This window comes from Chlamydia suis (assembly GCF_900169085.1).
GTDB classification, from domain to species: Bacteria; Chlamydiota; Chlamydiia; order Chlamydiales; family Chlamydiaceae; genus Chlamydia; species Chlamydia suis.
In genome coordinates, this window is record NZ_LT821323.1 from 115,343 (window position 1) to 230,685 (window position 115,343).

The following is a 115,343-nucleotide window of genomic DNA, read 5'->3' on the forward strand; positions in this document are numbered from 1 at the left end:
AAGAAGGTCTTTAAATTGTTTTACGTCTTCTGGCAAGCAAGCTATCGTATCGAGATTCTTTTTTGCTCCCCAAGTATAATCCGCTTGATTTGGCATTTAATGATGTTCTCCTAAAAACTACAAAGTCAAAAAGAACAGTGTAAATATTCACCTTAAAAAAGGCAAGATCTCCCTTGCTCTAGAAGTAATAAATTGTTCTAAAAAACTTGTGAGTTTTTTTCGCGTTTTTTGTTTTAGATTTTTTTGAGAAGAAAACCACAAATAAATATTTTGTTAGCAAGTTCTTTTCTAAAAAATGACGTTCGGCTGTCTTAGGATATAGGGGATGAATGTCATTTGCGTAAAAAGTTGGGTCGGCTATAGTTCCTTTTTTTTGTAAATCAAGAAGAATGACTTTTTCCTGTATATTCGTCGCTTTTTTCAGCCTTATCTTAAGTTTATAATCAGGAGTTTCCATGACACATGTAAAATTAGCTATTATAGGCTCTGGTCCTGCTGGTTACACAGCTGCTATTTATGCTTCCAGAGCTCTTTTGACCCCAGTACTATTTGAGGGATTCTTCTCGGGTGTTGCCGGAGGCCAGCTAATGACTACGACCGAGGTGGAAAATTTTCCAGGTTTCCCTGAAGGGGTATTGGGTCAGCAGTTAATGGATCGTATGAAAGCGCAAGCACTGCGTTTTGGTACGCAGGTGCTCGCCAAAGACATTACCTCCGTCGATTTTAGCGTCAAACCTTTTGTCTTGAAATCAGGAGAAGACATTTTTACATGTGATGCGTGTATTATAGCTACGGGGGCATCAGCCAAGCGCTTATCTATTCCTGGCGCAGGAGACAATGAATTTTGGCAAAAAGGAGTTACTGCGTGTGCTGTTTGCGATGGAGCTTCTCCCATTTTCCGAGATAAAGATTTATTTGTTGTGGGGGGAGGGGACTCTGCTTTAGAAGAGGCGTTGTTTTTGACGCGTTATGGCAAACGTGTGTTTGTTGTACATAGAAGAGATGCTTTACGAGCTTCAAAGGCCATGGTAAATAAAGCGCAGGCTAATGAAAAAATCTTTTTCCTTTGGAATAGCGAGGTGGTAAAAATATCGGGAGATTCTGTGGTGCGGTCCATCGATATTTTCAATAACGTCGCAAAGACTACGACGACAATGGAAGCTGCTGGAGTTTTCTTCGCTATCGGGCATCAGCCTAATACTGCATTTTTAGGGGGACAGGTGGCCTTAGATGAAAATGGGTATATTATTACAGAAAAAGGAAGCTCTCGGACATCGGTCCCAGGGGTTTTTGCTGCAGGAGATGTTCAAGATAAGTATTACAGACAAGCGATCACTTCTGCGGGCAGCGGGTGTATGGCGGCGTTAGATGCAGAAAGATTTTTAGATAATGAATAGCTATGTTTGGAATTGGGACTGACATTGTAGAGATTGATAGAATTCGTAGAATCCATCAGACTCATGGAGAGCGGTTTTTACAGAAGATTTTCACAACAGTAGAGAGAGAGTACTGTTTTTCTAAGTCAAATCCCTATGCTTCTTTGGCAGCACGTTTTGCTGCTAAAGAAGCGGTAGCCAAAGCTTTGGGCACGGGGATAGGCCAATCTTTAAAGTGGAAAGAAATCGAAATACATAGAGAGGCTCGCCATCCCCAAGTCGTCGTTCCTAATTCCTTATTAAGCTCCTTGGGGGTGAAACGTATCTTTCTTTCCATAAGCCATTGTCGAAAATACGCTACAGCGGTAGCTGTTGCTGAGTAATCAGTAGTAAATAGAATATTTGGCTTTGAGTTTCTTAAGAAGTTTCCAATGAACAAGACTTGCTTTGAAAAGAGCGTAGCTAACAGAGGAGCACATAAGAAATGATAATATGGGAAGGGTTGTCGAGCGATGTAATGTAGAAGAGATCACTGACATACCCAAGACCACAAACATACGCTTCGATAAAAAGGATTTTTTAATAAATGTTTGAGGAGAGATTTCTTTGATAAGAAGTCGGGCATCTAGCTCATGTTGTTTATTTACGCTTTTCTTTAAAAGTAAATGATATTTAACAGAGGCTATTACCCAGGCTACAGCAAATAGCTGCGCAGCTAAGATGAGAGGAAACCGATAGTGTAAGGCAAGATACAGAGCTTTTGCGAGTAATTTGGCCCCAGAATACAGCCAAATGGCTAGAGGGAGGCAGGCAACGCCAAACCTTGCGATCATCTAAGCTCCTCCAAAAACTTTTTAGAAAAGTGAGTATGCCAAAGCCTATGGATTAGAACAAGCGCTCTTGATTAATAAACTATAGCTTCGTAGGATGAGGAACACATCTTGATTGGGATCCTTAGAGGAAGAAGGTTTTATGTTGCGCTTGTTTCCACACAACCAATTTTTTTTAGAAGAAGATTCTTCTTCAGCAAGTATCCCGCAAGAGCTCTTTTTTGTTAACGAGGCTTTTTCCGATTCTATGCGCTGGGAAGTAGGAAAGATGCTTGGCTCTTTGATTCTATTGTTAGGGATATTTGGAGTTGGGTGTTGGTTATTTCGGCGTTTTTTGCGTTCGCGAGGGCATGTTCCGAGCATCCATTCATCGATTAAGGTTTTAGATCGTCGTGTTCTAGCGTCAAAAACTTCTATCTATGTGATCAAGGTTGCAAATAAAACCTTAGTGATTGCGGAGAGGGGAGATCATGTGACTTTATTGTCCGAATTTCCTCCCAATACAGACCTGAATACCCTATTGCAGCAAGACCAGAAAAAGACTCCATCTCCTAGGGGAGAGATATTGTCTGGTTTCTTAAAGCAATTTAAAGATAAAAAATAAAGAGAGGGCAAAAAGAGAGCTTCTTTATGAGTTTAGATAAGTTGTTAGTTACGGATATTGATGGAACTATTACGCATCATCCGCACCAACTCGATGACCGAGTTATAGAGGCTTTGCATCAATATCATGACGCTGGGTGGTCATTATTTTTTCTAACAGGAAGATATTTTTCTTACGCATATCCTCTTTTCAACAAAATTTCTGTTCCTTTTTTACTAGGCAGCCAGAACGGAGCTTCCGTATGGTCGTCTACGAAAAAAGAGTTTTTTTATTTTCGCAATATGCCTCGAGATTTTCTTGAGGTTTTAGAAAAACATTTTGATGGGCTAGATCTTGTTGTGTGTATAGAATCTGGGGCTTCCAATCGTGATACGTATTTTAGATTGGAATTAGGACAAGAAACTCGGGAGCTCACAAAAATTCTTGATGCAGTTTATTTCCCTTCATCAGAGGCTGCGGAAATACTGATTAATGTCCAGGAACGTCTATCAGAAGAATTTACTTACGAAAATTTTGCTGTTGCTAAATTTTTTGGAAGACGCTCAGAAGTGAGAAAAATGATGGAAAGGTTTGCCGAAGCTCCAGAGGTTTCGTCGCGGGTAACGATGAACTATATGCGTTGGCCTTTCGATTTTAATTATGCCGTTCTGCTGCTTACTGCAAAGGATGTTTCTAAAGGATTTGCTGTAGATCAGGTGGTTCGTTCTCTTTATAAGGGAAATAAGCCGTTCATCATGACCTCAGGAGATGATGCTAACGATATAGACCTATTGTCTCGAGGTGATTTTAAAATTGTCATGCAGACTGCTCCAGATGAGATGCATGGTTTGGCAGATTTTTTAGCTCCCCCGGCAAAAGATCTCGGTATTCTTTCTGCCTGGGAAGCTGGTGAGCTGCGTTATCAGCAGCTTTTTAATTCTTAGGCAGCATTTCTGGCCCTATGCCCATAATATTCGCTCCGTGGTCTACGTATAGGGTCTCTCCCGTAATGGCTTTGGCCAAAGGAGAGACCAAGAAGGCTGCTGCCGCACCTACTTGTTCTGCTTCCATCGGGGATGGCAACGGCGCCCAATCTAGATAGTAATCGACCATTCGTTCTATAAAGCCAATGGCTTTCCCTGCCCGGCTAGCTAATGGCCCTGCTGAAATCGTGTTCACACGGACCCCCCAGCGTCTACCGGCTTCCCACGCCAAAACTTTCGTATCACTTTCCAAAGCTGCCTTGGCCGCACTCATTCCTCCTCCATATCCAGGAACGGCACGCATAGAGGCTAGGTAGGTCAAAGAGATGGTGCTAGCGCCTTCATTCATAAAGGGACCAAAGTGGGAAAGAAGGCTAATAAAAGAGTAGCTGGAAGTGCTTAAAGCGGAAAGATAGCCTTTTCGCGACGTATCAAGTAAAGGTTTAGCAATTTCGGGGCTGTTAGCCAGAGAATGAACAAGGATATCAATATGGCCGAAATCTTTCTTTACTTGTTCCGCTACTTCGGAAACGGTATAACCCGATAGGTCCTTGTAGCGCTTATTCTCTAAAATATCTTGAGGGACATCTTCTGGGGTGTCGAAACTCGCGTCCATTGGATAAATTTTGGCTAAGGTAAGCAGCTCTCCGTTCGACAATTTACGAGACTCATTGAATTTCCCGAGATCCCAAGACTGGGAGAAAATTTTGTAGATAGGAACCCAGGTTCCCACGAGGATGGTTGCGCCAGCTTCTGCTAACATTTTGGCAATGCCCCAGCCATACCCGTTGTCATCTCCTACACCGGCTATGAAAGCAATTTTTCCTGTTAAGTCGATCTTCAACATGAGCTAACCCCATTTAGTCTTATTGAAAGAGGAGAGTAGCAGATTCCCTATTATTGAGAAATGGAGACAAAAACGTCTGTTGGCTCGATCAAACGAGCAGATAAAATTTTATAGAAAAATAAAACTTAATTTTTATTCAAAAAACCTCTTTTTGAATAAAAATAATAAAAACTTAATTTTCAAAGTGTAAAAAAACAGATGCTAGATGTAGAATTCTGGTTAAAAATTTTAAAATCCGGGAGTTAAAGGTATGTCATCTGTTATTAATGGGTTGGGAGGTTTGTGTTCCTCTTTGTGGTCTCGCTTGTGCAATGAGACCCACAATAATGGTAATGACTCTGTTGATGGGAACAACGCCGAGGGTGCTTCGCCTTCTCCCATATGCACCCAACCGACTTCTGTCAGCTCGGGGAGAGATGGCATGCCGTTTCAGCCTGTGATGGGGGCTTGTTCGTTTGGTGTACAGGGGCTTTTGCGTAACAGTTCGGGAGGAAGAGGATTATTTACCCGAGGCCAAGGACGCTTTTCTTCTCAAGGGATTGGTATAACTTCCTTCTCTTCAACGCAGGATGGAGACTGTGTTGACAGCGCGTCTCCTGCTTCCGGAGTGTTCCCTGTGTCTGTAATTAGACAGCAGCCGCAACAAGTCCAATCATCTTCCCAAGCTTCTTTACAGTTGGCGACCATGCTTTCTGGGATGAGCTCTCTATCAGGATCGAATCTCTTTACTTTGTTTGGAGAAGATCGCGTTAGACACTTAACAACTACATCGGACCAAGTTGATGGTACAGCATCCTTAGATTCTGAATTAAGAGAGCTGCTGAAAAATGCTTCTGTGTCTGATGCTACTGCGATACTACTAGGTCTAGGGACCGATGGAAAAACATCCAATACCTCTCCTCTGGCATCTCTATTACTTAGCCAGTATATGCTCTCGAATAAAGATAATCCGGATGTGAAACAATTAGTTGATTTGTTGCAGAAAATAAACAAAGAGAGCGGAGCTTCAGAGCAACCACAAACTCCAGGATTAGCAGAGTGTTGTTCTAATTTTTTTGGAACACTTTCAAGTTCTTCTAATTCTATTGTTGGGGCAGTTGGGCTTGCTGGGAAGGGATTGGCAGACCTTCTCGCTTTAGCCGCAAAAAGTCAGCGGGTTAAGAAGAGCATGTTAATGTGTCATGATTCTTGTAAGCCTTGTTGTACAAGATCTTGTGGATGCGATTCATGTGGCTGCGCAGGCGGTGAGGGAGGCTGCGGAGAATTTGGGAACTTTTTGTGCGGTTGCGCGGAAACGTGGTGCTGCAGTGATTCTGTACACGCAGAGGCGGATTTAACAGATTATGTTAATAAGATTAAGGAGTTGGAGGGTGCTGTCGGCTCGACTACATTTATGTTGGGTCTGCAGAATATGGGAATCACCGTGGCAGATTTACTCTCCGGGTCTATTGATGGAATCCCTTCTCCGGAACAGTTAGAAGCATCTTGTAGAGAAGCGCTATCTACGGTTGGTCGATTGATGATGCGTATGTCGCATGAGAAGTGGCTCAAGCGTTTCTGCTCTTGCGTAGAACTTTTAGACAGTTCTCCTTTCTGGACACAGTCCGTTCAATCGGGGCTATTGGGATGCACGCCAACAAAGCCTCTTCCCGAGTTAGGAAATCGCATTAAAATTACCACCCCCGTTGGCGGTAGACAAGAAGCTGTGAACTTTGATCTGGAGTTATTGCTGCCAGCTTTATCCTGTTTACAGATAACAACGCAAACCGGTGCTGAAGGAGATGGGTTGGATATCGATCAGACAACTAAGGTCCTTAGCAGGGTCTGTGCGGTTCTTTCGGCTGCCGTAGGGGATCAGGGGACGCCAGTTTGGATGACTCCTAAACAGTTGATGGATCTCGTTTGTATTTGCATAGCTTCTTGTGATATTTCCTTAGTAGGAGGACCTAGTTGCGAGGAGTGTAAAGAGTTTACATGCGCTATTTTGGAAGAAAAATCTCCAAAGGATCGTATTGATTGTAGTGACACTCGAAACGCTCAAGCAGCGATTCGTAAATTAGTCGTAAAACAAGAGGCGAAAAGTGCTTTTGTAGAACTGCTAACCTCTTTGAGAGATCCTAACAGTAGAGAAAGTAAAGCTCTGTTGAGAGAATGTCTCTCTTCTTGGGCAAGAAGAGCAGGAGTTGTCTCCACCGGCAACTAACCGTTTCTTTATCGAAAGATAAGAAGCCTCCTCTATTTAGAGGAGGCTTTTTGTTTTTAAGAAAAGAATCTTGTTTTAAAAACTTTTGAAAACTTTGTTTTAAAACATGAAAAAATGCTTCTTGCAGGATAAAATCTCGCCTTTTCTGAAAAAAATAAAAGTAAAAGGGGGATCATGTCTGCACTGGGTAGCATTTGTAGTTGGTTTTCAGGGTCAATAACATCTTCAGCTTCTTCAGATAGAGGGGAAGAAAATCAAGCCGTAGAAGGGAGTCGGAGTGATTCTCCGCAGCCTATAAGCCCCCAAAGTCTATCCTCTACCATCTTAAACTGTTCTCCTGAGGTTGTTCCTACAGGATCTTCTGGGGTATATACCCGATGCGGAGACCGCTGGGTTTCTGTCGTTACTAAGCAGCCTGCCAAAGCAAAGCCTGTCTCTCCTACAACAATTTCTCAGACCACAACCTTTTCTTCTGTATCATCACGGCAATCTGGAATGCTCGGAGCTTTGTTATTAGGATTAAGCGGAGGGCAGGATTTTGCAGAATTTTGTGCTGCAGTTTTGGGATCGGCATCCCATGCTTCAGGCGGCGTTGGAGGATCTTGTGAACATAAAGCTCTTCGGGATCACCTAAAATCCTGTTCTCCTAAAGAGGCTAAAAGATTTCTTGAAGCCGTGCTCGGAATGAAGAATGCTTCTTCGCATTCTTCTAAATTGAGTTCAACATTCTGTACACAATACGGCTTACCTCTATCAGATGGGAGAGGTTCTCAGTCTGGGGCTGTTAGTCAGATGGCGGGCATTCTTGAATTTTTAAATAAAAAATCTTTGGACACTTCTTGTGGAGATTGTTGTCCTGATAAGAGATCTCAAAATCCTTTAACAGGACCTTTTGGAAAAGCGGGTGTGGGAGTCTCGCAAATGCTTTGGCGTTGTGCTAGCAATCATTCAGGCGCTGCATCAGATTGTTGCTCTGCTGTAGCTGAGCATTGTCAAGCTCCTTTTGGGCACCCTTGGCTGGGGTGTTCTAATGGAGAAGGCGGTTGCGGACGTTTAGGTAAGGCTCTCTGTAGTTGCGCAGACTCGTGCGATCCATCTTCAGAGCCTTTTACGATAAATTCTTATACAGCACATCTATACGAGAAGTTGGAACAAACTTTTGGAAGTGAAGTTATGCTGTTAGCCTTGAGCAAATTGGGAGTAAATGTTCATGATTTGCTTTCGGGTATAAGTGTTGAGATCCCTTCTCTTCATTCTTTAGAAGAGAGTTGTATAGAGATCGTCTGTGAGCTTGAGTCTTTGCAATGTCGGATGACGCAGATTAAGTTATGCCAAGAATTTGCTTCGGCTTCGGAGCTGCTTCAAGAAAACAGCTTCTGGAAAGCGCGCATTATCCAAGCTCTTGGGAGAAAGACTCCTTTGTGTTCTCTTGAAGAGTTAGGTGAAAAAATCTTAATCACCGATCATTCAGGCAAAAGATCTTCGTTTGATCTGGAGAAATTGCTTAAAACACTTTTTAGAACGCAGATCGTTTCAGCAAGCGGAGAGCGATCTTTGATGAGCGCTCAACAAGTTTTTGTTGTAATCAGCCAAGTCTTCTCGATTCTATCATACTCTCTTCGAAATTGTGAGGGGGAAGAGTCTCTTACACTCACGACGAGCGAGCTGCTACAGTTATGTTGTATCTGCATGGCTGTTTCAAAATATTCTTTGGCGGGAGCTCCTTCTTGTGAGGCACAGTTTTTTGGTTGGCTGAGACAAGAGGTCTGCGACGAGCAAATCTGTTTTGAGAGATTGAGAGTCTCTACAAGTCAATCCAGCGTAGAAACCTCCAGTGGTATCAGAGAGCAGCTACTTGCTAGAATAGCTTTGTTTGGAGCAGGCAACACATTACAAAATCAAACGGCTACTTTTAGAGATCCTATGAGCGAAGAGAACCGAAGATTGTTACGAGAATGTCTCGTAGGATGGGCTGGAGTTGTTGGCGTTTGTCTGAAGAAATAGCTTGTTTATGGGTTATTGAGGCTTAAAATCTGTATAAAAAGGATAGAGGTCATCGGAAGTTAAAGACGAAACCTCTATCTTTTTTTTAGAAAAAGGAGAAATGAACCGAAGACTTTTTGCATGGAGTAAAGGACGAGTAACCTGTTTCGGTTGTTCTTTAGCTCCGTAATCCACATCGCCGACGATTGGATGTCCGATGGTTCTCATGTGTAAGCGTATTTGATGAGTTCGTCCTGTAATAGGGCGACAAAGAAGAAGAGCATACTTGGGATAAAGTGTAAGAACTTCCCATTCGGTGATGGTTATTTTTCCAGAGTTTCTATCTGTATTTCCAAACAGAACAGCGCCAAGGCGTCTATGGCGAGGAGCCGTGTAGGTTGTAATGATCCCGGAGTGTTGGCGTGGATGACCAAATACTAACGCTATATAGTGTTTGTCTATTTGTCGCATTTTAAATAGCTGGGTGGTAAGAGCCACATCTTTTTCATTTTTTGCAAAAAGAATGCATCCAGAAGTGTCTCTATCTAAGCGGTGAACAAGATGGGTATGAAGTTGCTTGGCTAGGTCCTCAGAAGTTTGTTTTGCGGGTTTATTATAAACACAAAGATGCTCGTCTTCCCAGAGTAGTTGTGGGGAAGAACGCGTGATGATTTGTAAACAAACGCGGTCTCCGGGTTGAAGTTTGTAAGATTCAAACCGTTCGATACGACCGTTTACTCGACATCCATGATAGCAAATCGACTCTAAAATAGTTTTTTTAGGTAAATGAGGTAGAGCTGTTCGGAGAAAAGAAGCGAGTCTTACGTGACGATCCGCTATACCAATAAACTCTTGCATAATCCATGACCGATAAGTATGTTGATGGGATTTTACGTGAATTTTTATGATAAGAACAGCTTTTTCCCAGGATGATAATAGTTTTCCTTTGGGAGCCTTGCGTTCATGGTTTCTTGAACATAAAAGATCCTTTCCCTGGAGAGAATCACCAACTCCTTATCGTGTATGGGTCTCCGAAGTGATGCTTCAACAAACGCGAGCCGAGGTTGTGATTCCATATTTTTTAAAATGGATGGAACGGTTCCCTTCCGTACAAGATCTTTCGTGTGCAGAAGAGGGAGAGGTAGTGCGCCTTTGGGAAGGCTTGGGTTATTATTCTCGCGCCCGGAATCTTTTAGCCGGAGCTCGCATGATTACGGAGTTTTTCCAAGGAGAAATTCCTCAAGATCCAGCTCTTCTTCGTTCTATTAAAGGGATTGGTCCGTACACAGCAAATGCTATCCTTGCCTTTGCGTTTAAGCAAAAAAAAGCGCCTATTGATGGGAATGTTTTGCGAGTCATGAGCCGGTTGTTTGCTATAGAGCAACCCATTGATCGTTGTAAGACAAGGCAAGAGATCACGGGGCTTTGTGAAACGTTGTTACCTGATCAAGAGCCTGAAGTGATAGCGGAAGCCTTTATTGAATTAGGAGCTAAGCTTTGTAAGCAAAGGCCTTTATGCGAACAGTGTCCACTACGTTCATTCTGTAAGGCACATCAAAAAGGAGAGGTGTTGCGATTTCCAGTTAAAAATGCGCGCGCACCGATTACGGAGCTGTTTCGTGCAGTTGTAATCTTGATATCCCAGGATCGAGTTTTCATGATGAAAAGGGAGGGGGGAGAGATTATGGCTGGCTTATATGAGTTTCCTTACTATCAGTTTTCTAAGAAGGAGTGTTGTGATGTCGAGAGAATCACAGCTCTTGTTCGGCAAGATTTTGGTGAATCTCTCCTCTTTATGGGAAGTCTCCCTGCGCAAAAGCAGGTTTTTACTCGTTATCGAGTTACTCTTTTTCCTCATATTTTCCACACAACACAGCCTATATTTGAGCAGAAATGGTATCCGTTGGTAGAGCTAAAAAATCTTCCGAGCTCCTCAGGACATCGTAGAATTAAAAAAGATTTTTTATCAGAGTATTGTAAGCATCTAGAAAATATAGCCTGGTAGGTTTCTAATATGAAAGTTTCCGATCTTCTGAATATTTTGAATGAGCTACTACACCCAGAACAGTTTAATGATTATGGACCTAATGGTTTGCAGGTTGGAGATACGCAGACGCTGGTGCGCAAAATAGCAGTTGCTGTGACGGCGGATTTAGCCACTATTGAGAAAGCGATAGCTTGTGAAGCGAATGTTTTACTTGTGCATCATGGACTATTTTGGAAAGGAATGTCTTATCCCGTCACAGGAATACTTTACCAAAGAATGCAAAAGCTTTTTGAGAATCGCATGCAGTTGATAGCCTATCATTTGCCTCTAGATGCGCACGCAGAAGTAGGGAACAACTGGAGAGTAGCTAGAGATTTGGGTTGGGAGCAACTAGAGCCGTTTGGCAGTTCACAACCGTTTTTAGGTGTAAAGGGCGTTTTCTCTGAAATAGACATTCAGGATTTTATCTCTCAAATATCCTCTTATTACTGCGCTCCCGTGTTAGCCAAGGCTCTTGGCGGGAAGGAAACAATTTCTTCTGCAGCGCTTATTTCTGGCGGAGCTTATCGAGAAATTTCTGAAGCTCATCGTCAGGGGGTGGATTGCTTTATTACCGGAAATTTTGATGAGCCAGCCTGGTCCTTGGCATATGAGTATGGCATCAATTTTTTAGCTTTTGGACACACGGCTACTGAAAAAGTTGGACCCAAAGCTCTTGCCCAGCATTTGAAAAGCTTGGGTATAAGTCCTGTCGTATTTCTTGATACAGACAATCCTTTTTGACAAAGAAGCTTATCGAAAGAGCAACTCTTTCATAAAATTTTCGAGTTCGTTTGTTTGGTTAGGAGAAAAGGTTCCTCGTTTTCGTACATACGAGTCCTCTGATAAAGAGGAGTTAAAGTAGGCTCGCGCCTGCTTGGCAAGAGGACGGGCGATATCTCCCGAGACATTAGCATGGTAACAGCTTTCCTCCACGATGAGATAAAGCAAGTATCTTGCTGTCTCTCCTAAAGTGGGTAGGGGCGAGTGAGAGAGGGATCCTCGGAATTCAAGAGAAGGAACTGGGGTATTAGGAATTTCTTTATAATTGTTTTTAATGCCGCAGACTCGAGTATTTGTGCATAGGCAGCGTTTAATGAAAACAGGAGTCGTTTCTATAGAGGATTCACCCCGTAGAAAGCGTGCTGGATCATTAGAGCTATTGATAAAATTCTCCCAAAAGAAAGACCAATTTGTTTTCGCAGACCCTTCGCAGGGGAATACGGTTAAAGAGGTCCCGTGGAAAAGAACATCAGAGATATCGATTTTTTTGGAAAGAAGCATGGTAATGAGAGAGTATTTAAGAGTGACATACTCTACTTCTACCGCATAGGGATACTTGTCCGAAGGAATGGGATTATGGATGCACAAGTGGCGAATTTTTGTTTTAGAAAGCCTAGGAGAGATATTCCCAATGGTAACTTGTGTACGTAATTGTTGGGATAGCCACTGTTCTACAATACTTTCTTTTTTCATCCAAAAGTATCCTAAAACACAACAGACAAGAAAAAAGGCGCTCTTGATCAATTTAAACATAAGCAAGATGGTCATAAGCACTAGATGTTTACGATAGAGGAATAGGAGAATATTGGAAATGAAAAAAGCCTCGCTTTCTTTAGAAAACGAGGCTCAAAGGATTCTGAATTCCTTTTTTTAAGAATTAGTAATCCATTCCTGCGCCAGGCATTGCTGGAGCTGCTGCAGGTTTCTCTTCTGGGATCTCTGCAATGAGAGCTTCTGTTGTCAATAACAGACCTGCTACAGATGCTGCACTTTCCAAAGCAGAACGGGTAACTTTAGCGGGATCTAAAATACCAGCTTCAAGCATGTCTGTGTAAGCATCACGTAAAGCGTCGTACCCTTCGTTTGCCGAACGAGACATTACTTGTTGGAAAATAATTGCCCCTTCTTTTCCTGCGTTTGCTGCAATTTGTTTCAATGGAGCTGAAAGAGCTTTCAAAACAATACGGGCTCCGATTTGCTCATCTTCATTAGTCAACATTGGCAAAAAGGCTTCAAGAGTAGGGATGCAGCGAACCAAAGCTGTTCCTCCACCAGGAAGAATTCCTTCTTCGACAGCGGCAATTGTAGCATGCTGAGCATCATCAACACGATCTTTTTTCTCTTTCATTTCGATTTCCGTTGCTGCACCAACACGGATAACCGCTACACCGCCAGAAAGTTTGGCAAGGCGTTCTTGAAGTTTTTCTTTATCGTAATCAGAAGTGCTGTCTTCAATTTGTTTTTTGATGCTTTCGCAACGAGCATTCAACGCTTCTTTGTCACCCATTCCTTCAACGATGGTGGTGTCTTCCTTGGAAACGATGACTTTTTTAGCTTTACCAAGCATGGACAAGTTAGCGTTTTCAAGTTTCATTCCCAACTCTTCGCTGATGAGCTGGCCGCCAGTCAAGATCGCGATGTCTTCCAACATAGCTTTTCTTCTATCTCCGAATCCAGGAGCTTTAACGGCGCAAACTCTAAATCCTCCACGGATTCTGTTAACAACTAGCGTTGCTAAAGCTTCTCCCTCAATATCTTCTGCGATAATAAGAAGAGGGCGTCCAGATTCTGCAACTTGCTGTAAAACGGGAAGGAAATCTTTGATTCCAGAGATCTTTTTATCGTAAATTAAAACAAGGGCGTCTTCCAGAACACATTCTTGAGTTTCTGGGTTCGTTGTGAAGTAGCTAGAGAGAAAGCCTCTGTTGAAATTCATTCCTTCAACAACATCCAAGACGGTTTCAAATCCTTTAGCTTCTTCAACAGTAATAGAGCCATTTTTGCCCACTTTTTCCATGGCTTCAGCAATGAGATTTCCGATCTCTGAATCATTGTTCGCAGAAATCGTTGCTACTTGAGCGATCTCTTTATGATGTTGAACAGGCTTACTAATTTTTTTAATTTGATCTACAACGACTTTAACAGCTTTATCAATACCTCTCTTGAGGTCCATTGGATTAGCTCCAGCTGTTACATTGCGTAATCCTTCTGTGTAGATAGCTTCAGCAAGTACTGTGGCTGTCGTGGTTCCGTCTCCAGCTTTGTCTGCAGTTTTGCTGGCGACTTCTTTAACCATCTGAGCTCCCATATTTTCATGCTTATCGGCGAGCTCTACTTCTTTGGCAACGGTAACACCATCCTTAGTTACTTGAGGGGAGCCAAAGCTCTTGTCAATAACGACATGTCTTCCTTTAGGACCAAGGGTAACCTTTACAGCTTCTGCTAAGGTTTTTACCCCTTTTTGAATTTTCTTTCTGGCTTCTTCGTTATACTTAATATTTTTAGCGACCATTGATGCGCTCCTTAAATCTTACTTCACTCTCTTAGTTTTTATTGTAGGACTGCGATAACTTCGCTCATTTGGACGATGACATACTCTTCACCTTCGACAGTGAGTTCTTGGCCAGAATATTTATCAATTAAAACGATGTCGCCAACCTGAACTTCAAAAGGAAGTTGCTGCCCTTTATCATCTTTTTTACCAGTTCCCAAGGCCAGAACTTCAGCTCTGTCTTGTTTTTTCTTGGCTGTATCGGGAAGAATGATTCCGCCTCTTGCTGTAGAAGCTTCTTCTTCTCTTTTAACTAAAATCCTGTCTCCCAAAGGTTTAATCTTGAGGGTCGTTGCTTGATCTGACATGTTTAAGCTCCTCGTACTTTCATATTCTATGAGGCCTCGTTGTTCAGCTTTTCTCCGCTATCAACGTAGGGATTTGAACGACAGAACGTTCAGAGGGGAGACGATAGCAAAGCGTTAGCTTTTTTGCAACAGGTTTAGCAGTTGAACAGCTCAACTGCTATTTTAACAATTTATAGCAAGTTAGCAAGCTCGTCTAACTTTCGTTCAATATAAGAAAAAGCCTTAAGCATAGGAGAGGAAGAGGTCATATCTAAGCCAGATTTTTTCAAAATTTCGATAGGAAAATCAGATCCCCCGCTTTGCAAAAATGTAAGGTAAGCTGTTTGAGCCCCATCTTCTTTAGCAAGAATTCTCTCGGCAAAGCATAGGGAAGCGATGATCCCCGTAGCATACTGATAAACATAAAAATTGTAGTAAAAATGAGGAATGCGAGCCCATTCAATGGAGCTAAGTTCATCAAATGCTACGCAGTCTCCGTAAAAGATGTTCTGTAGTCTTCCATAGCTTTTGGAAAAGAATTCTTCCGTTAAAGGCTCTCCCCGTTCGGCTGCAGAATGTGCTTCTAATTCGAAGGCAGCAAACAAGGTTTGTCGGAACAGGGTAGCAAAAATGGTATCTAAAGAGCGGGAAAGAATGGCGATTTTTTCTTCTTTAGAAGGAGCATTTTTTAGCAAAAATTCCATCAAAAGAGTTTCGTTTAAAGTGGAAGCGATTTCAGCTAGGAAAATGGGGTATTGTGCTTCGTGATACTGCTGGTGTTTATGACTCAAAAAGGAATGCATGCTGTGACCACCTTCGTGAGCAACTACAGATATGTCATACAAAGTCCCTGTGTAGTTTAAAAGGATATAGGGTTTGCTATCATAGCATCCAGAAGAATAGGCTCCAGAGCGTTTGTTTATGTTTTCATATTTATCTACCCACCCATCAGAGGTAAGGCCTTGGCGTAAAGTTTCTACGTAATCTGTCCCTAGAGGAGCTAGACTGTCACAAATTAGGGAGACTGCTTCTTCATAAGAGTAGTGACGAGCTGCTTCACTAGCTACTAATGGAGCGTAGACATCGTAAAAATGAAAGTCTGGTAAGCCAAGGGCTTTTTGTTTTAACTGGAAATATTTTGTGATCAGGTGAGTGTGTTGTTTTACGGTGTCGATAAGCGTTGTAACGACTGAAGTGCTAATGTTATTTTGAAATAAAGCGGCTTCTAAACAGGAGTCGTAATTGCGAGCTTTTGCCTGAAACAGGTGGGCTTGAATCTTGCCGTTCAATAAATTTGCGAGGGATAAACGATATCCGTGATAGCGTTGACATTGTTTGTGATACGTACTTTTTCGCAACTCTCGGTCCGCAGACTGCATGTAAAGAGAGGCAAGGGCGTGAGAAAGGGGATGTGATTTTCCTTCAGAATCTGTAGCCTCTCCAAAGGGAATTTCAGAGTCTGTTAAGCTGGAAAATGTTTTGTAGGCTACTTCTAGCGCAGGAGAAGAAGAGGCCAATAGTTTTTCCTCTCTAGAAGTTCCTGTGTGAGGGGCTAAACGAAATAGTTTTTGCAGATAAAAACGGTAAGGTTGAAGTTCTGGAGAAGCAAGTAAGGCATCAGAAATGTTTTGAGGCAGAGCAATGAGAGCGGGTTGAATCCAAGAAGTTTCTTCTGCGAATGCTGTAAGTAGGTAAGTGATAGACTTAAGATCTGCGGCAGCTTCTTGGTTAGCGATATCTTCATCATGAGTAAGATGAGCATACACATAAAGCTTTTCTAAGGTTCTTTCAATAGAAAAGACTGTAGTAAGTAATTTACAAAGAGAAGAGGGCTGCTCTATATGAAAATGCTTTTCATTAAGATGCGGCCAAAAAGGAGCTTCTGCAGCACCTGCTTTTTCTAAATCTTTTTTCCAAGCTTCTCGATCTGCATACAAACTTTGCACATCCCAACAATCGGAAGAGGGAACATCTTTTCTAGAGCGTGGAGCTGTTTGAGAAGGCGTAGCTGATGTCATGAAGGTCTCCTTAAAGAATTTTTAGGCTAGAGAGTTGAGCCTGCCCCACCCCTCTTTTTATGAGAGAAGAAGAGAGAGTGTAGCCGTCTTTCAATAAACAGGGGCAGTTTTAATCAATAAAGATTTCTAATCAAGCCTTTTGCCAGCAGATTTTTATAACGAAAAGGTTGTTTCTCTTTTATTGACTGTAAGGGAATGAAGCGGTATGGATATGGGTCTACTTTATTGATCCATATGATGGATAGGCCTCTTCTTTTGAAAATGGGTGTCTTTCTGCAAGAATTATGATAAGAAGGTGTTTATGGAAAAGTTTTCAGATGCAGTGAGTGAGGCCTTGGAAAAGGCGTTTGAGTTGGCTAAGGATGCTAAGCATTCCTATGTTACGGAAAATCACTTGCTAAAGAGCCTTTTGCAAAATCCTGGTTCTTTGTTCTGTCTGGTCATTAAAGATGTGAATGGGAATCTCGGGTTGTTGGCATCTGCTGTAGATGATGCTTTGCATAGAGAACCAACTGTTGTGGAGGGGACTACGATTCCCAAACCTTCCCCTGGTTTGCAGCAGTTATTGCTTAACGCGCACGAAGAGGCGCGAAGTATGGGGGATGAGTATCTCTCTGGGGATCACATACTATTAGCTTTTTGGCGATCTGCTAAGGAGCCTTTTGCTTCGTGGAGAAAGACGATAAAAACTTCTTCAGAGGCATTGAAAGAATTAATCATGAAACTAAGACAAGGAAGTCGTATGGACTCGCCTAGCGCCGAAACAAATATGAAAGGGTTAGAGAAGTACTGTAAAAATTTGACCGTTCTTGCAAGAGAAGGCAAGCTCGACCCAGTGATTGGGCGAGATGAGGAGATTAGACGTACGATACAAGTGCTCTCCAGACGAACAAAGAATAACCCGATGTTAATAGGAGAACCGGGGGTTGGGAAGACAGCTATTGCCGAAGGACTAGCTCTTCGGATTGTGCAAGGAGATGTTCCAGAAAGCTTAAAAGATAAGCAGCTTTATGTTCTGGATATGGGGGCCCTGATTGCCGGCGCTAAGTATCGTGGAGAGTTTGAGGAACGGTTAAAAAGTGTGTTAAAGGGTGTGGAGGCTTCAGAAGGAGAGAGCATCTTATTTATTGATGAAGTGCACACTTTGGTTGGGGCTGGGGCTACAGATGGGGCTATGGACGCCGCAAATTTATTGAAGCCGGCTTTAGCACGAGGGACTTTGCATTGTGTTGGAGCGACGACTTTGAATGAGTATCAGAAATACATTGAAAAAGATGCTGCTTTAGAAAGACGTTTCCAGCCAATTTTTGTTACGGAACCTTCTTTAGAAGACGCGGTTTTTATTCTTCGAGGATTACGAGAGAAGTATGAAATTTTTCATGGGGTGCGCATTACAGAGGGAGCCCTGAATGCCGCTGTAGTTCTTTCCTACCGCTACATTACAGATCGCTTTCTTCCAGATAAGGCGATTGACCTAATTGATGAGGCGGCGAGTTTGATCCGAATGCAGATCGGAAGTTTGCCTTTGCCCATAGATGAAAAAGAGCGAGAGTTATCGGCTTTGATTGTGAAGCAAGAAGCGATTAAACGAGAACAGGCTCCTGCATATCAAGAAGAAGCTGAAGATATGCAAAAAGCTATCGATCGTGTCAAAGAAGAGCTGGCTGCTTTGCGGTTGCGTTGGGATGAAGAAAAAGGGCTTATTGCTGGGTTAAAAGAAAAGAAAAATTCTTTAGAAAATTTAAAATTTGCGGAAGAGGAGGCAGAGCGGACAGCAGACTATAACAAGGTCGCAGAGCTTCGGTATAGCCTTATTCCTTCTCTTGAAGAGGAAATTCGTTTGGCCGAAGAGGCTTTGAATCAAAGGGATGGACGCCTTTTGCAAGAAGAGGTTGATGAACGGTTAATCGCACAAGTCGTTGCGAATTGGACAGGGATTCCCGTGCAAAAAATGTTAGAGGGCGAGTCTGAAAAATTGTTGGTCTTGGAAGAGTCTTTGGAAGAGCGGGTTGTGGGGCAACCTTTTGCGATTACGGCTGTTAGCGACTCTATTCGGGCGGCGCGGGTCGGTCTGAGTGATCCGCAACGCCCATTAGGGGTGTTTCTTTTTCTAGGGCCTACAGGTGTCGGGAAGACAGAGTTGGCCAAGGCATTAGCGGAACTCCTGTTCAATAAGGAGGAGGCCATGATTCGATTTGACATGACCGAATATATGGAAAAACATTCCGTTTCAAAATTAATCGGCTCTCCTCCAGGGTATGTAGGATATGAAGAGGGCGGTAGTCTTTCAGAGGCTTTGAGAAGAAGGCCGTATTCTGTGGTGCTCTTTGATGAGATCGAGAAGGCGGATAAAGAAGTCTTTAATATTTTATTGCAAATTTTTGACGACGGGATTCTTACCGATAGTAAGAAGCGCAAAGTAAACTGTAAGAATGCTCTTTTTATTATGACATCTAATATTGGATCGCAAGAACTTGCAGATTATTGCGCGAAGAAGGGAACTATAATAGACAAGGAGGCTGTGCTATCCGTAGTTGCTCCTGCTTTAAGAAATTATTTTAGCCCTGAATTTATCAATCGGATAGATGAAATTCTTCCATTTGTGCCTTTGACCACAGAAGATATTGTAAAAATCGTTGGTATTCAGATGAAACGGGTGGCCCAGCGCTTATTGGAAAAAAGAATTTCATTAACTTGGGATGATTCTGTGGTTCTATTTCTTAGTGAGCAAGGCTATGACAGTGCTTTTGGAGCGCGGCCATTGAAACGTCTGATCCAGCAGAAAGTAGTGACTATGTTGTCCAAAGCTCTTTTGAAGGGAGATATTAAATCGGGAATGGCAGTAGAGCTCACTATGGCTAAAGATGTAGTTGTTTTTAAAATTAAGGCAAGTTCTGGGACATAGGACGTTTTGTGTGGATGCGTCGCTGGATTCGCGTTATTGGAACGGGCGGACTTCTCTTGCCAATGCTGTTACAGGCGGCAGGCAAGGCTGAGAAGGCGCCTGTTTTTTCAAAAGAAAGGCAGCATATTTTTTGGAATGTCGATCCATATTGTTTGGATTCTATTTGTGCTTGCTTTGTCTCTAATCAAGATTCATTGAGTGCTGAACGCCTATTTTTTTTATTTCCGCAGCTCTCTCAAGAGGAGCTATTGATTTTTGCTAAGTGTATTTTGTTGTCCAAAAACGCAAACTATCTTTTTTCAGACGAAGAAGAGGCCATTTTCTCAAAGCTAATTCTTCCTCGGGTTTCTTTAGGTTGTAATCGAGAGGATGATTTAGCCAAGGTGTTGGTGCTAGCTGATTCTGATGTGGAAGAGGGTAAGGTGCGTCGGTATTCTTTGTATTTAGATGTTCTTGCTTTGCGAGCATATGTTGAGCGTGAGCGGTTAGTGAGGGCGGCTTATGCAGAATCTGACCAAATCGAATTAGCCAGCATAGAAGCGATTAACACGATTCTTTTTGAAAAGGAAGGGGTCCGCTATCCTTCGAAAAAAGAAATGTTTGAAAGTCGGTTTTCTGAATTAGGAGCTGTTACAGACAGCAAGTTTGGAGTGTGCTTAGGAACAGCGGTTCTTTACCAAGCTTTGGCGCAACGCCTCACCCTTTCTTTAGAAGCCGTGACTCCTCCGGGGCATATTTATTTGCGTTATAAGGATGTTATAAACATTGAAACGACTTCCGGAGGAAGACATATTCCTACAGACAGGTATTGTGAGTGTATCAAAGAGTCGCAATTGCGAGTGCGTTCACAAACAGAATTGATCGGACTAACCTTCATGAATAGGGGAGCTTATTTTTTGCAAAAAGGAGAGTTTCTTCAAGCTTCCCGAGCTTATGAGAAAGCTAAACAATATTTAGCAGATGAGCAGCTTTCTGACTTGTTGGGCATCACATACATCCTTTTAGGAAAAAGGAAGGAAGGAGAGTTTATTTTAAAAAACTCTTCGGAAAGGACTCGCAAAGGCTCTGCTGTATATGACTATTTACAGGGATATATTTCTTCTGAAGTTTTAGGGGTGCTATTTGCGGATTCGGGAGTCTCTTGGCAGGAAACTGCGAATTATCGAAAAAAACTTCTTGATCTAGTCGAGAAGTTTCCGAAAAGCGGGGCTTTGCGTTTGCGGCTCGCAGCGATAACCTTAGAGTTGGGGCTGGTAAAAGAGGGGGTGCGGCTTCTAGAAAAAAGTATAGAAGAGGCTCCGGAAGATCTTTCTTTGCGGCTGCAGTTTTGTAAACTTCTTTGTAATCGGCTTGATTATTCTCGAGCAAAGAAGCACTTTGATCAAGCAAAGGCTATTTTAGCTAAGGAAGGCTTGCTCTTTGAAACATCTTCGTACACTCTTTTAAGAGCTCTAGAGAAAAACATCGCTTTGGCGGCTCCAAACTGAGCCGCTTTCTTTTGTCGTTTTTGTAAAAAAATCTTGATCCAAACCCCTTCGAAGCTAACGGGGGCTCTTAAATGGGTTTAATTTAAATATTTTTTTTAGTTATAATAGATGCCTAAAACAATTTGAATCTAATAGTTTTTGGTTATCGAAGGTTTGTTATTAAGCCAACGTTTAACTAGAAGCTGATGGGGGAAAGATTTTTTATGGTAAACATTTGTTTTAGTGCTGGGTCTAATCATAATGAACGAGTTAGTCTCTTAAACAGGTGTTTGGATCACGAGCGGTCGACACCGGTCTCAAAAAGATTAATCACGGCAGCCTTGGCTGCAATATTAGCTATAACTCTTCTAGTTGTTGCTGGTCTGTTGTTTGCGGGAGTGATAGCTTGTCCTGCATCACTGATTGTCCCGGCTTTATTCTTGGGAGGAGGAATGTTCTTCTTAGGAAGTGCTTTTATGGGTGCGATGCTGACCGTGGAAACTTCGGCTAGAGAGCGGTTACATCGTTCACAGATTTTAGCTTGGAACGATCTATGTTGTAAAACAGCCAAAGTGGGGGCGAAAAAACAACCTGAAGCTCTTTAGAAAAATGGTGATGGGCACAGAAACTGTGTTTGTGAAAAGGGGCTGTGTGATAACGTAGGTCCCCCATTGGAAAACTATATATTAAAAAAAGTGTTCTAGGGGTTGTTTGAGGAGGTTCTATGGATTGCATTAAACAAGTTTGCAGAAACCATCTTTGTTTGGACAAAGTAACTAACCCAGTTTGCTCGTTAGTTAAGAGAGGAACTACGCATGAGAAAGTACAAGCAGCTGCTGGTTGTATCGGGGTGGTCTGTTCAATTATTTGCTTGGCTTTAGGAATCGCTGCTGCTGCAGGGGCGGGAGCTGCGGCGGTTAGTGGATTGGCTATTGGTCTTACTATGATGGCTGTGCTCATAGGAATCGTGTTGTTTTGTATGTCCACTTGGGATGTTTTACAGCGTCACGGAGGATTAGGCTGCCCGGTGAGAGGTCTTTTTGGGAATGGGTCAGCGACTCCTGAACCTTCTGTAATATTTACTAAGGGCAAGAACGGGGGAGAGTGCGAGGTTGTTATAGTTGAATAAATACTAGGAGACGTGATGATACGGAGTGAGAAAATAGACAATGGATTAGTTGAGGGTCATCACGGAAGATGTGATTCCATAAGTGTTGTGGCAAAAACAGTTATTGGGGTCGCTAAACTGGTAGCCGCTTTCGCGGCTCTAGTTTTGAATGGTACTCTATGTGTTCTTTCGGTAATTGCTGTGTGTGTCGGAGCTACCCCTGTAGGCCCGCTAGTCTTATTGGCTGCGACAGCTTTAGCAAGCTCCGTATGCGCTGTGACTCTTTTGTGCGCAAATGATACAAATCCTGGATGGAAGTTGTTCTCGGTTTCTTGTAAAGAGGCTTTGCTTAGATACCGATTCTGCTAATAATGAGAAAAGATGTTGATAAAGGGATAGAATAAATGAACTGTGGAATAATTTCTCTGAAAGAACAAATTTCTGCTGGCGTGGAAAAAGGCTTAGCGACACTTTGTCCCCCCTCAGTTAAAAAAACGGCTTTAGTTGTAGTTTCTCTATTTGCCGCGCTCACTTCTGGAGCTTTGGCTTTATTGTCAGCTAGTGTGTTGTTTAGCGGACCCACATCTGTTTTGCCCTACATCTTGATGCTAACAACAGCTTTGTTTGGTTTGGTTTGCGCGATCATAGTGCTGGTGAAAAACGCCTCTGAGGTGATTCAGAAATGTAAAAAAGAATCTGTAAAAGAGCCCGAACCTAAACAGCCGAGTGATGGGCCGTATTTGGAAATCAGTGCTTCAAAACAATCTAGTCCAGCTAGCAGTATTGAGGTGTTGAGTTCTATAGGAGGGGTGTTGAGTTCTATAGGAGATGATGTTTGTAGCGCAGTTCGAAAGGAGGGGCGTCCCCGGTCACACAGCTGTTAAAAACATATGAAAAAATCTTCTGCGAAAAGAGGAGGGGAGTCCCTCCTCTTTTTTTTTATCCATCGAGGGCGTTGTGATCGGCTGTGAGATGTTCTTGTTCCGAAGAAGAGAGTCTAGAAGACATTTGTAGCATAAGTTCTGCTGCAGTGGTTACAGCAGCGCACCCTTCTCTCAATACTAGAGCTAAATCTTTTGTAGCGCCTATTGTGGAAGAGAGTTCTTCTGTAAAATCTGCGCGAAAAGCAAGCATTTTTTGATAACAATCGTTTAAGGAAGACTGAGTTTCTTTGAGAAGCTCTGTTAGTGGTTTTTGTTCTAAGGCTGATTGTGAGGATGTCAAAAAGAGGTGTTGTAAAGAAGCTTGTTGTTCTGCTAGCGCTGCCGCATTTTGTACGAATTGATGTCCTAAATAAACAAATTCACGTTCGAGAGTGTTTTGTCCAAATAAAGCGACCATGAGTGTAATGAAGGAGATGCCGGTATTGATGAAGCATATAGGCCAAAGAAGGGAAAGAATTTTTTGTTGCTTATTTTGTGAGTTAGAGTGTTCGGACATAATCCTATCTATATTGTAAATTCTTGATAATTCGCATCTTCTATAACAAAAGTGTGGTTAAAAAGAAAAATAGGGGAAGAGAAAAAGTTTGAGGGCTCTTTGGAAGAGAGCCCGAGGTTTATCAGATTAGAGTTTAGTGTATTTGTTTCTGGTGAACAAATCGCGTAAAGTCCAATTAGAGAACAGAGAGGGGTGCTGGCGCGAAGGTTGTTCCTGATGTGGAAGACTTTCCGAGGGAGAAGGGGAAGCCGTGCTTGATGCTGGAGGGGGGCATGTTGTTCGCGGAGGGCATGGAGGCGTGGTTCGAGGGAACCCGTTTTTGGGAAGAGGTGGGCGAGAGGGTTTGCTTGGCGCTTCTTTGCTTAGCGCTTCTTTTATATCAGCCAACAGTTGCTCGCTCTCCGCTTTTTGTGTGGCAATCTGCTCCCTAAAAGAGCAAGAAATGTTTGACAGCTCGTCAATGTCGTTTCGCAGGTTTGTTCGAATTTTCTCCAGATCCTGAACGATTCGCGTTAAAGATTCTTTATTCTCTGTTAAGCGGCGGACCTCTTCGGCTAAAGGGATGAGTTCTTTTATTTCGTCTTTTAATGACGAAATGAGTGTTTTCAAAGTTTGAATTGTGTCTTGAGAAAAGAGTTTGCGAAGCTCCTCAGCAGAGTCTTGATAGGAAGAAAGGAGGGAGTCGAAACCTGTGTGGATAGATTGCATGCTTTGTACAAACTGTTGGAAATCAGCGGATACCTCAGAAAGGTCTTTTGAGGTTGTTGCGAACTCTTTTGATAAGTCTACAAACTCTTTGTGAACCATTTTTAACATGAAATTGACTTCTCTCAGAGACTCAACTTCTTTTTGAAGCTCTTGATACAAATGTAACGGGGTTGTTTTGTATAGGTAACTAGTGATTCCTGCTAAGGAAAGAATAAACAAGGCGGAGAGAACAACAGCTAATTGAGGAGCGATCAAGATTGCGACCGCATGCCCAAGAAGAGCTAGAAAGCCAACGAACCCGACGAAGGCTAGGGCAACAAAGGCCATTATTCGTTGAATGGTGTCTAGCAAAGAAAGCTTAGGCAAAGAAGAGCTGTTTTTAATATCACTAGCAGAGCTGAAGTGTGTGGTAGGGGGAGGTGAAGAGGGCGCGATTAGAGTTGGCGTTGTCATAAGCTCTTTAATTTTAAGGTCGGTCGTGAGCGGATTATAAAAATTTTTATGTAAAATCTCTATTTTAAACTGAAAAAATTTTTATAAAGTTTGGGCTGTTGAAACAACGATCCAGAGATATTCCACAGCTTGTGTGAAAGCGCATTTGTGATTGAAAATTTTTTAACAAGCACGAACGCAAGGAAAGTTTTAGAGGTTTTGAACTGCTCTCAGCGAAATGCGGGGAAAAGGAGCTAGCAGCATAGGATAGGAGAGAAACTCTTGTGTTCCCCTAAAATAATTACCAATGTACACTCTCCTCTTATCGTAGAGAATGTAAAATTCTTAGACTGCGGGAGTATGGTCTGTGGAAGTTTTCTCTACAGAAGGAATCGGAGAAAAAGTCATGAAAAAACGAGGAGTGTTGATTGCTCCGTCCATTATGGGAGCCGACCTGGCTTGCCTGGGGAAAGAAGCGCGAAACATAGAAGAAGCTGGAGCAGATCTTATCCACATAGACATTATGGATGGGCATTTTGTTCCGAATATTACCTTTGGCCCAGGAATCGTTGCTGCTATTAATCGATCGACAGATCTATTTCTTGAAGTTCATGCTATGGTATATTCGCCGTTCGAGTTTATCGAGGCTTTCGTGAAGTCTGGAGCAGACCGTATCATTGTGCACTTTGAGGCGGCAGAAAATCTTAAAGAGATTCTTAGCTATATTCGAAAATGTGGCGTGCAAACAGGTATCGCCTTTTCTCCGGAGACTTCTATTGAGTTTGTTGAGGCTTTTATACCTTTGTGTGATGTCATTCTACTCATGTCTGTGCACCCAGGATTTTGTGGCCAAAAATTTATTCCTGATACGGTAGACAAGATTCGATTTGTTAAACACGCAATCCGAACTCTGGGACGAGAGGGAAGCTGCCTAATTGAAGTGGACGGCGGTATTGACGAAGAATCTGCCCGACTGTGTAGGGAAGCGGGTGCAGATATCTTGGTTGCGGCCTCCTACCTTTTTAAAAAAGACGCTATAAACATAAAAGAAAAAGTTTTGCTACTCCAAGGGGAAGAACATGGTGTTAAGTAGCCAACTCTCGGTAGGGATGTTTATTTCTACAAAAGATGGCCTATATAAAGTTGTTTCTGTTTCAAAAGTTTCAGGAAACAAAGGAGACACTTTTATTAAAGTAGCTCTACAGGCTGCGGGATCTGACGTAGTTGTCGAGAGAAATTTTAAAGCCGGCCAGGAGGTTAAGGAAGCTCAATTTGAGCCAAGAAATTTGGAATATTTGTATTTGGAAGGGGATGAGTACCTATTTTTGGACCTAGGCAATTACGATAAAATTTATATTCCCAAAGAAATTATGAAGGAAAATGCCAAGTTTTTAAAGGCGGGCGTAACGGTTTCTGCTCTGGTGCACGAAGGCATTGTCTTTTCCATGGAATTGCCACATTTCTTGGAATTAATGGTTTCTAAGACAGATTTCCCCGGAGATTCTTTGTCTTTATCTGGAGGAGCTAAGAAAGCTTTGTTGGAAACTGGAGTAGAGGTTTTAGTGCCTCCTTTCGTAGAAATAGGAGATGTTATTAAGGTCGATACGCGTACATGTGAATATATTCAACGCGTCTAAGTTGGGGATAACATGGATTTAAAGCAAATAGAAAAGCTCATGATTGCTATGGGGCGCAATAAAATGAAGCGACTTGCAATCAAGCGTGAAGGTTTAGAGTTAGAGTTGGAAAGGGACACGGGGCCCAACATCCAAGAACCCGTTCTTTATGACAACAGACTGTTTGCAGGATTTGCGCAAGAAAGACCCATTCCTTCGGATCAAAATCTAAGTAATCCTATTGCGAAAGAGACGGGAGACCAAAAGAATGACAAACCTCAGGCAGAGGGAGATTTTATCGTCTCTCCGTTGGTAGGCACATTTTATGGAGCCCCCTCTCCTGAAGCTCCTGCTTTTGTTAAGCCCGGGGATACCGTTTCCGAAGATACCATTGTTTGTATTGTGGAAGCTATGAAGGTAATGAACGAGGTAAAGGCTGGGATGTCTGGTCGTGTAGAGGAAGTATTGATTACCAATGGCGATCCGGTTCAGTTTGGTTCTAAGTTATTCCGTATAGTTAAGGCTTAGTGAATGAAGAAAGTTTTGATTGCAAATAGAGGCGAAATCGCTGTTCGGATTATTCGGGCGTGTCATGATTTGGGATTGGCTACCGTTGCCGTATATTCTACAGCAGATCAAGAAGCCTTGCATGTGCTTCTCGCTGATGAAGCTGTTTGTATTGGAGAGGCCCAGGCGGCAAAATCTTATCTAAAGATCGCGAATATTTTGGCAGCTTGCGAAATTACCGGGGCAGATGCCGTGCATCCTGGTTATGGGTTTTTAAGTGAAAATGCCAACTTCGCATCTATTTGTGAAAGTTGTGGGTTAACTTTTATCGGTCCCAGTGCGGAGTCTATAGCAACTATGGGAGATAAAGTTGCTGCTAAGCAGTTAGCTAAAAAAATTAAATGTCCCGTTATCCCAGGTTCGGACGGGGTTGTTAAGGATGAAGTCGAAGGAATAAGAATCGCAGAAAAAATAGGCTTCCCAATTGTTATTAAAGCTGTTGCAGGAGGTGGCGGGCGAGGAATAAGAATCGTTAGAGAAAAAGACGAATTCTATAGAGCGTTTACTGCTGCTAGGGCAGAGGCTGAAGCTGGGTTTAACAACCCTGATGTGTACATTGAAAAATTTATTGAAAATCCAAGACATTTAGAAGTTCAAGTCATAGGGGATAAGCACGGGAATTACGTATATCTTGGTGAACGAGACTGTACGGTACAAAGACGCCGACAAAAATTAATAGAAGAGACTCCCAGCCCTATTCTTACTCCAGAAATGAGAGCTAAGGTTGGAAAGGTCGCAGTGGATTTAGCGCGAAGCGCTGGATATTTTTCTGTTGGAACCGTGGAATTTTTGTTAGACAAAGAGAAACGGTTTTATTTCATGGAAATGAATACCCGTATTCAGGTGGAGCACACGATTACTGAAGAAGTAACCGGAGTCGACTTGTTGAAAGCACAGATTAGTGTTGCAAAAGGAGAAAAACTTCCGTGGAAACAGAAGAATATAGAGTTTAAAGGGCACGTAATTCAGTGTCGAATCAATGCTGAAGATCCTAGTAATAATTTTACTCCTTCTCCTGGGCGTTTGGATTATTACCTTCCTCCAGCGGGTCCTTCGGTTCGCGTGGACGGCGCTTGTTATAGTGGTTACGCGATACCTCCTTATTATGACTCCATGATTGCTAAAGTGATCACGAAAGGAAAAAACCGAGAAGAGGCAATCGCCATTATGAAGAGAGCCTTAAAAGAATTTCATATCGGAGGAGTGCACTCTACCATTCCCTTTCATCAATTTATGCTAGATAATCCGAAATTTATCCTCTCAGATTATGATATCAATTATGTAGACCAGCTTCTAGCAGAAGGGGGTGCTTTTTTGAACTTGGCCGAAAGGGATTGATCTATTTTTTTTGAGAGGTCGGACGGGGCTATTGCATAGCACACAAACTTTTTTTTAACGGCTGGACTTTGATGAGCGAGAAGAGATGAATTTTTTTTGAAATTTTTCTTTTCTAACTTCTTTAGAAGGCAAATAGAACAGCTTTTTGTTTGGAAAAAATAATCATCAAAATTATAATCATTCCCTCTGATAAGGTGATTTAAGTTATGGAAAAAAGAAAAGATACGAAAACGACCCTAGCAAAGGCTTCAGATGAGCGAAGCAAGGCCTGGTATGTAATTAATGCCGAAGGGAAGACCTTAGGGAGACTATCTTCAGAAATTGCGAAGATCCTGAGAGGTAAGCACAAAGTGACTTTTACTCCTCATGTAGCGATGGGAGATGGTGTCATTGTGATTAATGCTGAGAAAGTGCGTTTGACTGGCGCAAAAAGAGCTCAGAAAGTGTACCACTATTACACGGGTTTTATTTCTGGAATGCGAGAAGTTCCTTTTGAGAACATGATTGCGAGAAAACCTACGTATGTTATCGAACATGCTGTTAAAGGAATGTTGCCTAAAACTAAACTGGGAAGACGTCAAATGAAGTCTTTGAGAGTTTTGAAAGGAAGTTCTTACGCACAGTATGAAGCCATCAAACCAATTGTTTTAGACGCGTAATTTGGGGTAGTTTGTGACAAAAAATACGATACAAGAGTCCGTAGCAACAGGAAGAAGAAAGCAAGCTGTTTCTAGCGTTCGCCTTCGTTCTGGAAATGGGAAGATCGACGTTAATGGCAAGACTTTAGAGCAGTACTTCCCCCTTGAAATACAAAGAGCAACAATCTTGGCTCCGCTCAAAATGCTTGGAGATGTCAGTAATTTTGACTTGATTATCCGAGTAAGCGGTGGTGGAGTTCAAGGGCAAGTGATTGCTACTCGATTGGGATTGGCTAGAGCTGTTTTGCAGGAGAAAGAGGAGATGAAGCAAGAGCTGAAATCTCAAGGATTTTTGACTCGAGATCCTCGTAAGAAAGAACGTAAAAAATATGGACGTAAGAAAGCTCGTAAGAGTTTCCAATTCTCCAAACGATAAGATCCATTCTTGTCAGATATTTATTGGAAAAGCCTTCTTTCAAAAGAAGGCTTTTCTGTTTTTAGGCATACCAAACACCGCTTCTCGAATCTTCTTTCTAAAATACAATTGGTTCCCGCAGAAAAAACTGTCGTCTCCTAAGGATACTTTTTCTACCATCCCACATTTTTCTGAAGCATGAATGAATTGATTTTCTGCAGTCTTCATCATAACGTGATCAATCCGACCTGTAGAGGCTTTTTTTAGAAAAATCAACCCCCCTATAGGTAAGCAGGAAAAATTTTTTATGGGGAAACAATCTTTGAACTGGTCCCTGGCATTGCGGGGAATATTTCTTCCCATTGCTTGGTAAAGAAGTTGAACGAATCCAGAACAATCTACTCCATTGCTGGGGAGGTGCGCATGAATGCATCTTCCACCCCAAACGTATGGAGTGGTTATAAGCTGTTCTGCCAAATTTACTAGGTCTTCTGAAGAGAAAGGAGCGTCTAAGAAACGAAAGTTTTTAGTATGACAAAACCCTTCCACAAAATGGCTTTTTGAGAAAACATTTAATGCCGCGATGCTCTCAGGAGAGAGCACTACTTGGTTGATAGTGTTTATATGAAGAGGGCTTGCAAAAGGAAGAGGAATATGCCAAGGCTCTAGAAAAGCTTCTTGAGAACAAATAATGGCATTGGGAGAGGGGGTTTGAGAAGAAAAAAGGGGGCTTTCTTTAAGAGTGGCTCCAGGATAAGGTTGCCAGAAGGAGGAAAAAAACAACTGAGAATAGGCGTAATGTCGATTATTGTGTAGAAATACTCGTTCGCCGAACAAAACCTGTGTTTCGATATCTTGGGAGTCTGATAAAAGATCGCAAACAGGAGAGAGCAAGACTCGGGGCATAATCACCTCGGTAGAAAACCCACAAGGGATTGCAGGTAATGACCTGCGATCCTTGCCCGGAGATTATATCAAAGAAAAAATTTTCTGCGTGTTAGTCTTCTTCGTCACAACAATTCCAGCAATCGCAATCATCGCAATCACAATACTCGCAATGGGTATTTTTTTTCGCGGGCTGAGAAGACAAAGAAAGGCTGGTTAAAATTCTTTCAAATACTTGTTGAGCAGGAGCATTAGCATCAATGACGACGAGCCTTTGCAGATCAGTGTAATAATCTAAAACCGGTTGTGTTTCTTGTTTATAAGTTTGAATTCGATTTAGGATCACTTCCGGAGTATCATCTGATCTGCGAACGAGCTCTACTAAACATCTTGGGCAGAGGGAAAAACCTTGTTGCTTATTATAAATGCCTTGACAAGATGGGCAAATGTATCGAGCAGTTAAGCGATTCAGGACCTCTTCATCAGAAATGTCTAAGAGAACGACCTTGTAATCAGGGAAATAGGAACAAAGAAACTCGTCCAACAGTTTCGCTTGCGCAACTGTTCGGGGAAAACCATCTAAAATAGCGCTATCTTCTAAACGAGATAGAAAGGAAAGTTTTCTTAATAAAGTATCTTGCTGTAACTCATCGAGCCGTTCACGGACTAACTCCCAAACCAGTTCATCTGGTAGTAATTTGCCTTGGTCTAGGTAAGATTTAATTTCTTCCCCAAGAGCTGTTTGTTTAGAAACCGCATTTCTAAGTAAATCTCCGGAGCTAATATGCAGGAGAGAGAGCTGAGATGCGAGTAATTTTGACTGGGTGCCTTTCCCGGATCCTGGGGCTCCCATAATGATAAGGAAAAGAGGGGATCGATCCATTATTGTCCTAATAAAATGCTTTACAAACTGTCAAAAAAAAGCTAGCGGCCACATAGAATGTACACAAGTTTTTATTTTTTCGAAACAAAAGTTCGATAAAAGATTTTTAATTAAGAAAGGCTTTTTTTATAAAAACCTTTAGGTCAAAATGATCGGCATGAATTTCTTGCAACAAGGATGATAGGATAGTGGAACACTATTTACTAACAGCAAAGTTACTTCTTCACGGATGTGGCTACACGCTATTTATCACAACAATTTCATTGGTGTGTGGGTTGGTGCTTGGCTGGGGAATAGGAACGGTGAATTCGCGATATTTTCCTTGTCGCATCGCAAAATTTTTGGGAAATTTCTATGTAATGGCTGTTCGAGGGACTCCGCTATTCATTCAAATTTTAATTGTATATTTTGGCGTTCCCTCTTTGATAAAAGTGAATTTGTCTCCTCTCGTTGCAGGATTGGTTGCTTTAACTCTTAATTCTGCCGCATATTTAGCAGAAAATGTCCGAGGAGGGATCAATGCGCTACCTACTCAACAATGGGAGGCGGCAAAGGTATTGGGGTATAGAGGATCGCAAATATTTTGGCATATTCTGTATCCGCAAGCGTTTAAGAATATCCTTCCCTCTCTAACCAATGAATTTGTTTCTTTGATTAAGGAAAGTAGTATTCTTATGGTGGTTGGAGTTCCAGAATTGACCAAAGTAACCAAGGATATAGTAGCTAGGGAGCTCAACCCAATGGAAATGTATTTAATTTGTGCGGGGTTGTATTTGGTAATGACTTCCGCCTTTTCCTATTTTGCTAGATTGACGGAGAAGAAGTCGGCATGACTGTGGAAGTTAAAGATTTGACTGTAGCTGTTAGTGGCAAGGAAATTCTTTCAAATGTATCTTTCTCCCTAATTCCAGGACGCATTACCCTGTTTATAGGAAGAAGTGGATCAGGGAAGACCACGATTTTGCGTTCGCTAGTGGGCCTTGCCAAGGTTTCTAGTGGAAGCATTTCTGTAGCAGGAGATCCTCCTGGATTTGTTTTTCAACAACCAGAACTTTTCCCCCATATGACAGTGCTAGACAATTGTGCACATCCTCAGATAGTGGTGAAAAAACGAGAACAAAGCGAAGCTAGAAAGAGGGCTGTCGATCTTCTAAGTATGTTAGAAGTAAGCGAATGTGCTTCGAGTTATCCCCATCAGTTATCCGGAGGCCAGAGACAGCGAGTCGCGATTGCTCGTGCTCTCGCTCTTGATACGCGAACGATTCTTTTTGATGAGCCCACCTCTGCTTTAGATCCTTTCTCTGCATCCAAGTTTCTTCAATTGGTGCTTTCTTTGAAAAAACAAGGCATGACTATCGCGATTTCTACTCATGATATGTTGTTTATCAATCAATGCATGGATAGAGTGTATCTTGTAGATAAGGGGCGGATTATCGGCTCCTACGATAGTCAGAATGAAGATCTTCAAGCTAGCAGTGCTGTTAAGCAGTATCTTGCTTTACAGGAAAGTTCTTCAGAGGATCGACAATAGCATTACTCGGATTCGGGAACCTCCCACGGAAGAGGGGAGACCGTCTGTGGAGGAGTTGGTTCTCCCAATGATGAGAACAGTTTATCTGCTAATGAGTTTAATGGGCCCGCAATCGTATAGCTTTTCAATAAAGCAATTCGAGCATAGGCAGAGGACCAATCTATCTCAGGAGATGAAATAGGCCCGCGAATCTTGATTAAAAAAAAGTTTTTCGTTTTGAGCACTGTATTGCGGAAAAGCTTTTTAATGAATTCGGGATCAATGCCCAAAGTCATTGCTAATCGCTCGCGGATAATGTCCGTTTTTCCCCATAACGCTAGGCGTATGCGTCCATCAATGAGAGCGTCAAAGCGCTTACAAATAATTTGCCCGTTTTGTACAGAAAAGAAAATCGGAGTGAACCAAGATTCAACACGTTGTTGCTCTGCTTCAACATCTAAAAATTGAAAGAGATCTTGCATGATTCCTGTATTCGCGATTTCTATCTTTCCGAAATCTAGAGAAGCGGATTGGAGACGGAAGTTTTCAAAAGAGTAAGGTTTAATTGGAAGGTAAAAATTTTGCTGATTGACGCGTAAACTTACGGGATGCTTAGAGTAGGCTCCTCCTTCTGCAATTAATGGATTGAATTCTCTGAGAAAGGCCTTATTAATTTCCTCATTAATGTGTAAAGATGCTGTAAGATCTTCTTTCAAAAGAATAGCATGTTCTGTAAGCACTAAAGGTAAATAGGCTGCCAGATTTTCAGAGTCTACCTTAATCGTTAAAGGCCCTTCTCCCCCAGAAAAGTCGTTATAAATAGAAACGTGGATTTTTGGGCCAGCTAAAGAGGTCAGCTTAGCGCGAACCCCAGGAGAAATTGGAAAAATACCTGAGATGAAAGAAGTGGGAATATTAGTCCAAGTTGCGGTTTGAGAGAAGGTTCTTGTTTCATTCATTAAAATATTTCTGGCCTCGCCTTCAATGATAAAAGATACAGGCTCTTTATTATCTTGGTTGGGAGCTAAACAATTTCCATTGAGTTGATATTGGATCTGATCGTTCAAATTTTGTGCGTGAATAGAACCAGATATATTATTCACGATAAAGTTTTCTTTAGATAGGTAGTCATAAAAAACTAAAGGAGTAGAGGATAGCTTTCCCTCTATCCCGCCTTCCGACAATAGGGAAAGACAGGAATACCCAGTTTTTTTATCTGCGCAAGAAATTTTAGAAAGATCCAGTCGGAAGGTGGCTGGTCGGTTTAGAATACAAGATGGAGCACACGATGCTTTTTCAAAAAACGAGCTATATCGTTCGGGAGAAATTTCCCATTGTAGTGATCCGCGCGTTTGTTCAGTTAGAGACAATGACCGGTCCATCACGAAACGTAAATCCCCAGTTAAAGCATCGGTTTTGAAGCTGGAAGAGACCGTGAATGTTTCCTCTTGATCAGGGGAGTAAAGAAGCTGAAAGGAGGCCTCTCCTGTTTCTCCGATGTAACGAGATAAAGAGGCGTCTTTATGCTGTAGTCGAATTAGCCTGTCTATAGGTAATTGTAAAAGCTCTCCAGAGGCTTGAATAGAGATGTTTTCAGCAGTCCAAGGAGAAGATGGATCTAAAGAGGAAATAACAATATCGGGAATAAGAAGTTTGGTCTCTATGAGATTAGGAGCTTCTGGATCCACTAAGGATAGTTTTATGTTTCCTTTGAGCAAGGCTTTTCCTCCATCAGAATGTAAAGAAAAGCTCGAACGAGTCATGTGTAGGGGAGCAAATTTGGGTAAAAACAGATCTAGAGGAAGAGAGGAAAGCGTTCCATATACTAAAAGAGAGGAGTTGGATGGTTTAATTGCTTCGCTAGTTTTACCGAATTTCCCGTGGATAAATATTTCATTTTCTCCTGCAATGAGACGCGCGGATAGTTTTGGGAAAAAGATGTGTTTTTTGGCGAAATGCATTTTCCCAGAAAACAAGGTTTGTATTTGCAAAAAATGGGGAGCCAAATGCTCTTTCCAGCGTTCGGATAATGTGTAGGAGCCCTCTCCATTAAACTGTAAGGCTTGTAAGGGTCCAGAAAAGGTGCATGATAAGCGTAATAGCGGATTATCTAGCAAAGCTTCGCAGGAGAGTTGTTTATTACGATACTTCCCTTGGATATCCAAAGTATAGTAGGGAACTTCGAGAGGGGTATTTATCTCAAGAGGTTTAGGAAGCAAGGCTCGTAAATATGTATGCGGCAATAGAGACTGTTGAATATGAAACTCTGCGGAATGCTTACGGTTGTCTATAGAGAGCGTGCTATGAATATAGGATGGAGAGGCTCCTCCTAAGCTTGCCGAAGAGGAAGAGCGAATGACAGTAAAGCGCTCTGATTTGTTTACAGAGATTTTTGTATTCTCTGTTCGAATGGAAAGATTAGGATCGGAGGCGGTTACAGAAATTTGAGGTAAGTTTGCTTGTAAGGAAAATTCAGCGGTTCCCCATTTCGAAATAGATAGGGGAAGTTTGGCATCAGATATAAAAAGGTATGCTTCTTGTGAGCGGATAGGGGTGTCCGTTGGAGATAGTTCTGAGAGAATGCTGGAGGTTATAGTCGGCTGTAAGATTACAGACGAGGCTCCTCCTTGAGTGATTAAAAACGTGTGATCTCGTATATACCCTCGCAACTTTGCTGAGATTTGGTTTCCTTCCGTGGTGAGAGTGATAAGAGTCGAATCTTTTTCTTGATGAGCCTTTGCTGTGAGGTGAATAAGGTCTTCTGTGGATAAGATCCTGTCTATCGGGGGAGATGCAATGAAAAGTTTAAAAAGGGATGCGGGAACGGAAGAAAGCCGAATGTCGAGAAAGATTTTTGGGGAAAGAGCCCCTTCGACAGATACAGAACCTTGTATGTCATTTTCTTTGGTAAGAGCTCGGATGAGTAATTGTTGAGCTGTTTTTTTTACATAAAATCCCGAAACCGAAAGCGTGGATCCCTTGATGGTTTTCATTGTTATAGATCCTAGCTCGGATATGATGTCGCTACGTTCTATTTTAGAAAGAATGGATCCCGGATCTAAATGATAAAGAGAGGGAGAATTTATGGACAAAGACTCATCTATTTGCAGAGACCATCCCGTAAGGGTTAGCGCTTTGGGGAATCTGTAAAGAAGTAGGCGGGGGAGAGAGCCGCGTATTACAATTTTTTCTGCAGAAAAAACTTCTGCTTCTGAATCGATTCCACGAACGCGTACCTTTTTAGCCGTTTGAGAGCCGAACCAGGAAAGATGGAGCTCTTCAATTTCACAGTGCAACCCCGTTTCCCTATTCAATACGGCAAGAAATAGATACTTCCCAGATTTGCTGGAAAGAATTTGGGGAAGCAGAGCTAAAAAAATTAAAGGGAGCCCCACAAATAAATAATAGCTAAATGTTTTGTACCACGGAGAACGACTCATGAAGACACTTTTTTCGCAAATTCTGAAAGAGAGAGGTTATGAGAGCTTTTTTTTATCTCTGTAAGTATACGAGCAAGGTTTTCTTGTATTGGTAACAGAGTAGGGGCACAAATTTTTGAGAACGAAGGAGCTTTGGTGAGCTCGTTAAAGATCCCATCTATATGCAAATTGGAAATGTTGTGAGAAGGCTTGTATCCATCTTTATGTTTTAAAATCATGCCTTCTTTTTCTAAGATATCTAAACACTGGGCTGTTTCTCCAATAGAAGCTTTTGCTCGTTGAGCAAGGTAACTGGCGCTTGGAGGTGGGAGGGATTGATCGAAATACTCTGAAATAAGAGTAAGAAAATACAAACATAGAATGAATTTAAAATAGCTATTAGGGAAAACCTCTCCCTTAGGAATTAACGTGCTGAATCCTTTATTTTGAAACAGGAAGGCTAATGCTCCTCCAAATAAATAGATGATAGCATAAAGATAGAGAAGAAGAAGAAAAGAGGGGAGGGCAACAAGGGCGCCGTAGGTAAAACTGTAATTGAAAAGATGAAGTTGCAGGCAAAAGAAAACTTTTTGAGAAACTACCCAGGCGCTGCCGGCTATGGCTGCAGCCAAAAAGGCCGCGGATTTTTGTGTGGGGACCCTAGAAAGAAATGCATAACAGCAAAAGAGTATTCCATAAAGTAGGGCATAGGGAAGCACACGCGAAATCACATAAACGCAGGCCATGGCATGGCTAAAACTAAACAGCTTGGGATAACTAATAGGAAGGATTTGGGTGATATAGATCCAGGATCCACAGACGATAATGAAGATCATGGGACTCACTAGGGTAATAATAAAGTAGCTAATGAGTCTTTTTAAAGAGGCCTGCGTGATTCCCGAGCAAAATATTTTATTTAATCCATCCTCCAAGGATTGCAACATGAGGATCCCTGCCCAGCAAAAAACAAAAAAACTGCTGACCAGAACGACTCCGATATTGCTAGTTGTTGCATAAGCCGCGTCAAAAATGGCGAGGATAGGAGCTTCATAATCAGGATAGTGGAGCAACAACCATTCCTTCCAGTCCAAGCTAATAAATAGGTATTGAGAGAGTCTTAAAAAAAAGACGAGTATAGGAATACAGCTGAACAACCCATAATAACTTAGAACGCAAGCTTCTTTAGAAGCTTCGCTATGATAAAGAACCTTTGGGGCTTTTAGAAAAGATTTAATGATGAAGTTGTTGCGAAAAGAAGACGGAAGCTTTTGAATAAAAGACAAAGACCGCAACATGGTGAATTTATAATAAAAAAGAGATCTTAAAAAGATTTTAAACTAAAAAGAAGATTTTTAATTATCTTTTTTTAATGCAGAGATGAACAAGAAAAGCGGAAACTCCTTGCGACAAAGGTTCTCTGCTCGAGCTCTCTTTCCAGAGGATGTTTTTGGAGAGATCCACTCCTCCATACCATCAATGAGAAGGTTATGTTTAGACAGAGCTTGCACCCAATAGCTTAAGGGGAAGTGAAAGGAATACGTTTTCTCAGACTGCTTCTCTCCAGGATGAGCAACGATAGGAATTGTTAAGGGAGACAGGTAGCGGTCAATCTTTCTAGATAAAAGTTTTTTGGGCTCATCATACAGCCAAGAAGAGAGGCGGGGAATACGAAAGCAGGGGTGATTTAATACGATAAACATTCTCCCCTGAGGAGCCAGTAGTTGCGCAGTATGCGCAATGGCCCGTTCTGGCGATTCCATATTTTGAAGAGAAAGAATAGCTACGGCATGGGAAAATGAATTACAGTGAGTTGTCGGTAGGGGGAGCATCATATCGTGATGCAGGAATTGGCGGGATCGTGAAGAGGCGCTCTTTTTAGCGAAACGCAACAGGCTAGGAGAAAGATCTATCCCTAGGTAGGGGAGCTTTTTAGGTAAATGTTTTTCTAAAATCCCCTGTCCGCACCCTATGTCAACTAAAGAAGACTCGGGAGACAAATGTAATTGAGAAAGCAGGTTAGGAAGAATGACTTCCTTGTGATAAAAGTGCCCTTCACGATCGACTGCCTGGTTGTAATCCTGGGCAATAGATTCCCAGGAAGTGTCTGAAGAAGGTCTTGTACGCCGCGATGAATAAGAAGCCGATTTTTTAGACATAACAAGAGATCCCCCATTTTTCTACCCCAAGCACAATAAGGGGTTTAGGGGCGTTTCGTCAAGCGAGAACTGTGTAAAGTTCTTAACGCAAACTTTTAAAAAGGAATCCTAGTTTCTCTAGGTATGGCTCTAAAAATATTGGTTAATTAATAAAGACCCTCGTCTTCATCTTGGATGATTTTCTTTGGGTCGGGTACAATGCCTCCCGAATCACGGCTTTGGCAGGATTTTGACGGTCTAAGTTTCAAAGATCTATGCGTATCGATGGTCGAAATGCAAGTTCTAGCTACGCAGGCCAGAATCCCAGAGGTACAAGGAAAGAAATTCTGTCGTGGGAGGGGGTGCAGTTATGGCTTGTTGTACTTGCGTGTATGGTTACAATGAGATTTGCCATAAAGAGACCGCAGAGAAGGTCGCCGCAGTTACTGTGGATTGCGTGCTTTTTCATCTGGCAGCAGCTGTGGCTACAGCGGTCTCTGTAGTGTTGCTTCTTGTTAGATTGCTTGCGTGTGCACTCTATAGCTATTGTTCTATAGAGCAACCAATGCCTTTCCTTCCTGTAACGGAAAGTCGTATTGAATGGCTCACCTTGCTTCCAATCCTAGGCCCTACGGTAGTTGCTTCCGTTATTTATTGCAGAGCTAAAAAAGAAGGATATGGTTGTTTAGACTCTCTTGTGTGTGCCATGCAGTCGCCATGGATGTTGATAGACTCTATTTGCAAAAATCGAACAGAACCGGTGGTGGTAAGAATCTAAAAATGCCTGAGGAGACTCTTTTGAAAAAAATTAAAGAGGATAACTTAAAATGGTAAGTTTCGATTGGAATGCGCAGACGCAAGATATCGGCGCACAATATGACGAAATTCAAAAGATGCTGAGCGGCGTGACTCGTTCTACTGGCGGTATGGGGTTATTAACTCCTTGTGCGCGCTCGCCAATGAGTCGTTTTTGTTCTTCCACAGAGCCATCTAGAGCCAGTGATTTAACGGATCATATTCAAAAGTTGGTCCGAAGTTCGGGGCCTATTAGCGGATTTTATTCCACGAGCAATGAGAAACTTTTGTTTGAGGAAGCCTTTGTTCCGCCTGTTCTCGAAGCAGTAGAGGCTACTTTTTGGGTCTCTGCTCTTGCCCGGCTGAGAGGGGATCAACCCACTGCTTGTGATACCGTACTCGTGAGTTTTTTTATTGGTGTCATTTCCTTAGTATGCGGGGTTATGTTCGTTGCTATTGTTTCCTGTGCGGTGAAAATTTATCGCTTAGTGAAAACGATGAAGCGTGCGCGCGCCCTCAAAGAAAATGCGCGGCACATGTTAGCTCTAAACGCAACGAGTATGCGCGCTGCTTTTATGAAGCTTAAGGGAATGGTGGCTATACGAGCTCTCGACCAAGTAGAGAAAGGCTATCGAACATTAAGAAATAAAATGATCACCTCCTTTGTAGCAAATGCGTTAATTACGATGGCTTTTGGCGCTTTGTTAGCATCGGCTATCATTGCCGCTTTCTTTTTTGGGGCCGCAAGCGTTGGTTTAATGGCTGCTTTCTTTGGATGCTTAGGGGGAGGACTTGGGGCCTTAGCTATTGGAGTGTTGGTTGGAATTGTTTCCGCCGTTTGTCAGCGTAGTTATAAGCGAGACGCTGCACGACACATCCAAAGCGGGGTTCTTTACGCTCTTATTCTTGAGCAAATGCAAAGATTCCCAAAAGAGTTTTTGAGGGATGCTGTGTCAAAGAGTGTGGTTGCTCTTCAAGCAGGAGAAGCTTTAGATGCAGGAGAATTTGATTGGACAGAAATGCCTAGCATCACCGCTTGCTTAGGAAGAGAAGGGGCTGATGCGCAAGCCTATTCCTTTATTTCTGCTTCTCCTATGGATGCTTGTGTAGAAGAAACTCCTTACTGATACAAAACTTTGTCAAAAGACTTTCGATAAAAGAAATTTCTGCCCATCGGGATTAGTTTGTGGTATAGTGCAGCCAGTCTTGGATGCACTTTAAAGGGAATCTATGGGAATTTCTTTTTTTCGTCGTAAGCTTGCTGGCATAGAATATATAGAAAGTCCCGGAGACCCAGAGGCTCCGCTGATTGTTTTTTGCCATGGGTATGGAGCTAGCGCGGATAACCTTACCTTTTTTCCTTCTATGTGTAAATGCGGCTCTTTGTGCCCCACATGGGTGTTCCCTCACGGAATAGAAAAGCTCGCTTATGAACTTGGCGGGGGAAGAGCGTGGTTCCCTTTGGACGTCAAGCTTTTTGAATACCTGATTTCTTCTCAAGAAGTTTCCCCAGATACGGACCGACTATACCAACAGTTATTGGATGTGGATTTCGAAAAGCCCCGGCAAGCCTTGGAGGGGCTAATTCACGAATTAGGGAGAGATCGGTCTGAAGTGATCATAGGAGGGTTTAGCCAAGGTGCTATGATGACGACTCATCTCATGCTCTCTTCTCGCCTTCCTTATCGAGGCGCCTTGATTTGCTCTGGTGCTGCAGTTCCTAATCAGGGTTGGGAAGAGAAAACACTTTTATGTGGGAAAACACCGTATATCCAAAGCCATGGGTATGATGATCCCATTTTGCCCTATTTTCTTGGGGAGCGCTTACATAAGATCTTGGCTTCTTCCCTAACGGGAGAATGTGTTTCTTTCCATGGGGGACACGAAATTCCAGTGGCTATGATGCAAAAAATTCAGGAAAGCATCATCCTATGGAACCAGCAGACGTAAGGAGAACTCGAAATGTTTTCGCAACAGATTGAGAGAATCAAATCTGGGCAGGTATTTGCTTTCCCAACGGATACTGTGTATGGGTTAGGAGTTTCTTTTCATGTTCCAGAAGCAGATCGACAGTTGTTTGCTCTTAAACGCAGAGATCCCCAGAAAGCTCTATCTGTTTACGTCTCTTCTTTAGAGGAGCTAGAAGAGATTGCGCATCTTCGCTTAGGAGAGGCGTCGAATAGGCTTGTTAAAACATTTCTTCCGGGTCCGCTTACCTTGATTACGAAACATCATAACCCTAGATTCCCTCAAAAAACGCTAGGATTTAGGATCGTTGACCACCCTATTGTTAAGCAAATGATTCATGAGGTGGGACCTTTGCTTGCCACTTCAGCAAATATATCAGGATTTCCTTCCGCAGTTTCTTCTGATGAAGTGAAACAGGATTTTTCCCAAAAGAATATTTTAGTGATTCCTGGGACTTGTTCTATAGGATTGGAATCTACTGTAGTTGATGCGGAAAAGCGTATTATTTATCGCGAAGGGGTGGTATCTGTCGCGGAAATAGAAAAAGTGTTAGAAACAAAATGCGTGTGCCTGCCCCAAGAGCAAGCTTTTAGAAAGCAGGTGCGGATGCATGTTGTGAAAAACCAAGAAGATTTGCGTTCCTATCTCTCTACTCGACCAGACTTTATGGGAGTCATTTGCCTTCAGCCCTGCCCGCAAACATTTTATTCCGTTCTGAGACAGGCTTTACGATCCACCATGCAGGAGGTGGTTTTTGTTTACGATGAGAGAAATACCAAATACCCTGTTCTTTCTCGTTTTTTAGGAGTGAGAGTATGATAGTGGATATGCATTGTGATATGCTTTCGCATGAAAATTTTTCTCCCACAAATCCTTCTGTACGAAGCTCTCCCGATCAATTGATAGAAGGAGGTGTCGGGCTGCAAGTCTGTGCGCTATTTACTGAATCGCAAGAATTCACAACGCTGGACCAACAAAATCAGTTGTTTTTTTCTTTAATGGAACAAGACGAAAGACTGGTTCCGTTAGCTTATGAGCCACAAGAGGCATGTTTGCTGCAAATGATTCGTAGTATAGAAAATGCTTCGGGATTGGGCTCAGATGAAGTTCCCTTGCAAGAGCTTTTCCGTAAACTACTGGCTTTACATAAACAAGGACCTTTAGCTTACGTAGGACTGGTTTGGAATTTTGCAAATCGTTTGGGTGGTGGTGTTTTAGATCCAAAGCGTTTGTCGCGGGATGGGGAAATTTTTTTAGAATTTTTGCATGCTTTGGCCATCCCTGTGGACCTTAGTCATTGTTCAGATCCTTTGGCAGAAGATGTTTTAGATTTTACTGCAAACAAGTTGCCCGATATGTTTGTGTTGGCTAGCCATTCTAACTTTCGTGCAGTTCAGGATGTTGCGAGGAACTTATTAGATGTGCATGCCAAGGAGATTGCCGCAAGAAATGGGGTGATTGGTTTGAATGGAGTCTCCGCCTTCGTAGGAGACTCTCTAGAAGATATGAAAAAGCATATTTTCCATGCACAAGAGTTAGGTATTGCAGATAGCCTGGTATTAGGGACAGACTTTTTTTACACGGATGAGGAGAAGTTTTTCCCCAATTTTTCCACAGCTAAAGATCACCCAAATTTACATGCTTTAATTAAAGAATCTCTTTCCGCAAACCAAGCACGAGCTTTGTTAGAGGATACTGCGCAACAGTTTTTAAACAAGGTGATTGCTGCTCAAAAGAATGTAGTGAATACTGTTACTTATTAGTGAACTGTGCATACGTTAAATCTACACTCCCAGAGGGGAGATGAAGTACATGATCCAAAGGTCTGCCTAAAATGTAGTCATATTCCATATGGTATAGAGGTAGACAGGTAAAGTTATCGATAGCAGCTTGATCAAATTTAGCGCGAGTTAAAGGATGGAAGGCTATAGAAGTTGCTGTGGAAATAGAAAAATCTTGAATAGCGCGTTTTTGAACAAAAACATGGTATTCTAGTCCATTTAATGCCAAGTGGATACCTGCATCGCGGCATTGTTCTTTTAGTACTTCTGCCAAACGTTGACAGCGCGTAATGTTGTTGGGATAGATCAGAGTGATCTTACCTAAGGACTGCGCTGAAAAGTCTTCAGAACAGGCTGGTGCTTGGGGGCTTTCCGCTACTCTATACTGGTCTCCCAACGCATGTCTCACCAGCCTTTCTTTTTGAATGGCAGCAACTAATCGTTGTCGATTTGCTAACGACGATAACACGGGATCTTTAGGATTTAGAACTAACCAAAAGGTTCCGGCTACAGGATAATGGGTATAGAGCGGGGAAATGGAACGCAATTCGATAGGAATTCCTTGATGCCAGGGCTGCCCAACCCAATCTATATCTCCTCTACGGAGTAAGTGTAAAGCTGTATAAATGTTTGGAATGATGCGAAAGTTTATAGAGCGAAGCTGTATAAGCGCTTTGTCGTAATAATGAGGATTTTTATGTAAAACCAGCGTCTGTCCTTGTACATACGTATGGGGCATAAAAGGGCCGGATGATAGCAAAGGATTCTTCGGACGATATACGGAGAAGAAAGGGGATGCTAAAACAGCTAACAATTGAGAACAAGGCTCTTTCAATTGGACTACAATTTCTAAAGGAGAGGGGGCATAAAAAGTTAAATTCTCAAACAATTCGGGATAGCGACCCGTTTTTTGTGTATGCTCCCATGCAGCAATAACATCTTCTGCTAGTAAAAGCGAGCCGTCGCTCCATTTGGCATCTTTTCGAATGAAGAAGCGATAGCAGAGAGCATTTTCAGTCACCTGATAGGAAGATGCTAAAGCGGGAATCGGTCCAGACGGGCTTTCGCGAAAGAGAGTGGTAAATAAAATTTTGGACAAAGAAAAATTAAACGCATTTTCTCCTCTTTCTGGGGAAAGAGAGTAGGGATCATCGTGAATAGCAATGGTTAAAGTGTGTTCTGGGGGAGAATAAGAGCAACTTGTTATCAAAAACGCTGTAATAACAAAAAAGACAGAACGGAATCTCATAAAAAATTTGATTGTTTCTGAGCAGAACCAGGGGCTTTTACTTGTTGCTGCTTCTATTTCAGAGACGTATAATGCTTGCCTGGAGAGCAGCTACTATAATAGCTGCTAGAGAAAAACTCCTAATATTTTCGCAAAGAAAAGTTCAAATGAATGGAATATATGCTGAATGAGATAATTTTTTTACTGCAGATCCTTGTCGTGATTGGTTTCGGCTCTTTTTGTGCTGTAAGAGACGGGATTCTATTGGGCGCATGGGTCTCGTTGCTTTCAATCATTATGAATATCTTTGTGCTGAAGCAAGTTGTCTTGTTTGGGTTTGAAGTAACCGCTGCTGATGTGTACGTAATAGGACTTTTTTCTTGTTTGAACTGTGCTCGGGAATTTTTGGGTAAAGAGAAAACGAAAAAGATTATTTTCGTTTCTTGGTGCAACACGCTAGCTTTTCTTCTGCTTACTCAGCTCCATCTCCATTTAATCCCATCTTCTGGAGATGTGAGTCAGAAGCATTATGAGGCCTTGTTTGCCCCCTCCCTTCGTCTTGTTTCCGCGTCAGTTATCACTACTATGATTGTGCAGTTTGTGGATTTTAAAGTCTTTGGGTGGCTTAAAAAACGTTCGCAGGGGCGTGTTTTTGGATTGCGTTCGACTTTTTCTGTTGCCCTTTCTCAAAGCATAGATACTGTGATTTTTTCTTTTCTAGGTTTATATGGACTTGTTGCCAATCTCCTAGATGTGATGCTGTTTTCTTTAATATCCAAAGGAGTAGCTCTTTTATTAGCTTCCCCTTGTGTAGCATTAGCCAAAGTGTTTTATAACAAGATGAAAAAAGAAGAATCTCTTTTTTAAGGGATTAACTTTTTTGTTGAGCGAGCTTTATTTAATTTTACGAATTAACGCGAACCTGCTAGCATCCCGGACTCTCATTTTTCTATTACCAAAAAACTCTGTTTGTGGACGCGGGTGTTGCAAAGAAGATCTTTTGTGGGTAATTTTATAGATGGGAAGAGACGGGAAAGAGTTCATGTTGAAAAAACCAAATAGAAACGATCCTTGTCCTTGCGGGTCGGGGAAAAAATATAAGCAGTGTTGTTTAAAATCGCAGACGCAAACAGTTCGTCATACCCCTGATGGGAAATTTAAGTTTTCTGTTACGACTTTGCCTACAACCAGTTATTCAACAGAAAGTTTTACCAAGCTATTTCAGCAATCGGTAGATTCTGTCATCCCTGAGCAAAAAGAGGTGAAGAACAAGTTCCTTATTACTAAAAATAAGGAGCTTGTAGGAAAACGCGCGATTCGAAAAGCAAAAGCAAAAGAAGAACGTATCATCTCAGAAAAACTGAGTCAGCACGAATTTCAAGTGATGGATACAACTACTTCGGACGATACGACGCCTTCTTCGCAAAATCAAGAATCGGTGTTCTTGCCTACACAAGAAGATTATCGTGTGCACAAACAAGAAGAAAATCAGGAATCAGAACTTTCTTAAGTTTTTCATTGCGAATAAAGTTTTCTTTTTGTCATAATACACCCTCTTAAGCTGGAGTAGCTCAATTGGCAGAGCATTCGATTTGTAATCGAACGGTTGAGGGTTCAATTCCTTTCTCCAGCATTCTTTTGGGGGTGTCGCATAGCGGTCAATTGCATCGGACTGTAAATCCGACTCCTTACGGATACGTTGGTTCAAATCCAGCCACCCCCAGGATTTCATAGGTTTTATTACCGTCTTCAGAAAAGCTCAACTTCTCATTTTTTCTTTTTGTTTCTCTTTTTCTTTTTCTTTTTCTTTTTCTTTTTATTGCGCGAACCACTTTTTGTTTGTTTTGTTTGTTTTTGTTTCGAAGATAAAACAAATTAATTTTTGACTTCTATTTGTTAGTTTGTTTTTTATTCAAAATAAAAACTTGGAACAATAAATGAGTGCTTCTGACAAAATTATCAATGATTGTCGGTTCGACTTTGATACAACTGTTCATGGAGATCTTTTAGCATCAAACTTGACTACAGAAGGAGACATCACGGTACAGACTATTTCTGCAACCGAGACCTTTGCTGTAGGAAGAGATGTTGATGTGAAAACACAGGACATTGTTGTTAATGGTCTTACTGGAGCCGCAGGATATGATTTAACAACTCAAAACAAAGTTTCGATCAACCTTAACGGTAATCGGCTTAGCAATGTCAAACGCCCTGTAAAAGATACGGAGCCTGTCCCTGCAAATTACATTCGCACTCCAGAATATTTTTTCTGCTCGTTGAATGAGGGAGCAAGAATCGAGTGGCGCCAGGGAAAACCTCTCCCTTTAATAGGACCCTCTCGCCTGGTTTATCAATCATCTCGCATAGAAGAGTTTATTCGTTTTGCAGACTTTGAACGAGGAAGCAGACCAGAGGATGAGGTGAAAATCAAGCTCGGCGGGACTACTGGAGTGCAGCTTCTAGCTAAGGGGATATACATCATCAATGTTGGCGTAGGAAAACGCTGGGGGTGGAATAATGGATACGGAGGAGATTTCTGCTTAGGGATTCCTTCCGGTAAGGAATATTGTGAAAGTTCCACATTTAGCAGAGGGGGGTACTATGCATCTACTGCATTAGGGACTGCGATTCATGTGAGACACGAGATAACGAATCCGGATGGACCCTTCAAAAAATCTGATGAAAACAGCATGAAAACGCTTCTCGAGGTGCGCTATAAAAGTGGAAATGATCATTCTTCTTTATCCACTTTTTATTTTGGAGTGCTTGTATACCCGGAAATAGGAGGATAGAGATGAAAAAAAAGGAACTTAAAGGAGCAGCGCCTATTCCTGGATTGAGCACAGATGAAGGAACGGGAGTTAAAGATCAAAACTTATGGTTGAATAATGCTACGTTAAAAGTAGAGGGGGATGCGACTGTTGAGGACACGCTAACAGGACGAGATCTGAAGGTAACAGGACCGAAAATTCAAACAAATGTCGATTTATCGGTAGGAAGAGATGTCAAAGGAAAGCGAACATCTCTTGGTGAAACAGTACTAAAAGGAGATTTTAGTATCCAATGTGGGCAAGGACAAGTCCCTCAATTTACAAATTTGAGCGATCCTCTTGCTGCTAGAGATGCGATTACTTTTGATTACTATAGAGACAAATCTGCGCAGGCTTATAACTGTGCCACGCATCGTAATGGTGCCTCAGTGGGGGGGGGGAGTTTTTTCGATTTACGCTTGAATAATAGAGAAGATTCGGAATCATACACTCCGATGTATCGAAATCGATTTTACTGGAATGACAAAGAAACGAAAAAACTGTATTTAAAAAGCCCGGGCATCTATCAAGTTGCTTTTCAAGTTTTCCGAAGCTCGGGTCATCACGCAGGAAATGATGACCCTACCATTTTCTTAAGATTATACACCTCTGCTTATGAATACACGAATCTCTGTACGGGGGATACTCGGGGATTCTCTTCAGGGACCACAACGAATACTTCTCTATATTCTATTTTTTCTATTCCATCCATAGGGGGTCAGCACCCGTTTATACAAGTCTTTACAAAGATCGAAGTTCGCGTTGCCTACTCGATGCTCAATGTGATTTGGTTCCCATTCAGTGCTTCTTATACGGAGGAGGATTAATGACAACTCCTGCTAATAATAATATTGATGTTTCTTTCCCTACGTTTGTGCGGTTGAATGTACAAACTACAGGATTAACTGACGAAGAGAAGAAAAAAAAGGCGGTTACGATTTCGGAAACTCTAACAGCCAATGATGTAAATGTTAAACAAGATTTGGTGAGTGATACTGCGAAACTAGAATGTTCACAGGATCTGATTGCTAAAGGAAAATTCATCATTAAGAATCCTACTGCGGATATTTCTTTCGGTGGCCGAGTAAACTTAGCGGATAACACTGTAAACTATGCGTACTCTAATAATGCAGCGGTAGATTTCAACGATATTAATTCTCGCCATGGGAAGCAATATGTTCCTTATGGACTATACAAAAAAGGAGCACCCAAAATTAGTATGCGCTCCGCTCTTTCTACAGGGCATGTAGGCTCTGGGGATACCGGGGGTTGGGGAGCAGAGGTGCGCTGGGATGCTTATGCTCAGCAATTCCGAGATGACACGGACAATGCTGTGACGTTGAACTCTTCTAATCGGGGAAAATTATTTTTTACAGCTTCTCCTGAGGATCCAGCTCTATTTCGACTCTCTGTCTTTATGAGAAAAAATGGAGACTGGTTGGATAATGGAGTAGGCGGGCGTGTCATGCTCTATGCAAATGCATACGATACGAGCTCTGGATCAACTAACAAGAACAAGGTGGTGAGAAAACTTTTGGGAATCGCGGTTTGCCTCGGATCCACGTGGTACACAACAGTTCCTATGTTTTGGTGTGCATCCACCTATTATGCGACTTCACCCGGATATTTTCAGCTAATTGTAGGGGAAAGAAACTTTCGAGTTGCCTCTCTTTCTTGGAGCGTTGTTCGCCTACCTTTTGTTCTATAAAATTTTTACTCATGCCGCTTAGCTAGCTATTAGTTAAGCGGTTCTCTTTTATTCAAACTAAATAGAGATCTTTTGTTGTAGACGGATCGTTAGGCGACAAGTATAGTACTGAGAAGAGTCTTTCGCTTAATAGACTCAAGCAAAGAAACTTCGCAACAGGCATAGGGGTCCCAAAAATGGAAGAGCGAGCCGCAGTTGAATATTGGGGAGACTATAAGGTTATCGCAGAACTCGAACAAGGCTTATGGAGCCGGGATGTGCTTGCAGAACATCGATTTATTAAAAAACGACAAGTTCTCAAGATATTACCTCAAGAACTTTCATCGTCAGAAGATTTTATGAAGGTGTTTCAAGAGGTCATCGTGCAATTAGCTTCAATTCGACACCCTAGTCTGATGGCTATCGAGAATGTTTCGCGAGAGAATGATCGGTATTTCATTGTAACAGAAGAGAATAGCAAAACAATTTCTCTTGCTCAGTACTTGTCTGGAAAAAAATTATCAGAAGAAGAGGTTGTACGTTTAATTCAGCAACTATGTGAAGCTTTAGAGTTGGTGCATAATAAAGGGTTAGCTCATGGACAAATTAATTTACACACAGTCCATGTCTCTTTCTCTCAAGGGGAAGCAAGGATTTATCTTCCTGAGATAGGGTTTGCCTCTCTTCTTAGAGAACGGATGTTCTCTTCTCTGATGCAGGAAGGCTCTGCGCAAGAAAGAATGGAGCGTATTCGTGAACTATTAATCTTCGAAGCTCCAGAAGAAAAATCTGCAAACTATCGAGCAGTAGATGCATATTCCGTTGGAGTGTTGGCATATTACTTATTAACGGGACTTTTCCCTTGGGGATCTTTCCCTAAGCCCTCTTCTTATGTGCCCGAGAGTGTTTATGATTGGGATGGGTTCATTATAAGTTGTTTGCAACAACAACAAAAAGCGCGGCCGCAACGTTTGTTTGAGGCGCTAAAAAGAAAAACGCTAGAAGAACAATTTCAGGTAACAAAGGATTGTTGTCGCGAGCATTTACGAGAGATTGTGACACAGGGTGATTCTGCAGAACAGGTCGCTCCCGCAGCATTAATTCGAGAGGGGGAAAAACTTTGTGAGAGCAAAGAGGAACAGCAGGCCTTTGTATTAGTGGAGGCAAAGTCTATTGACGAAGCTATGGTAACAACTGTAGATTCGGAAGAAGGTTCAGAGGGAGGAGAAGTCTACCCCAATCCTTTGCAGTCTTTGCTAGTAAGAGAGCCTGTTGTTAGTCGTTATGTTGAAATAGAAAGAGAGGAAGTAAAACCTCAGCCTATATCTACAGACATGGTGTTTGTTGAGGGAGGAAGTTTTTCTCGTGGAAGCGGGGATGGGCAGCGAGATGAACTGCCAATTCATACCATCACTCTTCCTGGTTTTTTTTTAGATATTCATCCTGTCACGAATGAGCAATTTGTTCGCTTTCTGGAATTTGTTGGAGGGGAGCAGGATGAACATTGCAACGAACTTATCCGCTTAAAAGATTCAAGAATTCAGCGTCGCTCGGGTAGGCTTATTATTGAGCCGGGATATGCTAAACATCCCGTTGTAGGAGTGACTTGGTATGGGGCTTCTTCTTACGCGAATTGGATAGGTAAAAGATTGCCATCCGAAGCAGAATGGGAGGTCGCAGCCTCCGGAGGTAAGCTAGGAATGCGTTATCCGTCCGGAGATGAAATGGATAAAAGCAAAGCGAACTTTTTTAGCTCGGATACAACGCCGGTTATGAGTTATCCTTCTAATGTACTAGGACTTTATGATATGGCCGGCAACATATATGAGTGGTGCCAGGATTGGTACGGCTATGATTTTTATGAAAGCTCAGCCTTAGAACCCGATTCTCCTATAGGTCCTCCTCAAGGAGTTTACAGGGTTTTACGAGGAGGATGTTGGAAAAGTCTAAAAGAAGATCTCCGTTGTGCACATCGCCATCGCAATAATCCAGGAGCTATTAATAGCACCTATGGGTTTCGTTGCGCGAAAGATGTAAAATAAAAGGACTTATTATGAAGGGTTTGTCTCGCGACGACTACATTGCTTTATGTACTGAATTAGTGGAACATGATCGACGATATTATGTATTAGATCGCCCCACAATTTCTGATTATAGCTATGATATGAAGATGCGAAAGCTTCAAGAAATAGAAGCTATGCATCCTGAATGGAAGGTTGCTTGGTCGCCTACTGTCCATTTAGGAGATCGTCCTTCTGGTCAGTTTCCTGTAATACCTCACTCACACCCCATGTTGTCTATAGCGAATGTATATTCTTTGGAGGAGTTGGAGGAGTTTTTTTCTCGGACAGAAAAATTTCTTGGGTATTCTCCTACATATTCTTTAGAGCTAAAGATTGATGGGATTGCTGTTGCGCTTCGGTATAAAAATCGGGCATTTGCGCAAGCTTTGAGTCGAGGGGATGGTGTAAAAGGAGAAGATATTACGGCTAACGTAAGTACGATTCGTTCTTTGCCGATGATGCTTCCTCAAGATGCTCCAGAGGAGGTTGAGGTGCGGGGAGAGGTCTTCTTGTCATACAAAGCTTTTGAGGAGTTGAACGCTAGCCAGCGAGAACAGGGGAAGGTAGAATTCGCAAATCCCCGTAATGCGGCAGGAGGAACTCTTAAACTACTATCTGCTAAGGAAGCTGCCAAAAGAAATCTTGATTTATCTGTTTACGGCTTAATTACAAATTACGAAGAGCCTTCCCATTTTGAAAATCTTCAGTTGTGTGCTCGCTGGGGGTTCCCTGTTGCAGGGATGCCTAAACAGTGTTGTACGAAAGAAGATGTTATCAAGCATCTTCGAAAGATAAAGGAGACTCGTTCAGAACTACCAATGGCTATAGATGGGGTAGTGATTAAAGTCGATAATGTTGCGGATCAGCATCGCTTGGGGTTGACCAGTAAACATTATCGTTGGGCAATTGCTTATAAATACGCTCCTGAAAGAGCCGAAACCGTTTTACAGGATATCGTCGTGCAGGTTGGCAAAACAGGGATTCTAACGCCAGTTGCTGAGTTGGCCCCCGTTTTGCTATCAGGAAGCCGTGTGTCTAGGGCTTCTTTATATAACGAAGATGAAATTGAAAAAAAGGATATCCGCATAGGGGATTCGGTATACGTAGAAAAGGGGGGAGAAGTTATTCCTAAAATTGTTGGGATTAACCTAGCTAAGCGCCCTTCTGATAGCAAACCGTGGAAAATGCCTGAACTATGTCCCATATGCCATACTCCAGTTGTTAAAGAGAAAGTCTCTGTACGATGTATCAACCCTTGTTGTTCGGGAGGGATGCTCGAAAAGCTATGCTTTTTTGCGAGTAAGGGGGCCTTGAATATCGATCATTTGGGAGAAAAGGTTGTTACTAAGCTATTCGAGCTGGGATTAATTCGTTCTTGCTCGGATATATTTGCTCTTACGAAAGAAGATTTACAGCAGGTTCCTGGATTTAAGGAGCGTTCTGTACAAAATTTACTGAAGAGTATCTCCGACGCCAAAGAAGTTGCTTTGGATCGTTTTTTAACGGCGCTTTCTATCCCTTTTGTGGGGAGCACGGGTGCAACTGTTTTAGCGGACCATTTTACAACGTTAGATAATGTGAAAAACGCTTCTTTGGAGGATTTGCTTTCCATAGAAGGGATCGGTCCAAAAGTGGCAGCATCTGTTCTGGACTTCTTTTCGAAATCCGAAAATATCGAAGAAATTCGTCGTATGCAAGAGCTTGGAGTACGAGTTCTTCCTAGACAAACCGATAAAGAGTCTTCTTTACAGGGGAAAATTTTTGTTCTTACAGGGACTCTTCAGGGGATGACGCGATCACAGGCGGAAGAACGGATCCGTTTTTTGGGAGGGAAAATTAGCTCCTCGGTGTCAAAAAATACGTATGCCGTGATTGCGGGAAGCGAGGCTGGCTCTAAGTTAAAAAAAGCTCATGAATTGGGAGTGCCAGTGTGGGGAGAGGACGATTTGTTAAAATTTCTTGACACAACTGCTTAGTGCAGGCCTGGTTTTTATAAAGTTCTCGGCGATTTATATGTAAAAATAAGATATAATACTTCCTTTAAAAATGTTTTTTTAGGGAAATATGACGAATCCGGCCGCGACTTTACCGAGCAGTTCAGATCTTTCTTTGAAGGAGCGTCTAAGCGTTTCAAGCCAGCTATGTACGCAAGCTGGGCAGGGAGAGGCCCAACCTTTGAGCCCAGAAGCTCGAAGCTTGAACTCAAACTTTTCTACTCGGCGAGATTTAATCGACGCCGTGGAGAAGGCGATTTCAAGTGCCAAAGGAAGCGAGCTTAAAAAGCTAAAAGTATATGAGACCGCCCTAAAAATTCTTACGGTTATCGGGTCGGCGATTCTTTTTGCTGTTCCTTTGTGTATGTTGCTTGGTGTGCCTTTATGGATTCCTATTGTTGTCTGTATCGGAGCTGGAATCGTTTTTACGATTGCTAAGGGCTGCTTACGAAAACGTTGTCAGCAGATTCGACAAGAATATCGAGCTTTGCAGCTTTATTACCAGTATCTGCTTTCTAATAAAGACTCTATTGATGGGACGCTGTTAAGTCGATTTGATGTTCGTCTTCGACGAGCTGAAGAGAAATTACATGGAGTAGATTTTGAGAAACGAGCAGCTAATCATCCGATAGCCGCGGATAAACATTACGACTTCGCGGGATTAGCTCATCAGCGCTACCAGGTAGATGCTTCTGTTGGCATTCCTTCTGTTCAAGATGCTTTTTGGCGTTCTGCGGCTCAACAGGTGAAATCTGTTAAGGACGAGATTATCTCAGGGGAAAAAACAAGCGCAGATTTGTCTCCCATATCTGAGCAAGCTTTGCAAATGGTTGGCGTCGATGTTTCCGGGGCCGCGAGAAGAGAGTCTATTTTGGACTTAGCCCAATCCCTATTGAGCATGTTGGCTTGGGGAGCTCAAGTTGGAAAAGATGCTCAGCAGTCTGTACAACAGTATCAGATGCGTTTTTTAGGTAGCCCATTATTGGCAACATGGTGTGGGGCCGGGCTTTCTTCCGCTGCGCAAGATTTCATTGTGAAAGGGAAGGATGTTTTAGAGGTTGCCAGTGAAAACTATAAGAAGCTTCATTTTGCCATAGAACGCGTGCAGCTAGTTCCCGTATTGGACAAGGTTAGAAACTGGAAAAATAAAATTGAGGCTTTACTTAAACAAAAATCTGCTAGGGCAGAGGATTTGCGGCAGCTTTACCGAGAAATCGAATCGGCTATGCACGCCATTTGTCTTGAGGATGGGGTCTCGTCTTATCTGCAAAAACAAGTGCGTTTAGTAACACGCAAATATTTTCACGGGGATTTAGAAAAAATTCTTTCGAAGAAGAATGCGGACTTGCAAGAAGAAGATCTCGCAAGAATGCAAAGAAGTGTGTGCGAGTGCGCTAATTATGTTGCCTCTCTCTTAGAAAATCGCATGGAAGTTGCTAGTGAAACTCCTATCAAGGAGGTAGAAGAGAAGAGTTATCAGGAGCTGATCAGCACGATTTTGCAGATAGGGGGCTCTTCTGGAGGAGTGACTCCTTTGGTTGATAATATTCATCGCGCTATTCGAAAAGGAAGAGAGCTGCGTGGAGAGCTTAGCCAAGCAATGAAGCTACATCCAGAGCGTAGCTTCCAAGGATTACAGGCTTCTGTAGAAAAATTACAAGCGTTTATCAGTGATCCAAAATGGGGAGCTTCTGCGGTTCATCTCTCTCCCCAAGAGACTTTAGAGCAAAAACGTCAGTTTCTTGCAGCACTTACGGAAATTCAAGCTCGTTTGGCAGCTTGGAGAACGCGCTATGGTGAATTCAAAACGACCAAACTGAACAGCATTGTATTGGCGGACAGCATCAAAGGAATCGAAGATTTTTTAGGTGCCCACAAGACTATTACAGAATCTTGCTCTTTAGAGTTGGCCATTGAAGAGTTGACGAGTTGCGAGAACGCTTTGCAAGCAGATTTAGGAAATATAGAGAAGACCCTGGATCCTGCGGACATCGAGACTGCTAAAGAGGAATTTAAAAGCCTGTTGTTAGACCTTGCCGGCATACAAGAGCAGGTGAATCAGCTTTCCCGGCCCGTTTATGAAGAGGGCATGAGCGGTAAGCGTCTCTTATTTGATACGCTATTTTCTCATCCCAAAACGTTACAAAAGAAAGCAAACGAGAAAGGAGCCGTTTTAGAGGCTTTAACCAAAAAGGATCGTCTAACAGGGTCTGACTCAGCCTCTTCAGAGCAAGAAGGAACATTAGAACTGATCTCAAGTGGATATGACTATCTTTCAAGCCTTTTAGGGAAGATTAATACCGTTGAAGCTTTGTTGGAAGAGTCTAGAGGGAAGGAGGCTTCCTCTCAAAACATGCAACAGCTAGTCGGTTTAACAGACGAGCTTGCTTTGGAGTTGTCTTCTTTCCGGCAAGATTCGATGGATAGCCTAGCCCATAGATTGGAGGGATTGAGTGCGTTAGGTTCTCCTGTAGAGGGCGTTGATCTTTCTCCCTCTCCGGTAGCAGAAAAAATAGCAAACTCCTCCCATCAACGAGTTCATAAGGTTACGCAAACGAAGATTTCGCGCACACTAAAAGGTTTCACAAACCTTATTAAGGAATTGCGAAGCTCTTTGCGCAATGCAATGCTCACTAAGGCTGTTGTGGCGGCGATTCTTTCAATAGCCTTTTCTTGTCTAGCAATAGCTCTGTTTTCTGTTCAGTTTACATGGCTTCCGATAGTCTTTTGTGTCGTAGCTTTGGTGCTAGAAGCCGTTCCCTCTGCATTGTCTATTTGGATAGATAGAAAAAACTGGAAGAGCGAAGTGGCTTCTCTTGCGAAAGAGTTGGCTGAAGACAATCGGAAGCTGCCTTATCCAGAAATAGATGTGAAAAACGTTAAGAAGTTGCAAAAACTTCGAGATGTTTATGGGCTTGATGGTGCTGCTGAGCTTCGTGTAGCGGAAGCGGCTTTATTGGGAACAGAGAAGCTGCCTGAAGAGCTGAAACAGGATACGTTACAAAGTACGATTAAAGCTCTGAAAGCAGATGCTCAGGTTCTTAATAAGAAGTTTAAGAAGCTTCCGGAGCAATATCAGCCTCAAGGGACAGAAAAAACCGTCATTTCAGCGAAACTCGGAGATAGCGGGACTGCAGAGATAGAAAAAGAAATTGCCGCTATCGAAGCAAAACAAGAGGAGTATCATGCGGCTTGTTGTCAGTTCGAGGCTATAAGCTCGAGATTTTTGGCAGAGCAGCATAAAACAAAATTTTTAGAGTCTTTGCTAGCTCAAAAACGCAAAGAGGTTGCCAATCTCTGTGCTCAAGAGGAGCGTTATTCGCAGATAGTGAATCGTCTAGAGGTTTTGGTGGCAAGAAAGAACATGCTTGTTCAACGGGCTTCTAAAGAAGAAGTCTCAACCAAAATGAGTGAGTTGCTCTCCCTCAACAATCGGTTGATGCAAGCTCATGCTAACCGGGATTTGGAAGAGGATAACAGCCTGCATAGGGAGCTGCAAGATCGGTTTAACAAACTTGCTGAAGAAGGCTCTTTACAAGCTGTTAAAGCATCGCTGGAATTGAATATGTGTTTGGGCAATGCAGGACAGGCTCTTTATCACGTGGAGCAAAAGCGGGCCTCCTCCGAAAACATCTTGAACCAAAATCCGCAACAGTTTCTTCAGTATAGTGAAAACCTTTTTGCCTCTTATGATAAAGCAGATCGGACGCCCCTTTTACGGTTCATTTTAGGGCCGGGATGGAATGTGATTCGCGAAGCTTGTGCGGAGCTGAAATCTCTAAGCAAACGCTGGCAGAAAGAAGGAGCCCCGCTTTCTTCTGAAGATTATGAGAAAGCGTGTAGAGCTCTGGATCGTTTTCTTAAAGCTCGGAAGGAGATTCGTCCAGAGCTAAGTTTACCTTTTGGAGACGACAAACACGAGGCAGATGTTCGATTGCAGCATCAAATACGGAAAAGTCTGGAGACAAAGACTCAAGTAACGATTGGCTATCAAGAGTCTTGTAGAAATACGCTATTGCTTTTGGAAGATTGGATTCAGAAAACTCGACAAGAGTCCGAAGACTGTCGAAAAGTAGAAGAGGCAATACAAGGATTCTGTCAGAAAGAGGGTCCCGGCAAAGAGTCTTCAGATGCCTTAGAGGCACTATTTTCTAGTTTACACGATGAGATAAGCAAGATACCTGTGGATGTCCTTCGAGCTATCTTACGCTCTTTATCCTCAAAGGTTTTGCGCATCATGGATCAAAGGTTAGAGCTTGAAAAATTAGAAGAAAAGTTTGTCAAGGCAGACGCTGTTATTAAGGCCAAAGAGGCTGAGTTTGAACTGAACGGAGAGACGTGGCATAACCAGTACCAGCTCTTACAAACCCAGATAGAAAAGCTCGAATCTCGAAAGAGAAAATTGTTGGAAGAGAAAGATCTGTAAAAGTAGGGCCTGAGACAAGCCCTACCTTATTAGATATGTTCGGTAGAAAAAATGCGAAGTAGATAAGAGATGAGTTCGTGCAGTTTAAATGCATGCGTTCTGTATCCGATGTAGCGATCCGGACGAATAATGAATAAAGATTCCGGGTTAGCATGGTACAGTTTATGAACTGCAGGATCTTCGGTTACGGTTACATCCACCCATTCACCATACTCTTCCAGAAGAGCGGGAACCAGATCGGGGCGCTCTTTAAAGAAAATGAGCAGATGCTTGGCATCTTTCAACGAGTCTAACAAATAATCCCCGGTTTCTAATCGAGCATCTAAAGCGCGAGATCCTGGTCTAGGACCTCGGATTTCTTTATCGTGAGGAGAGGCTTTAATGATATCGCTGGCTTCGTATTTGGAGGCTTTGTGAGAAGGGTAGTAAAATTCTCCTTCTGCGGAATCAAGCTGCCGGCATCCCTTCAAGTAGTAGTACATTAAAGCTGGGGTGTACATGTTGGAAAAAAGAAGCTTAGAAGCTCGTTTTTGATGCACCTCATTAAAATGGGGCAGCACGTGACTGGTTTTTAATTCTCTGGCAAGGATCAATTGAGAGGAAGCAGCTTTTTTTATAACAGGGAGAATTTTCCATCCCAAATTAAAAGCTTCATGAATATTGGTGTTCACCCCGGAGAGATAAGAAAAGGAGAGGTTATTGGTGATGCTCCCTAAGAAAATATAGCGGCCATGGCAAAAAGGATATTGTAGAAACGAAGTAGAAATAGAAAGGGAGTTTTCTGCTAAAGCTAGGCTATAGGTGTATAGAAGTTTATTTTTAAATTTAGAAGAAATGGGGCCGGAGGTATTCGCTAGATAAAGCTGACGAGAGCCTCTGTAAGGATTGTAAAAAACAAAATTAACAAAACTCTTTGTTACAGGAAGAAGATGGAGGTGATCTTCTTCAAAAGGCTCGCCTTCTTCACAGTCTATGAACAAGGCTTCTTTATGCAGTTTTTTAGGTTTGATGTGAGCTTTGAGCAGATCTTTAAGGTCTGGATCCGCATCCATTTCGCATGCAACGATCCACTTCGGGGTAAAAATTTCTCTGCCTTCATACACTTGAGAGGAGTTTTTTGTGCTCTCTATGAATAGATTTTGTTCTACTTGAGTAACGGGACGCGTTGCCCAATTGACTACTCCCCCGCGTTTTTCAAATTCCTGGAGAAGATGAGAAACCAAGTCTTCGTAAGAAATAAGAAGAGAAAAGGGATAACGAGAAGCCGAAGCCTGGTTGAATTTAAAAAGAACCGAGCGTTGTTTCCAGTGATAACGAGCTCCAAAAATCTTGCGCCCCTTATCCAAAAGATTCCCTAAAAGATGGCTATTATCAAGGAGCTCCAGGGAGGAAGATGATAGAACCAGAGGGAGAGTGTGCAGGGGGAGGGGAAGGGGAGCTGTTACATGATCCCGGGAATCTATTATTTTAATACTGGCGCCATGCTGCTGTAAGATGTTGGCAAGTATCAATCCCGAAGGGTTGACTCCCATAATTAGAACATCGATCATGGTATCCTCTCGAGCTAGATGCACTCTATTTGAGAACATGTTCACCAAACGAAGCGGGTGAAAACATGTTTACGCCTGGTGTAGGAGTATACGTGAGAATCCTTTTAAAAGGAATCTTGAGAATGCAAAACACGAGCCTTGAAGACAAGAAAATGGGGCATCTCCTGCCCCAATAGAAGCGAGCATTAAAGGTTTGTTTTAAAGTGTGTTAAAATATCCTGTAAAACCTGGCTGCGGAAAGGAGAGGAGGCAATGTCGTGAGCAGTGTTGGCATAGATTTTAAAGAGCATCTGTGTAGGAGCTGCCCCTAAAAATAGACGTTGGTGGGCCATAGAAACCACGCGATCGTCGAGACCATGTTGATGAAGGATAGGAATTCTTCTTGGCAGGGAAAGCAAGAGAACATGGTCTTGGATTCCCAAGAAAAAGTCGATGTCTTCTCGACAAAGTTTGATAGGAAGATGTTTGAATCCAAAAGCTTGGCCAACGCCGCTAGCCGCAGAAGGATCGGCCAGAGTAGATAAGCCGATTGTTGCACAGATTTCCTTGAGAAGAATAATGCCATCGGCGACAGGAGCCCAAACAGAAATAGCTTGAATGGTGTACTTTCTAGGTTTATAGGTGCTAGCCAGGTGGATGGTGGTATGACATCCTAAAGAGACGCCAGCAATGCCGATGCGATGAGGATTGACTTCTGAGTATTCGGATACTGCGGCTAGGATGTCCTCTCCATTTCTTAGATAGGTGCGCGCGGGGATTTGATCGCAGCATCCTTCACTGCTTCCACATCCTGCCATATCAAATCTAGCAACAGCAATTCCGTTAGACGCAAGCAACTGGGCGAGTTCGCGGTACACCCCATCAGATCCAAAACAGTTTCCTCGAAATCCGTGGAAAAAGATGACGGTTGGATAACCCCCTTGAGGCATAGGAGTTGTAGGGGTGTGGAATACTCCTACAAGGTTGTATCCGCAGCTAACAACATTTACGCTGCGGCAACGTTCCCGAGGCGCTACTTTATCCTCCGTGATGGTGAGGTATGTTTCTGGAATAGCAGGAAATCCTGGCACCTCAACGGGAGCAGCGAAACAGCTGCTGGATAATAAGCATAGGAAGGAAGCAAACTTTTTCATCTATAAAAGCCCTTTATTTTCCAAAAAACTTCTAAGAAAGTAGTGTTTTTGCGTTTTTGCTTTTCAAAAAAGAAGAAACAGGAAGAAATGATAAGGCAATTTATGGGATAAAACAACCCTTTTTGCAGTTTTTAAAAAGATTTTTTGTCTTTAAAGCTTGTTGAGAGGCTGGTTTTATCAATAAATTTATAGGAAGCAAGAGTTCTCGGTACATGAGATTCTCGTTTAAAAACAAAGAAAATAAAATCTTTTTGAAGAATCCCCGAAAGACGCTTCCCTTTGAACAATTTAGAGAGCAAACCTTGATTATTTTTGAAAATAGCTATAGCATAGGAGCTGATTTAGCATTTTCTTGAGAAAAGGTTCATTCATGGCCAGCAAAAACCGCGAAATTATTAAATTGAAAAGCACAGAAAGTTCTGAAATGTATTGGACTGTTAAAAACAAAAGAAAAACAACCGGTCGACTAGAACTTAAAAAATATGATAAAAAGCTGCGTAAGCACGTTATCTTCAAAGAAGCTAAGTAGGCTCTTACCTAGCTTCTAGATCCCCATGGGTGTCATGAAGTTAGAATTGTTATTAGCCTTTAAGTATCTAATTCCAAGAAAAAAAAGATTTTCTTCTTCCGTAGTTTCAGTTTTTTCTGTGGGGATTATTGCTCTTGTCATTTGGCTGTCCGTGGTCTTTATGTCTGTGATCCACGGACTGCAGCAAAGATGGGTGGGAGATCTCGCGAAGCTGCACGCCTCCATTAGGATTGAGCCTTCTGATAAATATTACGACTCCTATTATTATCAAATCGACTCTCACGCAGAAGCTTCGCAATATGTGTACAAAACCATAGGGGAAAAGCTTCTTGCTGAGCAGACGGATCCCTATGATCCCGATATAGATTTTGTGCTTCCAGAAACTTTCCCGGCTCCCGAATTTTCTGCGAGTGGAAAAGTTTTGGATCCTGTTCGTGTAGCAAATGAGAAGGTGGAAGCCTTCCTTTCTCTTCGTAAGGGCTCTTTTGTTGAGTTTGAGGAGGGGATGGGGTATGTGCGCTTGGATAGATCTTTGCGACAGAATAACGTAGAACCCCGGTCTTTGTCTCAGTATCTTGCCTATTCTTCAGAGGACTTTTATCAACAGCGAGTGCTTCCTTTTGAAGAGACGGATTATTCGACAGAAGTTTTAAATCGTTTCAATGCTTCTCCCGAAGGTTGGCGCGCCGATTTTCGTGTTCTTCAGGAAAGGTTTCGAGGCGAGTCAGTCATTCTTCCCGTTTATTATCGAGACCAGGGCTATCGAGTTGGCGATACGGCATCGTTATCCATTTTCTCTGTAAAAAAAGAGGGGGAGGTACGCTATCCTTTGCGGATAATCGGGTTCTATAATCCCGGCGTTTCTCCTTTCGGAGGAAAAACTATTTTTATTGATAAGGAGCTGGCGACATCCATACGCTCTGAATCTGAAGGCCTGGGCATGCACAATGGATGGCAGGTGTTTCTTCCTGATGTTAAAGAGATTCCCTCTATCAAGCGAGCTCTTCAAGGTTTACTTAAAGAGGCTGGGGTCTCCTCATATTGGGAAGTATCCTCTCTATACGATTATGAGTTTTTTAAACCTATTTTAGATCAGCTTCAAAGTGATCAGGTGTTGTTTTCAATAGTTTCTTTTATCGTGCTGATTGTAGCCTGTTCTAACGTTGTCACTATGTCTATCTTGTTAGTAAATAATAAGAAAAAGGAGATCGGCATTTTGAAAGCAATGGGGGCTTCTTCTTCTCGGTTAAGATTAGTGTTTGGATTATGTGGAGCTTGTTCAGGACTGGTTGGAGCCTTCATAGGATCCATTTTGGCAATGGTGACATTAAAAAATTTAAATGTTTTGACAAATTGGCTGAGCGTATTGCAGGGAAGGGAAGCTTTTAACCCATCTTTTTTTGGCGAGCAGCTTCCCCAAGACTTTCATCTGCCGACTGTCATGTGGTTATTATTAGGAACTCTTATTTTAGCAGCTATTTCTGGAGCTCTTCCTGCACAGCATGTAGCGCGTATGCAGGTTTCTGATATTTTAAAATCCGAGTAGATTATGGGGATTCTTGTTGAAGCGCGTAGCGTTTCAAAAACTATTAAGCAGCACGACATTTGCATCGACCTTCTGAAGGACGTATCTTTTCGACTACATGCAGGAGAGGTTGTGGCGATTACCGGAGCTTCTGGTAGCGGCAAGAGTTCTTTGTTGCATCTTTTAGGAACCTTGGATCAGCCGAGTTCTGGTCAGATATTATTTTTCGGTAAAACAGTGAGGCAAGAAGACCTTCCTGTTTTTAGAAATCGTAGGATAGGGTTTATTTTTCAGAACTTCTATTTATTAGAGGATGACTCGGTAATCAATAATGTGTTGATGCCGGCGCAAATCGCGCGTAAGGATACAGGAAAGAAGTCCGAAGCACGAGAAAGAGCTCTCTATCTATTAGAGTCTGTGGGGCTTGCTGGTCGGCAGAAGGAAAAAGGAGCTGTGCTCTCCGGAGGAGAAAAGCAACGAGTGGCTATAGCGCGAGCGTTGATAAACGATCCTGAAATTGTGCTGGCTGACGAGCCCTCAGGAAACTTAGACCGTGGAACGGCAGACACGATACACGAACTATTGTTATCGCTTGCGGAGAAGCATCGTGGTGTATTGATTGTAACTCACGACAGAGAATTAGCTGGAAAGTGCCATCGAGAAGAGATTCTTCGCGATGGCACCTTAATGCAGCGTCAGTAGGCGCTTAAGACGGGGCCCCTCAGGCACCCTTGAAAAAGACGGGCTCTTAACTTACCATCCGGGAATTGTTAAGCGTCCCGCCCCCTTACCTAAACGTCTACGCCCCCAGACTAACACATGGGGCATAAGTTGTAAAGAGCTCATTATCAATAACCTGAGGATTTTTTGATAATGAAAATAGCATCTTCTTGTCTTGTTGTACGCGACAGCGTACTGTGGTTATCTTGAAGAGGTGTTGTGGATAGATATCTTCCGCTTGACACATGCTTCAAGCGAACTTCATCCCCATCTCGGAGAAGTTGATCTTTAGTAGTATTTAACTTTTCAACAACCCATCCGCAGCGTGTTGTGTAGTAGCTGTTATCAAAGTAGGCCTCTCCGGCGTTTCCATAGAAGGATAGGTAGGGACAACCGGCAAATTCGCTTCCGAAGATTTTTTGCCGAATCGGTAACGATCCTATGAAGCAGTAGGTTTGGTTTAGCATTTTTTGCGAAGAGAGTTCGTTATTATTTACACAGAAATAAAAGACAATAGGCGTTGCTGAGGAGCGTTCTGTTAATCTTGGGAAGAGGTAGGGAAGTGTAGACCAGGAAGCTACATAAGGCGAGCTAACAACGAGAGGAGCGCGGGCTGCTTCTAGAGTAAACCAAGAAGAGGGGTTATTAATCCCGGCAGTAAATACAGAGCGTTCTCCTTGTTCGTCTATTTTATGCTCTTTAAGGTAAACGTGAACGGCCTGTTGGAGAGCGTTTCGCTTACGAGCTAATTCGGTAGGGTCTATTTCAGGGAAATACTGCGGGGTTAACAGGTTTGTTATAGGAAGTAGGGAGACCTGAATAGGAACGGGCTCCAAATGAACGCTTTCGGACCAATCTTTAAAATCTAAGTGGTCGTCATGGACAGAGGGTAAGACCGTGCCGCCTAAAAATACCGTGTGGGAAGAGGAAGAAGAACTGTAGCTAGAGTAGCCGGATTCTGTGCTACTGGACACAGAGCTTTTTAATAAAGCATTTGCAGCTGCAGTCTCTAAAGAAATTTTCTTACTATGAAGCTCTTCCACTTGCTCGAAGGACAGCTTAAGAACTTGAAACCCTAAACCTCCGAAAGTGGCTGATGTAATGTAATGAGTCCCGAATTTTTGGATGAAAGCTGTCCAAGAATCTGGAGAGTTCTCGTTTAATTTGTTTTCGATCCAACTGCGGAAACAGCTGTCCAGACGTTTTTGAGTAGGGTTAGAACCATCATCTTCTTTGAGAATATAAAGTGAGTGCGCAGCCGTAGAGCAAGTCACGGTATTTTTGGCATGACGGGTATTTTTATGTACGAACTCGCAAGTAAGGCTACCAGAGAAAGCTGCTGCTTCAGAAAGGCTCAAGTCGGAGTCTTCAGATTGAGATACAAAGGGATTTGTTGGATCTTGAGACAGAGCATCAAGGTTTTTTTTGGTTTCAATTTGATAGATATGGCAGTCATCTAAACTACGTTGAAACCCGGATTTGATTTTCCGTATAGCGTAGGTTTGTTCTGACGCCGACTTGATACTAGAAATTCCTAAGTCGATCAATACAGCGGCAATAGTATGTGATCCGACTTGGATTTGGTAATTGTACTTCGACTCCGTAAACCCTTGCAAATCTAAACGAACGCTTCCTTCTGTAAGAATTTGGCTTTTAGCTTGGTGTCTCCATAAATTACCGAAGGTGATTTTATTGATGAGGATTTTGGCTTCTCTTTTGTATTTTTTAACGATGTCGACAAGTTTAGGAGTATAACTAGGGAAAAGCTGTTTTCTAGTTACTAGAATTTCCTTTTGTCCAGAGCCCACTAACGGAGGATTTTGAAAAGGTACTGCGGCAAAAAAATCGGGTACGCAGAAGGTGACGGAAGCAGAAAAGTTTTGTGTAAAGGAAGTGTTTTCTTCAAAAATAGAAGTGTTGATCTCTACGTCAAGAGAGGGTTTTGGGAAAAATTTTGTCCCTTGAGGAATGCCGAATCGTCCATCCGGGCTTAGCTGAGCAGTTTCTCTTGTAAAGGAATAATCTAGGACATTCTCTTCGCTTACTGTGTTGAGGATATTTATGGGATCTAATTTCACGATATCAACAGCGCGGCCTAAAAAGTCGACATTGCGAATAAGCTCGATCTCATCTGAAACTAAAGACACCTTTGGAGCTTTTTTTTCTTTAGGAAGGGTTTCTCGAGAAATGCGATATAGTATGCCGTCGGAAGAGCTTTTTAACAGGGTTTGTTTGATTTCTTCTAAGAGTTCTTCATCTGATCGCATAGGGATAGAAGAAGCGACTAAGCAGGTAGCAGCACAAGCGGAGAGTCTGGGTTCAAGGACTGTGAAAAGAGCCCCGTCTTTTGTAGCTTCCCAAGATAGGATATAAGGAGGTTCTTGAGAGGTTTTTTCCATAAAAGAAGGGGTGTCAAAAATTTCTACAGGTAAATCCTCAATAAAAGCAGCTAAGCGATTCTCTTCTTCGATGTAAGCCTCCGAGGCGACAGGATGGCGTCCTAATCGAGGGTTAAAAACAGAAAGGGGCTGAACAACATACAAAAAGGAAGAACGTTGCATTAAGGGCTCTCCGATTTTAGACTGCAATGATCGGTTTATAATGAAAGGATTTTCTTTTTAAGAAAAGCAAAGAAAGCAGAAAGAAGAAACTCTTTGTCATTAAAAAACTTTTGTGAAAACTGAATAACCAGCCTTACGAAAGTATAAGGTAAAGGCTCTTTCTAATCGCTAATCGGAAAAGCTCTATTCGTAGCTAGAACAAGGAATTTATCTGTTTATAGAGCTCTCCCAATTATGCTGGATCGGGGGAAGGAATACTCAAACAACTCAACAAGTTCTATTAAGAACAAATAAAGGGAGAGTGGTGTCTAGCAGCGATCTCTTTATCGGGAGGCTTTTTGTTGATTTCAGCGTTTTCGTTTGACACAAGGGCCTTGTGAAGTGCCCTCTTCTGGGTCGTCGTCTAATGGGGAAGAGAGTGTTGCTAGAGCTTCCTCTGCCGATCGTTTGGGTCGAAGAGGAATTTTGGCAGTCTCCTCGGTGATGAGAGTGTTATTGGACTCTAAGAACCTCCAGATGTCATTGAAAGCGTCCAGTTGTGTTTGGGACGCAGGGCAAAGGATGAAGGAATCTTCTGCATTTATCCTAAAACCGCCTGTGCTCCAGTTAGCGGATCCCCAGAAAATAACTTTATTGTCAATGCAACACATCTTGGTATGTAGCACTCCGTCATGAGTTCGCTCATACACAGGAAGTGGTGGTGTGGTTTTGCTTGCCACACCATAGGCAATAGCTTTTTGACGAGGATCGATGATAACTTTAACGCGCACTCCTCTTCTAACAGCTCTAGCTAGAGCGGCAAACAGATCGGGAGCCGTAAAGACATACACAGCAACGCGAATATTGGATCTCGCATCATCAATATGTTTGAGAAGGATGTTCTTAAGCTGTCCATGGTATTGTCTGGAAGAAGGAACGTAAGTAAGGGTCTGGCCTCCTCCTAAGTAGGTAGATTTTTTTTGCGCCGTAAGGATACTTCTGCAAGCCTCGGGATCTGTGATTTTAGAGGTCCAGTTGACATCGTATTGAAGAGAGAGTGGGGTATAGTTAGCTGATCCAGCGAATACCATTTTATTATCAATACAAGTGGTTTTTTTATGGAAAAGAGCTGTTGTTTCCGAGGAGATTAGATCCACAGAGCTTCCCTTACAGAGATCTTCTATGTTGGGAGAGTCTTGATATTGCACACGAACGGGTGTGTGTCGAGAGGCCTTGATTAGAGCCTGGATAATCTCTGGCGATGAGATCTTATACATCTTCATGCAAACCAGTTTTTTGGCAGAGAGAATCGCTTTACAAATCGCCTTTGTTGGATTGTTATTTGTACTTTGATGCGCGGAGAAAAAGGTAACAAGTTCTTCTTGTGTTAACGGGCGGGGAACGCTACCGCTTGCAGGTCTCCTTGATGAGGTTTGGCGTGAGGAACTTCGTCTATCGCGACGAGAAGAGTCGGTGTGGTGAGAGCGTGAGGAGCGGTGTGAGGAAGCTTCGGAAACGCGCATATCCCGGTCCCTTCTTGATGGAGCGTGGTTGGGTGAAATATGGCGCGAAGTGACTGCGGATACGCGATCTCTTGAATCCGTTAGTTGAGGGGAGTGTCTTCTTCTATAGCTATGAGTATAACTCTCTAAGGTGTACCGCCGAGATTCTGCGCGAGCTTGTCTATAGTCTCGGGGATCGTGATGATGTGTAGAAGATCTGTAAGCTCTTGAAACAGATCTGGCCGTGCGCTCCCGATGGGAGGGGGTGCTGGAACGGTGACTAGAATGGCCCCCGCTGTGGTGGTGTCTACTAACATGACGATGAGAGTCGGAACGATGGATACTCATAACTAAGAGTTTTTTGTTTTTTTATTTTTTTGCGAAAGCATTTTAAATTGAGTTTGTATTGGGTTCAACATTGTTTGTTTTGATTTTAGTGTTTTTTATAAACACTTAATTTCTTTTCAGAGAAGGGTGTGTAACAGTTTTTTGAATTGGCGTGTTTTTTTTTGTAAAATTCCTTATTGGTTTTTTCTTTTAAATCATGAACCACAATGTTTCATTACAGTGCGCATCCCGGCTTAGCTCGCCTGTTATAGAACTCTCCCAATTAAGAACAAATAAAGGGAGGGTGGTGTCTAGCAGCGATCTCTTTATCGGGATGCTTTTTGTTGATTTCAGCGTTTTCGTTTGACACAAGGGCCTTGTGAAGTGCCCTCTCCAGGGTCGTCGTCTATTGGGGAAGAGAGTGTTGCTAGAGCTTCCTCTGCCGATCGTTTGGGTCGAAGAGGAATTTTGGCAGTGTCCTCGGTGATGAGAGTGTTATTGGACTCTAAGAACTTCCAGATGTCATTGAAAGCGTCCAGTTGTGTTTGGGATGCAGGGCAAAGGATGAAGGAATCTTCTGCATTTTTCGTAAAACCGCCCGTGCTCCAGTTAGCGGATCCCCAGATAAGAATTTTATTGTCAATGCAACACATCTTGGTGTGTAGCACTCCGTCATGAGTTCGCTCATACACAGGAAGTGGTGGTGTGGTTTTGCTTGCTATATTATAGGTAATAGCTTTTTGACGAGAATCGATGATAATTTTAACGCGCACTCCTCTTCCAGCAGCTTTAGCTAGAGCGATAAACAGATCGGGAACCGTAAAGACATACACAGCAATGCGAATCTCGAATTTAGCTTCATCAATATATTTGAGAAGGAAGTTCTTAAGCTGTCCATGGGAGTGACTGGAAGAAGGAACGTAAGTAAGGTGCTGGCCTCCTCCTAAGTAGATAAATTTTTTGCGCGTAGTAAGGATGCTTCTGCAAGCCTCGGGATCTGAGATTCTAGAGGTCCAGTTGACATCGTGTTGAAGAGAGAGAGTAGTATAGTTAGCTGATCCAACGAATACAATTTTATCATCAATACAAGTGGTTTTTTTATGGAAAAGAGATGTTGCTTCCGAAGAGAGTAGCTCCACAGAGCTTCCCTTACAGAGATCTGCTATGTTGGGAGATTCTTGATAGTGCACACGAACGGGTGTGTGTTGAGAGGCCTTGATTAGAGCCTGGATAATCTCTGGTGATGAGATTGTATACATCTTCATGCGAACCAGTCTTTTGGCAGAGAGAATCGCTTTACAAATCGCCTTTGTTGGATTGTTATTTGTACTTTGATGCGCGGAGAAAAAGGTAACAAGTTCTTCTTGTGTTAACGGGCGGGGAACGCTACCGCTTGCAGGTCTCCTTGATGAGGTTGGGCGTGAGGAACTTCTTCTATCGCGATGAGAAGTGGAGGAACTTCGTCTATCGCGACGAGAAGAGTCGGTGTGGTGAGAGCGTGAGGAGCGGTGTGAGGAAGCTTCGGAAATGCGCGTATCCCGGTCCCTTCTTGATGGAGAGTGGTTGGGTGAAATATGGCGCGTAGAGGCTGCGGATACGCGATCTCTTGAATCCGTTAGTTGGGGGGAGTGTCTTCTATAGCTAGGAGTATAATGCTCTACGGCGTGCCGCCGAGATTCTGCGCGAGCTTGTCTATAGTCTCGGGGATCGTGATGATGTGTAGAAGATCTGTAAGCTCTTGAAACAGATGCGGCTGTGCGCTCCCGATGGGAGGGGGTGCTGGAACGGGGATTAGAATGGCCCCTGCTGTGGTGGTGGCTACTAACATGACGATGAGAGCCGGAAGAACGATGGATACTCATAACCAAGAGTTTTTAATTTTTATTTTTTTGCGAAAGCATTTTAAATTGAGTTTGTATTGGGTTCAACATTGTTTGTTTTGCTTTTAGTGTTTTTTATAAACACTTAATTTCTTTTCAGAGAAGGACGTGTAACAGTTTTTTGAATTGGTGTGTTTTTTTTTTGTAAAATTCCTTGCTTAAAGAGAAAAACACTATTTGCTCTAGTGAAAACATCGTAAGTTTTTGAAGAATTGTCGAAGCGGAGATAACTCCCAATTTTTGTTAGTTGTTCGTTTAATATAGGTCCGGGAAAGTTACGCATAGAGTAAGGAGAAATCCTTACATCCGAGGAGACTAGTTGGCTGTGTTAATGATGAAGAGTTTTTTGATCGAAGGTTTGGTGTTTTTTCACTACAACTTGGAAGGTAATGATAAGTTGGGTTTTCAGAAAACAGACAGCTTGTAGATGTTTAAAAAATTGTTTTTTTTAATAAAGCTGTGCTTCGGGTAGACCCTGAGCGGGATCGGAGGGAAAGGGCTAGGGAAGAAAGAAGAAGCCTTAGAACGAGGCTTCTTCTAGGAACGGCAATATTTTGTTGAGTTTTGTCTCTGCGAGATACACTCCTCACCTTGTAGAAGAGGTTCCTTCTCCCGGATCGTACATAAGATCTTCTTCTTCGTCTTTAATCTGCTTTAGTGTTCGAGGAGGAAGCAGGGAAGATTCTTTTGTGAGAGGTTCCGAGCTTTCTTGAATAGCTCGCCACAATTCACGGAGAGACTGTAGTTGCAGTTCTGTCAGGTTTTGAATAACAAATAAATCTTCCAAATTTCTCGATAAGCCGCATTTCGTCCAGTTAGGAGATCCTATGATTAGGGTTCTGTTATCGATGCAGCACATTTTCGTATGTAAAATTCCTCCTCGGGCACACTCCCTAATCGTTAACGGAAGGTTATTTTCTTCAACAATCTTAAAGGTGTTTCTCTTTTCTCGTGGATCGATAACTATTTGTACATCCACACCTCTTCTAGCAGCTGCCCCCACCGCTTTAAGGATTCTTTGATGAGAGAAGATGTACATTGCAATACGGATGGTGTGTTTTGCTTTGGCAATAGAAGAAAGAATTGGCTGGAGAGGCTTCCCTCCAGATTGCTGGTTGATCGGACAGTAGGTGATAGTCTGATTTCCAACAACCGTCGTTGCATGGGTACTGGATGCTACTTGAGCACACAGGGGAGCATTGTGTACAAGCATAGCAAGGTTATAATCTTGTGTAAGCGAACGGTCTGTGAAATTCCCTGTGCTCACAAATATTTTTTTATAATCGACAAAAGCGGACTTTTTATGTAACAGGGCACGACTGTCTCTTTTGTTAAGTTTGACAGCAGATCCTGCGAATATCCCCCGAACTTGGTCTCCTTGTTGGTAACGCACGACTGTGGAAACGCGATCAGCAGCTTCAATTAGAGCCTGAAGAATTTGAGGAGAGGAAATGTGGTATATTTTCAAAAAGACGTTCTTTTTAGCATTTCGGATCAAGCTACAAAGAGTGTCTAAAGGTTTATTATTGATCTTTTGGTGCGCAGAGAAGAAGGTAATCAGTTCTTTGTGCCCAAGAACTCTGGGAACCTTGTGTGTGGGGCCGCCTTTGGAAGGTTGTCTCCGTTTTGTTGATTTTTTTGGACTAGTAGAGAGAGAGTGTGTGGTTGCGTAAGAGGTGGAGGGTTGAGGAGATAGGGGGTCGCGAGAGCGAGATGTTTCGTGTCGAGGTGAAGAACTCGCACGCCAGCTTCTTGTTTTATACCCTTCTGAGGATGAGCGAAGGCGTTCTATGGTATAGAGGGTCCGCTCACAAGCGGGGGACGAGCTTCCGCTTCTTGTGCCTCTGGAGGAGATGCGTCGACGAGGGGCTGTTCCGTGACTGTAGTCATAGATAACTCGAGAACTCCAATCTCCGTTTTTATAAATGCTTGATATGGCGGCGGCTACAGGGTCTTCTTTGCGGGAAGGGGCAGACCTTCTGCTAGTACTAGATGAGTTTGCGCAGCTAATAGATGAAGAGCTGTGACTCGAGTGAGCCTGTCTTGACGAACAAGGAGAACACATGTTTTGTACTTAGTTTTTTTTGTTGGATTGTCAATTATAGTTGTTTGATTTGGTTGATTTCAATTCGATTTGTTTTTGTTTTTAATTGGTTTGTTTTAAGTTTTTAATAGATGTTGTTTTGAATTTTAAATTTTATAAGATAATTGCAAGATTACAGGAAGGAGCTATTGTGAGATAGCCAGCTCCATATTTCTTGGATGGCGAGGAGTTGTTTGGGCGTTAGCGGAGATACAAGCAGCAGATCCTTGTTTTTTGCAGGGCGCGGCGGAGGAATCGGATCGTTATGAGTGGTTTCAGATTGGAAGCGGAGGCGCCCTTGAGAACGATATTCAGAGTTTTCTGGAGACAGGCCTAATTTGTTAGAAAGGACAAGCAGCCCTGTGCGGGCTGCTTTTTTCTTAGAGAAGAACAAGTTTATTCGTCTTCTTCAGGGGAAGAAGAAGGTTTATTTTTGTGTTCGAATGCATTCTCAGCCGTGACCAAACGACTCGAAGAGAGAAGCTCTCCCCACAGATTAAAGAAGACGGCGAGCTGTCTACGGGTCGGCTTATGGACAATAAGAAGATCTTCGATATTGAACTGTACCCCTCTTCTCGTCCAGTTGGCAGAGCTTAGAATGAGGGTTTTGAGGTCTATACAGCAAGCTTTGCAATGTAGAAATCCCTCGCAGACTCCTTCATAAAGGTCTACTGAAGAGCCTAGGGCATTTAAGAATTCGAAAGGCGTGTGTTTATCGCGAGGGTTTACAATAACAGAGACTTGAACGCCTCTTTGTGCGGCTTCGTGTAGGGCGGCTAGGATCGTTCTATTTGAGAGAATAAACATAGCAAGTCGAATCGTTTTATCAGCAGAGCGTATAGCAGCTACAATATTTTGCAGGGTTCTGGAGCTTTTATGTCGAGTGAGGATATAGTAATCTAATTGTTGAAGGCCTGCAGTGCATGGGCCAGAGCTGCGCTCCTGTATACGCTGACAGAGAGAAGGGCTTTTAACTATTGCTAAAAGGTTTGTATCACGGGTGAAAGCTCCGTCTGCAAAATTAGCAGAACCGAGAATAGCTAGCCAATTATCGATCACTACATTTTTGCGATGCAGCAAAGCGGCTCGTCGTGACTCAAATTGTTGCAAGATAACATTGGGGTGGGAAAGTAGGGATTCATGGTTGGAAATAAATTGGTATTGTAAAAGCACGCGAACGCCAGCATTCGCTCGTTCTAAAATAGCCTCTATAATTTTTGGAGAGGAGATTTTGTAAATACAGAAGAAAAGCTCTGTTTGTGCAAGGCGAATAGAATCACAGATCACATCTAAAGAAGATTCTCCTGATTGTGTAGAGAAGAGTTGAAGGGCTTCTCCTGGTAAGTGGGGCGTAGAGGGAGTTTTTGAGAGAAAAGGTGTGGAGTGTGCGGCAAAATGCGTGACTAAGGCGCCTTCTTCTAGAGCGTTTCTATTACAGGGTTCTTCTTGTGGGCTTTCTGTATCGTCAGGATAAGGGTGTGTGTGTGGGGCGCATACAAAAGGTCCTTCGTAAGGGGCATAAGGATTATGGGGGCAGTCAGTGTATAGATCTAGGGAGTCTAAATAGCGTAAGAAGGGCTCATTCTGGGGAGAGGTGGATGAGTAAGGTAGGCAAAATTGCTCGAATTGATGAGATGTTGCGGTAGAGCCGGCTCTAGGTGTGAATTCTGCCGCGTTGGGATTAAGATTGGAAGTCTGTAGACCCAGAGACAGATTTTCTATCGCAGCAGCTAATTCATGCTGTGGGAGCTCTTCAGGAGAAATAAAATAAGCTCCTACCTCTTCTGGGGATGCCTGTGGGCCTCTTTGTAAAGGGGGAGGGGAATCTGAAACCGACGACTCTTGATAAGGTGAATAATTAGAGTTTCTATTTATGCTCATAACTACCAACAAATTTACGCCGAATAAGTATAAATAATCGGCGTTTTTGTTTTATGAGTTCTTATTTGTTCAATAAAATCTTATTCTAAAAGCGGGGATACAGAACGGAAAATTCCTCAAAGATCTTTATATTTTCTGATGCGCGCGAGAATTACGTTTTGTTACGAGAGCTGGAGCCGCTTGTCTTGTGTTTAGAAGAGCGCTTGGTATCAGAGGTAATTTTACAGGCTGCGAAACGGCTATTAAATCGTTCGAGAGCCTCTGCGCTTTGGATCTGTTCTGACTCGGTTTTTAAGCAATCATCATCCAAGGAAAGAGGAGCTGTTAATGAGGAAATCTGCTGCCATAGAACGCGAAGGGTTGCTAGATTCTGAGAGGAAATTGGGGTAACGATTATCAAGTCCTCCAGATTGCTTTCTAGCCCTCGTTTTGTCCAGTTGGCAGACCCTGTGATGAGAGTAGTGTCATCGATAATCCCTATTTTGCAATGAAGAGTACAGGCTCCTTCCCATGTTTGGACGGGAAGCTGTTGCACAGAAGGGTCCCCGCTGCGCAGAGCTTGTACTGTGCTAGATCTTTTGCCACGATCAATGACGATTTCAACAGAAACGCCTCGTTCTTTAGCTGCGGCAAGGGCTTTTAGAACTTCTTGGTTTGCTAAAGTAAGGAGAGCAACCTTTATTGAGGTCTTCGCTTGATTCAAAGCTGAAACAATGATGGGCATCCCATTATAAGCGTTGCGTTTGAGCGGATAATAGGTCACTGTCTGTTGATCTGATAGCGAGAAAGATCCCGCTCGATCACTACGAATACATTGATAGAGGTGAGGACAAATAATTTTTAGGGTTATGTTAATATCGTCCTGTAACGAGGAGTCGGTGAAATTTCCAGAGCTTAGAATAGTGGTGTCGGTGTCGATAGAGAGATGTTTTTTATGTTGAATGGCTCCTCCGCGATGATCAAATCGAGTGAGATGACAAGAACTCGTTTGAGGGAAGGTTACTCCATCTGGTAAAAATTGGTAGTATAGACACAGTTTTTTGCCGTTACCAACTTGTCGTTTAAGAGCTTCGATAATTGCGTCGGAATCCAGGATATAAATTTTTAGTCGCAGTTCTTGTTGAGCTTGTTCAATGGATGAGCAAATGACATCCAAAGGTTTTTGATCGCTGTATTTAGAGTATAAGGTAAGAGAGCTGCAGGGTAGACTGGAAGGGATGGTTTGGGGAAGCTGGGGTTGAAGGGCTTCGGCTCTTTGCAGTTTCGACCGGCATACTCTGGATGTTTTAGCTTCTTCTTCTGAAGGGAGAGCGCGTGCTGCTGCTGCGGTGGAAAAAGTGTGGGTATTTACAAGGGGAGAATGCGGGGGAGGGAAACTCGGTATAAAAGAGGGGTTTCGAGGACCTTGATTACGAGTGTTTTGCTCTTGGGGGGGGGGCAACCATTCTACAGCCCCAAGGGAGATTGTTATTTATACTCATAGTACCTGTTGCCGTTTCTTTGGAGAGAAAAGGCACTATTTTCCCTTTAGCTTCGATTTTTACGCAACGGGTGAAGAGTTTACTTAACCGGATTTAGGAAGGTTCTAGCAAATCCTTATCATCTCTTTTGATCAGACATTTTTCAGCTCCTTCTTCCGTTAAAACAATACTTTGATCACAAAGGAAGTTCCACCAGGTAGCTAGCACCTCTTTTTGACTTTCCGTAAGAGGTTTGATAATCAATAAGTCTTCTTGATTAGTGTTTAGACCTCGTCTAGACCAATTGGCAGACCCTAGAATGGCTGTTTCATGATCAATGATGCAGACTTTGTTGTGCATGAGAGCAGAACAAGTCCCCTCTCTCACGGAGATTTTAGATTTTAAGGATTTTAATAGTTGGAAAGTTTGTCTTTTTGCTTCGGGGTCGATAATGATTGTGACAAGAACCGCGCGTTCTGTTGCTGCTTCATGAAGAGCAGCAAGAACATTTTTTTGCGTGAGGATGTACATCCCAATTTGAATCGAACTTTTAGCTTTGCGAATTTCTTTTAAAATTTGTCCTTCATTACCACACCCTTTTCTATTCATAGGACAGTAGCAAACCTCTTGTTGTCCTACAGAAACGCAGCCAGCTTGATGACGCTCCATTAAAGAGCAAAGATCGTCGTTATGGATTTGTACCATAAGGTTAACATCTGATTGTAAAGAAATGTCCGTGAAATTTCCTGTTCCTGTGATGACCAGTTGGTGATCTATGAGAAGCGTTTTTTTGTGGAGAAGCACGCGTTTGCTTCCTTGAAAAGGGATGAGCTGTATGTTGGTTGGGGAGAGTTCTTGAAGAGCTTCCTTAGGCATATGATGATAGTGAATAGATATGGGTACTGATTGAGAAGATTTCAAGACTAGGGCTTGAATGATGTTTTTAGAAGATAGATTAAAAATACGAATAAGAATAGAAGAGGTCGCGGAGAGGATGGCATTCCTGATAATATTAGGAGCATCATGTCCACAGTGCCAGGAGAAGAAGCTGATAGGTTCTGGGACTGGTGGACGAAAATAGGGAAGTAAGGCTGATGATGCAGGCCGAGTTAGTGTTAATAATATCCGCTCTTTTTTCGCCGTCTCCCCCTCATAGGGAGGAGGTGTTGGCGGGGCGGATGATGTTGGGAGTGTCCTTCGCGCGGGGATCCTGGATAAAGGTTGGGAGATCCATTCGTTGAGAGGGAAGCGCTCCCTCAAAGACCAGAGTTGCAACTCACTTAAGCGCATAAAAATCGCTAATCCTTAACTGGTTCAGCAAGAGTGGGATCTTTTCAGTAATGGTTTGGCTGGAGGTTCTGGGAAAGGAGACGGTGGCTGTATTGCTCGTGTAGCGCAAGCCGAGATGGCCAAGCTTGTCAAACACACTCCCATAGGAACGCCTGGAGATAAGTCACGCGGAAGAGGATGAGATGGGTTAGCAAATCTGGGTGGAACCCGGTTTCGATGAGGGGAAGGATAAGGTTTGTTATATAATTTAAGAGGTTTACGCGCTGTTGGTATATGGACTTGAGGGTAGTAGCGTCCATCTGTACAACGCATGAAAAGCGGTCTTCTTGGGGGACAAGGCGGGACCTCAGTATCTGTAGACTCTGGGGATGGGAGAGGATTAGGGTTTGTTGGAGGAGAAGATATAAAAAGGTGGTACTCTCCATCGCGAGAAGGCCCAAAAGTTATGGGGATGCGAGAAGTCCCCAAAGTCAAGGAGAGAGGAAGTTTTACAGGAGAAGGAACTGGAGTTTGTGGTTGGGGATTCGGGACCTGTTGATATCCTCCCGAAAGAGAAGGGGTTAGAGGGAATGACATACAATAGACTGTTTTTATTTAAAGGGCTCATCAGTATAGATTTGCGTTTCGTTTTTTGTAAATTTTTTCATTGGGCGAAAGTGTTGAGTCAGTATGCCGCGATTGATCGAGAGGATAAATAAGCGATCTATCGCGGCTCTAAAGTATAGCTTGAATTAATCTTCTGAGTCTGGGGAAGAGGTTTGTGCGCGGTATGGGCGTAGAGATGCTAAAGTGCGTCTTATTGTGACATTTTCAGAGGTTACAAGTTCGCTATGAGCGAGTGTTTGATACCAGATTTGGGATAATGAGGCGTGTTCTTGTGGAGACAGTTGGGGTATGAAGAAAAGATTTTCTGTATTATGCAAAAATCCTTTATTACTCCAGTTGACAGACCCAACAATAAGAGTGTTGTCTACAATGCACATTTTACAATGAACTAGTCCACAAGTGGTTCCTTCGAATATCTTAATGCCAGAGTGGAGCTTTTGTAGTATGTCAAAAGCAGCTTTACGGTGTTGGGTATCTACAATAATCTCTACTTCGACTCCTCGTCGATGAGCCCTATCTAAAGCTTGTAAAATTCTTTCGTGAGAAAGAACAAACATCATTAGTCTAATTGAGTGGTTAGCGTTATCAATGTGCCGGATAATTTCGGGCGCAGCGTCGGGACCAAGGCGATAGAGAGAGAGATAGCGGCAATTGCGTTCGCCAACAGGGCAGTCTCCTGATCGATTTTGTTTCATGAGACGACAGAGCTCTGGACTTAGAACCTTAATCAAGCAATTGACATCTCCCGTCAAAGCTCCATGAGTAAAGTTTGCAGATCCTAGGATGGCTAGTTTCTGATCTATAATAAGCTCTTTTTTATGTTGGAGATTGGTATGCGTTTTGGTGTTAGGCTGTAGGTGAACTAAGGGATGTTTATCGAGACCACACTGTTCATGATTTTGTATGAGTTGGTAATGGATCCAAACAGGAACTCCTTCCGAAGCTTTTTGAGCAAGCGCTCTCAGGATAGTTTTTGAAGAAAGGCTATAAATTTTCATTCGGATACTGCTTTGAGCTGATCTTATTGCTTTGCAAATCTCTTCCGTTAGATCGTGACCACATTCTTGAGCTAAAATTTGAATGGGGGCTAGGGGAGTTGGTTCGAGCGTTTTTTCTGAGTGCACATTAAGTGTTCGCTGAGAGCAGAGACTGGTTGATACCGCTACCCGCATGGTGTTATTGTATTGCTTAGGACGAACAACAGGATCCGCTGGTGCCGCAGCTTCTTCAACGGATGAACTAAGAGGATTAGGGATCCATTCTATTTGACTTTGCAAAGGAGCTTCTGGCGCTCTATTTTGGTAAGGATTTCTCAAAAAAGAGGGGATAAACTCTGGAGCATTGGGATTAAGGGTTGAAGGTAGAGATTGATGAGATTCCTGTTGGACTGGTTGAATCCCTGAAGGTTCTGAGGGTGTTTCTGTATTTTGAGACCAGTCTGTGTAGATATCTAAATCTGGACAGCGGCTCAGTAAAGAGGGCCAAAAGTTAGGATTACACATAATATTTTCTGGGTTATATATTTAGGTTAAGGAATTTCAAGCTTAAAAAAGCTTGTTCTATGGGGGATAAGTGAGCACGAAGCATATTGACGGTGTCTTCAGGAACTTCTGTGTTATTTAATTACTATTGACTATCGCGATCTTCTGCCTCTGAAAAAGGAGGTAATCGATTATCTACATTCTCTGCGGTTACGAGCTCACTGTTATTTCTAATGAAAGAACCGAGGCGCTCTATGTCGCGGCGTGTGAAGTGACCAAGGTTTCGGACTACTATAAGGTCTTCGTAATTGGTATTAAAACCGCTAACGCTCCAGTTAGGAGACCCTGTGATGAGAGTTCTCCCATCAACTATGGCTAGTTTACAGTGCAGATAGCCAAAGCAAGTGCTGGCAAAAAGCGGGAACGTGCATCCTGCTCGTTGCATCATGTCATAAGCCAACCGCTTTCTGGCAGAGTCTACGATAACCTTAACTTTCACCCCTCGTCGATGGGCGTCTTCAAGAGCGCATAAAATTTCTCTAAAGGATAAAACATTCATGGCAAGGAAAATTTTTTTCTGTGCGCCGCGAATTATATCGGTAATCATGCTGATATCTGTCGTAAATCGTTTGCGCAAAGGATAGTAGGTGATTGTTTGGTTCCCCACCCGACAAGATCCGGCACGCTCTTGTGCTATTAGAGAGCATAGAGGTGGGCAGTCTATTCTTAGTGTGCAGTTCACATCTCTTCGCAGAGATTTTTCTGCGAAGTTTCCTGTGCTGATGATGACGTGTCGCCCATCTACAAGTACAGTTTTTTTATGCAAAAGTATTTTATTCTGATTTCTACAGATGAGGGTGATATTAGGACAATGTGATAACTCTTCTAGACAGCGAATATTGTCGTATTCCAGTGTTATAGGGATGCCCTCACTGGCTTTATCAATGATAGCCTGTTTAATTTCCTGAGAAGAAAGTATATAGGTTCGGATGAGAACATGCTCTTTAGCAAATCGGATGGTATCACAGATCATTCGAATGGGGTCTGTGTGAGGTAGAGGTTGTGGGTGAGCGGAAAAAGAAGAAATAAAGCCTAGCTGAATTCTTCCCGGATCTCCAGGGAATCTCTGAATAGTAGGAAGTGTTTGTGGGTTATGAGTAGAAGGTGTTTCACTGGAAGGAATATTTAAACAAGAGCGGGCGATAGGTAAAAGAGCGGAAGTTGTGTTTGGATTGTTAGTAGGTGCAGTGGAGAACGTGCGAGGGACAAACTCTTGAGCATTGGGATTCAAAGAAGAAGGGGCTGGAATATTTTGAATTGTTAGGGGTGCGAGAGTAGAAAGAGTGCTATTCAAGTTCAAGTTGTTTAAAGGAGCCGCAGCAATCCCTCCACAAGCTCCAAAACGAGAACCGTCGACCAGCGATTCAGAGGAATCGCTGTCAGAAGAGTCGCAATCCCAGTAACTGTTGAGTTGGTTTCCTAATTCTTGTATTCGCATAGTTGTGCCCTATACTCTAGGATGCAAGCTTTCTAAGAGAGCCTGGATCTGGGTTTGTAGTTTATTAAGCGTGGTACGCTTGATCTCTTGAAAAAAGCCCGATTAATAATGAGGCTTTTTTTAAGAGGTTCTTCTAGGGAAGAAACGTTTGTGTTTTTTCTGTGTTATTTAATTATTATTGACTATCGCGATCTTCTTCCTCTGTAAAAGCTAATCGAGTAGTTACATTCTCTGGAGTTACGAGCTCACTGTTATGTCTAATGAAAGAACTGAAGCGCTCTATGTGGTGGCGTATGAAGTTACCAAGGTTTCGGACTACTATAAGGTCTTCGTAATTGCCATTCAGACCGCTAACGCTCCAGTTAGGAGACCCTATGATGAGATCTCTCCCATCAATTAAGGCTAGTTTACAGTGCAGATAGCCAAAGCAAGTGCTGGCACAAAGCGGGAACGTGCATCCTGCTCGTTGCATCATGTCATAAGCTATCTGCTTTCTGGCAGAGTCTACGACAACCTTAAGTTTCACCCCTCGTTGATGGGCTTCTTCAAGAGCGCGTAAAATGTCTCTAAAGGATAAAACATTCACAGCAAGGAAAATTTTTTTCTTTGCGTTGCGAATCATATCGGTAATCATAGTGACATCTAGCGTAAATCGTTTGTGCAAAGGATAGTAGGTGATGAATTGGGTCCCCACCTGACAAGATCCGGGACTCTCGTTTGCTATTAGAGAGCATAGAGCAGGGCTGTCTATTCTTAGTGTGCAGTTAATATCTCTTCGCAGAGATTTTTCTGCGAAGTTTCCTGTGCTGATGATGACGTATCGCCTATCTACAAGAACAGTTTTTTTATGCAAAAGCATTTTATTGCGATTTCTACAGATGAGGGTGATATTAGGATAATGTGCTAACTCTTCTCGACAGAGAATATTGTCGTATTCCACTGTTATAGGGACGCCCTGGTTGGCTTTATCAATGATAGCCTGTTTAATCTCCTGAGAAGAAAGTATATAGGTTCGGATGAGAATGTTGTCTTTAGCAAATCGGATGGTATCACAGATCATTCGAATGGGGTCTGTGTGAGGTAGAGGTTGTGGGTGAGCGGAAAAAACAGAAATAAAGTATTGCTGAATTCTTCCCGGATCTCCAGGGAATCTCTGAATAGTAGAAAGTGTTTGTGGGTTGTGAGTAGAAGGTGTTTCGCTGGAAGGAATATTTAAACAAGAGCGGGCGATAGGTAAAAGAGCGGAAGTTGTGTTTGGATTGTTAATAGGTGCAGTAGAGAGCGTGCGAGGGACAAACTCTTGAGCATTAGGATTCAAAGAAGAAGGGGCTGGAATGTTTTGAATTGTTAGGGGTGCGAGAGTAGAAATACTCTGGCTATTCAAGTCGTTTAAGGGAGCCGGAGTAATCCCGCCACAAGCTCCAAAACGAGAACCGTCGACCAGCGATTCTTCTGAATCGCTGTCAGAAGAGTCGCAATCCCAGTAACTGTTGAGTTGGTTTCCTAATTCTTGTATTCGCATAGTTGTGCCCTATACTCTAGGATGCAAGCTTTCTAAGAGAGCCTGGATCAGGATTTGTAGTTTATTAAGCGTTTAAGCTTCATCTCTTGAAAAAAGCCTGATTAATAAAGAGGCTTTTTTTAAGAGGTTCTTCTAGGGAAGAAGTGTTTGCGTTTTTTCTGTAGTTCGAACGTTGTGTGGAGATATTAACTTAGAAAAGAGCGGGCTCTAAAACGTAGGAGTTATAGAAAGTTGTGGTGAAAAAATCTTTTTTCGTTTTGAAACTATTCGATAGTTAACAAAGCGTTTTCTTTTTTTAGTAAGCATTTTAATACAAATGTGTTTTATTTAATCGGGGGGGGGGTGATTTATTGTTTAATAATTTACAAAGTTAAATTTTTGTAAAAACAGTTTCTTATTTGAGATGAAGAGGCAGACAGAGAGTCTGCCTCATAGAGAAAGAAAATCTTATCTCCAGGTAAGAATCAAGGCATCCTAAAAAATACGAAAATCTCTTCACTAAGATTTTGACAAAATGTGCTTACTTCTCGTTGGGAACACCTTGACAACGATTGTTTGCAAAAGGGTAAGAATTTTTTTAATAAGATGCGATTCTATTCTTTAGAGAGCTTTAGAATGAGAAGCTTCTTCGAGAGAAGACGAGGCTATTTTGCGTTTCGGAATAGGCATTTTCAGAGTTGTAAAGGCCTTTAGGTCCGCGACCTCTTTTTGAATAAGAGATTTGTGATAAGGGAAAAGATGGGAGAGCTTTTCTGCTAAAGAAGGAGTAGGTTCTTCTAAGATATGATGGATTCCTGTGAGATAAATAATAGGATTGAGAGAAGAAGGATCTTGCGTAAGATTAGGATTGCTGTCTTCAAACCCTAGCAGAAGTTTGGAATAAGCGGAGGCTTTCGGTAATTCGCTTGATTTTGTAAACAGCTCGGGGAAGTGATAAAAATGCAATAGTTTGCAGAGGTTTTTTATAGCTTGATCGAACAAATAAGGATTTAAACGATAAGCTATAAGAGTGTCGATGGCCCCGTGTCCAAACGGTTTTTCTTCTATTAGGAAGTCTTTATAGCAGCTTGCAGGTAAGATCTGCAGGCTATTCACTCCTGTTTTGGCTAAACAATTATTGAGTGCCATATTGTCGAAAATGTGTTGTCTGGCTCGAGATGCCCCGATTTTTTTGAATAAAAGAGAAGGACATCGCTTGGAAGTGTAGACAAGATCCCCAGTTTTACTACAGCAAGTAATATCAGAAAGATCATTGGTTAAGATGGCGTCGCAAATGGCTTTATACTCTGGGAACAGTTCTTTTTGGATTAAGGGTTTTCTTGTTACATAGCTACGTACATGTTTTTGTAGGGTGATTATAGGGGAGAGTTTTTCTGGGAAATCTTCTTGAATTTGCTTACGCATAGCAAAATAGTTTTCAAAGAGTTTGAATGTATGTTGATAGGTTGTGGAACATGTGTACGAGATGAGCCCCGCTAGAACGAGCAGACAGGCAATAGGAGCAGCCAAAATGCAGCAAACAATACAAATAATGCGTTTGCACAGCAAAATGGTTTTTTCAGAAAAGAAGGGCAGGCTGGATTTTCCAATGGTTTTTACAGATATAAGCGACCCAAATCCTCGAACGATTGGATAGAGAAGCATGTTTCCTAAACGTTCGAAAGCATCTGGGCCGAGTTTCGGGGCACAGTATTTATCAAAAGTGACGATCATGGTTTTTTCTCTTTGCGGTTTGTAAAAAGTGATGAGAGGGTAGGTAAGAAGCTTGTTGTTGTTAAGCGTTTTTTTTATTTTCTTTGCAAAGATTAGAAGCAATTTGAATGTAACTCTTTAAGTTGCAAATACAATAGAAAAGGGGAGGTTGTTTTAATTATTTTAAGGATAAAAATTCCTTAACAAAATCTAGTTTTTGAGGCAAAAATCGACGCCTTATTTTTGATCTGAGGCCTTAAATGTTTGTGTCATTTGATAAATCTTGTTGCAGGGATGCTGGACCAGATTTTTTAGAGAAGACGGGGAATTTTTTTCTACACAGCATAGCAAGAGGGATGAATGGTTTATATCATGTAAAAAAAATCCCTAACCACGATTCTTATGGGTTTTCTCATGCCGAGGTTTCTTGTTGCCAACGCATTGTGAATATTGTGGTTTGCCTTCTAACTGGGCCATTAATGTTATTGGCCGCAGTGTTAGGCTTGTTAGCTTACAAATTTTCTTCAACGTACCAAACTTCCTTACACGACCGTCTTCGTTATCAATGCGAGCAAAAACAAGCTTTGGAGACGTATCGTGGTCAAGAACAACGTATTGTAACTCTACAAAAATTTTGCAGAGGCTTTCTTGTTCGTAATCATCTACTCAATCAAAAAACCTATTTGAAGTGTAAAAACTGGGGCTGGAATTTATTGCTCGGGGGAAAATATCCCCGTGTACTGGAAGGGCGTTCGTTAGTGTATACTTCGAAACAATACCCTTCTTTAATAGCAAAACATGTGGGGATTTCAGATGCTCGCGATCGATGGCATAATATTTTCTCTATGCGAAAAGTTCTTGCCCAACTGGATATAAAACGGTTGTATGTTCCTCGCGCCAGGGTATTCAAAGAGGTACTCTTTGAGGAAAGACTTCCGGTTTCTATATATGTCGATTCTATGTGCTTGTACAAAGAAAACCCGGAAGCTTTTGATGAAGCGATTAAAGAGCTTTTGTTTCTTTTCAAAAAAGTGCATTGCCGAGATCTTGTTGCGGAAACGGATGCTCCAACAGACAATTTTCCTTTAGCTCTAAAGGTGCAAGATCGATGGCTTTTTCCAAGATATGATAATCTGCCTTTATTCATTCAAGAAGGGGAAGGACGAATTGCTCTTGTCGATCTAGAAACCTTTTCCTGGGATCCTCACCCTTGTCCTATTGAAGAATTGGCGGTGATGTTCCCTATGCATAAAGAACTTTTAATTACAGAAGCAGAGAAGCTGCGCATTCCATTCTCTAAGAAAGAGGTAGAGAATTCAATCAATAAGGGGCTGGCCTTTTTTAAACATGTACTTGGGCACCAAGAGTTTTGTAAAAAAAAGAATGTGTCTCTATCACGTAATTGTGCGCCGTATATAACTCCTGAAGCTTGGAGATTTTCTATTAAAATTTTTGAAACTTTGAAGTCGGCGGTTCAACCGGGGAGCTCTTTCCTGGGGACCTTGTCTTCGGATGCGCAAGAGCGATTAACAAGCTTCTCAGACAAACAATGGATGGCCTTTAGCGGGAGAGAGACTTCTTCTCTGCTTGAGAAAATTTGTCTAGGCATTTACCAAATACATAACCAAGAGAAACAACAGGTCTGTTCGGAAGGAACGTTTCTACTTAGTCGTTCACCAATCTTGCTTAGACAGATTTTGCTGGGGAATCTTCCTCAGTTGTTAAGCGCTAAATTAGGGCTGCTTCCTAATGAAGGCAACAGATTGGCTTGTTTATGTTTACACGCGGTCATGAAAGAGTTGGTAGCGACGGGAGACCTTTATGATTATGACCCTATGGACGATTTTTTGGGCGGAGAATATTGTCGTATTCGCTACTAATTCAGAGACGCCTTGAGAAGTATTTGGTTTTTCGTTAGGATTTCTTTTTTTTCTAAGAATATGATTGTTTCTGCAAGTCTTTTTCCTAAGACGGACTCTGTCTTTCCAGGTTGTACACCAGATGGAAAGCCTGAAAGAGAGCATAATGTCACAGCCATAGCGCTTATGGTTATTGGTCTTCTACTTTTTGTTGTTGGCGCATTACTTTTATTGCTTTGGGCTCCGCCCTCGCAGTCTTGTTTAGTTGTAAGTAGTTGTTGCTTAGGCGTTGGCACCGTGCTAATTGGATCTGGAGTTGGAAAAATCTGTCACGCTATCGAAATGTTGCTTGCTGAATAGAAGAGATCTAAGCTCTTTTTTCGAAAAAGTTTTTAATGGCGGCAAAAATTTTTTTAATCTTCAGAAGGCAGGGTTTTTCTGGTAAACTCTCTGTAATTTTTTTGCGAGGTTCCCCGAAGCTTTTTTTCTAGAGGAGAAGGCAATGCGAACAAAAATAGTTTCTTTTTTTCTTAGTCTGAGCCTGATAGGGCATGCGTCTTCTATAGAGTTGTCGGACGGTTCTTTTCTTGCTGCGTATACTTTTGAACAGGTATTAACAAAAGCGAACCGAGATCCAGAAGTGATTGCTCGTGTAGATGAGGAGTCTAAAGAGATCTGGAAAAAATTATGTTCCAAATTAGGAACAGGAGATCATGTTCCTATTCTTGCTTATGGCAGTTTAATGAATCCTGCCTCGTTGAAAAAAACCATTACCTCTCTTGTAAAAGATCCAAGTCCGGTTTGGATATGTGATTATGTACGCGTGTTTAATTACAGCATCGAAACGATTGGAAGTCTAAATCGAGTGACAGAGTTAGACGGCCCGTTGAATCGTGCAGTTTTAAATTTAGCGTATGCTCCAGGATCTTGTTGCACCGCGTTAGTTTTATGTTTGAACGAAGAAGATTTCCTATCTTGTCGCAGACGAGAGGGGGTATATGATCTTGTGCCCGTTAAAGTGCGCCCCTATTTAATCCAAGATAGTTGCGTAAGTTTTCCAGAGGTTGCTTATGCATGGATTGTTCGTAGAGAAGAAGGATGTTCCCGGCCAGTCCTGCCCATCAAGGGGTACTATTCTATGATCTGGGATGCGGTCTCTTCGGAAGCAACGGTAACCGCGTTTGGAGAACAGTTTCCACAAGATTATTTGGATACAACATTTTTGTTTGATGGTAGGTCTGTTCGCGTTATTCATGATGAGTATAAGAAAGCTCCATTTCAATATTAATGGATATTTTTTGGCACAAGAGACAAGACCGACTCTTTTGAGTCGGTTTTTTTGTGCTTGATTTAAAAAACCTGTGTTTTTTTTGTTTTATACAGTCTCTCGGCTTCTTCTCCTTTAAAAGAGTAAAGAAAGCTTTTTTTCTGAATACACGTGATCACTCTCTCCATAAAATCTTCTTTGTAGAGATAACCTAAAAAATGGTTTTTGTGTTTTTATAGACAGCTTTTATGCCAGGTGTTCTATTTTTTAAGGTAAGTAATGCCCCATTCTCATCCGATTGCTGCGACAAAAGGAGTTCCCTCCCCATCGTTTCAACATGCGGCAGTTCCGAATAACGGTAGCCTTGAGGATGTCCCCCAACAGATTGCTGTATACAATGACCGGAATTTCACGAATCATACGACAGAAGATGTGATTAGAATTGGGGCGCGTTTGCAGCGTCAGTTTCATAACATGACGGAAGAAACTCATATTCCGTTTACGACCTCTCCATCGCACCATTCCGGAAACTGGAAAACCGCTTTTCTTTATAATCTGGCCCAGGTGATTGCGCATCTGTTTCCTTCTGCCGTGCAACCGATTCGAGTGAATTCTACTCGGATTCCTCCGTCTTCCACAAATTCTACGAAGAGGTCAACGCCCCCTCCTGAGAGCCCGCGTACTGCAGTTTCTAAAGAGAAGGAACCATCTTCGTCTTCTATCCCGGAGGGTTTGCCTTCCGTTAAGAGAAGCTCTCCTCGTAAAAGAAATAAGCTGATCGTTACGCAGCCTGTAGATGTTCGTAACTATGTGCACGCAGCCAAATCCAACAAAGACGTTGCTTTGTCGCCTCCTCTTCTTGTTAGGAAGAAGCGTTCTGAGGAAGAAAAAAAAGAGAGCCCAAAGGAAGTTAAGAACGGAGAAAGCCCCGTTAGCACATATGACCTTACCTATAAAAATATAGAAAGCAAGCTTGGAATCTCTTCAGAGCAACGCACTTCTGTTCAAGAATTATTGAATAAGCTGAAAAGAGCTATTACCAAATACAACGCTCTAACTGAAAAGAACTCTAGTGAAGGACAAGAATTTTTAATCAAGCAAGCAAAAATAGTAGAAGAAATCCAAAAGAAACTCTTTCCTACGGACGCAACTAAGAAGGGCCAAGAACAGAAAACGGAAGAAAACAAACTGAATCCTTCTATAAAAAACGTCCTTGAAACCATCAAGGTAGAGTTTAAAGGACACCGAGTCGATGTTGAGAAGTTCATTCATGGGATATGGATTGCAGGCGCTCCTCCTGACGGGACAGAAGACTATATTAGGATCTTTGCGGACACTTATCCAGACTATACCTTCTATTTTTGGGTAGATGCGAAGGCGTATGGAGCAGCTAAATTTTCGAGCATTTTAAAGAAAACTGCTTTTGATGCAGCTATTCAAGAGTTGCGAGGTTCCACGGAAGAAGCCACAAAAACCTTTATCAAAGAGTACGACGATTTAAAGGAAAAGTATGAGCAAAAGCTAAAAACAGCAAAGCCGGAAGAGAAAAAGCTCTATCGTCAAGATTTACAAAAGCTTTTAGAGAAATATCAAACCATCAGTACAGAGGTTCGTCAGAGATTCGATATTCTATTTCTCAAGAATATGGTAATCACTCAAGACAACTTTTTTAACTACTGTTTGTTGAAAGGCCTAGACAATATTTCTGATGAGACTCGCGTAGAGTATTTAGAAAAAGAGCTGAAGCTTCCGAAAGAGGAGGTTGAGGAATACAAAAAACTGAAAGAGTCTAACAAAAACAAAATAGCTTCTATGGTGGAGCAATTAAACGCGAAGCTTGGAAGTGATCGAGTAAAAATCAGGGACATCAAAGAGCTTGAGTCCATGAAACATTCTCAAAATATTTACAACTATGAGACGGAGATGTTGCTTCGATGGAACTATGCCGCAGCAACAGATCAGATCCGTATGTACATGCTTGAAGAGATCGGCGGACTTTATACAGATTTAGATATGATGCCCGCCTATTCTCAAGAGGTATTGGAAGTTATTAAAAAGCATAGTAGTGGCAACCGTATGTTTGAGGATATGACCTCCAGGAGAGCCATTTCTGATGCTGTTTTAAAGCTTGCCGTTGGAAAGGCAACATCGGTCTCTATGACAGATGTTGAGAAAGATATTGATACTTCTCGTTTAACCGATGAGGATAAACAAAAATTAGGGGAGTTATTTAAAGCGTTAGCATCTTTTGCAAAAGATGGGGGTGAAGGGGCTTCTGGACAAGGAAAAGCTAAAAAGAAAAGCTTTTTTCAACCCATGGATATGAACATTGTAAGAAATACCTTACCTATTCTAAGACGTTATCATTATTACCCTGGATACGGCTGGGTTATTCGGGGTTTGAATGGGTTGATGGTTTCTCACAAGGGAAGTAAGGCGGTTGCTGATGTGATTAAAGGGCAGCAGGATGCATATCAAGAGCTTGCAGCCCTCAGGCAAGAGGTGCTTTCAGGAGAATTTTTCCGTTCTTTAGAGGATCTAACACACAGAAACCATAAAGATCTCATTGGCGGACATCTTGTTTCTGACTATTTGGCAAAGAGTCTCTTTTTTGATTACCGACAGGATTCGATTATTCCGACGGCTGTGAGTACTCTAGGCATTACAGGACCGGATCTCATAGCACACACGCTTGTAGAGCTTTTTAGAAGTTGGGGCCCTTTAGGCCGGGATTTTCTAAATCCTAAAGGTAAAAAACTTGGGGACGAGGCGTTTTTAGGTTCTTATAAAAAAGTCCCATTAGATCCTAAAGATCCCACAAAATATACTTTTGATTGGACGCACCCTCAATCTGTAGGAAGTAATGACGTAACTCCTGCCGATGAGAGTACCTGGTGTGGCGGTAAGAAACGATGTGTTGCCGAGCTTCTTTTTTCCGACGAATCTAAGTTAAGTACGGTTAAGCCAAAGGGAGTTACTCGTACAAAGGTAAATGTCGACACCTTCACGTCCTTATGGAAAGAAGAGAGCAAGAAAAAACTCCCCGGCGGGTTATTAGAAAGATTTAATGCGTTCATTTCCGAACAGACTGTTGATATTTTAAAACTCGCGGAATTAGATCAGCAGATTCATGCGGTTCTAGGATCTATTCGTGATGACGATACGGCTAGAGCCTCTTTATTCTCTTTGCAATTGCAGTTACTGCATTTGTTGCGCTCTACGCCATTCCCTGTTACAAACCATGTGCATTTCTTTCCTCAAATTCAAAGACAGCTGGAATCTGATTACACAAAAGCCATTAAGCTGTTTTTAAAAACCTCTTCTACGACTACGGTGGTTTTGTGGCATAGTTCTCAGCAAGATTTAAGTCTGTTATTTCAAGAGCTTTTGGCGATTTCAGAGAGAAGGGTTGCTATTTATAATCTGACACACCCCGAAGAAGCCGAGAAGGCGCGAAAGGATTTAGAAAAAAAAGAGCAGAAAAAGAAGGATAAACAAAAACAAGAAGAAAAGCCTTCTTCAGAAGGAGAACAGCAAGAAGAAGGTCCAAAGAAAGATTTTCAGAGAGATGCGGACCTTCTAGCAAAATATGAAAAATTGAAAGCACTGGACTCGCTGAGTTTGCTTTCACAGTCCGAGCAGCAAGAGTTCCTGGAAGTCTCTACGCAAATAGCAGAGAATAGCGAGCTTTTGTCTGCAATTGGTAAGTTAGAGTGGGAGATCTACTCGGGGTATGTATTTCGCAAGTTAGAAAGTAGAGTATCGCAATGGTTCTCTCTTCCAGAAGCGCAACGTCGCCGGCAAATACTCAATCTGCTGAAAGAAATGGAGGAGGGTGTCAAAACTTCTAATCAAGAGAAGCGGGAGCACAAAAAATGGCTTGAAACTCTGTATGATCAAGCACAAGAGAAATGGCTCAAAGAACCCGTTAAGAAGCTGCAAGATCTTGTTAAGCAGTTCGGAGACTCGCAAAGGGTGGTTTTGAAAGACGCTGATCAGCTTTTAGCAAAAAATGAGCTCTTTCAAGATATGATTAAAAAAGGATATCCCTTTGCAGATTTTTCAAATATTTTACGTTTTATGGTGGCTGATGAGGGAGCTTCTGGCATTTTTTCTTCAGAAGCGATTTTACCAGCTCCCTCTAAACAGCTGGTTGACCTGCTCAAGAAACATTTAGGAGATGATTTTTTAACGCTCCAGGATGCTCTTCCTGCGATTTACGATTGGATTTTAGAAGATCCGAATTCAGAGCAGGCAAAACAGGCTTTTGAGCAACTCCCAGAATCTGTGCGCAAGGAGCTTAAAGACAAAGCTCCAGAACATCTCTTGACGCCTCCCATAGACTCTTCTGTATCTGCGCTAGGCATGCGTTTTTCCATAGAATCAGGTTTAGAGTCTGATAAGGTCATGACTGCTTTAAGCGGGGGATTCTTTAATCCCTCCTCTTATGCTATGGCGCGCTACATGGAGGCTCTCTTTGAGTTGCAGCAAAAAATTTTGAATAGCGAGTTAAAAAACAAAGAAACCGTTAAGGAGGTATTGAATAAAAAGGGCGCTGGCGCTCTGTATAACGAGGAAAGAGCCGAGAGGTTGGTGCAGCTCTCGGGGATGGGATATCAGCTTTCTTTAACAGAGGTGCACAAAGGATTATCGCAACTTGCTTATTTAGGGCAGGCTCCTGCCCATCTTCTTAAGACCCCATTGCCAGGGATAGGGCCTCTTATGCTACGCGATCACGATTTCGGTGTTCCGTTGGCGACTTCCATGGCAGATCCTGTAGGGCTTCGTACCTATGATTTTTCCGGCGTAGGAGGAAGAAAGGACATTTTTTCCACCCCTCCAGAGGTTCCTTCTGTGCATACGATCATTGATCGAGCTAAATACGATGTTTTTTCTTGGTCAGAGTTTTATGAACGTTATTCAGGAATTTGGGGAGATTTAGCTTTTCGGATGGGAGCTGAGTCTTTGAAAATCCATCCTCAGACATTTATATATGAAGCTGAAGGACGTTGTATGGGGCTCGCATATCTATTCTTAGCGGCAGAAGATAGCGTAGCTTATCGAACATTACAAGAAAACCTATCTACTCTGTCAGCTTTATTTGTAGAGCGAGAAAAAGAAAAGCTCCCGCTATCTGTTGGCGACAATAAATTTTTAGATCGCGGGCTAGCATTGGTTGAATGGCTTCAGCACAGAGGAAATAGCGACTTACAAGTTGGAGGTATTTTATCTACTTTAGAGTGGGATATTCCAGCCTTAATTAAGTTGTTCGAAAATCCCGCTTCTTCTGGAGTGCTTGTGACTACTCCCTCCCACGTGGTCACTCTCCATTTTTTCGACGGCAAATTTCGAGTAACAGATCCTAATTTTGGACACGTAGATTTCCCTTCATTAGAAGCTGCTCTGTATTTTGTGGAATATATGGTGCAAATTTCTGCAGATGTGCGGGCTCAATATGGCATAAAGGAAGGAGTGCCAGTTTCCCAACAACTGAAAGTTTATGTTCCAGATAGTCCTGAAGCTCGTAATGCTTGGAACATGCCGACAGATGCAGGACTCGTAACGCAGCATCAGATGCCTACATTAGAAAGAATGATTCTTCGAGGAGACGTTTCCTTTGGAGGGATCCGCACGACATGGGCAATTTTATTTGGAATGGGACTGATCGTAAATGGTAAACGTATCGATGACAAAACTAAAGAAAGAGATCTCGATAAAGCTCAAATAAATGGAGACTTGTTGACGAGCTTTTTATCTAGACATGTGTTGGATGAGCAAGGAGTCTTGTTAGGAAGAACGTTAGTAGAGACCCTACCTTTTGTTGAAGGAACTCAAGTTGTTAGTCGTGAGGCTATTGTTGAAACTCCTAATGACATGGCCGCGTTACTCCAAGCTTCAAGGGAACGTCTGAGCCACATAAAAAACACTGTTAAAACACTTTTCACGGAATTAGGGAAGAAAATTCGTGATGCAGGATTAAAAGATTCTGATCATGTGACCGTCAAAACAGTCTCTATAGAAGAGTCGGGAGAAGTCTCTATTGCTTTAGAAAAGCGAGATAAGAAAACGGTTTCTTCTCATACCATTTCTGTTCGCATAGCAACTTTATGCGAATCGTTTCGATCCTTTGGAAGAAGCCTGAATGAGCTGGCTAGCACAGGAGTCATGGACCTAGAATTAGGGCTCTCTGTTCTTTCGTTAATACAATATGCTCGATTGGTAGATGCTGGAAAAGGGTCTTCTCCTGAAGCACTTTTTAACCTTTTCCTCGACGTAAAAGAATTGGCAGAGATGACCGTAGGTTCGGTCATTCAAGCTCTACAGAAAAAGTTTATTACTCAAGCAGGAATAGATGGCTTTCGAACAGAGACGCTTCTGGCTCAACAATTGCAAAAAGTAGGAAGCCGTGTAGGGGGAACGCTGGGTAAAGCCTTAGGAGCCGCAGCCCGCGTTTTAGAACTTCCTGTTTTGGAGACGGTTGCCGGAATTTGGGGATTAGTTTCTAGCGTAGAAGAATTTTTACATGCAGAGTCGCATAGTGATCGTGTCGCAGCCAAAGTCCAGATATCCTTTGATGTGATTACGTTAGGACTAACGATTTCTTCTGTTTTAGCTCCTTTAGCCATGTTAGCTGTTGGACCAATAGCCGCCATTGGAATGGGAGCCTCTTCTATAGCCAGGAATGTAGCCAGAACGGAAGAGCGGCATCAAGCTTGGTTAGAATACAAACGGTTTTTAGATAGCGCTGCTCAACATGTTGTTTTTGCTTCTCCCGAAAGTCATAGGCTAGATTTATCAGGGAACCGCGTATTAGGGAATCTAATTCTAGATTTGCGACAGAATCCCCCTCTTTTGAAAGGGGATGCTTCTTACAATTACGATAGGCTAATTGGTCACGTAGGAGACTGGTCGGATCGAAGAGTCCGAGATCGTTTGGGATACGGGTATCGTATTAGCCCTAATGGAGCATTGGCCAAAGGCCATGCGAATAGTCGATGGCCTAGAGAGATTCTGACAATTCCTAAGGGAATTTATGAAACGGTATTCTTGGGATATGGGATCAAGTACAAGGTTTACACAGAGATCGTTTACCTTTCTAACAAAATTGTGTGGCGTGATGCTGTAATGGATCCTACGTCTCGCTATTATACGCCACCTCTTGTAGAAGAAGGCAAAAGTTCCACTGTGATAGCGGGAAATTCGCCTTTAAATGTGATCATGTTGCGTCTTTTAGATGAAGACTCTCCCGCTAGGGTTAATCAATGTCTTGCCTATAAGGATTATAAGATTAACCTTGTCGGAGGCAAAGGCGGTCTAACCGTGCAAATAGGGGGTGGAGGGACCTATAACATAACTGGGGACCCTTCAGCTGAAAATATGATCTCTTTTCGAGCAATTCCTCCTCCTTTAGGCGTGCAATTCAATTTATCCAATCATGCTATGCAAAATGTTCCTTTGACGCGTCCCAATGGAACTAAGATCGAGTCCTTAAAAATCCTCCAAAAGGGATTTAATGTCATTACGGGATCAGCAGGAGGATATGATGTATTGGTTGGCGGTAAAGATACTCACTTCTACATAAGCCCTGGAGGAGGAAAGATTTATTCTGGGGCAGGAAAGAACTGGTATCATATTCCAGCTCTTAAAGGAAGATTAGATATTATTCTTACTGAGAATTCTACTGAGCACCGTCTATTGATGGAGGCGCATTCCTATGATTGGCAGTCTCTTGGCACCAATCTCTCGCTTATTCCTAGAGGAGGAGGCGATGATAACCCCATAGGAGTATTTGTTTCTAATTTTGATAATAGCACCTCTTTCGAGCGCTGGATCAATAAATTTGTTGTGAAACTTGCAGATGGGATTACCTTATTTGCTTTAAAAAAAGATTCCGATCAGAAAGAGGTTCTTACGACAAACACTACTACCGTGACCTTAGGGGTGCAGACGGTAGATCAACCCGTTTGGTTGAATAATTTCCCAGAAGAACCCTCTTATGTAGAGATTATCTTTGATTGGCTGAAAAAATTGCGTTGGTGGCTAGCTCCTGAGGTAACGGTTTTGCAGCAAGAGGGAACGGTAAACTTTTATAGTCGCAATAAAACCTTAATTTATCGTCCAAACCCCTTTGCCGAATTAGATCTTCATCCTCAAACAGGATACTCCACGCGCATAGATGGTTCTGTAGGGGATGCTTATATATTTTCAGAGTCTCCGAAGGCAAATCTCTCTACGATAGAACTAACGTTAGCGGAAGATATGGGCTTCCCACAAACCGTTGATTTGCGCTCACTTGTGCCGACTCTTGTAAGAGGTAGGATGACCAATCAAACCCTAAACGGATCCTCTATAGATTTAGAGATCTCTTCTCCTCGCTATAACCTTCCTTTACAAGTAAATTGGAATCCACACTTTTTACCTAAAGGTACACGATTTGATCTAATTCCTAATCATTCTCCTACATTAGGAGAGTGGTATTCTCGATTAAACACCAACGCGTCGATTTGGCATACCCTCTTCCATAACAGTATGTTAATTCCAGAAAGAATCGTCGGTATGCTGAGTTTGAATAATACCGTAACATTGATGCTACGAGAGTTAAGAAGAAATACAGAACATGTTTTAGGAGTCGAAAATAGAGGAAGCATCCCTCTTAAAGTGGATGGTCAAATGTATGCCGGACATATCAAAGGAGCTATGGAGAAGCGTCATTGGTATATGTTCCCCCATCTTTTATCGAAATTCGATATTACCGTTCCCGCAAGGTCTATTAAGTATTTTGCCTTTAAGGGAAGTTTAGCGACAAATGAGACTATTCTATTTCGCAGCTATTTAGAACCAGCAATTTTAGAAGTAAAAAATAACACGCCAATCGATTCTCATATCTGGTCTCAATATGACGAGATTCGTGTGCGTACAGCGGTTCTAACATTAGAAGGATTCCAGGTGTATAATGTCACAGCTGCAACAGATGGCTTGAATCGTCAACTGATGTATGCGCAAAACCTCGCAGATATTCGAGGAAGAGATCTTGCTTTGAAGTTTTTCTTTATTCGTCCAGGAAGTGGGATTGGAGCTATTCGATTAGTATTCAAAGATCTCTTTGTAGAAAGCTTTGGGAAGATTTCAGAACATACTTTGCAAAAAGAGGCCAAACCTTTACTTGTCACAGATTCGCACAGGCTTATTCATCCTTCTTATCAAAATTGCTTAAAATTCATCTTAGGAAACACAGAGTACGATTTAACGCGTTATATTCAAGAAATTGGGGACTCTTCTCACATTATTAGTATGACTCGTGATCCACAAACGCATGAATTACGAGAGCCTGCACATCTACCAAGAAATCCGATTGTTTTGACTTACACGATCGATCCAAAAGAAGATAAAGTTCGAGAGGAGAAACTTCGATTCTTAGATAAAGCGATGAAAGAGTATCGGTTGCCGTTCCCAACAACAGCGGAGAGTTATTACTACATAGATCCTGTAAGTGGGGATTTATATATTACCCGAGTCTCTATAGTCAGACCTACAGAAAAAGCCTTTTTACTCAGACTTCCTAAGTTTAGATCTAGATGGTTAGAGTTTCAGAATATTTTTATTTCTGGAGCGCATGTGGCTTCTCGTGAATCTAAGATTTTAGAATCTTCTGGGACGGGGGTTATGTTTGTTGGACCTGAGATTCGGAATATTGAAATGGACCTGTTGAGAATGGTAGCAGGTCGTTCTTTACCAGAAAGAGTTTCCTCTCGATCCGGCCTGGTATTTCCAACGAATGACCAAGTAGTTTTATACAATCCCGCTCTTGCTACCAAATTTTATAGTTACGCAGACTTCATGCTTTGGAATCTTAAGGATCGAGCTCAAGGGGAATCGAAAAGAGCAAAAGCTTATGATAGTTACCTGCTGGAAGCCTGTATGTCTTTAGATAAAGATAAACCGGTCTGGAAAATTCCTCCAGAATTCTTACAGTTTGCTTTCGCTTATTATCGTGCATGGGTAGGGCTTTGGGTGAAACAGCTATTACGAAGGGGCACGTTGATCCAGCTACCCGCTGGTGGTATTCAAGTATCGTTAATTACGACACAAAACGAATATTTCGCTCCTCAAAGAAATAGAGGCTTCCAAGTCTTCTATAGCATTTACGGGTTACAAGGAAAAGTTGTTCCGCAGCAATCTCCGGGATATATGCTTTGTGATCTCAAAGAAGACGTCGTTTTAACGGTTAAAGCTGTGGATGAGAGCGATTATGATAAGAAACGAATCTATGTTGTTTTAGATTTGGCAACTGAAGAAGAACGTAAATTGCGTGCGGATAAGAATGTCATTGTCATTCCAGGAGGAGAGAATGCGAAGAAAAGACGTTAAAGTCCTCGAGAAATACGAGTGTTGTTCCGATACAACACCTCGCAATGCGAAAAAATAACCTTGGGGATTTAGCTCTAAAAAAGAAGAAAAAAACTTAACAATTATTCGAAGTCTCTATAGGATCTCCGAACATTTTTTTTGTAGGAGGTCATTAATGTTTATTTCTTTTGATAAATCCCATCTGGAAGAGTGTTATAAACCTGATACTCTAGAACAAATTGGAAACTTTTTGAGATTCCCTGTGAACAGGGGAATAGGTTCTCGAATAAAAATAACGCCTTTAAAGACAGGGCATTTTTTTTTCTCTGAAAAAATCATTTCCTTGTGTAAGCGTATTGCCTGTATCGCTCTTTGTATTTTACTTGCACCTTTTTGTTTATTGGCTACTTTCATAGGAAGCATTGCCTATACACTTTCTAATTCTTATCAAGGGACTCGAGCCCTTTTCCTTCGACATCAAAAGATGTGTGTCGAAGTGGAAAATGCGATGAAAGGAAACACAAAAGAGATTACGCAACTCCAACGTAATTTCCGAAAAGTTTTAGAGAAAAAGCGTATCGCTGACGCGGAAAAACAACAAATTTTTCAAGGCAAAGAAAAGCCTCTCGTAACGGTTCAAAAAATTGCCGGGGAGCGTTTTATTAATGAAGCTAAGTTAAAAACAGCCCAAAAACTTTGTGACGATATAGAGAAAAGATTATTTACGACAACCGATGATATAGAGAGAACGTTTAAAAATGGAACTATCGTCTATACCTCAAAACGATGTCCCGGGATAGAAATTCGAGAGATAGGAAACAAAGGGCCAGAGATCCTTCGTAACCAAGAAGAGATACGGAAGATTATCACACAACAAAAATTACAACATTTGACACTCCCTCCGTTGTCTATCTATAAGCAATTTGCTATTCAAGAGGTTGGAGGCTATCACAAAGGATTAGATTCTCTGATTTTTTATCAAAAAGATCCTCAAAAATTCGATGCAGCAATTATAGATCTTCTGAAACTGTTTAGCATAGGATATATTCCCAAGCTATTTGAAACTCCTAAAAATTTATTAGAAGATCTTTGCTACAACAAATTGTTATTACAAAAAGCTTCTTCAACAGAGAAGGTGCATACTTATAAGAGAAAGAGCTCTGATGACACAAGGTGTCTAGCAATAGTAGATTTCGATTCTTTTGTTGCGCGACCTTTGCCTGATTTAGTGGAAAAAATGGTTGCCCTTTTTCCATTACATAAGGAATTGATCTATCAAAATGCAGCCTTATTAGGTTTGTCTCCAAAGAGAATATCCGAGGGGACTCCTGAGTCTGTGGTGAAAAAGATGAGACATCTATTCCCTCAATATAGAGAGGTTATAGATCAAGAGAAACCTTTGCTGCAGAAACTGTTTAAGGACCCAAGAAGTTTGGATGAAATAGCAGCTCGCGGTAAGGCTTTTATCAAGCGTATACTGGGAGATTTATCTTATTTTGAAGAAGATGCTCTACAGAACATGCACCCTGCTCCAAAATCTAATGATATGAAAAGGGACTATCGAAGTCATTTCACCAGAAGCAGCATGTTCTTTTTAGCTGATAGAATAACTGAATTGAACGCAGATCCTTCTTTATTAAAGATTTCCGGGCAACAATTTCTTAATCAAAAAAACTTTGTAGAAAAGAATCAAGCAAGCGCTTGGAAATTGTATTGGACTAGTGAGAACTTTTGTTGGAGAGATTCTTTTATTGGAGGGAAAATACTAGAGAGCCTAGCGGATCCTGTAAACATATTTCTATCGCAACATTGGGAGGAAACACGTCGAGCCTTGCCTTATCTAGAGCCATACAAAACCCTGGGAGATCTCATACTTATGCGTTCCCCAATCGTAAAAAAAGATCTTTTACAACAGTCTGCTATAGAAAAGACGGCTGCATCTTCAATATTTATATTTAAACAACCGAAAGACTGTGCTTTATCGTATAATGAATTTCGTAAAAAATGCGCTCAAAATTTAGTAGAAGATCTTTTTGATGGGCTCATGGAATTGTGGGTGCGCATGAAAGTCATCAGAGGATATGATTCTATGAAAGATTTCCATAATGGCGAATACTGTCGCATATTTTATTAGGCGACAAGCTTCAAGGCTGCATTTAACAAAGGTCTCTTAGAGGCCTTTGTTAATTTCTACTCTTAGAAAGGCTTGATTAGACCCAAAGAGAGTCTCTCGCCATAGTCATGGTGTTATCGAAAATTGATAGCTCTGTCAAAATTTAAATTAAAGAACTTACGAAAAGTTTATGCTTAGTCCTCAGTGTAGGCGAGGAGAAGAAAAGAACGCTCGATTATTTTAGTAGCAGATATTTCACAAATGTTGTAATGTTGTAGCATTACAAGAATGGTGGGCATATGAAACAATCAGAGACAACCGGGTGGCAAGCTTTTCTAAAATTATGCTCTAAAATGCATACAGAAAAGTTTTTGCAAGAGTTTTTTTCTCTATTTCTTTCTTTTGGAGAAAGAGAGGATATCGCTTCTCGTTATCACATTATTCGCGCTCTTTTAGAGGGGGAGCTTACGCAAAGAGAAATCTCTGAAAAATTCGGAGTGAGTATCGCACAAATTACTAGAGGATCTAACGCTCTTAAAAATTTAGACCCTCATTTTAAAAACTTTTTACAAAAGAAAATTCTTTTATAAGTGCTTGCTAATGCATAAAGATCTGTTTAGTTTCTTTGGCACATTGCTTTCCCATCATCAAAATTCTAAAGAAAGCTGTTCTTTTCTGCTTTGCGAAGAGTGGCGATTCCTATTTGTTTTCTAGGCTTTTCAGCTAAAAGCACGCGTTCGCGTGGGTGTATTTTAATTATTTTCACAGACTTTTTATTCATGGAGAGAAAGATGTCTCAGCATCAATATCCTTTTGGAGGAGCATTCCTTCCTGAAGAACTACTAGCTCCTATACAGGCGCTAAAAATCGAGTGGGAACAGATGAAAACCCAACAGAGTTTTCTAGCAGAACTCAGCTCTATTCTAAAAAACTATGCGGGGAGAGCTACTCCTTTAACCGAAGTTAAAAATTTCGCTCGTGCAATTCACGGACCGCGAGTCTTTCTTAAGAGAGAAGATCTTCTACATACGGGGGCCCATAAAATTAATAACGCTCTTGGCCAGTGTTTACTTGCTAAGTACCTAGGGAAAAATCGGGTAGTTGCTGAAACTGGCGCAGGACAACATGGAGTGGCAACAGCTACTGCCTGCGCATATCTTGGACTAGATTGTGCAGTGTATATGGGAGCAAAAGATGTAGAGAGACAAAAACCCAATGTAGAAAAAATGCGTTTTTTGGGAGCGGAAGTAGTCTCTGTGGCACAGGGGTCCTGTGGACTGAAAGATGCTGTTAACCAAGCTTTACAAGATTGGGCAAAAACTCATGCCTCTACACATTACTGTTTAGGTTCAGCCTTAGGACCGGAGCCATATCCAGATATTGTTAGGTTCTTTCAATCGGTCATAAGTGCTGAGGTAAAAGAACAAATTCATGCGGCTACAGGACGAGATCCAGATATCCTTATTGCATGTATTGGAGGAGGCTCCAACGCTATTGGATTTTTTCATCATTTTATCCCTAATCCTAAAGTTCAGTTGATTGGAGTAGAGGGGGGAGGTCTTGGAATTGTTTCAGGGAAACACGCCGCTCGTTTTGCAACAGGACGCCCTGGCATATTTCACGGGTTTTACTCCTATCTTCTTCAAGATTCTGAGGGACAAGTTTTGCAGACACATTCTATCTCTGCTGGTTTAGATTATCCCTCAGTCGGGCCTGATCATGCGGCGATGCATGAATCCGGAAGAGCTTTTTATACCTCGGCCACAGACGAAGAAGCTCTGCAGGCTTTCTTTTTGCTTACTCGCAATGAGGGGATTATTCCTGCTCTTGAATCCTCCCATGCTTTAGCGCATTTGGTTTCAATTGCGCCTTCTTTACCCAAAGACCACATTGTCATCGTTAATTTATCTGGAAGAGGAGATAAGGATCTTCCTCAAATTATCAAAAGGAACGGAGGAATGTATGAGTAAACTCTCCCAAATTTTTCAACAGACTAAACCATTTATTGGCTATCTAACTGCTGGAGACGGAGGAATAGACTACACTCTTGATTGCGCACAAGCGTTAATTCAAGGGGGAGTTCATATTTTAGAGATAGGTTTCCCTTTTTCTGATCCAGTAGCCGATAATCCTGAAGTTCAACTATCACATGATCGCGCCTTAGCTCAAAATCTTACATCCACAACTCTTTTAAAAATAATTGAGGGGATTAGAGATTTGAATAGGGAAATCCCACTACTGTTATATAGCTATTATAACCCTCTTTTACAAAGAGGGTTAGATTACTTATATAAACTAAAAGACGCGGGGATAGATGGTGTCTGCGTTATAGATCTTCCTGTTCCACAAACTCTTTCTGAAAAAGATCCTTTTTTCGAAAATCTTTTAGACGTGGGGTTGGATCCCATTTTACTCATTACCGCTAAAACCTCTCAAGAACGGCGTCTTTTAACACAAAGATATGCGCGAGGATTTCTGTATTACTCTCCACATGAAGCTTCGAAAGAAGACTTTGTGGAACAGTTTAAAAAAGTGCGAGAACATTTTAATGTTCCGGTTGTAGTCAGAAAAGATATCTTTGACAGAGAAGAAGCTCGGCGCGTGTTAGATTATTCGGACGGATTTATTGTAAAAACAGCTTTTGTTAGGCAAATAACAAACGACTCTTCTATGGAAGGGCTAGTTTCGTTGGCACGGTCTATAGATCCTAGCTAAGAGAAGATGGAGAATTAAGTTTGGCGTGTTTACAACGCGCCAAGCCTATTCAACATAATAAATATTATCAGACCTTTCTTATTTTTCTGCCAAAGCCCCCGACTAACCGCCCAACCGACCAACCGACTAACTGATTTAGCCGCTCGATTCTCCATCCTCAAATAGAGACTGGGTTATAAATCGTTTAATTTAAAAGCTCTGGAACTTATAATCCCGGCATTCCGAATCAAAAAAATTTGAATTTTGCGTTTCCTAAATTAAAGAACCACAGAACAACAACGATGCCTTTCCCTATCCCTCCAAATAACAATAACCACATCCCAGGAGGATCCGGCAATTCAGACAATACGAACAGCCGCTCTACAAGTAGACGTGGATCCTCTAGCCGCGGACCCTCTTTTGATGCCCCACGAGCTATAACACAAGTCGCGCAATCACAGGGCTCCTTGGGTGGTACCCCCTCTGCTCCTCTTAGCTCCAGATTATCCGTGACGCCCCCGAGTGGCCCGCCGCCCTCGTATGAAGACGCTTGTAATAGCGTCCCGCCGCCCTCGTATCAAGATGTTTGTAATGCCCCTCCGCCGCCCCCGTATGAAGAAGCTTGTCTCATGGATCCCCCACCTCCTTATTCCGAGCGTGCTGATCGTCTCCCCAGAGGACCCCGTTCTGGTTCTAGAGGAGGCTCATCTTCTTCTCCTTCGGCAGGATCAAGAGGAAGCTCTGGTGCCCCAGCAACGTTGCAGACTATTTACGAAGAGCAAGGCGCAAGACCCAGGGTACCCAGGGGACAAGGAGAAGGACGCGGCGGTTCATCAGGAAGAACACAACAAGCAGCACAGCGAGTTCTCCCAAGACCGGAACCAAGACCGGAACCATCAACGCTTTCCATTCCTTACCATAGAGCGTTGCAAAGCGTCCGAAGCGCTAATCCGCGCCGCCAACCTTCTGGTCCTGTGGGTCCTTCAGAATTTCATATAGTTTCTTCTGCTTTGGGACACCATTCTTCTCGGCAAGAAATTTTACGTACAGCTGGTGGAGCCTCTTCTAATTTGTTCCTGCGCTCAAACGCGTTCAATTGGAATGATTTGATAGAGCTTGTGATTGGAAAATCTCAGCACGGAGTGAGGGTGTGTGGTCGCTATAATCCGGAAGCTGGATCTCCTCCCCCGCTTCCAACAATCCCTTTGCTAGACATTAGCCCTTATTATCAAGACCCTCGTACACCCGTTAGAGAGCATTACCAACATCTCCTTGTGCGAGATGGACAAACCTCTCTTATCTTTTGTAGCGATTTCTCCAACAACCCGCCAGAAGGGTTGGATTTGATGTTAAAAATCAATAGCTCCAGCCTCGCCAATCTTTTAGAGGCTCGCTTACCAGGAACTATAGACATTCATGGAGAAAATATTCGCTACATTCCGTTAAGTCCTAACAGTCAAGAAGGGACACGAGCCGTTGTCCAGGCTATCGGTCTCGCAAAATCCTCCATTTACATTTACAACACAAACATAAATGATCCAGAGGTTCTGCATGCATTGAAACAAGCCGCACGACGCAACGTTGAGATTATCATCATCCTTGGGCCTTCTGAAGACCTGCAAGTCTTGTACAATCATGCCGCTTTGACATCTACAAACTTTGTGACGTGCCTATCCACTCAACCTATAAACACCAATTTTGCTTTGATTGATAATGAGGTATTAGTAACAGGATCTGCTCCTTGGACCATGCAAGGGCTAGAGTCTAGCTATTCGGATTTACTTGTAATCTCCCCTCTATCTCCCCCGAATCGTATCTGCATACAAAATTTCTGGAGCCTACTGAGCAGCTCTGTAGACATATTAGATCGAGCAACCATACAAACAAGAATAGACATGGCCTTGTCTGGTTTGCCACAAAGTAATCCTCAAGAACCAACAGGAGCTATTGGCGGAAACGAATCCCCCCAGATTTCCTTAGAGTCTTACTTAGAGTTCTGTACACAAAATGGCCTGGACCCAGACCTATATCAAAGCGAAATCGATCTGGAAGAAGAGATCGCGAGGCTATCTTTAGATGACTCCTGAGAAAAGGAGAAAAGGAAAAAAATGAAGAAACCAAAACATTTTGCCAGGACCAAAGACGTCTTTTCCTTTAAGTAGAGCTGCTTTCTTTTTCAAGAGACAGCTCTTCTATAGATCAGAATTGCTCCCAGTCTAATTTAGAGGCGGTTGTTTAGAAAAGCTTCTAGTGCCGTATAGACAAGTCTTTAAAAGATTACAAAATCGCTTAACAATAAAGACAGCCTCCTCTAGACTCCTCGGAACATTTTTCAGAGGAGGAAAAAATGTTTGTTTCTTTTGATAAAACATTAGCTAATGAATACGGGCCTGATACTGCAGAATCCCTTGGAAACCTACTCTCTTACCCTGTAAATCGTGGGTTTGGATCTCTCGTTGCCGTAAAAACTTTAGGTCATAAAAGCTTCCCTCTTTTTTCTACAAAGGTTGTATCGATTTGCACACAAATTTGTTGCATCATAGCAACAATCCTGCTTGCTCCAATCATACTGTTAATGGCTCTTGCAGGAATTATAGCTTATAACTGCTCTACATCCTATCAGCAAACAAAGGCTCTTTTTTCTAAGTGGTTGTGTAACAGCATGAACACTTTGGAAACATTCCAAGAAAAAACTAAACCTATTATCACGCTGCAAAAACACCTTAAAGGCTTTTTAATAAGAAAACCTCTTCTAAATAGAGCGCTTTTCTCCCAGTATAAAACTGTATGCGAAAAAATTAATTCCGGTCTTCTCGATAACATTGATTGCATAAATCGTGATGGGGAGATCTCTTATATAGCAAAAGAGCTCCCCTTCTTAATTTTTAAAAAAGTAGGGGCTCAACAAGCTAAGCAGCACATTCAGAAGAACGTCGCTCTGAATGCCTGTTTGACAAACGCTGCGGTCCGGCATATCCAGATCTTGCCCGCAAGCGCCTATCAAGATTTTCTTGTTGAACAAAAGGCTTTTGGGCAAGGCCCTCTAGATACGTTAATCACTTACCAGGTGCGTCCCCAAAGCTTTGATGCCATCGTCAAAGACTTATTTAAGTTATTTCAGACTCACTATTTCCCAGAGTTGTTCTATAAGCCCAAACACTTCCGAGACCTGCCCTATAATCATTTTTTGCTAAATTTTCAGCAACCAAGATCCTCTGATCCGAAAACAAATCCTAGGTTGTATTTGACAGGCATTTCTGAGATCAGAAAACAACCTACGCCTAATTTGGTAGAAAAGTTAATCTCTCTTTTCCCTCAACACGGAGATCTGATTTGTGAAGAAGCGGTTAAATATCGGATTCCCATCCCCTCTAAAGAGGTTGTTGATGTTTTACAAAAACAAGGAAATTTAGCCCAAATACGAGTAACCGGAAACATTGACGATTCCATTAGCTACCTAACTCAAGAACACTCTAGTTTTAATAATTTTATTGGGACATGGCCCATATCTGGCATCTATTTTGCTTCTCAACAAGAACAGTTAGTCGACTGGCTGGAAGAACTTGATAAAAATCCATCCCTAACATCGCGTCCAAGAAAGTTTTTTAGAAAGGGATTTCTGTATTCTTTAACATGCAGTACATCCAGAGATATGGATTACAATTTTTTTGTCAAAGAACTGGTTGAACACATTTGTTCTAATCTACAAGAAGCTATAGAAACCCACCATAAAACGATGAGTGCTTTTGTAAATAGTTTCGGATCTTTACTAGAAAGTCGCTCCCCTGTGTTATCCAAAAAGACTATCCTGGCTTCCGCAGTAGCGTTTGTCCAAAGACGATTTGCAACTTATGTTGCTGAGCGCACTGATTTTGAACAACAAGGAAAGACTCTTCCTGACGATCCTAGAGATGATTTTGCCTCTTTAGAGGAAATACATAATCCTGAGTTTATAAATGAATTTAGCAAAGAATTTACAGAAGAATTTCTTTGGAAAATGTTGGATATATTTATGACGACTGATTGGATTGCAGGGTATGATCGTATGGAAGATTTTGATAATGGAGAATTCTTTAGAATCTTTCTATAATTATTGAATCGCCGTGTAAAGGCCTTGCACTAACTTTATAGAAAGTGCATAGGCCTAATCTTTCTTTTCCCGACTCCAAATAATTATTAAGAGTTTTCTTTTTTTTGTTGCTCGCTGCAAAACTGTTTTGGCTTTTTGCTAAGTTTTTTTGTACAATCCCTAAGCCGAATGATTGATTTCGTTAAAAGAATTACAATACTATTTGATTGGTTGCTGAAACTCTATGCATCAAAAGAAGTTTTTAGCGATTTCCATCGCTTTTGTGACTCTCGCCTTTGGATTAACATCTTGTTATCATAAAGAAGAGCTCCCAAAAGACTCCTTGCGTGTAGCGATTGGTCACGACCCCATGTCCTTAGACCCTCGCCAAGTTTTTTTAAATAAAGACGTTTCTATAGTGAAGGCGCTTTATGAGGGATTGGTTCGGAAAAGCGATAACATCCTCCAGTTAGCTTTAGCAGAAAGGTATCTTCAGTCCAAAGATGGGTGCGCATATACATTTTTTCTAAAAAAAACGTTTTGGTCTAATGGAGATCTTGTAACAGCTTATGATTTTGAAGAATCTATTAAGCAAATTTATTGTCGAGAAATTGATAACGTTACCTTAAGATCTCTTGCATTAATTAAAAACTCACATGCCGTTCTAACAAAAGAGCTGCCTATTGAACAATTAGGAGTGCGCGCTTTAAACGCATATACACTTGAAATCACTTTAGAAAGACCCTTTCCCCATTTTTTAGAGGTATTAACACACCCTGTTTTTTATCCAGTACATACTTCTTTACGCGAATATTACAAAGACAAACGCAGCAAGCGTTCCTTCCCAAAAGTTTCTAACGGACCATTCACAATCCAGTGTTACGAGCCACAAAGCTTTTTATTGCTCAACAAAAACCCGCTTTATCACGATCAGCAAAATGTGTTACTAAATGCGGTACGTTTACAGATAGTTTCTGATATTCATACAGCAACACAACTATTTCAAAAAAATCACGTTGATTTGGTGGGCTTTCCCTGGAGTTCTTCTTTCCCCCTAGAAGAGCAGAAAACTCTTCCCCGAGGCGTTTTATTCGATTACCCCGTCCTCAGCTGTACGGTTTTATTTTGCAATATTAACGATAAACCCTTAAATAATGCCTCTTTAAGAGCTGCGCTTTCTTTAGCTATCGATCGAGAAACTTTATTAAAAATAGCGGGTAAAGGGAGCGTTGCTACAAGTTTCGTACACCCTTGTTTATCTCGAATACCTTCGGAAGAGCTTCCTCGAGAAGAGCGCATAGCTTTAGCCAAAGCGCATTTAACAGAAGCATTAAACACGCTCTCTAAAGAAGATATAGAAAAAATTACGTTAATTTACCCCGTGGAATCTATTTGCCTACGGACGGTTGTTCAAGAGATTCGACAACAGCTTTTCGATGTCCTTGGCTTTAAAATCTCTACTTTAGGATTAGAATATCATTGTTTCTTAGATAAACGCGCTAAAGGAGAGTTTTCTTTAGCAACGGGAAACTGGACTGCTGATTATCATCACGCGAATTCTTTTTTATCTATTCTTGGGAACGGAACCGGCTATAAAGACTTGCAATTAATTGATTGGCAAAACCAAGAATATACGGGTATCGTAACCCGACTTTTGATAGAAGATTCCAGAGATTTACAACTTGTGGCGGAACGCCTACTGCTTAAAGAAAGTCCTCTTATTCCTCTATATCACTTAGATTATGTCTATGCTAAACATCCTAGGGTTTCTAATCTCCAAACCTCGCTTCTTGGAGAGGTTGATTTGAAAAAGGTTGTCCTATCAGAGTAATGAATCTCTAATTACTCCAATCTTATAGCGAAGATGAGCAAACAAGCTATAGCAAGAAAGGCTACAGCCGACGCCATTGGCATAGTAATAAAGCCTAAAAGGAACAGCTTGGTACTGCAAGAAACCTTGCCGCAAATATCAAGTGTCATACCTGGGATTTCTTGCAGACATATCTGATATATGGCAATACCGAACCCAATCAAAGTTAGCGGCAGAGCATATAGTTTAACCGCCAAATCTTCTCGGTACGCTGCAATACCAAGAATAACTACCAAAGGGAATAAGCAAATTCGTTGATAATAGCAGAGAACGCAAGGCTCTATGTTAAGCAGATAGCTATAATAGACGCTCATCAAAGTTCCTATACAAGCAACCAACCAAGCACAATATAAACAATAAGAGCGCAAGAGCTTAATCACTGTCCCTCCTCTTCCATCGCTTGTAAATGGCGCAGTTGTGTAATGACTCTTTCGATTTCATCGAAAGTTGGATCTTCAATAAGATAATCTCCTACAATCGCCGTGGGAGTAGCTAGCTGGCCTCCCATAACCTGAGAGCCATAAATATTATTTTTTTTGAGCTGTTCTGAGAATCTTTGAGAATTGACACATTGCATCAACCCCTTGGGATTGATTTCTCTACCGGAATGCGTGGGCAGTTTTTCTGCTAATTGCGTTAAAACTTCAGAAGTCGCCCAGTGAGATCCTTTATCTTTTTTATGAGTTAGAATTCTATGGAAATACTCCATATATGCTTCTGGATCTGGTCGCTTAGGGTCATGATGATAGACACAAAGTAAGGCTTGTGCTGCAGGCAGGGATCCTTTGATAAAACAAACAGGAATTAATGTAAAAGAAGCCTCCCCTGTATCAATAAAACGCTTTTTAATTAAGGGGAAAACCTCAGAGGAAAACTCTTCGCATGCAGAGCAAGAAGGCTCTTCAAACACGGTAATATTGATGGGCGCGTAAGGATTTCCAATCGTTGGAAAATGCTTCGCTGTAGTTGGAATGTGAGCCTTTGGAGGCATAACGGAACGCTTAGTTTGTACCATTAACCCCGCGCATAAAACAAATCCGATCGCAGTGGAAATAACAAGGATCTTTTTTCTCAAAGGAATCCTCTTACTCATTCTTTCGTATAGAAGTTGAGATAGGATAAAATTAAAAAAAACGGAACCCTTTTCTTGCTGAAATAGAAGAAGCTTCCACAACCTCTTTCTTAAAAAAAACTTTTTCTTTTCTCTTAGACTTTTTATGAGTCAAGAAACTCAAAGGGTCTTGTTTATGGAGAAAGATCTTTTAGAAAACGTTTATCGTCATTACCGTTATCGTTTTTTTAAATTAAGTATACTTCCTGCTCTACTTGGTCTTTGGCTATTTTTTACGCCAGACATTCTTAATTACTTAGATCCGGCGACGGTTCTATCAGATAGAGTGAGTGGTCTTCTTTTGATTTTGTTATCTGCACTTTCTTTTTATAATCATCTTATTTTGCGTTTGGGTATTTTCATCGGGCTTTGGATCTCCGCTTTCTCTTGTTATCCAGGTCTTTCACCTTTAGTTTTTGCTCATGATTCGTTGTTAGGCTTTGCTACTCTCGCTGTTATTTGCTTGCTTCCTAATCGCCCAGAAGATTTGGAAGTCGGGCCTACTATCCCAGAAACCTGCCACTACAATCCCTCTTCCGGAGGGAAAAGAGGAGCTGTTCTTCTCTTTTCTTTTTTAGGGTGGCTACAAAGTCGATATCTTACCTCTGCGGCTCTTCATATTGCAGATGCTGAGGCGACTTGTTCTCTTTTCGTTTCCTCCATCTTAATGATTATTTATTCCCTGCTTATTGTGCTTTCACTAACAGGAGGAGAACGGAGATGGCATACCCGCCCAAAAGTCGTTTTTATCACAGCTTTTCTGCTTTTTTGTGCGATAGGGTTAACTTTAGCGGCTATTCTCTTATCTCAATTATTCTTAACAAATTATAAAGGCGTAAGCTTAACGATTGCCCCAGTGTTTTCTCTGGCATTTTTTTATGATGAAATTCAGGCAGCATGGCACTACCTTACCCAATTTTTCTCGGATAAAAAAAAGTTAACTCGAATAGCCTTTTACGGATCTGAATATTATAAGGAATCTTTGTTTTGGGAAGAGCGCTCTGTTTTGTCTTTTTCGAAAGCTTGTAAACAGGCTTTCGAAGGGCTCGCTTTCCCGCTAAATTTAGTCTTAGCCTGTGTATTGGCTATTTGTTTCGTACAAATAAATGTGCACCTATCCCTTCCCGATACATGTCGATTCTTTATAAACAGTGCTTGCTGGTTTATTCTTGTGTTGTCGATTTTTTCTTTTGCAAAAAGTCTTCACCATCTCCGGTGGTTAAACCTGTTGTTTGCAGCCGGGATCGTACTTTCTCCTGTGATTTTTCACCTTCCTTTAGATGCAAAAACTCTATTGTCTATCGTCGCATCTGGTATTGCCTTTATTGCTCTATCTATAGGTCGACTATGATTCCTTCTACGTAAAAGGTGTTGCTGAAGAGTCTTGTTTCTCTAGCTGGCTTTCATGATCCCGTTTCTCCGATTCTGATAAATAAAGCCCCTCTCGAACGTGAGAAAACGCTGTTTCTATAGTCTCATCAAAAGAGGTTTTAGTAAGAGAGGTCTTCTTTATCAACAAAGAAGGCTTGGCCAGAGTTAACACAGCAAAAGTAAATCTTTTTGAAAAACCCTCAGGAAGTATTTCGCTTCTAAGAAAATTTACGAGCTGTTTTACAGAAAGTTCCTTAGGCTCAGCATCCTTGCAAAAAGCTACAGACTCAAAATAACAACTCGTGGCTATTTGCTGTTGTTTTTGGGTCACCAATTTTTGTTCTTTCCAAGCAACATAAAGTAGTAAAGCAACGGGAATTAACGCTAAAATTCCCGGAAGAATAAAAGGAAGAAAAATTTCAGAAAGAAAGAGCGTGTTTCCAATAAAGCAGAGCATAGAGCCTATACATAAAGCAAAAAGGGCTCCTACAGCCACGAGCATAGAAAAAAATATGATAGGCACGCTTTTGACTTTATGTTTATGAATTTCTTTTTGGATAGAGAGTTTTTCTTCTTTTGAGAGTATTTGTAATTGTTGCTCATAAAGAGCTCGCGAGGCGTGTTCCAGTTTTAAAGGATGGATCATCGTCACCCCAGATACTCTTTCATTTGTTGCAAAAGCTCTGCGATTCCTCGTTGTTTGTCTAGAAAAATTGGGAATAGCTTATGCTGCTTAATAGCAAAAAACGTTTCCCCTATTTCCAAACAGTCTTGCACATCATGCGAGGCAAGAATGATCGTTTTGCCTTTTTCTTTGGCCAACCTTCGCACATCTTGATACAGCGTTTCTTTTGTCAATGGGTCTAAAGAAGTAAAGGGCTCATCCAAGAGCAAAATCGGATTAGGAGACAAACTTTGCATAGCAAAAACAACGCGCTGCCGCTGCCCTCCGGATAACTCATCCGGAAACCGATCTAATAAGGAAGCTAGCCCGAAGGCTTGCACAACTTGATAAAAGTCTTGCTCTTGAACAACAGCTTTTTGTTTACGTGGACCCAATTCTGTAGGCAACAAAATGTTTTTTTTAACCGTGCGCCAAGGCAAAAGCGCGTCTTTTTGCTGCATATAGGAGACTTGTTCTTGTTTTATAGGTAGCCCCTCCCAAAGAACTTCTCCTGAAAAATCTGAGAGGAGCCCAGATAGGATTCTAAAAAGAGTTGTCTTCCCGCTTCCGGAAATTCCTAACACAACGGAAATGTGACCGGAAGCAAAGCTTGCCCCTGCGTTCTCAAAAACTAAATGAGACGCACTCGCATATCGCAAAGATTTCACAACTAACATGGATATAACTAGAGACTTCCGGACTTGCGGTTACCAAGACTTGAACTTGGGACCTCGACATTATCAGTGTCGCGCTCTAACCAACTGAGCTATAACCGCGGAAATGGAGACTAGGAGATTCGAACTCCTGACCTTCTGAATGCAAATCAGACGCTCTACCAACTAAGCTAAGTCCCCTCGAGAGCGGTTGCTGCTGACTAATACTCAGTAGCAAAGCGAAATCTTACTCCAAAAGGGATTTTAAGCACAAGAAAAGATTATCGAAAAAAAATAAAAACTTTTTCTTTTTCGTTAACAGCTCTCTTTTGGGGCCTAAACAGACCACTCCTGTGAAAAAGAGAGCTGTCTACTAAAAAGCTATAAGGACACTCGTTTTCTTATATCCATCTTTTTGGCACTTCGAACTTTAGTGACTTTAAAAGACTGAACAAAAGTGTTGTACTCCTTATCTAGAATTTCTGGAGAGCGCCCTTTATATACCATAAACACTTGATACAGAGTGTGATTTACAGAAACTAGCATTCCTCGGAAATATACATTGTCGCAAGCAATCCAAAATTCTAATGCTTTATGGCCCTGCATGGATGTTGCCTTAAGGTAAAGAACTTGGGATTCTGGGAGGGCATACAACATTCCCGCAAAACCTTCCTGTAGATTCAATTCAGGCTTGCTGATATCCACTTTTTCTGGATATTCCCAAACAGACACGACATATACCGTGTTATCGCTAAAAGTCTCTGCTACATAGGTGTCATAGCGGATAGACAAATCCGATTGCGGGACTTCTATAACTTGCCCAGAATGTTCGGGAAGCTCCGGAAACTGAACGGAAAAACCGCATTCCTGAGTATAGTCATAGCGCTTCCAGGATGCTGGGTCGGAGACTTTTGTAATAGCAGCCGTTGGAAGCTCTTCTGCGTCAGTAAGATTGCTCTTTCCTCCCGAGATCCACGCTTTCATCCGCCCAAAAAATCCACCCGTCTCTTCAGCGGAAAAAACTTCCACAGAAGACAGGGGGCTGATCAGGAGAATGGCTGACAAAGAAAGTTTGCAGAACTTAGAAAGCATAATAACAATAAAAACTAAAAGCTTTTTATTACTTTATGATAACTCTGCAGATAGTTTTTCTTATAAAGAAAAATCGCAAACAAAAACACAGCTCGTTCACGATAAGCTTTTTAGGAATGGCCTCGTCTCAATAGAACTTCCCCAGAAGTTTTTTCGAGAAAAAGACGTGATTCGTTATTTAAAAAATAAAGAAAATAGCTCCTATCAGGAATACTCTTGATTGTTAACTATTCTCTTGTTAGGATGATCGAGTTCTGTTCTGGGACTCTGATCATAAAGTAAATGTAGACCAACATTTTAAGAAGAACTCTCTTCTTAGAGATGTTACATTAAGGGGGTACGATGTTTGCGTTCTTAACAAGCAAAAAAATCGGTATTCTCCCCGCTAGATGGGGAAGTTCTCGCTTCCCCGGTAAACCTTTAGCAGAAATTTTAGGAAAAAGCCTGATTCAAAGAGCTTACGAGAATGCCTTACTTAGTCGTTCTTTGGATTGCGTGGTTGTGGCAACAGATGATCAACGTATCTTCGACCATGTCGTAGGATTCGGAGGATTATGCGTAATGACTAGCGAGGCTTGCGCTAACGGAACAGAACGCGTGGAAGAAGCCGTCTCACAATACTTCCCTCAAGCAGAGATCGTTGTGAACATCCAAGGAGATGAGCCTTGCTTGTCTCCAGCAGTCATCGATGGGCTCGTAGAAATGCTCGAGAGCAACCTCACTATAGACATGGTCACTCCTGTTACAGAAACAACTGACCCTGAAGCCATTTTGACAAATCACAAAGTGAAGTGCGTTTTTGATAAAACTGGCCGAGCACTTTATTTTAGCAGAAGTGTTATTCCTCATAACTTCAAGCGTTCGACGCCTTTTTATTTACACGTTGGCGTCTATGCCTTTAGAAGAGCTTTTCTTAGTGAGTATGTAAACATCTCCCCTTCCTCTTTAAGTGAGGCCGAAGATCTTGAGCAGTTGCGCGTGTTAGAATCAGGTCGTTCCATCTATGTTCATGTTGTTCACAATGCAACAGGGCCTTCCGTGGATTATCCAGAAGATATAACTAAAGTGGAGCAGTATTTATTATGTCTTTCAAAAGCATCTTCTTGACCGGAGGCGTAGTTTCTTCTTTAGGAAAAGGGCTAACTGCAGCTTCTTTAGCTCTCTTATTAGAGAGACAAGGCCTGAAAATTGCTATGCTCAAGTTAGACCCTTATTTGAACGTCGATCCAGGGACCATGAACCCCTATGAACATGGAGAGGTTTACGTCACTGATGATGGCGTAGAAACGGATTTGGACCTAGGGCATTATCATCGTTTTTCTTCAGTGCAACTTTCTAAATACTCTACGGCTACCTCAGGACAAATTTATACCCGAGTGATCACTAAAGAACGAAATGGTGCGTTCTTAGGAAGAACAGTTCAAGTTATCCCTCATGTCACTAACGAAATTATTCAAGTCATTCAATCGTGCGCAGAACATTATAAACCTGATGTGCTCATTGTAGAAATCGGTGGAACAATTGGGGATATTGAATCCCTCCCTTTTTTGGAAGCTGTGCGCCAATTTCGTTGCGAACATCCTCAGGATTGTCTGAGCCTTCACATGACCTACGTTCCTTATTTAAAAGCAGCGAAGGAAATTAAAACCAAACCTACTCAACACTCCGTCCAAAATTTACGAAGCATCGGAATCTCTCCAGATGCAATTCTTTGCCGTTCTGAATCCCCGCTTAACTCGGAAGTAAAAAGAAAAATCAGTCTTTTTTGTAACGTGCCAGAACACGCGGTTTTCAATGCGATTGACTTAGAACGCTCCATTTATGAAATGCCCTTGTTGTTAGCCCAAGAAAACATAGCCGATTTCTTGTTGCACAAGCTCGGATTCTCTCCCAAACCCTTGGATCTCAGCGACTGGGAAAATCTTGTAACGGCTTTATGTGATCAAAATCGTCCAGTTGTTCGGATAGGACTAGTAGGGAAATACTTGGAACATAAAGACGCGTACAAATCTATATCCGAATCTCTATCTCACGCTTCTGTTCCGGCCGGTTGTTCTCTAGAGATCGCTCCGATTTCTCCCGAATCAGAAGATCTTTTGGAGCAACTTTCTAAATGTGACGGATGTTTAATTCCTGGAGGGTTCGGAACAAGAAGCTGGGAAGGGAAAATTACTGCCGCAGGTTATTGCAGAGAGCACAACATCCCCTGCTTCGGGATTTGTCTTGGAATGCAGGCCTTAGTAGTTGAATACGCAAGATATGCTTTAAATAGTCCTTTAGCAAACTCGTTAGAAATGGATCCTGCTACCCCAGATCCCGTTGTATGCATGATGCATGGACAAGATACTGAGATCAAAGGAGGAACCATGCGACTGGGAGCCTATCCTTGCCGAATCGACCCCGAATCGAAAGCTTTTGCTGCTTACAAAAAAGATCTTGTTCAAGAGCGTCACCGACATCGTTACGAAGTGAACCCTTCATATATAAATCGCTTACAAGAAAATGGACTAAAAATATCCGGCGTTTGTCCTCAAGGAGAACTTTGCGAAATTGTAGAAATTTCTAATCACCGATGGATGCTAGGCGTACAATTTCATCCTGAATTTTTATCGAAGTTAACAAAACCTCATCCTCTTTTTGTAGAGTTTCTGCGTGCCGCTCTTGCTTATTCTTTGGAGAAAAGGCATGGATAAACAAAAAGAGGTTTTTTTAGGAGTGGATTACGGGAAGAAGCGCATAGGACTAGCCTTTGCTAGCGCGCCTCTTTTGATTACATTACCCATCGGGAACATAGATACCCCTCCCTCTCTTGCTCTAACAGCCCAAGCGCTCATTGCGATCGCCAAAGAGCGCGCTGTTACCACCATAGTTTTTGGGAATCCGCTACCTATGCAAAAAGCTTACGCTTCTAGTCTGCAATCAGAAATTCAAGAATTGGCAGCGCTTGTCCAAGAGATGACCTCTTTGGAAGTGGTCCTTTGGGATGAGCGCCTGTCCTCCGCACAAGCTGAACGCATGTTAAAAAATGATTGCGGACTCAGCAGAAAACAACGAAAACATTCTTCCGATAGTCTTGCTGCGACATTAATTCTTTCTAGTTTTTTAGATTTTCGAAAATTTTATTAGAATCATGCCGGGATAAAGCCAGCTGTTTAGGAGAGAAATCTTTTTGAGCACATATTCATTTTTTTGGTATCGTGAGCTTCCTTTTAGGAATTAACTCTTTACATTAGGTTGTACCGTGGAAGAAATAAAAGAAATCGGCCCCACATTACCAGCCTGTCCTCCTTGTGTCATGGTTATCTTTGGAGCTACAGGAGATTTAACCGCAAGGAAGCTCTTTCCCGCTTTATACAATTTAACGAAAGAAGGACGTTTGTCCGAACATTTCGTCTGTGTAGGATTTGCTAGACGGCCTAAATCTCATGAGCAATTTCGTGAAGAGATGAAGCAAGCCGTTCAAAATTTTTCTCGTTCGTCAGAAATAGATATTCGAGTCTGGGAAAGCCTTGAAAATAGAATCTTCTATCATCAAGCGAATTTTTCTGATGAAGAGGGCTTTGCTTCTTTAAAAACATTTTTAGAACAGCTGGATCATGAGTACGGCACGCAGGGAAACCGCCTTTTCTATCTCTCTACACCTCCAGATTATTTCCAAGACATCATCCGCAATCTAAACAGACATCAGCTGTTTTATCATGAGCAAGGGGCCCAACAGCCTTGGTCTAGGCTAATTATAGAAAAACCTTTTGGAGTGAATTTAGAAACGGCTCAGGAGCTCCAGCAATGTATTGATGCGAATATCGATGAAGAGTCTGTTTATCGAATAGATCATTATTTGGGGAAGGAAACAGTTCAAAATATTTTGACTATACGCTTTGCTAATACGTTATTTGAATCTTGCTGGAACTCTCAATATATTGATCACGTACAAATTAGTGTTAGCGAATCCATTGGCATAGGATCTCGGGGGAACTTTTTTGAAAAATCTGGGATGCTAAGAGACATGGTACAGAATCACCTGATGCAGTTACTGTGTCTGCTCACCATGGAGCCCCCTTCCGAGTTTTCTTCTGAAGAAATTAAAAAAGAAAAAATTAAAATTTTGAAAAAGATCCTTCCTATCCAAGAAGAGAACGTGGTTCGAGGCCAATATGGAGAAGGAACTGTGCAAGGGGTTTCTGTCTTGGGTTACCGAGAAGAAGAAAATGTTGACCCAAACTCTTTAGTGGAAACCTATGTAGCCTTAAAACTATTCATAGATAACCCTCGTTGGAAAGGGGTCCCTTTTTATTTGCAAGCAGGGAAGCGTCTTCCTAAAAGAACA

The 115,343-nt window shown here is 42.0% G+C and carries 89 protein-coding genes, 4 tRNA genes and 3 pseudogenes (2 of these 96 running past the window's edge); 58 read left to right on the forward strand and 38 right to left on the reverse strand.

All coding sequences use genetic code 11. The annotated features are described in order from the left end of the window. Together rpsA and B6E89_RS00520 are read right to left on the reverse strand one after the other, a co-directional pair. Positions 1 to 96, reverse strand: partial view of a 30S ribosomal protein S1 gene (gene rpsA / locus B6E89_RS00515; RefSeq protein WP_080123498.1) — the 5' end (the start) only. It extends 1,614 nt beyond the left edge of the window; the window shows 96 of its 1,710 coding nt (coding positions 1-96); it begins with the start codon at positions 94 to 96; its stop codon lies beyond the left edge, outside the window. Between the two features lie 82 nt (positions 97 to 178). Next, the gene (locus B6E89_RS00520; protein WP_080124228.1) at positions 179 to 457 is read right to left on the reverse strand and encodes a hypothetical protein; all 279 of its coding nucleotides are present in this window, start codon (positions 455 to 457) and stop codon (positions 179 to 181) included. On the opposite strand from B6E89_RS00520, the gene trxB reads away from it, so the two are divergent. Then, on the forward strand, positions 456 to 1,397 hold the full coding sequence (gene trxB, locus B6E89_RS00525; RefSeq protein WP_080132835.1) for a thioredoxin-disulfide reductase: 942 nt from the start codon (positions 456 to 458) through the stop codon (positions 1,395 to 1,397). The two genes, B6E89_RS00520 and trxB, sit on opposite strands and share 2 nt — an antisense overlap. A 2-nt stretch (positions 1,398 to 1,399) precedes the next feature. After that, on the forward strand, positions 1,400 to 1,759 hold the full coding sequence (gene acpS, locus B6E89_RS00530; RefSeq protein WP_035405637.1) for a holo-ACP synthase: 360 nt from the start codon (positions 1,400 to 1,402) through the stop codon (positions 1,757 to 1,759). Here the strand turns inward: acpS and B6E89_RS00535 are convergent, their stop codons facing one another. Continuing rightward, on the reverse strand, positions 1,760 to 2,209 hold the full coding sequence (locus tag B6E89_RS00535) for a hypothetical protein (protein WP_080125946.1): 450 nt from the start codon (positions 2,207 to 2,209) through the stop codon (positions 1,760 to 1,762). Between the two features lie 139 nt (positions 2,210 to 2,348). Here B6E89_RS00535 and B6E89_RS00540 point away from each other — a divergent pair, with 139 nt between their 5' ends. Continuing rightward, on the forward strand, positions 2,349 to 2,810 hold the full coding sequence (locus B6E89_RS00540; RefSeq protein ID WP_080122887.1) for a flagellar biosynthetic protein FliO: 462 nt from the start codon (positions 2,349 to 2,351) through the stop codon (positions 2,808 to 2,810). A gap of 26 nt (positions 2,811 to 2,836) precedes the next feature. Next, positions 2,837 to 3,733 carry an HAD-IIB family hydrolase gene (locus B6E89_RS00545; protein WP_080125947.1) on the forward strand — a complete coding sequence of 299 codons (897 nt, stop codon included), beginning with the start codon at positions 2,837 to 2,839 and terminating at the stop codon, positions 3,731 to 3,733. On the opposite strand, the gene B6E89_RS00550 is transcribed toward B6E89_RS00545, so the two are convergent. After that, positions 3,723 to 4,619, reverse strand: a complete 897-nt coding sequence (locus B6E89_RS00550) for an enoyl-[acyl-carrier-protein] reductase (protein WP_080124232.1) — start codon at positions 4,617 to 4,619, stop codon at positions 3,723 to 3,725. The two genes, B6E89_RS00545 and B6E89_RS00550, sit on opposite strands and share 11 nt — an antisense overlap. A gap of 250 nt (positions 4,620 to 4,869) precedes the next feature. Here B6E89_RS00550 and B6E89_RS00555 point away from each other — a divergent pair, with 250 nt between their 5' ends. Both B6E89_RS00555 and B6E89_RS00560 read left to right on the forward strand, forming a co-directional pair. After that, positions 4,870 to 6,822, forward strand: coding sequence for a hypothetical protein (locus B6E89_RS00555; RefSeq protein WP_231909327.1), 1,953 nt, complete (start codon positions 4,870 to 4,872; stop codon positions 6,820 to 6,822). 174 nt (positions 6,823 to 6,996) lie between these two features. Continuing rightward, positions 6,997 to 8,826, forward strand: coding sequence for a hypothetical protein (locus B6E89_RS00560; RefSeq protein ID WP_080132836.1), 1,830 nt, complete (start codon positions 6,997 to 6,999; stop codon positions 8,824 to 8,826). Positions 8,827 to 8,838: 12 nt separating this feature from the next. On the opposite strand, the gene B6E89_RS00565 is transcribed toward B6E89_RS00560, so the two are convergent. Continuing rightward, positions 8,839 to 9,663 carry an RluA family pseudouridine synthase gene (locus B6E89_RS00565; RefSeq protein ID WP_080123501.1) on the reverse strand — a complete coding sequence of 275 codons (825 nt, stop codon included), beginning with the start codon at positions 9,661 to 9,663 and terminating at the stop codon, positions 8,839 to 8,841. A gap of 46 nt (positions 9,664 to 9,709) precedes the next feature. On the opposite strand from B6E89_RS00565, the gene mutY reads away from it, so the two are divergent. Together mutY and B6E89_RS00575 are read left to right on the forward strand one after the other, a co-directional pair. Then, complete coding sequence (gene mutY / locus B6E89_RS00570) at positions 9,710 to 10,810, forward strand: A/G-specific adenine glycosylase (protein ID WP_080132844.1); 1,101 nt, start codon at positions 9,710 to 9,712, stop codon at positions 10,808 to 10,810. A 9-nt stretch (positions 10,811 to 10,819) separates the two neighbouring features. Continuing rightward, positions 10,820 to 11,575: a Nif3-like dinuclear metal center hexameric protein gene (locus tag B6E89_RS00575; protein ID WP_080132846.1), complete on the forward strand. Its 756-nt coding sequence runs from the start codon at positions 10,820 to 10,822 to the stop codon at positions 11,573 to 11,575. A gap of 9 nt (positions 11,576 to 11,584) precedes the next feature. On the opposite strand, the gene B6E89_RS00580 is transcribed toward B6E89_RS00575, so the two are convergent. The 4 genes from B6E89_RS00580 to pepF form a co-directional block, all read right to left on the reverse strand. Then, positions 11,585 to 12,367, reverse strand: coding sequence for a hypothetical protein (locus B6E89_RS00580; RefSeq protein ID WP_080132769.1), 783 nt, complete (start codon positions 12,365 to 12,367; stop codon positions 11,585 to 11,587). Between the two features lie 124 nt (positions 12,368 to 12,491). Continuing rightward, complete coding sequence (groL, locus tag B6E89_RS00585) at positions 12,492 to 14,126, reverse strand: chaperonin GroEL (RefSeq protein ID WP_080126522.1); 1,635 nt, start codon at positions 14,124 to 14,126, stop codon at positions 12,492 to 12,494. Positions 14,127 to 14,164: 38 nt separating this feature from the next. Continuing rightward, entirely contained in the window at positions 14,165 to 14,473 is a 309-nt protein-coding gene (locus tag B6E89_RS00590; RefSeq protein ID WP_009872382.1) for a co-chaperone GroES, read from the reverse strand. 170 nt (positions 14,474 to 14,643) lie between these two features. Next, positions 14,644 to 16,470: an oligoendopeptidase F gene (gene pepF / locus B6E89_RS00595; protein WP_080132848.1), complete on the reverse strand. Its 1,827-nt coding sequence runs from the start codon at positions 16,468 to 16,470 to the stop codon at positions 14,644 to 14,646. 301 nt (positions 16,471 to 16,771) lie between these two features. On the opposite strand from pepF, the gene B6E89_RS00600 reads away from it, so the two are divergent. From B6E89_RS00600 to B6E89_RS00625, 6 genes are all read left to right on the forward strand, one after another. Further along, complete coding sequence (locus B6E89_RS00600; RefSeq protein ID WP_035405659.1) at positions 16,772 to 19,375, forward strand: ATP-dependent Clp protease ATP-binding subunit; 2,604 nt, start codon at positions 16,772 to 16,774, stop codon at positions 19,373 to 19,375. A gap of 26 nt (positions 19,376 to 19,401) precedes the next feature. Beyond that, the gene (locus B6E89_RS00605; protein WP_231909335.1) at positions 19,402 to 20,862 is read left to right on the forward strand and encodes a transglutaminase family protein; all 1,461 of its coding nucleotides are present in this window, start codon (positions 19,402 to 19,404) and stop codon (positions 20,860 to 20,862) included. Positions 20,863 to 21,065: 203 nt separating this feature from the next. Next, positions 21,066 to 21,446 carry an inclusion membrane protein IncD gene (gene incD, locus B6E89_RS00610; RefSeq protein WP_080133251.1) on the forward strand — a complete coding sequence of 127 codons (381 nt, stop codon included), beginning with the start codon at positions 21,066 to 21,068 and terminating at the stop codon, positions 21,444 to 21,446. Positions 21,447 to 21,565: 119 nt separating this feature from the next. After that, positions 21,566 to 21,970, forward strand: a complete 405-nt coding sequence (gene incE / locus B6E89_RS00615) for an inclusion membrane protein IncE (protein ID WP_080122896.1) — start codon at positions 21,566 to 21,568, stop codon at positions 21,968 to 21,970. Positions 21,971 to 21,985: 15 nt separating this feature from the next. Then, the gene (gene incF, locus B6E89_RS00620) at positions 21,986 to 22,318 is read left to right on the forward strand and encodes an inclusion membrane protein IncF (protein WP_162533491.1); all 333 of its coding nucleotides are present in this window, start codon (positions 21,986 to 21,988) and stop codon (positions 22,316 to 22,318) included. Between the two features lie 35 nt (positions 22,319 to 22,353). After that, the gene (locus B6E89_RS00625; protein ID WP_080123506.1) at positions 22,354 to 22,833 is read left to right on the forward strand and encodes a hypothetical protein; all 480 of its coding nucleotides are present in this window, start codon (positions 22,354 to 22,356) and stop codon (positions 22,831 to 22,833) included. Positions 22,834 to 22,888: 55 nt separating this feature from the next. On the opposite strand, the gene B6E89_RS00630 is transcribed toward B6E89_RS00625, so the two are convergent. Both B6E89_RS00630 and B6E89_RS00635 read right to left on the reverse strand, forming a co-directional pair. Continuing rightward, a complete protein-coding gene (locus B6E89_RS00630) occupies positions 22,889 to 23,389 on the reverse strand; it encodes a hypothetical protein (protein WP_080132850.1) in 501 nt (166 codons plus the stop codon). A 330-nt stretch (positions 23,390 to 23,719) separates the two neighbouring features. After that, a pseudogene (locus tag B6E89_RS00635) lies at positions 23,720 to 24,550 on the reverse strand (hypothetical protein); the annotation flags it as partial. Positions 24,551 to 24,920: 370 nt separating this feature from the next. On the opposite strand from B6E89_RS00635, the gene rpe reads away from it, so the two are divergent. From rpe to rpsI, 6 genes are all read left to right on the forward strand, one after another. Then, positions 24,921 to 25,622 (forward strand): ribulose-phosphate 3-epimerase, encoded by a 702-nt coding sequence (rpe, locus tag B6E89_RS00640; RefSeq protein ID WP_172820142.1) that lies wholly within the window; start codon positions 24,921 to 24,923, stop codon positions 25,620 to 25,622. Next, complete coding sequence (locus B6E89_RS00645) at positions 25,609 to 26,166, forward strand: elongation factor P (RefSeq protein WP_035405668.1); 558 nt, start codon at positions 25,609 to 25,611, stop codon at positions 26,164 to 26,166. The genes rpe and B6E89_RS00645 overlap by 14 nt, the downstream gene beginning before the upstream one ends. A gap of 12 nt (positions 26,167 to 26,178) precedes the next feature. Next, positions 26,179 to 26,673, forward strand: a complete 495-nt coding sequence (gene accB / locus B6E89_RS00650) for an acetyl-CoA carboxylase biotin carboxyl carrier protein (RefSeq protein WP_035405670.1) — start codon at positions 26,179 to 26,181, stop codon at positions 26,671 to 26,673. Positions 26,674 to 26,676: 3 nt separating this feature from the next. Further along, the gene (gene accC / locus B6E89_RS00655; protein ID WP_080132565.1) at positions 26,677 to 28,050 is read left to right on the forward strand and encodes an acetyl-CoA carboxylase biotin carboxylase subunit; all 1,374 of its coding nucleotides are present in this window, start codon (positions 26,677 to 26,679) and stop codon (positions 28,048 to 28,050) included. Positions 28,051 to 28,256: 206 nt separating this feature from the next. After that, positions 28,257 to 28,709, forward strand: coding sequence for a 50S ribosomal protein L13 (gene rplM, locus B6E89_RS00660; RefSeq protein WP_035405674.1), 453 nt, complete (start codon positions 28,257 to 28,259; stop codon positions 28,707 to 28,709). Positions 28,710 to 28,722: 13 nt separating this feature from the next. Further along, positions 28,723 to 29,124: a 30S ribosomal protein S9 gene (rpsI, locus tag B6E89_RS00665; protein ID WP_035405677.1), complete on the forward strand. Its 402-nt coding sequence runs from the start codon at positions 28,723 to 28,725 to the stop codon at positions 29,122 to 29,124. Positions 29,125 to 29,163: 39 nt separating this feature from the next. Here the strand turns inward: rpsI and B6E89_RS00670 are convergent, their stop codons facing one another. Together B6E89_RS00670 and B6E89_RS00675 are read right to left on the reverse strand one after the other, a co-directional pair. Then, on the reverse strand, positions 29,164 to 30,009 hold the full coding sequence (locus B6E89_RS00670) for a C40 family peptidase (RefSeq protein WP_080132852.1): 846 nt from the start codon (positions 30,007 to 30,009) through the stop codon (positions 29,164 to 29,166). A 91-nt stretch (positions 30,010 to 30,100) separates the two neighbouring features. After that, the gene (locus tag B6E89_RS00675) at positions 30,101 to 30,871 is read right to left on the reverse strand and encodes an adenylate kinase (protein WP_035405680.1); all 771 of its coding nucleotides are present in this window, start codon (positions 30,869 to 30,871) and stop codon (positions 30,101 to 30,103) included. A gap of 188 nt (positions 30,872 to 31,059) precedes the next feature. Here B6E89_RS00675 and B6E89_RS00680 point away from each other — a divergent pair, with 188 nt between their 5' ends. Continuing rightward, the gene (locus tag B6E89_RS00680) at positions 31,060 to 31,704 is read left to right on the forward strand and encodes an amino acid ABC transporter permease (RefSeq protein ID WP_080132854.1); all 645 of its coding nucleotides are present in this window, start codon (positions 31,060 to 31,062) and stop codon (positions 31,702 to 31,704) included. After that, positions 31,701 to 32,402 carry an amino acid ABC transporter ATP-binding protein gene (locus tag B6E89_RS00685; RefSeq protein ID WP_080123511.1) on the forward strand — a complete coding sequence of 234 codons (702 nt, stop codon included), beginning with the start codon at positions 31,701 to 31,703 and terminating at the stop codon, positions 32,400 to 32,402. Before B6E89_RS00680 ends, B6E89_RS00685 begins: the two co-directional genes overlap by 4 nt. A 2-nt stretch (positions 32,403 to 32,404) precedes the next feature. Here the strand turns inward: B6E89_RS00685 and B6E89_RS00690 are convergent, their stop codons facing one another. The 3 genes from B6E89_RS00690 to B6E89_RS00700 are packed head-to-tail and all read right to left on the reverse strand — an operon-like array spanning position 32,405 to position 37,956. Continuing rightward, on the reverse strand, positions 32,405 to 35,821 hold the full coding sequence (locus tag B6E89_RS00690) for a hypothetical protein (protein WP_080132855.1): 3,417 nt from the start codon (positions 35,819 to 35,821) through the stop codon (positions 32,405 to 32,407). Then, positions 35,818 to 37,095: a YihY/virulence factor BrkB family protein gene (locus B6E89_RS00695; RefSeq protein WP_080132856.1), complete on the reverse strand. Its 1,278-nt coding sequence runs from the start codon at positions 37,093 to 37,095 to the stop codon at positions 35,818 to 35,820. Before B6E89_RS00695 ends, B6E89_RS00690 begins: the two co-directional genes overlap by 4 nt. Positions 37,096 to 37,152: 57 nt before the next feature. Further along, on the reverse strand, positions 37,153 to 37,956 hold the full coding sequence (locus tag B6E89_RS00700) for a class I SAM-dependent methyltransferase (protein ID WP_080123513.1): 804 nt from the start codon (positions 37,954 to 37,956) through the stop codon (positions 37,153 to 37,155). 349 nt (positions 37,957 to 38,305) lie between these two features. On the opposite strand from B6E89_RS00700, the gene B6E89_RS00705 reads away from it, so the two are divergent. From B6E89_RS00705 to B6E89_RS00725, 5 genes and pseudogenes are all read left to right on the forward strand, one after another. After that, positions 38,306 to 38,713, forward strand: a complete 408-nt coding sequence (locus tag B6E89_RS00705) for a hypothetical protein (protein ID WP_080122956.1) — start codon at positions 38,306 to 38,308, stop codon at positions 38,711 to 38,713. Positions 38,714 to 38,762: 49 nt separating this feature from the next. After that, positions 38,763 to 39,857 carry an inclusion membrane protein GarD gene (garD, locus tag B6E89_RS00710; protein WP_080132857.1) on the forward strand — a complete coding sequence of 365 codons (1,095 nt, stop codon included), beginning with the start codon at positions 38,763 to 38,765 and terminating at the stop codon, positions 39,855 to 39,857. A gap of 103 nt (positions 39,858 to 39,960) precedes the next feature. After that, entirely contained in the window at positions 39,961 to 40,680 is a 720-nt protein-coding gene (locus B6E89_RS00715; RefSeq protein WP_080132858.1) for an alpha/beta hydrolase family protein, read from the forward strand. A gap of 12 nt (positions 40,681 to 40,692) precedes the next feature. After that, a pseudogene (locus B6E89_RS00720) lies at positions 40,693 to 41,536 on the forward strand (L-threonylcarbamoyladenylate synthase). Then, complete coding sequence (locus tag B6E89_RS00725; RefSeq protein ID WP_080132859.1) at positions 41,514 to 42,461, forward strand: dipeptidase; 948 nt, start codon at positions 41,514 to 41,516, stop codon at positions 42,459 to 42,461. Before B6E89_RS00720 ends, B6E89_RS00725 begins: the two are co-directional and overlap by 23 nt. Here B6E89_RS00725 and B6E89_RS00730 read toward each other — a convergent pair. Beyond that, positions 42,451 to 43,728 carry an ABC transporter substrate-binding protein gene (locus B6E89_RS00730; RefSeq protein WP_080122916.1) on the reverse strand — a complete coding sequence of 426 codons (1,278 nt, stop codon included), beginning with the start codon at positions 43,726 to 43,728 and terminating at the stop codon, positions 42,451 to 42,453. The two genes, B6E89_RS00725 and B6E89_RS00730, sit on opposite strands and share 11 nt — an antisense overlap. A gap of 159 nt (positions 43,729 to 43,887) precedes the next feature. Here B6E89_RS00730 and B6E89_RS00735 point away from each other — a divergent pair, with 159 nt between their 5' ends. From B6E89_RS00735 to B6E89_RS00785, 10 genes are all read left to right on the forward strand, one after another. Further along, complete coding sequence (locus tag B6E89_RS00735; RefSeq protein WP_080128913.1) at positions 43,888 to 44,574, forward strand: queuosine precursor transporter; 687 nt, start codon at positions 43,888 to 43,890, stop codon at positions 44,572 to 44,574. Between the two features lie 175 nt (positions 44,575 to 44,749). Continuing rightward, on the forward strand, positions 44,750 to 45,217 hold the full coding sequence (locus B6E89_RS00740) for a YecA family protein (RefSeq protein ID WP_080125981.1): 468 nt from the start codon (positions 44,750 to 44,752) through the stop codon (positions 45,215 to 45,217). Between the two features lie 50 nt (positions 45,218 to 45,267). Continuing rightward, a tRNA-Thr gene (locus B6E89_RS00745) sits at positions 45,268 to 45,340 on the forward strand. Between the two features lie 7 nt (positions 45,341 to 45,347). Beyond that, positions 45,348 to 45,430, forward strand: a tRNA-Tyr gene (locus B6E89_RS00750). A 214-nt stretch (positions 45,431 to 45,644) separates the two neighbouring features. Continuing rightward, positions 45,645 to 46,499, forward strand: a complete 855-nt coding sequence (locus B6E89_RS00760; protein WP_080132863.1) for a hypothetical protein — start codon at positions 45,645 to 45,647, stop codon at positions 46,497 to 46,499. 2 nt (positions 46,500 to 46,501) lie between these two features. Beyond that, positions 46,502 to 47,344, forward strand: a complete 843-nt coding sequence (locus B6E89_RS00765) for a hypothetical protein (protein ID WP_080132866.1) — start codon at positions 46,502 to 46,504, stop codon at positions 47,342 to 47,344. Beyond that, entirely contained in the window at positions 47,344 to 48,225 is an 882-nt protein-coding gene (locus tag B6E89_RS00770; protein ID WP_080132868.1) for a hypothetical protein, read from the forward strand. Before B6E89_RS00765 ends, B6E89_RS00770 begins: the two co-directional genes overlap by 1 nt. 176 nt (positions 48,226 to 48,401) lie before the next feature. Continuing rightward, positions 48,402 to 50,246 (forward strand): SUMF1/EgtB/PvdO family nonheme iron enzyme, encoded by a 1,845-nt coding sequence (locus B6E89_RS00775; RefSeq protein WP_080132869.1) that lies wholly within the window; start codon positions 48,402 to 48,404, stop codon positions 50,244 to 50,246. Positions 50,247 to 50,257: 11 nt separating this feature from the next. Continuing rightward, entirely contained in the window at positions 50,258 to 52,243 is a 1,986-nt protein-coding gene (ligA, locus tag B6E89_RS00780) for an NAD-dependent DNA ligase LigA (RefSeq protein ID WP_080132870.1), read from the forward strand. An 88-nt stretch (positions 52,244 to 52,331) separates the two neighbouring features. Beyond that, on the forward strand, positions 52,332 to 56,687 hold the full coding sequence (locus B6E89_RS00785) for a hypothetical protein (RefSeq protein WP_080132871.1): 4,356 nt from the start codon (positions 52,332 to 52,334) through the stop codon (positions 56,685 to 56,687). 29 nt (positions 56,688 to 56,716) lie between these two features. Here B6E89_RS00785 and B6E89_RS00790 read toward each other — a convergent pair whose 3' ends face one another. Both B6E89_RS00790 and B6E89_RS00795 read right to left on the reverse strand, forming a co-directional pair. Further along, on the reverse strand, positions 56,717 to 58,237 hold the full coding sequence (locus tag B6E89_RS00790; RefSeq protein WP_080123522.1) for an FAD-dependent monooxygenase: 1,521 nt from the start codon (positions 58,235 to 58,237) through the stop codon (positions 56,717 to 56,719). A gap of 185 nt (positions 58,238 to 58,422) precedes the next feature. Continuing rightward, a complete protein-coding gene (locus tag B6E89_RS00795; RefSeq protein WP_080132872.1) occupies positions 58,423 to 59,370 on the reverse strand; it encodes an alpha/beta hydrolase in 948 nt (315 codons plus the stop codon). Positions 59,371 to 59,740: 370 nt separating this feature from the next. Here B6E89_RS00795 and rpmG point away from each other — a divergent pair, with 370 nt between their 5' ends. The 3 genes from rpmG to B6E89_RS00810 are packed head-to-tail and all read left to right on the forward strand — an operon-like array spanning position 59,741 to position 62,126. Next, positions 59,741 to 59,899, forward strand: coding sequence for a 50S ribosomal protein L33 (gene rpmG / locus B6E89_RS00800; RefSeq protein WP_080121198.1), 159 nt, complete (start codon positions 59,741 to 59,743; stop codon positions 59,897 to 59,899). 34 nt (positions 59,900 to 59,933) lie between these two features. Then, on the forward strand, positions 59,934 to 61,445 hold the full coding sequence (locus B6E89_RS00805; RefSeq protein WP_080133252.1) for an ABC transporter permease: 1,512 nt from the start codon (positions 59,934 to 59,936) through the stop codon (positions 61,443 to 61,445). A 3-nt stretch (positions 61,446 to 61,448) separates the two neighbouring features. Beyond that, the gene (locus B6E89_RS00810) at positions 61,449 to 62,126 is read left to right on the forward strand and encodes an ABC transporter ATP-binding protein (protein WP_080121200.1); all 678 of its coding nucleotides are present in this window, start codon (positions 61,449 to 61,451) and stop codon (positions 62,124 to 62,126) included. 146 nt (positions 62,127 to 62,272) lie between these two features. Here the strand turns inward: B6E89_RS00810 and B6E89_RS00815 are convergent, their stop codons facing one another. From B6E89_RS00815 to B6E89_RS00855, 8 genes are all read right to left on the reverse strand, one after another. Further along, entirely contained in the window at positions 62,273 to 64,705 is a 2,433-nt protein-coding gene (locus B6E89_RS00815) for an MAC/perforin domain-containing protein (protein WP_035405769.1), read from the reverse strand. A 347-nt stretch (positions 64,706 to 65,052) separates the two neighbouring features. Then, complete coding sequence (locus tag B6E89_RS00820; protein WP_080132873.1) at positions 65,053 to 66,534, reverse strand: phospholipase D-like domain-containing protein; 1,482 nt, start codon at positions 66,532 to 66,534, stop codon at positions 65,053 to 65,055. A gap of 329 nt (positions 66,535 to 66,863) precedes the next feature. Next, positions 66,864 to 68,375, reverse strand: coding sequence for a phospholipase D-like domain-containing protein (locus B6E89_RS00825; protein ID WP_080132874.1), 1,512 nt, complete (start codon positions 68,373 to 68,375; stop codon positions 66,864 to 66,866). A 604-nt stretch (positions 68,376 to 68,979) separates the two neighbouring features. Continuing rightward, a complete protein-coding gene (locus B6E89_RS00835; protein WP_080132879.1) occupies positions 68,980 to 70,458 on the reverse strand; it encodes a phospholipase D-like domain-containing protein in 1,479 nt (492 codons plus the stop codon). Positions 70,459 to 70,609: 151 nt separating this feature from the next. Further along, entirely contained in the window at positions 70,610 to 70,870 is a 261-nt protein-coding gene (locus B6E89_RS00840; protein ID WP_080132882.1) for a hypothetical protein, read from the reverse strand. A 2-nt stretch (positions 70,871 to 70,872) separates the two neighbouring features. After that, on the reverse strand, positions 70,873 to 72,357 hold the full coding sequence (locus B6E89_RS00845) for a phospholipase D-like domain-containing protein (protein WP_080133253.1): 1,485 nt from the start codon (positions 72,355 to 72,357) through the stop codon (positions 70,873 to 70,875). A 151-nt stretch (positions 72,358 to 72,508) separates the two neighbouring features. Continuing rightward, a complete protein-coding gene (locus B6E89_RS00850) occupies positions 72,509 to 73,798 on the reverse strand; it encodes a phospholipase D-like domain-containing protein (protein ID WP_080132884.1) in 1,290 nt (429 codons plus the stop codon). Positions 73,799 to 73,931: 133 nt separating this feature from the next. Next, positions 73,932 to 75,107, reverse strand: a complete 1,176-nt coding sequence (locus B6E89_RS00855) for a phospholipase D-like domain-containing protein (protein WP_080132887.1) — start codon at positions 75,105 to 75,107, stop codon at positions 73,932 to 73,934. A 310-nt stretch (positions 75,108 to 75,417) separates the two neighbouring features. Here B6E89_RS00855 and B6E89_RS04940 point away from each other — a divergent pair, with 310 nt between their 5' ends. After that, positions 75,418 to 75,645 (forward strand): hypothetical protein, encoded by a 228-nt coding sequence (locus B6E89_RS04940; protein WP_143290825.1) that lies wholly within the window; start codon positions 75,418 to 75,420, stop codon positions 75,643 to 75,645. Positions 75,646 to 75,676: 31 nt separating this feature from the next. Then, a complete protein-coding gene (locus B6E89_RS05020) occupies positions 75,677 to 75,805 on the forward strand; it encodes a hypothetical protein (RefSeq protein ID WP_257616609.1) in 129 nt (42 codons plus the stop codon). A 33-nt stretch (positions 75,806 to 75,838) separates the two neighbouring features. Here the strand turns inward: B6E89_RS05020 and B6E89_RS00865 are convergent, their stop codons facing one another. The 4 genes and pseudogenes from B6E89_RS00865 to B6E89_RS05030 form a co-directional block, all read right to left on the reverse strand. Then, the gene (locus B6E89_RS00865) at positions 75,839 to 77,215 is read right to left on the reverse strand and encodes a phospholipase D-like domain-containing protein (protein ID WP_080132890.1); all 1,377 of its coding nucleotides are present in this window, start codon (positions 77,213 to 77,215) and stop codon (positions 75,839 to 75,841) included. Between the two features lie 124 nt (positions 77,216 to 77,339). Beyond that, on the reverse strand, positions 77,340 to 78,692 hold the full coding sequence (locus tag B6E89_RS00870; RefSeq protein WP_080132892.1) for a phospholipase D-like domain-containing protein: 1,353 nt from the start codon (positions 78,690 to 78,692) through the stop codon (positions 77,340 to 77,342). Between the two features lie 175 nt (positions 78,693 to 78,867). After that, positions 78,868 to 80,214 (reverse strand): phospholipase D-like domain-containing protein, encoded by a 1,347-nt coding sequence (locus B6E89_RS00875; RefSeq protein ID WP_080132893.1) that lies wholly within the window; start codon positions 80,212 to 80,214, stop codon positions 78,868 to 78,870. A 1,476-nt stretch (positions 80,215 to 81,690) separates the two neighbouring features. Then, positions 81,691 to 81,927, reverse strand: a pseudogene (locus B6E89_RS05030) (hypothetical protein); the annotation flags it as partial. A 239-nt stretch (positions 81,928 to 82,166) separates the two neighbouring features. On the opposite strand from B6E89_RS05030, the gene B6E89_RS00885 reads away from it, so the two are divergent. The 11 genes from B6E89_RS00885 to B6E89_RS00945 all read left to right on the forward strand — a co-directional run bounded on the left by B6E89_RS00885 (position 82,167) and on the right by B6E89_RS00945 (position 106,086). Continuing rightward, positions 82,167 to 83,786, forward strand: a complete 1,620-nt coding sequence (locus tag B6E89_RS00885) for a hypothetical protein (protein ID WP_080132894.1) — start codon at positions 82,167 to 82,169, stop codon at positions 83,784 to 83,786. A gap of 60 nt (positions 83,787 to 83,846) precedes the next feature. Further along, on the forward strand, positions 83,847 to 84,125 hold the full coding sequence (locus tag B6E89_RS00890; protein WP_080132895.1) for a hypothetical protein: 279 nt from the start codon (positions 83,847 to 83,849) through the stop codon (positions 84,123 to 84,125). Positions 84,126 to 84,267: 142 nt separating this feature from the next. Further along, positions 84,268 to 85,053, forward strand: a complete 786-nt coding sequence (locus B6E89_RS00895) for a gamma-glutamylcyclotransferase family protein (protein WP_035405795.1) — start codon at positions 84,268 to 84,270, stop codon at positions 85,051 to 85,053. 258 nt (positions 85,054 to 85,311) lie between these two features. Continuing rightward, positions 85,312 to 95,400 (forward strand): LifA/Efa1-related large cytotoxin, encoded by a 10,089-nt coding sequence (locus B6E89_RS00900; RefSeq protein ID WP_080132896.1) that lies wholly within the window; start codon positions 85,312 to 85,314, stop codon positions 95,398 to 95,400. 154 nt (positions 95,401 to 95,554) lie between these two features. Beyond that, the gene (locus B6E89_RS05000; RefSeq protein WP_231909329.1) at positions 95,555 to 97,513 is read left to right on the forward strand and encodes a hypothetical protein; all 1,959 of its coding nucleotides are present in this window, start codon (positions 95,555 to 95,557) and stop codon (positions 97,511 to 97,513) included. A gap of 278 nt (positions 97,514 to 97,791) precedes the next feature. Continuing rightward, positions 97,792 to 98,082, forward strand: a complete 291-nt coding sequence (gene trpR / locus B6E89_RS00920) for a trp operon repressor (RefSeq protein WP_080121224.1) — start codon at positions 97,792 to 97,794, stop codon at positions 98,080 to 98,082. Between the two features lie 201 nt (positions 98,083 to 98,283). Beyond that, positions 98,284 to 99,462 (forward strand): tryptophan synthase subunit beta, encoded by a 1,179-nt coding sequence (gene trpB / locus B6E89_RS00925; RefSeq protein WP_080132775.1) that lies wholly within the window; start codon positions 98,284 to 98,286, stop codon positions 99,460 to 99,462. Continuing rightward, entirely contained in the window at positions 99,455 to 100,207 is a 753-nt protein-coding gene (gene trpA, locus B6E89_RS00930; RefSeq protein WP_080128933.1) for a tryptophan synthase subunit alpha, read from the forward strand. Before trpB ends, trpA begins: the two co-directional genes overlap by 8 nt. Positions 100,208 to 100,488: 281 nt before the next feature. Further along, positions 100,489 to 102,273 carry a phospholipase D-like domain-containing protein gene (locus B6E89_RS00935; protein ID WP_080132897.1) on the forward strand — a complete coding sequence of 595 codons (1,785 nt, stop codon included), beginning with the start codon at positions 100,489 to 100,491 and terminating at the stop codon, positions 102,271 to 102,273. A 260-nt stretch (positions 102,274 to 102,533) separates the two neighbouring features. Continuing rightward, a complete protein-coding gene (locus B6E89_RS05045) occupies positions 102,534 to 104,276 on the forward strand; it encodes a hypothetical protein (protein WP_231909330.1) in 1,743 nt (580 codons plus the stop codon). 223 nt (positions 104,277 to 104,499) lie between these two features. After that, positions 104,500 to 106,086, forward strand: a complete 1,587-nt coding sequence (locus tag B6E89_RS00945) for a peptide ABC transporter substrate-binding protein (RefSeq protein ID WP_080132900.1) — start codon at positions 104,500 to 104,502, stop codon at positions 106,084 to 106,086. 11 nt (positions 106,087 to 106,097) lie between these two features. Here B6E89_RS00945 and B6E89_RS00950 read toward each other — a convergent pair whose 3' ends face one another. Both B6E89_RS00950 and B6E89_RS00955 read right to left on the reverse strand, forming a co-directional pair. Next, on the reverse strand, positions 106,098 to 106,505 hold the full coding sequence (locus B6E89_RS00950; RefSeq protein WP_035405811.1) for a disulfide formation protein: 408 nt from the start codon (positions 106,503 to 106,505) through the stop codon (positions 106,098 to 106,100). After that, the gene (locus B6E89_RS00955; protein WP_080126921.1) at positions 106,502 to 107,218 is read right to left on the reverse strand and encodes a thioredoxin domain-containing protein; all 717 of its coding nucleotides are present in this window, start codon (positions 107,216 to 107,218) and stop codon (positions 106,502 to 106,504) included. Before B6E89_RS00955 ends, B6E89_RS00950 begins: the two co-directional genes overlap by 4 nt. 154 nt (positions 107,219 to 107,372) lie before the next feature. Between B6E89_RS00955 and B6E89_RS00960 the strand changes: the two genes are divergently transcribed. Further along, on the forward strand, positions 107,373 to 108,587 hold the full coding sequence (locus tag B6E89_RS00960) for a membrane protein (RefSeq protein ID WP_035406251.1): 1,215 nt from the start codon (positions 107,373 to 107,375) through the stop codon (positions 108,585 to 108,587). A 6-nt stretch (positions 108,588 to 108,593) separates the two neighbouring features. Here B6E89_RS00960 and B6E89_RS00965 read toward each other — a convergent pair whose 3' ends face one another. The 5 genes from B6E89_RS00965 to B6E89_RS00985 form a co-directional block, all read right to left on the reverse strand. Continuing rightward, positions 108,594 to 109,253, reverse strand: a complete 660-nt coding sequence (locus B6E89_RS00965; RefSeq protein ID WP_080132902.1) for a hypothetical protein — start codon at positions 109,251 to 109,253, stop codon at positions 108,594 to 108,596. A gap of 2 nt (positions 109,254 to 109,255) precedes the next feature. Continuing rightward, the gene (locus B6E89_RS00970) at positions 109,256 to 109,948 is read right to left on the reverse strand and encodes an ABC transporter ATP-binding protein (protein ID WP_080132904.1); all 693 of its coding nucleotides are present in this window, start codon (positions 109,946 to 109,948) and stop codon (positions 109,256 to 109,258) included. A gap of 25 nt (positions 109,949 to 109,973) precedes the next feature. Then, positions 109,974 to 110,047 (reverse strand) — tRNA-Ile (locus B6E89_RS00975). Positions 110,048 to 110,052: 5 nt separating this feature from the next. After that, positions 110,053 to 110,125 (reverse strand) — tRNA-Ala (locus tag B6E89_RS00980). A gap of 180 nt (positions 110,126 to 110,305) precedes the next feature. Continuing rightward, a complete protein-coding gene (locus B6E89_RS00985; protein WP_035405820.1) occupies positions 110,306 to 111,016 on the reverse strand; it encodes a hypothetical protein in 711 nt (236 codons plus the stop codon). Positions 111,017 to 111,358: 342 nt separating this feature from the next. On the opposite strand from B6E89_RS00985, the gene kdsB reads away from it, so the two are divergent. The 4 genes from kdsB to zwf form a co-directional block, all read left to right on the forward strand. Continuing rightward, on the forward strand, positions 111,359 to 112,123 hold the full coding sequence (gene kdsB, locus B6E89_RS00995; RefSeq protein WP_080124274.1) for a 3-deoxy-manno-octulosonate cytidylyltransferase: 765 nt from the start codon (positions 111,359 to 111,361) through the stop codon (positions 112,121 to 112,123). Further along, the gene (locus B6E89_RS01000) at positions 112,099 to 113,709 is read left to right on the forward strand and encodes a CTP synthase (RefSeq protein WP_080132907.1); all 1,611 of its coding nucleotides are present in this window, start codon (positions 112,099 to 112,101) and stop codon (positions 113,707 to 113,709) included. The genes kdsB and B6E89_RS01000 overlap by 25 nt, the downstream gene beginning before the upstream one ends. Then, positions 113,702 to 114,142 (forward strand): Holliday junction resolvase RuvX, encoded by a 441-nt coding sequence (gene ruvX / locus B6E89_RS01005; protein WP_035405829.1) that lies wholly within the window; start codon positions 113,702 to 113,704, stop codon positions 114,140 to 114,142. The genes B6E89_RS01000 and ruvX overlap by 8 nt, the downstream gene beginning before the upstream one ends. 115 nt (positions 114,143 to 114,257) lie before the next feature. Further along, a protein-coding gene (zwf, locus tag B6E89_RS01010) for a glucose-6-phosphate dehydrogenase (RefSeq protein ID WP_080132910.1) crosses the window boundary here: on the forward strand, positions 114,258 to 115,343 show its 5' portion. The gene runs 438 nt beyond the window's last position; 1,086 of the gene's 1,524 nt are visible here — the first part of the coding sequence; its start codon is at positions 114,258 to 114,260; its stop codon lies beyond the right edge, outside the window.

Bases quoted from the DNA above. Each gene is read 5' to 3' on its own strand.
- trxB (WP_080132835.1), top strand. From the start codon at position 456: ATGACACATGTAAAATTAGCTATTATAGGCTCTGGTCCTGCTGGTTAC.
- B6E89_RS00520 (WP_080124228.1), bottom strand. From the start codon at position 457: ATGGAAACTCCTGATTATAAACTTAAGATAAGGCTGAAAAAAGCGACG.
- acpS (WP_035405637.1), top strand. From the start codon at position 1,400: ATGTTTGGAATTGGGACTGACATTGTAGAGATTGATAGAATTCGTAGA.
- B6E89_RS00535 (WP_080125946.1), bottom strand. From the start codon at position 2,209: ATGATCGCAAGGTTTGGCGTTGCCTGCCTCCCTCTAGCCATTTGGCTG.
- B6E89_RS00540 (WP_080122887.1), top strand. From the start codon at position 2,349: ATGTTGCGCTTGTTTCCACACAACCAATTTTTTTTAGAAGAAGATTCT.
- B6E89_RS00545 (WP_080125947.1), top strand. From the start codon at position 2,837: ATGAGTTTAGATAAGTTGTTAGTTACGGATATTGATGGAACTATTACG.
- B6E89_RS00550 (WP_080124232.1), bottom strand. From the start codon at position 4,619: ATGTTGAAGATCGACTTAACAGGAAAAATTGCTTTCATAGCCGGTGTA.
- B6E89_RS00555 (WP_231909327.1), top strand. From the start codon at position 4,870: ATGTCATCTGTTATTAATGGGTTGGGAGGTTTGTGTTCCTCTTTGTGG.
- B6E89_RS00560 (WP_080132836.1), top strand. From the start codon at position 6,997: ATGTCTGCACTGGGTAGCATTTGTAGTTGGTTTTCAGGGTCAATAACA.
- B6E89_RS00565 (WP_080123501.1), bottom strand. From the start codon at position 9,663: ATGCAAGAGTTTATTGGTATAGCGGATCGTCACGTAAGACTCGCTTCT.
- mutY (WP_080132844.1), top strand. From the start codon at position 9,710: ATGATAAGAACAGCTTTTTCCCAGGATGATAATAGTTTTCCTTTGGGA.
- B6E89_RS00575 (WP_080132846.1), top strand. From the start codon at position 10,820: ATGAAAGTTTCCGATCTTCTGAATATTTTGAATGAGCTACTACACCCA.
- B6E89_RS00580 (WP_080132769.1), bottom strand. From the start codon at position 12,367: ATGTTTAAATTGATCAAGAGCGCCTTTTTTCTTGTCTGTTGTGTTTTA.
- groL (WP_080126522.1), bottom strand. From the start codon at position 14,126: ATGGTCGCTAAAAATATTAAGTATAACGAAGAAGCCAGAAAGAAAATT.
- B6E89_RS00590 (WP_009872382.1), bottom strand. From the start codon at position 14,473: ATGTCAGATCAAGCAACGACCCTCAAGATTAAACCTTTGGGAGACAGG.
- pepF (WP_080132848.1), bottom strand. From the start codon at position 16,470: ATGACATCAGCTACGCCTTCTCAAACAGCTCCACGCTCTAGAAAAGAT.
- B6E89_RS00600 (WP_035405659.1), top strand. From the start codon at position 16,772: ATGGAAAAGTTTTCAGATGCAGTGAGTGAGGCCTTGGAAAAGGCGTTT.
- incD (WP_080133251.1), top strand. From the start codon at position 21,066: ATGGTAAACATTTGTTTTAGTGCTGGGTCTAATCATAATGAACGAGTT.
- incE (WP_080122896.1), top strand. From the start codon at position 21,566: ATGGATTGCATTAAACAAGTTTGCAGAAACCATCTTTGTTTGGACAAA.
- incF (WP_162533491.1), top strand. From the start codon at position 21,986: ATGATACGGAGTGAGAAAATAGACAATGGATTAGTTGAGGGTCATCAC.
- B6E89_RS00625 (WP_080123506.1), top strand. From the start codon at position 22,354: ATGAACTGTGGAATAATTTCTCTGAAAGAACAAATTTCTGCTGGCGTG.
- B6E89_RS00630 (WP_080132850.1), bottom strand. From the start codon at position 23,389: ATGTCCGAACACTCTAACTCACAAAATAAGCAACAAAAAATTCTTTCC.
- B6E89_RS00645 (WP_035405668.1), top strand. From the start codon at position 25,609: ATGGTGTTAAGTAGCCAACTCTCGGTAGGGATGTTTATTTCTACAAAA.
- accB (WP_035405670.1), top strand. From the start codon at position 26,179: ATGGATTTAAAGCAAATAGAAAAGCTCATGATTGCTATGGGGCGCAAT.
- accC (WP_080132565.1), top strand. From the start codon at position 26,677: ATGAAGAAAGTTTTGATTGCAAATAGAGGCGAAATCGCTGTTCGGATT.
- rplM (WP_035405674.1), top strand. From the start codon at position 28,257: ATGGAAAAAAGAAAAGATACGAAAACGACCCTAGCAAAGGCTTCAGAT.
- B6E89_RS00670 (WP_080132852.1), bottom strand. From the start codon at position 30,009: ATGCCCCGAGTCTTGCTCTCTCCTGTTTGCGATCTTTTATCAGACTCC.
- B6E89_RS00675 (WP_035405680.1), bottom strand. From the start codon at position 30,871: ATGGATCGATCCCCTCTTTTCCTTATCATTATGGGAGCCCCAGGATCC.
- B6E89_RS00685 (WP_080123511.1), top strand. From the start codon at position 31,701: ATGACTGTGGAAGTTAAAGATTTGACTGTAGCTGTTAGTGGCAAGGAA.
- B6E89_RS00690 (WP_080132855.1), bottom strand. From the start codon at position 35,821: ATGAGTCGTTCTCCGTGGTACAAAACATTTAGCTATTATTTATTTGTG.
- B6E89_RS00695 (WP_080132856.1), bottom strand. From the start codon at position 37,095: ATGTTGCGGTCTTTGTCTTTTATTCAAAAGCTTCCGTCTTCTTTTCGC.
- B6E89_RS00700 (WP_080123513.1), bottom strand. From the start codon at position 37,956: ATGTCTAAAAAATCGGCTTCTTATTCATCGCGGCGTACAAGACCTTCT.
- B6E89_RS00705 (WP_080122956.1), top strand. From the start codon at position 38,306: ATGGCTTGTTGTACTTGCGTGTATGGTTACAATGAGATTTGCCATAAA.
- garD (WP_080132857.1), top strand. From the start codon at position 38,763: ATGGTAAGTTTCGATTGGAATGCGCAGACGCAAGATATCGGCGCACAA.
- B6E89_RS00715 (WP_080132858.1), top strand. From the start codon at position 39,961: ATGGGAATTTCTTTTTTTCGTCGTAAGCTTGCTGGCATAGAATATATA.
- B6E89_RS00725 (WP_080132859.1), top strand. From the start codon at position 41,514: ATGATAGTGGATATGCATTGTGATATGCTTTCGCATGAAAATTTTTCT.
- B6E89_RS00730 (WP_080122916.1), bottom strand. From the start codon at position 43,728: ATGAGATTCCGTTCTGTCTTTTTTGTTATTACAGCGTTTTTGATAACA.
- B6E89_RS00735 (WP_080128913.1), top strand. From the start codon at position 43,888: ATGCTGAATGAGATAATTTTTTTACTGCAGATCCTTGTCGTGATTGGT.
- B6E89_RS00740 (WP_080125981.1), top strand. From the start codon at position 44,750: ATGTTGAAAAAACCAAATAGAAACGATCCTTGTCCTTGCGGGTCGGGG.
- B6E89_RS00760 (WP_080132863.1), top strand. From the start codon at position 45,645: ATGAGTGCTTCTGACAAAATTATCAATGATTGTCGGTTCGACTTTGAT.
- B6E89_RS00765 (WP_080132866.1), top strand. From the start codon at position 46,502: ATGAAAAAAAAGGAACTTAAAGGAGCAGCGCCTATTCCTGGATTGAGC.
- B6E89_RS00770 (WP_080132868.1), top strand. From the start codon at position 47,344: ATGACAACTCCTGCTAATAATAATATTGATGTTTCTTTCCCTACGTTT.
- B6E89_RS00775 (WP_080132869.1), top strand. From the start codon at position 48,402: ATGGAAGAGCGAGCCGCAGTTGAATATTGGGGAGACTATAAGGTTATC.
- ligA (WP_080132870.1), top strand. From the start codon at position 50,258: ATGAAGGGTTTGTCTCGCGACGACTACATTGCTTTATGTACTGAATTA.
- B6E89_RS00785 (WP_080132871.1), top strand. From the start codon at position 52,332: ATGACGAATCCGGCCGCGACTTTACCGAGCAGTTCAGATCTTTCTTTG.
- B6E89_RS00790 (WP_080123522.1), bottom strand. From the start codon at position 58,237: ATGATCGATGTTCTAATTATGGGAGTCAACCCTTCGGGATTGATACTT.
- B6E89_RS00795 (WP_080132872.1), bottom strand. From the start codon at position 59,370: ATGAAAAAGTTTGCTTCCTTCCTATGCTTATTATCCAGCAGCTGTTTC.
- rpmG (WP_080121198.1), top strand. From the start codon at position 59,741: ATGGCCAGCAAAAACCGCGAAATTATTAAATTGAAAAGCACAGAAAGT.
- B6E89_RS00805 (WP_080133252.1), top strand. From the start codon at position 59,934: ATGAAGTTAGAATTGTTATTAGCCTTTAAGTATCTAATTCCAAGAAAA.
- B6E89_RS00810 (WP_080121200.1), top strand. From the start codon at position 61,449: ATGGGGATTCTTGTTGAAGCGCGTAGCGTTTCAAAAACTATTAAGCAG.
- B6E89_RS00815 (WP_035405769.1), bottom strand. From the start codon at position 64,705: ATGCAACGTTCTTCCTTTTTGTATGTTGTTCAGCCCCTTTCTGTTTTT.
- B6E89_RS00820 (WP_080132873.1), bottom strand. From the start codon at position 66,534: ATGAGTATCCATCGTTCCGACTCTCATCGTCATGTTAGTAGACACCAC.
- B6E89_RS00825 (WP_080132874.1), bottom strand. From the start codon at position 68,375: ATGAGTATCCATCGTTCTTCCGGCTCTCATCGTCATGTTAGTAGCCAC.
- B6E89_RS00835 (WP_080132879.1), bottom strand. From the start codon at position 70,458: ATGTGTTCTCCTTGTTCGTCAAGACAGGCTCACTCGAGTCACAGCTCT.
- B6E89_RS00845 (WP_080133253.1), bottom strand. From the start codon at position 72,357: ATGAGCATAAATAGAAACTCTAATTATTCACCTTATCAAGAGTCGTCG.
- B6E89_RS00855 (WP_080132887.1), bottom strand. From the start codon at position 75,107: ATGCGCTTAAGTGAGTTGCAACTCTGGTCTTTGAGGGAGCGCTTCCCT.
- B6E89_RS04940 (WP_143290825.1), top strand. From the start codon at position 75,418: ATGAAAAGCGGTCTTCTTGGGGGACAAGGCGGGACCTCAGTATCTGTA.
- B6E89_RS05020 (WP_257616609.1), top strand. From the start codon at position 75,677: ATGACATACAATAGACTGTTTTTATTTAAAGGGCTCATCAGTATAGAT.
- B6E89_RS00865 (WP_080132890.1), bottom strand. From the start codon at position 77,215: ATGTGTAATCCTAACTTTTGGCCCTCTTTACTGAGCCGCTGTCCAGAT.
- B6E89_RS00870 (WP_080132892.1), bottom strand. From the start codon at position 78,692: ATGCGAATACAAGAATTAGGAAACCAACTCAACAGTTACTGGGATTGC.
- B6E89_RS00875 (WP_080132893.1), bottom strand. From the start codon at position 80,214: ATGCGAATACAAGAATTAGGAAACCAACTCAACAGTTACTGGGATTGC.
- B6E89_RS00885 (WP_080132894.1), top strand. From the start codon at position 82,167: ATGTTTGTGTCATTTGATAAATCTTGTTGCAGGGATGCTGGACCAGAT.
- B6E89_RS00890 (WP_080132895.1), top strand. From the start codon at position 83,847: ATGATTGTTTCTGCAAGTCTTTTTCCTAAGACGGACTCTGTCTTTCCA.
- B6E89_RS00895 (WP_035405795.1), top strand. From the start codon at position 84,268: ATGCGAACAAAAATAGTTTCTTTTTTTCTTAGTCTGAGCCTGATAGGG.
- B6E89_RS00900 (WP_080132896.1), top strand. From the start codon at position 85,312: ATGCCCCATTCTCATCCGATTGCTGCGACAAAAGGAGTTCCCTCCCCA.
- B6E89_RS05000 (WP_231909329.1), top strand. From the start codon at position 95,555: ATGTTTATTTCTTTTGATAAATCCCATCTGGAAGAGTGTTATAAACCT.
- trpR (WP_080121224.1), top strand. From the start codon at position 97,792: ATGAAACAATCAGAGACAACCGGGTGGCAAGCTTTTCTAAAATTATGC.
- trpB (WP_080132775.1), top strand. From the start codon at position 98,284: ATGTCTCAGCATCAATATCCTTTTGGAGGAGCATTCCTTCCTGAAGAA.
- trpA (WP_080128933.1), top strand. From the start codon at position 99,455: ATGAGTAAACTCTCCCAAATTTTTCAACAGACTAAACCATTTATTGGC.
- B6E89_RS00935 (WP_080132897.1), top strand. From the start codon at position 100,489: ATGCCTTTCCCTATCCCTCCAAATAACAATAACCACATCCCAGGAGGA.
- B6E89_RS05045 (WP_231909330.1), top strand. From the start codon at position 102,534: ATGTTTGTTTCTTTTGATAAAACATTAGCTAATGAATACGGGCCTGAT.
- B6E89_RS00945 (WP_080132900.1), top strand. From the start codon at position 104,500: ATGCATCAAAAGAAGTTTTTAGCGATTTCCATCGCTTTTGTGACTCTC.
- B6E89_RS00955 (WP_080126921.1), bottom strand. From the start codon at position 107,218: ATGAGTAAGAGGATTCCTTTGAGAAAAAAGATCCTTGTTATTTCCACT.
- B6E89_RS00960 (WP_035406251.1), top strand. From the start codon at position 107,373: ATGGAGAAAGATCTTTTAGAAAACGTTTATCGTCATTACCGTTATCGT.
- B6E89_RS00965 (WP_080132902.1), bottom strand. From the start codon at position 109,253: ATGATCCATCCTTTAAAACTGGAACACGCCTCGCGAGCTCTTTATGAG.
- B6E89_RS00970 (WP_080132904.1), bottom strand. From the start codon at position 109,948: ATGTTAGTTGTGAAATCTTTGCGATATGCGAGTGCGTCTCATTTAGTT.
- B6E89_RS00985 (WP_035405820.1), bottom strand. From the start codon at position 111,016: ATGCTTTCTAAGTTCTGCAAACTTTCTTTGTCAGCCATTCTCCTGATC.
- kdsB (WP_080124274.1), top strand. From the start codon at position 111,359: ATGTTTGCGTTCTTAACAAGCAAAAAAATCGGTATTCTCCCCGCTAGA.
- B6E89_RS01000 (WP_080132907.1), top strand. From the start codon at position 112,099: ATGTCTTTCAAAAGCATCTTCTTGACCGGAGGCGTAGTTTCTTCTTTA.
- ruvX (WP_035405829.1), top strand. From the start codon at position 113,702: ATGGATAAACAAAAAGAGGTTTTTTTAGGAGTGGATTACGGGAAGAAG.